Raw genomic sequence first — 115,343 nt, forward strand, 5'->3', positions numbered from 1 at the left:
TCCTGGGGCGCGGCGAATTCGCGCTGGAGTTCGGCGACTATCGCGTAGCCATCGAAGTGCCCGCTGATCACGTGGTGGCTTCCACGGGCGTACTGCAGAATCCGGAAGAAGTTCTGACCCGCACCCAGCGCCAGCGCCTTGAAAAAGCGCGTACCGCGAAAAAGCCGGTGATGATCATCACCAAGGAAGAGGCGCTCGAAAACGAGAAGAGCAAGTCCAGTGATCGCAAGACCTGGGTATTCGAAGCCGAGAATGTGCGCGACTTTGCCTGGGCTTCCTCGCGCAAGTTCCTGTGGGATGCGCAGGGCTACAAGAAGGGCGGCACCGATACCATGGCCATGTCCTTCTACCCGGAAGAGGGTACGCCGCTGTGGGACAAGTATTCCACCGAAGCCATCATCCACACCATGGAAGTGTATAACCGCTACAGCTTCGATTATCCGTACCCGACTTCCATTTCCGTGAACGGCCCGGTGGGCGGCATGGAATACCCGATGATCACCTTCAACGGCCCGCGCCCGGAAATCGACGAGGAAGACCGCTCCAAGCGTACTTACTCGCGCCGCACCAAGTACGGCCTGATTTCCGTGATCATCCACGAGGTGGGGCACAACTATTACCCGATGATCATCAACTCCGACGAGCGTCAGTGGACCTGGATGGATGAGGGCCTGAATACCTACGTGCAGTACCTGGCCGAGCAGGAGTGGGAAGAGAAGTATCCTTCCCGCCGTGGCGATGCGCGCAAGATCATCGAGTACATGAAGAGCGAGAACCAGGTGCCGATCATGACGAACTCGGAGTCTATCCTGCAGTTCGGCAACAATGCCTACGGCAAGCCGGCCACCGCGCTCAATATCCTGCGAGAATCCGTAATGGGCCGCGAGCTGTTCGACTTCGCCTTCCGCGAGTACGCGCAGCGCTGGAAGTTCAAGCGGCCGATGCCGGCCGACTTCTTCCGTACCATGGAAGACGCATCCGGTATGGATCTGGACTGGTTCTGGCGCGGCTGGTTCTACACCACCGACAACGTCGACATCAGCCTGGACGCGGTGCGCCACTACACTGTGGGCACCAAGAACCCGGATGTGGAAGGCCCGTGGAAACGCGAGCAGTTCGAGGCGCAGCCGGAATCCGTGACCCCGCAGAAGAATCGCAACATGTCGCGTCTGGTGGATATCAAGCCGGAGCTGGGGGATTTCTACAACGAGCACGATGAGTTCGACGTATCCAATGCGGATCGCAACAGCTACCAGTCCATGCTCAAGGGCCTGGAAGACTGGGAGAAAGACTTGCTGGCGGTCGAGCACAATGTATACGTACTGGATTTCAGCAATATCGGTGGCCTGGTTATGCCGCTGTTCCTGCAGCTGAACTATGAAGATGGAACCTCCGAGGAGCTGCGTATCCCGGCGGAAATCTGGGCGCGCAACCCGGCCCAGACGTCCAAGATGATCGTTCGCGACAAGGGCAAGATCCTGCGCTCCGTGGTGCTGGACCCGCACTGGGAGACTGCAGACGTGAACCCGGATAACAACCACTATCCGCGCAAGATCATCAAGTCCCGCCTGGAGCTGTTCAAGCAGGAGAAGTCACGCAACCTGATGAAGGACTGGCAGGCAGAGCTGGAGAAAGACGACGAGTAAACCGCTCGGACGTTAGAATAGAGGGGTCGCTACGGCGGCCCCTTTTTTTGGTTGGATCACGTCGTTTAACGGGGATAGTGTTGTGAAAGTTTCGCTGAGAAGTGTTGTTGGGTTGCTTCTGCTGATGCTGGCCGTATCCGTGCAGGCGCACCGTTACCATTTTGGTCTTACCGAGATCTCCATCAACGAACGCACACAGTCGGTGGAAATCGTGCACCGGTTTTTTGTGGCCGATATCGAGCGCGCCCTGCAGGTAGGTGCAGACAAGAACCTCAAGGATGACGAGGTAGGCCTGAAAAAGTATGTCGACACCCACTTCTGGATCAAGGGGGCAGAGGGCGAGCGCCTGCCTTTGAAGTGGGTTGGTATCGAATCCGATGTGCGTAACGTCTGGGTATACCAGGAGTTACCCTTGTCGGCTCTGCCGGAAGGGATGCTAAGACTGCGCCAGTCCATGCTGCTGGAGATTGAGCAGGACCAGGTCAATACCGTCAATGTGACCCTTGAGGGCAAGACTACAAGCCATACCCTGCGGGAGGGGGCTGCTGAACGCCTGATCCAGATTAGGTGAAATGGTACATTTGTGCGAGGCTCAGTCCGGGTTGGCCGTTCCGGGATGTGATCGCCATCAAAGTAAAGGAGGTGTAATTGCGTGTAATGGCCTATTTGTTGACACTCTGAGCCTAGGCTTACATAGTTGTCAATTGGTACAAAAACGATGTTCAGTCGGTTCCTCCGGTGAGGTAGAGGTTGTGGCAAATGCCCGAGGCCGCTACTGCATATTAGACAGGAACAGGCCGTGGCCCTCCCTCTTCTCTCATGTAAAAGATATTCCGGTCGGCTCAGGCGTGACGCCAACTGGTCTAATAGTGATCTTGTTACGAAAGATTTCGTCTTCGCGTGGCGTCGCGCGGTAGGCCCTGCCACTGCATGAATTTGTGCTGACCCCCTTTAAGGCCGAAAGAAAAGGAGTCAAATAAAAAAATGAAGTGCGATATTTTAACGGTGTTTCTTGGGGTTTTCTTCTTGATGCTGCTAACAGGTTGTTCGGGAGATACAAAGCCAGTCGGCCCGGCAGGCACTGAATCGAACAGCCAGCAGCAAGGTCTTATCAGGCGGGCTCTTTCTGCGGAGCCGCAATCGCTGGACCCCCATAAAATGGATAGCTATTGGGGGCAATATATTATGCAGGATTTGTTTGAAGGTCTGCTTATATCCTCACCTGACGGTTCCCTAAAGCCAGGTGTTGCGGAGTCCTGGAGCAACCCCTCCGATACAAAGTATATTTTTAATTTAAGGAAAGATGCTAAGTGGTCTAATGGGGATCCCGTTACGGCGCATGATTTTGTCTACGCATGGCGGCGCGCAGCAACACCGATCACCGCAAGTGAATGTGCCGGAGCGTTTTCTTTTTTGGGGTTGGAAAACGCAACGGCAATCGCTGAGGGGGAGTCTAAGCCGGATACCTTGGGCATCATTGCTGTAGATACACACACGCTTGAAGTTCGGCTGGAAAAACCGAAAGCATATTTTATCAAACTAATGCCGCGCGGATGTTTTTTTCCCTTGCATCAGGCCTCTATTTCCGAGCATGGAGAGCAATGGGTCCAGCCAGATAAATTCGTTACGAACGGGGCTTTCGCTCTCTCGCACAGGACTGTCAATGAGCGGGTCCGGTTAAGGAGTAACGATCACTATTGGGATGGGAAAAATTCCAGAGTGAATAATGTCGAATTTATACGAATCAGTGACAAGAGAATGCAGTTAAAGCGGTACCTTGCGGGAGATATCGATATAAGCGATGGCGCACCGACGGAACACCTGTCCATGTTGAAGGAAGATTATCGAGGCCAGCTGATATTCCATAAAAAGCCACGTGTGCTTGGCTTGGCGGTGAATATAAACTCTCCATACCTTTCCGATGTTCGCGTGCGCCGTGCCCTTTCCGGTGCAATCAATAGGAAGGTAATTGCGGAAAATGTATATGGCGAAGGAAACCAGCCGGCGGAAACTCTATTGCCGCCTTATATCCGGGAATCACAAGCTCATACTGCAGAAAGGGATTTTGAAAAAGGGAATCTAGTTTCCCATGAGTCTCTGCCTGATGCGGCTTTTGCGGGGATAAATGAGCCTGACTCATTGAAGGTTGCGTTCATGTCTTCTGACACTAATAGAAGACTTTTCGCAGCGATAGCGGCGATGTTCAAGGAAAGGCTGGGCATTGAGGTGGTTCCAGAAGGGCTAGAGGCGAAAGCGTTTCATCAGACCGTTTTTGCAGGTGACTTCGATCTGGCCGTTCTTGCCTATGAGCCGCCATTCAACGATCCCTTCCCATTGTATTTGCAGGTAAGCAATTACCTGAAGGAAATAGGCTACACCAATCCGGAGCTCGAAAGTCTGATTCTTCAATCCGAATCCGAGCCGGGAGGCGAGATACGTGATGCGCTATTTGAAAAAGTGGAGCGGATGTTCGCTGATGATCTGCCCTTTATCCCTATTGTGCACCGTGTTTTTCCCAGGCTGACCAAACCGTACATCGGCGGATTTGAGGTTGGGCCATTTGGTGAATCGTATAGCAAGGATCTGTGGATCAAGACTGCCCAAAAAGTAGAAACCGAATAGGAAGAATTGATGGTTCGAAGAGAGATGAATGCGCAACAATTTAAGGCATATCTTCTGGTCGCAGTATTGGCCGGCATGACAGGTTGTGCTGACTCGCAGGAAGGCTTAACTCATGACTTATCGTTAGATGCCTCAACTCCGGGTTTTCAGCAGGAGGGGCCGCAGGATGGTTTGCACGCGATATCCAGCAGGCAAGAACTCGTACGTGGCAACAATGTTGAGCCGTCTTCGTTGGATCCGCATATGGCGCGGATTGATAACGAGAGGAATATTCTGGCAGATCTATTCGAGGGCCTGGTTACACTGGACCAGGACGGAAACATCTTGCCGGGCGTCGCCCAGTCATGGGAGAGCGAGGGCAGTAGGGTCTTCATCTTTCAGCTGCGTCAGGATGCGCGTTGGTCCAATGGCGATCCTGTTGTGGCTGAGGATTTTGTTTATGGGTGGCGTAGGGCTGTCACGCCTGGAACTGCTTCCCGCTGCCCGGAGGTTATTTCCGAATCCGCAATCGAAAATAGCGCGGCGATTTCAAAAGGCGAGCAGCCCGTAGAGTCGCTCGGCGTGCGTGCTATAACGTCGCATACTTTGGAGGTCAGGCTTGAGCGGCCGGTTAGCTATTTGGTGAGTATGCTCCAGCAAGTGTGTTTTCTACCCCTGCATAGTGAGACATTGGCTACCCATGGGGAGCGCTGGACGCGAGCCGATAATTTGGTTGGGAATGGAGCCTTCTATTTATCGGAGTGGCGAGTAAATGAGCGGGTTGTTCTGGAAAAGAATCGAAACTATTGGGGTGCGGAATCTGTGCGCCTGAATAAGGTTACGTTCCTGCCAATAGCCGCCGATATGCAGTTTTCACGCTATATGGCTGATGACTTGGACATGACCTTTGGGATTCCCGTAGACCAGCGTGATCGCGTAAAAAGCAGTCACCCGGCAGAAATTAATGTAGTCAAGACCTACGGTAGCTTTGGTATTACGATTAATATTGCAAAGCCTCCCCTGGATAATCCGGATGTTCGTCTGGCCTTGGCATATGCGTTAGATCGCGGGACTATTGCGAGTAAAGTCTATAAAGGTGGTTCCCCAGCTTTTACTAACGTACCGCCCGAAATGCCGAGTATGAGCTCAGCTCTGGTCGATCTTGGTGGATTGTCGCAATCAGATCGAGAGGCGAGGGCACGTGATTTTCTTGCATTAGCGGGCTTCTCGCGAGAGAAGCCACTGGAATTAAAGTTGAATTACCTAAAAACCCCGAATAACAAAAAACTGGCCCTTGCAGTCTCGGCCATGTGGAAAAAGGTACTCGGTGCCGATATTACTCTTGAAGCCCTGGAGTGGAAAAGCATCGTCGAACGGGTTCAGAATGGAGATCTTGAACTTGGAATAAGGGGTTTTGGTGCTGCATACCCGGACCCGGCTAGCATCCTTAATTATCGGCTGAGTGGCAATTCCCCCGGATATGGTTATGCGAGCGATAGGTTCGATTCCATCATGCTCGAAGCCACTCGTACCAGTGACCCGGTGCAAAGAGCCGAATTGTATGCGCAGGCTGAGATTGTCCTCGGCGAGGATATGCCGTATATCCCGGTGACGAGGCTTCGTTCTTCGATGTTAGTGAAGCCTCGGGTCCGCGGGATGCAAAAAGAAATGGCTTATCCTCCGCTGAGCAAAGATCTTTGGGTTGCTGTCGAATGACCTACCCGGAATTCTGATTGTCCGTTTGGTTTTTCCCTGGTGTCAAATACACATAGAGACTCATAATGAAAAACATTGAAAGAACCGGTTTAAATATCCGGGTTTCTGTCGCCTTTGCCCTCTGTGGATTCTTGATGTCGTGCAGTGATGAGCAACAGTCAATTGTTGATACGAAGGGCTCAGGCGAGATGTCGGTTGCCCCGAAGACAGGAGCTTCTTTGGTTCGTGGCAATAGCATCGAGCCATCGTCCTTAGACCCGCATAAGATCTTGATCGATAGTGAAGATGTGATTGTCTCTGATCTTTACGAGGGATTGGTGACCCTCGATCAAGACGGAGCAGTGCAGCCGGGAATAGCTTATTCCTGGGAAACCTCAGACAACCAAACCTTTACTTTTAAATTGCGTGAAGATGCGCGCTGGTCCAATGGTGAACCGGTTGTGGCTAAAGATTTTGTATTTGGCTGGCGCCGCGCCCTTGCACCTGAGACTGCATCCCGCTGCCCGGAATATATTACTCCGGCAAAAATCCGGAATAGCGAAGCTGTCGTTAGCGGCACTAATAGACCGGAAAAATTGGGCGTTCGCGCCATAGGTCCACATATCCTTGAAGTCAGTCTGGAGCAGCCTACGGCATATTTTGTCAGTATGGTATCTGGAGCCTGTTTTGTGCCGCTGCACAGGGAATCCCTGGAAAAAAACGGTGATCACTGGACGCGTCCCGGCAAGCTGGTGGGTAATGGCCCCTTTGAACTAAGCAAGTGGCGTGTCAATGAAAAAATCGAGTTGACTCGAAATCCATATTATTGGGGCGTCGATAAAGTAAGAATCGAAAAGGTAACCTACTTGCCAATTTCCACGGATGCAGAATTTTTCCGCTATCAATCTGGGGAAGTCGACCTGACGTGGGGCGTGCCGGACGATCAATTTGCTTCTCTGCGAGACAGCAGTCCTGTGGAACTGTTTAGTATTACCGGCTATGGCAGCCACGGGTTTGCAATCAATACGATAAAGCCGCCTTTAAACGATCCTAAAATCAGGAAAGCACTCGCTTATGCTTTGGACCGGGAGATTATTACCGGAAAGGTATTTAATGATGGCGATACCCCGGCTTATACAAACGTATGGGACAAAATGCCCGGCATGGCGCCTTTAGAGGTTCCGTGGTCGACCCTTAATCAGCAACAACGGATAGCAGAAGCCAAAAAGCTGATGGCGGCTGCTGGCTACTCTGAAAATAGGCCGCTGCGCCTGAAACTGCCTTACATAAAAAGCCCGAATAACAGAAAATTTGTATTGGCGGCGTCGGCACTTTGGAAGGAGGCCCTTGGTGTCGAGGTTGAGCACATCGCAATTGAATGGAAAAGCATGGTCGACACTGTTCAAAAAGGGGAATTTGACCTGGTGCCGATGGGGGTAGGGGACAGCTATCCTGACCCTTCGTCGATTCTCAATCACCGTTTGACTGGCGCAAATCAGCAATTTGGGTACTCCAGTGGGAAGTTCGACCAAATCATGGCGGAGGCTAGTGCCAGTGTGGATGCGGAGCAACGTGCTCAGCTCTATGCCCAGGCTGAAATGGTATTGGCGGAGGATATGCCTTTTATTCCAATATTCAGGCAGTCCAATAGTTTGCTGGCCAAGCCTCATGTCAGGGGGATTGCCAGACAAGCGATTGGGTACCCAAAAAGCAAGGATCTTTGGATAGCTGACCAAGAGTAGCTATCGGTGAAATACACCGGCTTATCTTTAATTTATCTGGCCGGTTTTAATGCTGATGTTTTGCGGATCAATGAATTGTTTGGAGTAGGAGGAAGTGGTGGCGATCAACTATCCGTTGACTGCAATGTTTCGCCGGTTGGCATTGTTAATTTTGACCTCGCGGGATGCTTACAATCATCCACGCTACGCGAATGTGCGCTTCGATGATGCTCTGGCGCAAGCTTTGACCGAGCCCGACGAAGAAAAGCGTAAGCAGTTGTACGCAGAAGCCGAGCTCCTGCTGGCACGAGACATGCCTGTAATCCCCATATTTCGCTATGCTGTGAGCCGCCTGGTTCACCCACGCGTCGGCGGCTACCGATTCCATTAAGGAGCAAGCGCTTATGGATAGAGTCACCCTGATTTGTCGGAACTGCAGCCGCTTGGCCTGGTTGAAAGGTATCCGGGGATTGCCGGCGTATGTTGTCATGCTACTTTTCGTTTCCGCGTGCAGCGACCCCGGGACGCAAATGCAAGGACAGACCTCTGGTAAACAGCTCGTGCGGGGCAATTACGCTGAGCCCAACACGCTGGACCCCGCAGCCCAGCCCGGCCTGGGAATCCATATTCTCCGGGACATGTACGAGGGGTTGGTGCGGTCTGGCCCGGACGGCAACGTACAACCGGCTGCGGCTGAACGCTGGGAGAGCGAGGATCTCCGGGTGTATACCTTCCATTTACGCAAGGATGCGCGCTGGTCCAATGGCGACCCGGTAACCGCGCAGGATTTTGTCTATAGCTGGCGCAGGCTCGCCTCACCCGCTACGCCGGATGGGCGGAGCTGGTACCTCACGAGCATCCAGGTCAAGAATGCCAGGCAAGTCGCGGCGGGAGACCTGCCGCCAGAACGACTTGGGGTGCGCGCGCTCGACCCCTACAGGTTCGAGATAACCCTCGAGCAGCCCTCGGCGTTTTTTGTCGATACCCTAGCCCACCATGCGCTTTTCCCATTGCACCGAGCGACGGTCGAGGGACACCCCGACCTCTGGACCCGACCCCGCTATCATGTGAGCAATGGCGCCTTCCGGCTAGATGAGTGGTCAGTGAATGAGCGTGTGGTGCTTGTGCCCAATGAGCACTACTGGGACCGGGAAAATGTTCATCTGGACAGCGTTGTATTCCTGCCGATTAGTTCGCTGACGGCAGAGTTCAACCGTTATCGGGCCGGGGATTTGCACATCACCGGGTCCATTCCGCCGGCCCAGTTTGACCGATTGCGGGCGTCGGTTCCGGCAGAAGTCCGGGCGCCGCTGGTGGCTGCCACTTTTATGCTGGATTTCAACGGCAAGCAGCCCCCCCTCGATGACAGTAATTTGCGCAAGGCCCTCGCCTATGCCATCGATCGGGACACATTAACCAGTAATGTGCTCGGTCGCGGTGAGCGGCCCGCCTATACACTGACACCCGCCACCATGAGAGCTTACGAACTCCCCGACAGTCACTGGTCGCAGTGGAGTCAGCAGGAGCGTGAGCGGGTCGCGTTGCGACTATATCGGGAAGCTGGGTATTCGATAGCCCAGCCGCTGAAACTCGAGATCAAGTATCCGGCAGACGAAGCGAACAATGCGAAGGTCGGGGCGATCGCGGCCATGTGGAAGCGCGTACTGGGCATCGAGACCAAACTGACACACCTGGAGGAAAAAGTGTTCAGCGACCATATACGAAGCGGCGACTACCAGGTGTCGACCTGGAATCTCTGGGCGGAGTTCAATGAGCCATACTCGCCCCTGTCCGCGAGTCTGAGTGAAGAGTCCGGGCCCGTGAACGGCTACCGGGACAGCACTTACGACCAACTACTGGCACAGGCGATGAAGACTGTCGATACGACTGTACGTAATGCTATCTATCTGCAGGCAGAACTGCGTTTCGCCGAGGATTTGCGCTCGGTGCCGCTGTACCAGGTGACGGACCGTAAGCTGGTCAAGCCTTTTGTAAACGGATATTCCGATCACATGCTCGGTTTTATCTATAGCAAGGATCTGTCTATCATCGATCACTAGTGGGGTTTACGTGGTCGGAAGATGCCGCCGGAAGTACTGGCCAATATCGAGGCCAAGTACGGCTTTGACACGGCACTGGACCGAGCCGGACGCAATTAGGAGCAAGCATTTATGGATAGAATCACCCTGATTTATCGAAACTTCATCCGGTTAGGTTGGTTGAAAGATATCCGGGTATTGCCGGCGTATGTTGTCATATTACTTTTCGTTTCAGCATGCAGTGACCCCGGGACGGAAAGGCCAGGGCAGCCCTCTGGTAAACAGCTCGTGCGGGGCAATTCTACTGAGCCCAACACGCTGGATCCCGCAGCCCAGCCCGGCCAGGGAGTCTATATTCTCTGGGACATGTACGAAGGGTTGGTGCAGTCTGGCCCGGACGGTAGCGTACAACCGGCTGCGGCTGAACGCTGGGAGAGCGAGGATTTCGAGGTTTATACGTTCCATTTGCGCAAGAATGCGCGCTGGTCCAACGGTGATCCCGTTACTGCGGAAGATTTTGTATACAGTTGGCGTAGGCTGGCCTCCCCCGAATCGCCAGATCGACAGGGCTGGTTCCTGGGAAGTATCAAGGTAAAAAACGCGAGGCAAATTACTGAGGGCAAGCTGCCACCGGAGCAACTTGGTGTGGCAGCGCTCGACTCCCATACTTTTCAGGTCACGCTGGAACAGCCCTCGGCAATCTTTGTTGATAGCCTGACCCACTATGCGCTTCTCCCGGTGCATCGAGCGACGGTCGAGGGACACCCCGACCTCTGGACCAGACCCCGCTATCATGTGAGCAATGGCGCCTTCCGGCTGGAAGAGTGGTCAGTGAATGAGCGCGTGATGCTTGTGCCCAATGAGCACTACTGGGACCGGGAAAATGTTCATCTGGACAGCGTTGTATTCCTGCCGATTAGTTCGCTGACGGCAGAGTTCAACCGTTATCGGGCCGGGGATTTGCACATCACCCAGTCCATTCCGCCGGCCCAGTTTGACCGGTTACGGACGTCGGTTCCCGCGGAAGTCCGGGCGCCGCTGGTGACTGCCACTTTTATGCTGGATTTCAACGGCAAGCAGCCACCCCTCGACGACAGTAATTTGCGCAAGGCCCTCGCCTATGCCATCGATCGGGACACAATGACCAGTAATGTGCTCGGTCGCGGTGAGCGGCCCGCCTATACACTGACACCCGCCACCATGAGAGCCTACGAACTCCCCGACAGTCACTGGTCGCAGTGGAGCCAGCAGGAGCGAGAGCGGGTCGCGCTGCGATTGTATCGGGAAGCTGGGTATTCGATAGCCCAGCCGCTGAAACTCGAGATCAAGTATCCGGCAGACGAAGCGGCCCGCGCGAAGGTCGGGGCGATCGCGGCTATGTGGAAGCGCGTACTGGGCATCGAGACCAAACTGACACACCTGGAACAGAATGTGCTCGACGACCATCTGCTACGTAGCAACTATCAGGTAGCGACCTGGAATCTCTTTGCGGAGTTTAATGAGCCCTACTCAGCCCTGTCGGTAATGCTGAGTGAATCGGCCGGACCCGTGAACGGCTACCGGGACAGCAACTACGACCAGCTGCTGGCCCAGGCGATGCAGGCCGCCGACACGACTGCACGCAATGCGATCTATCTGCAGGCAGAACTGCGCTTCTCCGAGGACATGCGTGCGACACCGGTGTACCAGCTGACGGACCGCAAGCTGGTCAAGCCTTTTGTGAGCGGGTATTCTGATCACTTGCTCGGTTTTATCTATAGCAAGGACTTGTCTATCATCGATCACTAGCGGGGTTTGAGTGGTCGAATTGGGGTTCAAATAAGGATAATAATCAGAAAATCATGCTGAGCTTTATTTTACGCAGAATCCTGGAAGCCATACCGACGCTTCTGATTCTGATCACCATCTCGTTTTTCCTGATCCGCTTCGCTCCCGGCAGTCCGTTCACCACCGAGCGCAAGATGCCGCCGGAAGTGCTGGCCAATATCGAGGCCAAGTACGGATTCGATAAACCCCTGTATGAACAGTACTGGTCTTATATCTCCGGATTGGCGCAAGGAGATCTGGGGCCTTCGTTTGTGTACAAGGATTACTCTGTCAGCGAGCTGGTTGCGACAGCCTTCCCGGTGTCACTGAAGATTGGTCTTACAGTGTTTGTCGTATCGGTTGTGCTTGGGGTTTTTCTGGGGATTCTTGCGGCGCTGTACCAGAATACCTGGGCCGATTACACGATCATGTCATTCTCGGTAGCAGGTATTGTGATCCCCAGTTACGTAGTGGCACCGTTACTGATACTGCTATTTGCCATTTACCTGAAATGGTTGCCGGCCGGGGGCTGGAACGATGGAGGTTGGCAATACATGCTGCTGCCGGTGGTGGCAATGGCCAAGGGCTTTACCGGTTATATCGCTCGTATTATGCGGGGCAGCATGATCGAGGTTCTTAATCAGGACTTTATCCGCACAGCCCGCGCCAAGGGGTTGCCTACCCGCACGATCATGCTGCGTCATGCCCTTCGCCCAGCGATGATGCCGCTTGCTTCGGTGCTGGGGCCGGCGATGGTAGGTGTTATTACTGGTTCAGTCGTCATCGAGAATATTTTTGGAATTCCCGGTATGGGGCAGTTGTTTGTGAACGGTGCTCTGAATCGTGATTATTCCATGGTGCTGGGCCTGACCATTCTGGTGGGTGCCCTGACCATCGCCTTCAACGCTATCGTCGATATTGCATACGCCTATATTGACCCCAAAATCCGTTATTCCTGAGGGCTTCCCATGCTAGCTACGGCAAGGAAAGGGCTCGTCGAGAGCCTGCAAAACAACTTGGAGGTGGAGGGCCGCAGCCTGTGGCAGGATGCCTGGAGGCGCTTCCTCAATAACCGAGCTGCGATTGCAAGCCTGTTTGTACTGGGGTTTATTGCGTTGTTCGTTCTGGTGGCGCCAATGCTCAGTAGTTATGCCTATGATGAGCCGGACTGGGGGGCAATGCATGCGCCACCCTCCTGGGAGAGTGGCCATTATTTCGGTACCGATGCTCTGGGGCGGGATCTGTTTGTGCGAGCTGCCCTGGGTGGGAGAATTTCGCTGTTGGTCGGCATCCTCGGTACGCTGGTGGCGGTGCTGATTGGTACAGCCTACGGTGCCATTGCAGGCTATATCGGCGGCAATCTGGATCGATTGATGATGCGCTGGGTGGAAATCCTGGATTCCATGCCGTTCATGTTTTTCGTAATTGTGCTGGTGACCATTTTTGGTCGTAATTTTCTTTTGATTTTTGTGGCGATCGGGGCGGTGAGCTGGACGGGTATGGCGCGGGTGGTGCGTGGCCAGACCTTGAGTCTGAAGAACAAGGAGTTCGTCGAAGCGACCCATGTCTATGGGTTGCCGCGGTTGCAGGTTATCTCGCGGCATATAGTGCCCAATGTTCTGGGGCTGGTTGCAATTTACGCGACGATCCTGGTGCCGGGCATGATCCTGTTTGAATCGTTCCTGAGCTTTCTTGGTCTCGGTGTGCAGGAGCCGATGACATCCTGGGGCGCGTTGCTTAATGAGGGGGCCCAGACTATGGAAGTAGCGGTGTGGCAGTTGGTGGTACCGGCCACAATGATGGTGACGACCCTGTTCTGTTTCAATTTCATTGGCGATGGACTGCGCGACGCGCTGGATCCGAAGGACCGCTAGGAGCTCGACCATGAATCTGCTGGAAGTCAAGGACCTGCGGGTGTTGTTCGATACGCGGGATGGCGAAGTCGTCGCGGTCAATGACCTGAATTTTTCCGTCACTCCCGGGGAAACTCTGGGTATTGTCGGCGAATCTGGTTCGGGCAAGAGCCAGACTGCTTTCTCATTGCTTGGGTTGCTGGCCCGCAACGGTCGGGCGTCGGGCAGTGCGCGATTTCGCGGGGAAGAAATTCTGAACCTTCCGGAGCAGCGCCTTAACCGGATTCGCGCTCAGGAAATCGCGATGATTTTTCAGGATCCGATGACTTCACTGAATCCCTATCGCAAGATAGGCCCGCAGCTCAGCGAGGTCCTGGAGCTCCACAAGGGAGTAGGGCGCAAGGAGGCTCTCGCTCAGTCACTGGCAATGCTGGATGCCGTAAAGATCCCGGAAGCCGCAAAGCGTCTGGACAGTTACCCGCATGAGCTATCGGGCGGGATGCGCCAGCGCGTCATGATCGCCATGGCGCTGCTGTGCCAGCCAAAATTATTGATTGCGGATGAGCCCACCACGGCGCTGGATGTCACTGTCCAGGCACAGATTCTGAAGCTTCTGGATGAGCTTAAAAAGGAATTTAACACCGCTATTGTCCTGATTACCCACGACCTCGGGGTTGTCGCAGGGCTGTGCGATAAGGTGCTGGTGATGTATGCCGGACGGACGATGGAATACGGTCCGGTTGAAGATATCTTTTACAATCCGAGCCACCCCTATACTCAGGGGTTATTACATGCCGTGCCGCGACTCGATATTCCCGGTGCTGCACTTGCAACGATTCCCGGTAACCCGCCCAACCTGCAGGAGCTAGCTGCAGGCTGCCCATTCTGGCAGCGTTGTTCCTCGGCAACAGAGCATTGCCAGACCGATGCACCTGTACTCGAAACCTTTGGCGAGGGCCGCCTGCGAGCCTGCCACCTGGAATCCCGTGAACTTTTGGAGGTGGTGTAATGCCGGAGAAGCATGCTACTGATCCATTACTCGAAGCCTCGGACCTCACGGTACACTTTGATATCAAACGGCCTGGTGCGTTGCCATGGCGTGGCTCGGATTCCCTGTGTGCGGTGGATGGCGTCAGCCTGCAGCTGCAAGCGGGTGAGACTCTGGGAGTAGTGGGAGAGTCGGGCTGTGGCAAGTCGACACTTGCGCGTGCCTTGATGCGGCTGGTGCCGGTGACCTCCGGTCAAGTCACCTGGCTGGGAAAGGACCTTTCCGGTCTGTCCGCGGCGGAACTTCGCGACTCCCGCAAGGACATGCAAATGATCTTCCAGGATCCCATCGCGTCCCTTAACCCGCGCATGACCGTCGGAGACAGTATTGCAGAGCCCTTGCGGAGCCTTTGCCCCGAGCTACCCAGGGACGAGGTTAGGGCGCGGGTCAAGGCGATGATGGAGCGGGTGGGACTTCTGCCCAACCTGATCAACCGCTACCCACACGAATTCTCAGGCGGCCAGTGCCAACGTATCGGTATAGCGCGTGCGCTGATTCTGGAGCCGAAGCTGGTAATTTGTGACGAACCGGTTTCAGCTCTGGATGTCTCCATCCAGGCACAGATCGTAAACCTGTTGCAGGAACTGCAGCGGGAAATGGGGCTCGCTCTGATATTTATTGCGCACGACCTGTCTGTCGTGCGTCATATCTCAGACCAGGTGCTGGTGATGTACCTCGGGAACGCGGTGGAATATGGGCCATCTACCTCAGTTTTCGAAAGTGCACGGCACCCGTATACAAAGGCCTTGTTGTCAGCAGTGCCTGTGCCGGATCCGCGCCTCGAGCGAAGTAAGTCAGTGCAGCTATTGGAGGGCGATCTACCATCGCCCATAAACCCTCCTAGCGGGTGCGTATTTCGCACACGCTGTCCGGTGGCTATTCAGGCTTGCGCCGCTTCTAAACCCTCTCTGCAGTATACGAGCGGGCACGGGGTGGCCTGTCCCAATACAGAGATAGCCTGAGCGGTTCCGGAAAGGCCTTACTTAGCCGGCTGTTTCTATTTCACAGGTCAGGAAAATTTCGGTGGCCATGGACTTGGTCACCAGGCAGCCTTTCTTGGCCTTCAACACCAGTTCTTCTGCCTGAGCCGGGTCCGTGCCCGCCGGCACCGTGAGCTTCGCGCGCAGGTGCAACTCGGTAAACTTCAGTCCCTCGTCCGTCTTGTCCAGTACGCCGTCTCCCTGGCAGTCGAACGCAACCCACTCGAATTTCTTCATCCGCGCCAGCGCGCGGAACGTGAGGATGAGGCAGTCGGCCGCAGCTGCAACGAAAAAATCCTCCGGTGACCAGACATCACCGCTACCGCCAAATGAAGCGGGCGGGCCGGATTCAATGTCCGGCAGGCCGTCGGCGCTGACGGTGATGGCACCCTCCTGCCGGGCGCTGGCATTGACCTTGTAGTGATGGGGGAAAGCTTGCATGGCGTGGGTTTCCAAAATTGGGATGTAAGCAAGTCTAGACCTCGTGGCGCAGAAATCGCCATACGCCAAAGGGGCTAATGGCCGGGGGCAATAATATTAGACAATTCTAAAGTTATCGTTTAGGCTAGCCATATTAGAAAAACCTAAATTAGGTAAGCTTAAAATATGGCCGATCGCTTCTTTCAGTGGGTAATCGACAACCCGCGTCGCATTTACGCCGGTGTGCTGTTGCTCACCCTCGCTCTGGGCGCTCTTATTCCCCGCATCCAGATTGATACGGATCCAGAGAATATGCTGCCGGCAGATAATGCCGCGCGGATGTTTCACAACGAGGTCAAGCAACGTTTCGACCTGAAAGACGCGATCGTAGTGGGCGCGGTGGCGGAAGAGGGGATTTATACCCCGGAATCGCTTGCCGCCATGCACAGCCTGACCCGCGACATCCTCAAGATTGATGGGGTGGTGGAGAAGGACCTGATGGCTCTGTCAGAGGTGGACAATATCCGCCAGGACGGGCCGGGTGTTATCCGCTTCGAATGGATGATGCGCAACGCGCCGCAAAACCAGCTGGAAGCGGACCGCATTGCCGAGTCGGTGTCGCGCCTGCCGATGCTGCAGAATACGCTGGTTTCCGGTGACGGTAAGGCGGCGGCGATTTACGTACCGATCGAGGACAAGAACGAGAGCTACCGAATCGCTGAAGAGATTCGAACCCTGTTCGCGGGTCTTGAGTCCGGCGATACCTATCACCTGACCGGCCTGCCGGTAGCGGAAGACCAGTTCGGGTTTGAGATGTTTGTGCAGATGGGGATCTCTGCGCCCATGGCAGGCGCAATGATTTTCGTGTTGATGCTGCTGTTCTTCCGCAACCTGCCACTGGTGCTGGCGCCGATGGCAGTGGCCATGGCTACGGTGATTTCTACCATGGGCCTGCTGATTGGTATGGGCTTCACCGTGCACATCATGTCGTCCATGATCGCGATCTTCCTGATGCCGATTGCAGTGGTGGACTCGGTGCATATTCTCAGCGAGTTTGCCGATCGCTACCGTCCCGGGCGTAACGTGCGCGACACCATTCTCGAGGTTATGAAGCACCTGTTTATGCCGATGCTGTTTACTTCTGTGACCTCGGCGGTTGGTTTCCTGTCCCTGATGTTGACCCCGATCCCGCCGGTGCAGATATTCGGTGCTTTTGTGGCGTTCGGTATCCTGCTGGCCTTTATCCTGACCATCGTCTTTGTGCCGGCCTACATCGTGCGAGTGAAGCCGGAAACGCTGGCCGCGCTGCAGGCGGCTCAACACCGCGCGGACAAGGCTCGTGGCATCGACAAGCTGATCAATCCGCTGGGTGCCCTTGCGCGCAATCGGCAGGGGAGCCTGCTGGTGGTGTTTGCTTCAGTGCTTGTTTTCAGTGTGGTTGGTATCACAAAGATCCAGATCAACGATAACCCGATCAACTGGTTCAAGCAGGACCATGAGCTGCGCATCGCGGATCGTGCCCTCAACAGCCACTTTGCCGGCACCTACGACGCCTACCTGGTGATGAGTGCACCGGAAAATCTGGCGGCGGCGGAAGAGTTGAACCGCCGGGCCGCGGAGATCCAGGCAGACGACTTTGTGTTTGACTGGCAGCCGCTCGCCGGCGGTGCGGGCTTCAGTGCGGCACTGGATGATCGTATCACCCAGCTGGACGATGCCCTGTTTGATGCTGGCGGGGATGAGGCAGAGGTAATTGAGCAGCTGCTGGCACTGGCCGAGCGAGCGAGCCTGGATGCCAAAGTGATGACCTCACCGGACCTGCTCAACTGGATGGCGAACCTGCAAGGCTATCTCGAAGCCAGTGGTCTGGTAGGCAAAAGTAACGGCCTGCCGCAGCTGGTGAAAACCGTCAATCGTGAACTGGTCTCGGGCAAGAGCGAAGACTACCGCATCCCTGCCACACCGGAGGGCGTGGCGCAGACACTGCTGCAATACCAGTCTTCACACCGCCCCGGCGACCTCTGGCACTTCGTCACCCCGGATTATCGCAGCGGCCTGCTGTGGTTGCAGCTGACCAGCGGCGACAACCAGCACATGAGTGCGGTAATGGACACCGTGGACGATTACATCGGTATGCATCCGGCCCCAGTCAATGTTGATGTACAGTGGGCAGGCAAGGCCTACCTCAACTCTGTGTGGCAGGACCAGATGGTGGCAGGAATGATGGACAGCCTGGCCTCCGCATTCCTGGTGGTTCTGGTAATGATGATTGCGCTTTTCCGCTCTGTGTTGTGGGGCCTGCTGGCGATGCTGCCACTGACCCTGACCATCGGGCTGATCTACGGCATGGTGGGCTGGCTTGGCATCGACTACGACATGCCGATTGCGGTGCTTTCTGCGCTGACTCTGGGGCTCAGTGTGGATTTTGCGATTCACTTTATCGAGCGCTTCCGCAGCTACCTGCGCAAAGGCAACGACTACCAGCAGACACTGTCCCTGATGTTCGATGAGCCTGCGCGTGCAATCAGTCGCAACGCGCTCGTGGTGGCACTGGGCTTTACCCCGTTGTTGTTTGCCCCGCTGGTACCCTATGTAACCGTGGGCATCTTCCTGGCCTCTATCATGGCCACCTCGGCACTGGTAACACTGTTGCTGTTACCGGCCGGTATCTGGCTGCTACAGCGCTGGCTTGTCCCTGCCGGTCAGGGCAAGGGACAGGTGACTGGATTTGATCCTGAACTGGGAGAAGCACGATGAATAACCTGATTGGTGTAATTGGCGCGCTGCTGCTTGCAACAGCCGCGCAGACTCAGGCCTCTGCGCAGATGTCTGTCGAAGAAATTGTCAGCAAGGCTAACCAGGCCTCGCTTTACGCAGGAGAAAGCGGTAAGGCGGAAGCGCGCATGATTATTGTTGATGCTGCGGGCCGCAAACAAATGCGCCAGTTTTCCCTGCTGCGCAGGAATACGGGCGGTGGTGACCAGGATTACCTGGTGCACTTTTCCCGCCCGGCGGATGTGCGCAACACGGTTTTTCGTGTGGCGAAGCATATTGAATCTGACGATGATCGCTGGCTGTATCTGCCTGCACTGGATCTGGTGAAGCGGATCTCTGCAGGGGACAAGCGCACATCCTTCGTGGGCTCCCACTTTTTTTATGAGGACGTTTCCGGCCGAAACCTGAATGAAGACAATTTCAGCCTGCTCGAGGAAACGGAAACGCATTTCCTGATCGAGGGCAAGCCGAAGTCACCAGGCAGTGTCGAGTTTGTCGGTTACACAGCGAGTATCAGCAAGCAGACATTTCTGCCAGAAACTGTCGAGTACGTAGACGGGGCCGGGGACACCTATCGCCGTGTGAGCGTGGTAGAAACGCAGGTGATCGACGGTTTTCCAACGGTGGTCAAATCCAGGGTCGAGGACCTGAAAAATGGCGGCTATACGCTGCTGCAGTTCCGCAATGTCGGTTATGGGCTGGCACTGGATGACGGTGTGTTTTCAGAGCGCAGCCTGCGCCGGCCTCCGCTCGAACTGTTCAAGAACTAGTTTGCAGGAATTTGTTTAAACGTGTGCCTTGGCCCACTTCGGTGGGCATTTTTTCCGGACAGATAAATGAATAGATATCCGCTAAAAATGCTGCTCTTTACTTTGCTGTTGCCTGCCGTTTCCGGCGCCCTCGCCCAGGAGGATGATTGGGGTGAGTGGGGCGAGGAGCTGGATGGTGCGTGGCAGGAGGAAAGCGCGGCGGCACGGCAGGCAGTCGGCCTGCCGTTGCACGGCTTTGTTGAACAGTCTTTCGGTGTACGTACCGAACGGGACCCGTTGCTCGACGATGAGACACTGGCTGATAGCCGTTTGCGCCTTGAATGGTCACCGTTGGTGGGTGAAGTGCAGTTCAAGCTGAAAGGGGACCTCTGGTACGACTCGGTAATCGGAGACTGGGAAGCGCAGGCACGCGAAGCCAGCATCCAGTATGCTGCCGCGAAGGACCTGGATATTAAATTCGGTCGTCAGACCCTGACCTGGGGTACCGGGGACTTCCTGTTTATCAATGACCAGTTTGCGAAGGACTGGCAGGCGTTCTTCAGCGGCCGGGACGACCAGTATCTCAAGGCGCCACAGGATGCCATTCGTGCGAGTTTTTATGGCGACTCGATAAATGCCGAGCTGGTATGGATGCCGCGCTTCAAGTCAGATGAATTTATCCGTGGCGAGCGCTTCTCGTTTTTCTCGCCGCAGGTTGGGCAGCAGGTTGCGCCCGGTTTTTCGGTAGAGGAGCCGGCCGAAAATGAGCTCGCTGCAAGGCTGTTCTGGCAGTCCGGTAGCACCGAATATGCGGTATACGGCTACAACGGCCATCAGGGGACGCCGGATATCAGTCCCGTGCTGGGCGCATACTTTCCGGAGTTGGTGGTTGCCGGCGCAAGCCTGCGTCGGCCGTTCTTTGGTGGCTTGTTCAATACTGAGTGGGGCTATTTCGATAACGAATCCAAACCCGACCAGTGGCGTGTATTGTTGGGCTATGAACGCGAGCTGTTTACCAACTTTACCGCCAGCGGACAGGCCTACCTGGAGCACTACGCAGAAGAGGTTCTGCCCAAAGATTTTTCAGTGTTGCCGGAATACGCCCCGGACCGCAGCCGCACTGTGCTGACCACGCGCCTGAGCTACCGTGCCATGCAGGAAAAGCTTACCTGGACCCTGTTCGCTTTCCATTCACCCAGTGACCGCGATGGTTACCTGCGACCCAGCGTGAGCTGGCGCCAGAGTGACGAGTGGCAATGGACCCTGGGAGGCAATATTTATCACGGCGATGCGCCGCACACGTTCTTCGGCCAGTTTGACCGGGCCGACAACGCCTATATCCGTTTGAAGTTCAGTTTCTAGTGTTTCAAATAAAGTTTCCAGAAAGGAGGAAATTCCCCATGTCTACAGAACGCGCAACCTTTGTATTTGCCGGTGTGATGGTACTGGTTTCAGTGGCACTGACCCTGTTCGTGCACCCGAACTGGTTCTGGTTTACGGTGTTTATCGGATTTAATATGATTCAGAGCGCCATTACCGGACTGTGCCCCGCTACCTGGGTCATGAAAAAGGCCGGTATGCGCACCGAAGGCCAGATCGCCTGCGGTATTAAGTGAGTTTTTGGAGTATCAGCATGAGTTGGGTAAAAACTGTGACTGCATCTATCGGTATGTTTTTCGGAAGTATGGCTGCGGCCGCGGACTTTGACACCACCGTCGCATGGGCGCTGATCGATGAGGGCGCAACCCTGATAGACGTCCGCACAGAATCGGAGTACGCCGCCGGTCATCTTGAAGGTGCGATCCTGATTCCGCACGACCAGTTTTCAACCCATATTGAAAAGCTGGTAGCGACAGACAAGCCGATAGTGGTCTATTGTCGCAGCGGCCGTCGTTCCGGTCTTGTGACTACCCAGTTAAAGAATGCCGGGTTCGACAAGGTTGTGAATGGTGGCGGTTACGAAATGCTGAAGGCCAGCCGCCCGTAAGGTGGCCTGGTAACCGGAAGGAGGTCAACGTGATCAAGACCCTGCCAGAAATCGTCGGTCCCGCCAAGGCGCAGTGCCAGCTGGTCTCAGCGGAAGATGCCGCAAAGATCATCGGTGCAACGCCGGAGGCCGTGGTGATCGATGTACGCGAGCCGGGGGAGGTTGCCCAGCTGTGTGCCGAGGGCACCGTCAATATTCCCCGTGGCGTATTGGAGATGAAGGTTGGGGAGGTGGTGAAAGCCGCAGATCAGCCGATCCTGATTCACTGCGCTACCGGTGGTCGCGCGGCGCTGTCGGCGGTTGCACTTATGAATATGGGTTACACCAACGTGCGTGTTATCGATGCGGATAGCAACGCGGTCGTGGCCAGTCTGGCCGGCTGAGCCCTTCGCAGTGTGGCAAGCAGTCCCTGCAGACCGGGTGGCTACTCAGCTAGCTTCCCGGTTTGCATAGCTCGCGAAACCCGGCCGCCATAAATGGGATCATATGGTCGTAGGCGGAGCGGAAATCATGCGAGTGGCAGGCACCACCCGACAGGCGATCAATACGTCCGGTATCCGCAAGGGTAAGGGACAGGGCGCCGGAAAGGTTGTGGTAACACCAGAAAATATTCTCGGTGCTGGCATCGGGGAAGCAGCGCTGCATGGCATCGGTAAAGTGCAGCACCAGCTCGTCGAAGTGGGTGCTGATGATTCTCTCACCCCAGGTGGCGGAGCTGTTGACCCAGGCTACCAGCGCGCAGTAATTGCGCCAGCCGCGGTCTTCTGATTCCTGCGCGATTTCCAGTGGCCGCAGAAAGGCCTCAATCACTTTTTCGATACTGGGCGCGTTCGGCGCCGCTTCCTGCTCGGCAGTCTTCAGGGCCTCGAGGCGGGCCTCGTTGAGGATCCGGCCGCGGCGCTTGAAGACCGCATTGAACAAATCCTGCTTGGGTCCGAAATAGTAACTGGTCAGTGCGACATCGACGCCTGCCAATTTGGCGATCTGTCGCAGGGTTACCCCGTCGTAGCCGTGTGCGGCGAAAAGCTCCTCCGCCGCGTCCAGAATCCGTTCACGCCGTTGCTGGCTGCCTGCCGACCTGGGCTGGCTGGCCGCTGTCACTGTTGTCATAGTCTGTCCTTCTTAACGCCGGCTAGGTTACTGCAAGTCCAATGCGGACAACAACCGGGGAAGTTGCCGTCCGCTGCGGGCGTCGCGCGTCAGGCGCTCTCGGCGATGGGGGCGCTGGCCTCGGCCTGTTTTTTTGGCGCGGTTTCCGGCAGGAAGAAGCTGCCGATAAACAGGGTGGTACTGACCAGGGTAATCATGCTGAACGCGGAGCTGAAGTCGCCACCATTGCTGTCTACCAGCCAGCCGAACAGCCACAGGATAAAGGTCGAGATCAGGTAGCTGATGCTGTAGAACAGGCTGAATACCACGGTGATCCGTTCCGGCGTCATGCGGGGGAGCTCCTGCGGCAGTGTCACCAGCGCGGTAACCGGGAAGAAAATAACGAAACCGAGCACCAGCCCGAATGCGCTGCGATACAGCTCGCTGTCCGAGAAGCTGAGGCCGGCGACGCACACCGACATGATCAGCCCAGACCAGCGGATCACCGGTATGCGCGCCGGTACACGGCGGCTGAAGTACATTCCCGCGAGTGTGCCGGCAATACCGGCCCACATCACCAGCGACCCCTGGGTAATGCCGGCTTTCGGGTAGAAGGTGAACAGGCAGATGTAGAAACACAGTACGCCGCTGTAGGAGAGGGCGTAGCGCCAGTTGAAACTGTCGCGCAGCCCCTCGCCGTAGCCGTAGCCTTGCGTTTCCTCATTCGCTGCTTTGCGCTTCGCCCCGGCTTCTGTGCCGGCAGCCGGTTGCTCTGCTGCCGTCGGCGTGTCGAAGTCCACCAGCATCCACAGGCCGGCCAGCACAATACTGGCAATCGAGAAGGCGGAGAGGGTGTTTTCCCAGCCGCCGAACAGCGCGGTCAGGTCCTCGATCAGCCACAGCACCACCGCAGTGCCGGCATTGAACGCGACGGCGTTGATGCCGTTGATGACCGGGCGTTCCCCGGGTTCAAACCAGCGCAGCACAATCGGGTTGAAATAGACCACCATCAGGGCGCCGCCGAGCCCCACCACAAAGCGGCTGATCAGCAGCAACTCGTAGTTCGGCGCAAACGGGGTGAGCAGGCCAACCCCGATCATCAGGGCGGAAACCAGAAAGGCCGCCTTGATACCGAGGCGCACCGCGACAATGGCAGCGATAAAGGTCCCGACAATTTTGGCAACGGTGACGGAGCCACTGAGCATGCTCGCCGCAGCCAGGGTTTCGATGCCCATGGCCGCCATGATGGCGCCCATATTGGCGGTCGCGCCCACCCATGCCATGGCAAACAGCACGTAGCTGAAGAACACGATCGCTTCGACGGCGTATTTGTTGTGAATTCTCATTTTGGTGTCACCGTTATTGTTTTTCTGTCCCATTTTGACCTTTTCAGGCAAGTAGGCTGGCGCATAATGCCCATAAATGGTGCGTTGGTGCAGTCTGGCGCGAAACCTCGAAGGTGATTGATAACCCAGATTGGCAGGGGTTTTCAACAACTGATGAAAAAACCAGTTGACAGCTCAACAGCTGTTGATGTTTATTTCAGGTGCACTCAACGGTTGTTGAGCACCAATTTGGTGCGCCTCGGCCCGAGCAGCAACAGCAAGGCGATCGACGGTATCTAACGCCCAACGGAAAAATATAAAAAAGAGGAGTCGCTCCCGTGAGCTCATCCAAACACTTTTCCCTGCAGCCCATCGCTGCAGCTATTGGTCTCAGCATGATTTCAGTCGCGGCCAGCGCCCAGAGTGCAGATGCACCGGCAGGCCTCGAGGAGATAACCGTTACCGCGCAGAAGCGCGCGCAGAACATGCAGGAAGTCCCGGTCGCGGTCACTGCGTTCGGCAGCGACGATCTGGAGCAGGCGGGTGTCGAAACCATCGCCGACCTGGAACGCATCTCCCCGAATACCCAGCTGCGCGCCAGCCGCGCCACCAACACCACCCTGACGGCTTACATCCGTGGCATCGGCCAGAATGACCCGCTGTGGGGCTTCGAGCCGGGTGTTGGCCTGTACATTGACGACGTCTACTTCGCCCGCCCGCAGGGTGCGATGCTGGACGTCTACGACATCGAGCGTATCGAAGTACTGCGCGGACCGCAGGGCTCGCTGTACGGCAAGAACACCATCGGTGGCGCCATCAAGTACGTGACCAAGCGTATGTCCGGTGATGCCGAGATGGACCTGGGCGTGTCTGTGGGTAGCTACAACCAGCGCGACATCACTGCCGCTGGTAAATTGCCGCTGATCGAGGACAAGCTCTACGTGGGTGCTACCGTTGCCAGCTTCAACCGCGACGGCTTCGGCACCAACAATTACACCGGTGCTGAAAACTACAACAAGGACATCACTGCGGCGCGCGTCAGCATGGAGTTCACTCCGACCGAGGAGCTGTTCATCCGTCTGGCCGCGGACAAGACCGAGGACGACAGCAACAACCGTCACGGATCGCGCCTGACCACGAGCCTGCAGACCGGCGAAGCGCCGCAGGATCCGTTCGATTCCAGTGCCGGTGCCGGCGACAAGCAAAAGGTAGAGAACACCGGTACCAACCTGACCGTTGAATGGGCCCTTTCCGACAACATTACAGTGAAGTCCGTTAGTGCCTGGCGTGAAGGCAGCACCGAGGGCTTTATTGACTTCGATGGCACTCAGGTGAACACCTTCGACGCACCGGTAATGTACGAGGACGACCAGTTCACCCAGGAGCTGCAGTTCAACTACACCAACGACCGCCTGGCCCTGGTGGGTGGCTTCTTCTACATGGACGGCTACGCCGCTGGTGCCTTCGATGTAATCGCAGGTGCTGCACTGGGTGGGCCGGCACAGGAGCCGCAGAACGCCATCGCTCCGACCTTCGTGGCAGCCACTGAAGGTACCGCGGATACCGAGAGCAGGGCGGTCTACCTGCAGGCCAACTACGACCTGACGGATAAAGCTACCCTGACCCTGGGCGGCCGTTACACCAAGGACGAGAAGAGCGCGACTGTATACAAGGCGCGCCTGTTCACTGACGGTAGCGCAGGTGGTGCTTCTGCCCTGTTTGGCGGCGGTGATCTGCTGGTGCTGGGTGTGCAGTCCGACTTCGAGGAAGGCGGTGACTGGAGCAAGTTTAACCCGAAGGTTGGCATCGACTACCAGATCAACGATGACACCATGGTTTACGCCAGCTACGCGGAAGGTTTCAAATCCGGCGGTATCAACATGCGTGCGGACGTGTCTGCCTCTCCGGCGGGCTTCTCCCATGTGTTTGAGCCGGAAGATGCCGCCAGCTTCGAACTGGGTCTCAAGACTGAAATGCTGGACAACCGCGTGCGCATGAACGCAGCCGTGTTCTCCACTGATTACGAAAATGTGCAGATCACCCAGACGGCGCTGATCGGCACCAACTTCGTACCGGTGGTAGCGACAGACAACGTTCAGAGCATCAACGGTGTCGAGCTGGAAGTTACCGCGGCGCTGACCGACAGCCTGACCGCTGTGGCAAACATGGGCTACGCCGATGCTTCCTGGGACAAGTTCCTGGATGGCGCGGGCATGGACGTCAGCGATGATCGCTCTGTCTCCAACGTGCCGGAGCTTTCCGGTATGGTCGGTTTCACCTATGAAACCACCATGGCCGGCGGCAGCCTGATTCTTGGCGGCAACCTGTCCTACACCGACGAGATTGCGATGGAAGTGGCAGTGCCGAACCAGCCAATTGATGAGGATTCCTACACCCTCGCCAATGTGGACGTCACCTGGTACTCCGCGGACGAGCACTGGTCTGTAGGCCTGCACGGCAAGAACCTGACAGACGAAGCTTATCGCGTGGCAGGCTACAACTTCCCGGCCTTCCTCGGCGATGACGAAATCCTCGGCTTCTACGGTGCGCCGCGGACCTTCACCGCATCCGTATCTTATAAGTTCTGATCCGGAACGCGGGGATACCCGTAGCATTTGCTACGGGTATCCCGTTTTCTAACCCAACCGGTTTGGGAGATTACACATGCAGGATTATCTTGATCTGCACTACAAGAGTAGTGACGGACTGACACTCTACGCCCGTGATTATCACGGATCGCAGGTTCCGGCCGATAGACCGGTGCTGATGTTATTGCACGGCCTGACCCGCAACTCGAGGGACTTTGAAAGTCTCGCTGCACATCTGGCAAATGATTTCAGGGTCATAGTCCCGGACCAGCGCGGGCGCGGCCTGTCGCAGTGGGATCCGGAAATTGCCAACTACCAGCCCGCGACCTACGTGGCGGACATGTTTACGCTGATTGAGCAGCTCGGCACCGAGCGCGTCGTTGTGATCGGTACTTCCATGGGTGGCCTGATGGGCATGATCATGGTGGCCATGCAGCGTGAAAAGATCGCCGGTCTGGTGCTGAATGATATCGGCCCGGAAGTCCATGAAGAGGGGCTGGCGAGAATCAAGAGCTATGTCGGCAAGACCGCGCCGGCAAAGACCTGGGAAGATGCGGCGGCAACGGTAAAAGAGTTGAACAGCGTTGCCTTTCCTAACTATTCCCCGGAAGACTGGATGCGCATGGCGCGCCAGCTCTATACCGAAAACGAGCAGGGTGTACCCGTGCTCGCCTACGATCCGGCAATCGCCAAGCCAATCAGCGCCGACGGCGAAGCGGCAGTGCCGCCGGACCTGTGGCCGTTGTTTGAAGGATTGAAGGGTTTACCCTCACTGACAATTCGCGGCGCGCTGTCTGACATCCTGGCGAAACCCTGTTTTGAAGAGATGCAGGCACGCCTGCCGGAAATGGCGGCTGCCGAAATTCCCGAGTGCGGTCATGCGCCAGCACTGGATGAGCCGGATTCCGTTAACGCAATAGACACTTTCCTGAATCAGTTCAGGGTGGCCGGCGCATGAGTTGCGATGTTTATATAGCCGGTGGCGCCCACACACGCTTTGGTGCCCACGTGCAGCGTGACAGGGAAACTGGTGTACGCACCGATACCCATCCCGTGCAGCAGATGTTTGCAGAAGTGGTGGCCGGTGCACTGGCGGATGCCAATGTTGAGGCGGGTCAGGCAGACGGCATTTTTGTCGGTAGCTGCTCCCCCGGCGCCTTCATCCAGCAGGAATTGCTGGCGCCGCTGGCGCTGCAATCTGAAAGTGGCCTGCGCTTTGCGTCTCTAAGCCAGTCTACCGCTGCCTGTGCCTCGGGCTCTGTTGCGCTTTTTGCCGCCGCGGACGCGATTCAGGCGGGCAGGGCACAGGTGGCACTGGTGATCGGCATTGAAAAAATGAACCTGCTGGATACCCCGGCAGTCAGCGATATCCTGGCGCGCTGTTCCTACTGGCCCGAAGAGGGCGGCCAGGGAATGACATTCCCGGGCCTCTTTGCCCAGCTCGGTGACAACTACAGGCTGCAGCATGGTATCGGCGCTGCCCGTTACCGGGAGATGCTGGCGGCGGTGTCTGCAGCAAACTATCGCAATGGGATACACAACCCGCTTGCACACTTTGGCCCGGGCAGTATTCCGGACAAGAAAAAACTGCTGAGCACGCAGGCCATTCTGGAATTGCCAGCGGAAAAAAACCCGGTGATTGCTCCGCCGCTTCACTTGCATGACTGCTCGCCCATCAGCGACGGCGCAGCGGCGCTGGTACTGGTAGCAAAGCCGGGTCAGGCCCGTAAAGGCCGTAACGAGGTGATGATTGCCGGCCGGCACACCGCAACAGAATTCCTGCCAATTGCTGCAAGGCCAAAGAATTACACACTGGAGGGTGCACAGTACGCTGCAGCCGCAGCCTGTCGCGAAGCTGGCATCTCCGTCGCCGACCTGGATTTGGCTGAGGTGCATGATTGCTTCACCTCCAATCAGCTGCTTTGCGTGGAGGCGCTGGGTCTGTCAGATCAGGGTTGCGCGGGTGAGGATTACCTGGCCGGTGCCTATGGCGAAAGCAGTAAATGCAAGGTCAACCTGTCCGGCGGCCTTAAATCCAAGGGGCACCCGGTGGGCGCCACCGGCGTGTCCATGCACTATTTTGCCTGGCGCCAGCTGGCGGGCGACGCCGTGGGCGTGGCCCATCCCCGAAACCCCGAACACGCTGCCGTGCTGAATCTTGGCGGTAGTGGTGTCGTTAACTGCGCAAGTGTTTTACGCGCAGTCAGATAACAAGAGGGTAATAAAAAGTGACAGCAGAAAGCCTCAGAAACCAGCAGCAATGGACCACGGCCCGGGTGCTGGAGAGAAATGCCCGTGAGAACCCGGATAAAACCGCGGTTGTTTTTATCGATGGCCCACGTCTGACTTATGGTGATGTGTATCGCTCGGCCCGTGAAATTGCTGCAGGACTCGTGCAGCAGGGTATACAGCCGGGTGACAAGATTGCAGCACTGCTGCCCAATGGTATCGAGTTCTGTGAGACCTGGTGGGGTTGTCATCAGGCGGATGCGGTACTGGTTGGCCTGAACACTGAACTCGTCGGAAGCTTCCTGACCCATGCCCTGAACCTTAGCGAAGCGGGCATGCTGGTTTGCACTGCACAGCAGTTCGAGAAGATCGTGCCGGTTGCCGACCAGCTCGAATCCCTGCGCAAGATTGTGGTGGTGGGAGACGTTGCCGCTGCACCGGAAGAGTTCGAAATTTTGCCTTTCTCTGCGTTGCGTGGTGATGCGGGCAATGCGCCCCGATCGGAGGCGGCCTTTAACGACCTGGCCTGCCTGATGTTCACCTCCGGCACTACCGGCCCTTCCAAGGCGGTAATGATGCCGCATGCACATTGCTACCTGTATGGTCTCGGGACGATTGATAACCTCGACTTCAATCCGGACGATACCTACTACATCAATATGCCGCTGTACCATGTGAACGCGCTCTATATGCAGCTGTATGCTTGCCTGATCAACGGCGCGACCGCAGTCGTGAAGGAGAAATTCAGCGCTTCCAGCTGGCTCCAGGATATCCGCGACTTCGATGTAACCCATACCAATCTGTTGGGCGTGATGACGGAATTCCTCGATACGCGCGGCTCGAGTGTCAATGATCGGGACCACAAGCTGCGGGTGATTGCCGCGGCACCGGCTGCGCCTGTATTTATCGAGCGCTTCCGTGAGCGTTACGGTGTCACCATGGTGGAAATCTACGGCATGTCGGAAGTGAATATCCCGTTGTTTACGCCGCTGGATGCGCCGCGTCCGGGCAGTTGTGGCAAGGCCTACAGCCGCTATTTCGAAGTGCGGGTGGCTGATCCGAACAACAACCTGGAGGCGCCGGCCGGTGAAGTCGGTGAGATACAGGTGCGTCCTAAAGCTGCAGCGGGCTTTATGAGTGGCTACTACCGCATGCCAGAAAAGACGGTGGAGGCCTGGGACAACCTCTGGTTCCACACCGGGGATGCAGGGCGTATGGATGAGGACGGTTACGTATTCTTTATGGACCGTCTGAAAGACTGTATCCGTCGCCGTGGCGAAAATATTTCCTCCTATGAGGTGGAAACCGTGCTGCTGGGCTATGAGGGCATCAATGAGTGTGCCGTCATTGCCGTGCCATCGGAAATTCCCGGCGGCGAGGATGAAGTCATGGCGGTGATTGTGGCTGGTGCTGAAGTGGAACCCGAAAAATTGACAGCGCACTGCGCGGCGAATATGCCCAGGTTTGCCGTGCCGAGATTCCTGCGCTTCGTTACTGCGGATGAAATTCCCCGCACCTCCACCAACAAGATCCGCAAGGTAGAGCTGCGCAAGCAGGGTGTGACCCCGGAAACCTGGGACAGGGAGCGGATTGCCGCCTGAAGTTTTCACGCACTCTTCAAGGTGCTTCCCTTGGGTTCCGCTTGCGGAACCCTTTTTTAATTCACCTATTTACTCCCCGTGAATTGTCGCGATGACGCGGCGCGCCCCGCCTTGATCGCGGTGTTCGCCCAGGCAGATTCCCTGCCAGGTACCGAGCGCGAGTAGGCCACTAGAAATGGGAATGGTGATCTGGCAGCCGAGAGTGCTGCATTTTATATGCGCGGGCATGTCGTCATCACCCTCGTAGTCGTGCTGGTACCAGCATGCGCCATCCGGCGCGCTGCGGTTAAAGTGCTCTTCGAGGTCCGCTCTAACCGTCGGGTCAGCATTTTCGTTGATACCAAGGGATGCCGATGTATGTTGGAGAAACAGATGCAGCAGGCCAGTCCGAATTTGCCTTAGCTCCGGTAGTTGTCGTTCTATCTCATCCGTAATGATGTGGAATCCGCGAGGATGGCACTTTAGTGTCAGTTGCTTCTGTATCCACATAGTCCGGTTTTGACCTCTCAGCTGGGGCAGGCAAGCTGGATTGGGATTCTTAAGCTGGCATTGGGGAGACTGGGTAGCCACTGTTGCAGCACCGCCCCAAAGATTAGTTTTTTCTAATCCATTTGCAGTATAAGATAGCGCCTATTCACCTGAAAATTGTACAGCCATGGCGGCTCGGTCGGCCATGGGCAGGAATATGAGCTTGAGCGACGAATACAGCCATGAGCGACGAAGGTAGGGTCATGAGCGAAGACAAAGCGGCGATGAGCCAGCAGGAAGAGCTGATTGCAAATGCCTCCCGGGCAGCGGAGTTGCTGAAGGCCATGAGCAACGAGAGCCGCCTGATGGTGCTGTGTTGCCTGCAGGATGGCGAATTGTCGGTATCGCAGATCAATGAAGTGGTTCGGCTGAGCCAGTCGGCACTTTCCCAGCACCTGGCAGCACTGCGCGCTGCCGGCCTGGTTTCCACTCGTCGTGATGGCCAGACCATCTATTACCGCGTACAGGGCGAAGCACCGGCACGTGTGCTCTCCGTATTGCAGGAACTCTTCTGCCCCACACCTTTGTAATTTTCCAGGCCGCACACCCGGCGACCAGTGTCGGGAATGCGGTGTGCGCCAATGAAAGTCTTTCTTCTGACCCATGCGCGTGAGTTCGATCGCGGCAATAGCAGCGGTGCGCTGGCTGCCGGGTTTGCGCCATCCATTGTGCAGCGGGTGCGTTGGTCCAGGGTTGAGCCAGACCCTGTGATTATCGATCTGCTCCGCAGTCATTCAGCGGCGCTGGTGTACCCGGATAACGCGCGCAATGTGGAGGAGGGGGCCGGGCCCGAAGCTGGTAGCTGCGAGACTGCCCGGTTCGACAGTTTTGTATTGCTCGATGGTACCTGGCAGGAGGCGCGCAAGATCTACAACCGCAGCCCGTATCTTCAGGCGGCGCTTAAGGTGCGTATCGCTCGGGAAGGCCCGTCGCTCTACCGGCGGCGACGGAATCAGCAGCCGGGAGGCCTCTGCACTGCCGAGTGTGTGATCGAACTGTTCGAGGCAAAGGGGGAGCAGGCGCTCGCCGCAGGCCTGGCATCGGCCTTTGAGGTATTCAATGCCCTGCCGTGCAAGGGTGGTTAGAAACAGTCGGTCTGGACGGCGCGCAACCGCGAGGCGGTGCGCACCGGGCAGGGTGACTCAGCCTTTGGGTTCGACGCCCAGCTCGCCAAGGTTTTTTGCAATATCAGCCGCACTGGTGGATGGCTTGATATCCTTGTCTATCTTCAGGACATTGCCGTCCTTGCCGATATAAATAGTCACGCGTTTGGCAACATTCATCACCGGGATCAGTACGTCGTAGGCTTTGGCTACTTCGCCTTCCGGGTCACTCAGTAATGGGAAGTCCGCTTCCTGCTCCTCCGCAAACTTCTTGTTCACCTCGACCTCATCCGTGCTTGCCATAAAGTAAGCAGCGTTGTACTTACGGATCAGGTGGCCATCTTCAGCGAGGGACTTGCATTCAATCGTGCAACCTTTGGTGAAGGCTTTTGGGAACCACGCAATCACCACAGCCTGCTTGCCCTTGAAGTCTGACAACGAGTAGGTTTTGCCATCGGAGGCCTGCAGGGAGAAATCCGGGGCTGGCTTGCCGACTTCCAGCGCCAGGGCAGACGCGCTGAACAGTGTCGCGAGCAAAAGTCCGAAAATGTGTTTCATGTTTTTTCCTTTATCTTCCTTTTAATCATTCCGATCATTTCAGTCTTTTTTGACCAGGCCGCCAAGCAGCAGGCCTACGCACATGGCGATGACGAAGGTGACGGTTTCGTTAGGCTGCAGGGCCAGTCCGGAAATCGCAGGACCTGGGCAGTAACCACCGATACCCCAGCCGATGCCGAACAGCGCCGCGCCTCCTACGAGGTTTCGGTCAATTATCTTGCTCGGCGGTTCACAGAAGCTGTCGGCGCAGAGCGGCTTCTCCATCTTCTTCAGCAGAGCATACCCGACCAGGGTGACCGCGACTGCGCCACCCATCACGAATGCCAGCTTGGGGTTCCAGTCTCCGGCAAAGTCCAGAAAGCCGATGACATTGAGGGGCTCGTTCATCCCCGAGATCGCCAGGCCCAGCCCGAAGACGGTGCCGCAAAGAAGTCCGCACAGAATCCTTTTCATTACAGTACCCCCAGCAAGTGACGAGTGACCCATACGGTAATGATGCCAGTGGCCATGAAGGTGAGAGTGGCAACCAGGCCGCGTTTGGAAAGGCGCCCCAGGCCGCAAACACCGTGGCCGCTGGTGCAGCCGGAGCCGATGCGTGTGCCGAGACCGACCAGCACGCCGGACAGGGCCAGCACGGGGAGGGGGAAGCCTGTGCGCTCGGTACCGCCAATACCCATGGTGGCCAGGGCAATAAGAGCCCCGAGAGGCAGGCCCAGCAGGAACGCGTAGCGCCACCAGTCAGAGCCCGGTTTCAGGGCCTCCGTGAGTACTCCGCTGATCCCGGCAATGCGGCCCAGTGTGGCCATCAGGAAGACGGCACTGGCGCCGATCAATAATCCGCCTGTCAGGGCGGGCCAATCAATAAAATGCAACATCCGGTTGAAATCCCTGGGGTTTGACCAAATATTAGGTGTATCTAATATTGAATTAAGGAATAGTTTCCATACAATTGGTTATAAGCCAACGGCCCCGCGCGTGTGCCCGGGGACGCCTGAAATAACAGAGAAGCACCATGTCTGTAAAGATCGAAGGTTTTTTTGACCCGGCAACCTATACCATCAGCTACGTCGTCAGTGATGAGGCAACCAAACACTGCGCGATCATCGATTCGGTCCTGGATTATTGCCCGGACTCCGGTCGCACTGGTACAGACTCTGCAGATCGTATTCTGGCATATATCGCTGAAAACGACCTGAAGCCGCGGTGGATCCTGGAAACCCACATCCACGCAGATCACCTCTCTGCCGCGCCTTACCTCAAGGAAAAGCTGGGTGGAAAGACCGGTATCGGCAACCGTATCCAGGAGGTGCAGCAGTGTTTTGGTGACCTGTTCAATGCGGAGGCAGGCTTCCACCGCGACGGCAGCCAGTTTGACAGCCTGTTTGCGGACGGCACCGAGATCCCTCTGGGGCAAAGCGTTATTCGGGTAATGCACACCCCTGGCCATACGCCGGCCTGCACCACCTATGTCGTCGAAGACGCTGCCTTTGTCGGTGACACGCTCTTCATGCCGGATTACGGTACCGCCCGTTGTGATTTCCCTGGCGGTGACGCGCGTCAGCTTTATCAATCGATCCAGAAAATATTCACGTTACCGGACAGTACGCGGCTGTTCATGTGCCATGACTACCTGGCGCCGGGACGGGAGGACTACCGCTGGGAAACGACTGTGGCTGAAGAGCGTGCACAGAATGTTCATATCGGAAATGGCGTGAGCGAAGACGAGTTTGCGGAGTACCGCGAGCGTCGCGACAAGACCCTTTCACTGCCCAAGCTGATGCTGCCATCTGTGCAGGTTAATATGCGCGCGGGCGAGATGCCGCCGCCGGAGGATAACGGTAAGCGTTACCTGAAGATTCCGGTTAACCTATTTTAGTGGGGCGAGGATGCATTCAGCGAGGGTTTAGCTGGCGTTGATAAAATTCTTGGGCATGAAAAATTACTAGGGAGTTGGTAATGGGCAAGTTTAAGGTAATGGCCATTGTTTTAACGGCGGTATTAGGAATTTCGGGTTGCATTGAAGCTCAGCAGGATAGTCCGGTGAAAGCGAAAAATGACACAGGAACAGAAAGGCAGGAGACACAGGAGCGTATCGGCCCCCGTACTTCTTCTGGCCAGTTGCGCACGCAGGATGGCAGTAAACCCGAAGTGCCATCACAGACTGGCGCTGGTTGGATATTCGTAAGCAAAGGCAGCCGCCAATGCGAGGGAGGTGGTATGACACTCGACCAGAGCAAAGGGCGTCTGGAATCTGCCGGGGTCAAAGTTGTTGCCTCCAGTTGCGGCGTACGTACGGACATGATGTACATTCAGGTTTGCGGCGGTGCGACCGGTGATATCCTCCTGCATCAGGTCGACCCACGGGATATGGATAAGGCTCTCGCGGCAGGTTACCGTCCGGCGAGTGCTATCAAGTTTGAATTTTCGGCCTGCAGGCACCAGGACGCGCGACCCCCTCGAACCCCGCGCGACCAGACATAGGTGTTCTACCGATAAAGGCGCCAAGTACAAGTGTTCCAGGCAGAGATTCGCAGGGCATCGGCAATAGGGCGCGCCGTGTGTTTTAGTTGTTCTGGATGCACTTGACCCTCCTGCTAGGGTAACCTTTAGGCTCCCTCGCAGATTAGCTATAAGACAGGAGGGGAGGGGTATGAATATTTCAGAGGCGGCCCGCGCGGCAGATCTTACCGTCAAGGCAGTGCGTTATTACGAACAGGTCGGGCTGCTGTGCCCGACGAGATCCGCCAGCGGATATCGGGACTACAGCGCCGCGGATCTGGAAACCCTGCGCTTTATCCAGCGCGCTCGGGCGACGGGCTTTTCTCTGGATGAGGCCGGGGACCTTCTGGCACTTTATCGTAGTCCACTACGAAAGAGCAGGGAAGCAAAGGACCTGGTCGAGGCCAAGCTCCAATACATTGATCGGCAGTTGTGGGATCTGCAGGCTGTGCGCGAGACCCTGATGTCTCTCTCCGACGCCTGTGCTGGGAATGAGCACCCCGAGTGCGCGATCCTCGATGGATTGGCGAAGGGAGCTGCACAGTGAGCAACTGTTGTCCACCCGATCCCGGGCGGGAAACTGCTCAAAACGACGACAGCTGTCACACTGTCAATAAGCAGTCGCAGCAAAAAATAACGCCCTGCTGTGATGCGACGGAGGGTGCTGCTCGGGAAGCGGCGCCAACCAAAGACCCGCAGTCGGTCGGTAGCTGCTGTGATTCGGCCGCCAAAACCCGCGTCGATTGGCTGCTTTGGGGGTCGCTGGCGATCGTTTCCCTTTCCTATGCCGGCTACTGGCTGGTGTCGCCCGAGCAATTACCGCACTGGCTACACGCCTTTACATCCGGATCAGCGGAGCTGGTGCACTCCATGTGGTGGGGCGTGCTGGCGGGGGCCTTTTTCGTGGGCTTGTTGGCACACATACCGCGGGAAATGGTGATCTCCATGCTCGGTCGCGGTGGCAGCAAGCGGGGCCTGTTGCGGGCGACCGCAGCGGGTTTGTTTTTCGACCTGTGCAGCCACGGCATATTGATGGTCGGGATGCAGCTCTATAAACGCGGCGCGAGTCTCGGCCAGGTATTCGCCTTCCTGATCGCCAGCCCCTGGAATTCGCTTTCCCTGACGGTCATCCTCGTGGCGCTGATCGGGCTCAAGTGGACCCTGTTGTTCGTGCTGCTTTCGGTGGTGATTGCCCTGATCGCGGGCTACTTAGCGGACCTGCTGGTGAAGCGCGGTCGACTTCCTGGAAATCCCAACACCATTGACCTGCCCGAGGATTACCGCTGGTTTCCGGCCATGAAGGCCTTGTGGCGTGAGTCTGAATTCTCTCTCGCGGGATTCGGCCGTATGCTGCTGGACGGGATCAAGGGATCGCAGATGGTGATCCGCTGGCTGCTGTTCGGCATTGTACTGGCATTGCTGGTACGGGCTTTTGTCGATCCGGAGCTTTTTGCCAGTCTGTTCGGGCCGACATTACTCGGCCTCGCTGCCACGCTGATCGGCGCCACCATCCTGGAGGTGTGCTCGGAGGGTGCGACGCCGCTGGCTGCAGACATCTTCTCCCGAGCCAATGCGCCGGGCAATGCGTTCACTTTCCTGATGGCCGGGGTATCGACGGACTACACCGAAATCATGTCCCTGCGCGACACCACGGGTAAATGGCGAATTGCGCTGGCAATGCCACTGCTGACCCTGCCGCAGATATTGTTGCTGGGCTGGATAATGAACCAGGCTGTCTGACGGCCATACAAGATTGAATACCTGATGGGGGTGAACGGATGTTGAAGCGTTTCTTGATGCTGCTGTTTTTATTACCGGTGGCGCCGGTTGTTGCGGAAGAAGGCAATGATGCTGCTGGCAACGTTTACCTGCCGCTGGAAAATACCATGGCCGCGGTGAATGCAACCCTGGCCGAGGCGAGGGATACGCAGCGTCAGGCACTGTTTGTGATGGGCGCCCATTGGTGTCACGACAGTCGCGCGCTCGCCCGCAATCTGGCACAGGAGGAAGTCGCGGGAGAGGTCGGAAAGCGGTTCGTGGTCCGCTTTATCGATGTCGGGTTCCTGGAGGACAACTTTGATGTGAACCGCCGCTTCGGCCTGCCGGTGATATTCGGCACCCCTACGGTGCTGGCGGTGGACCCGGCCACTGAGGCGCTACTGAACAGGGACACAGTCAATATCTGGCCCAACGCCGCAACGATGAGTGCCGCTGAAACCCTTGCGCACTTGACTGCAATAGAGGCGGATCCGCAGCTGCCTTCGGGCAAGCCGGAGCCGGGTAGTCTGCTGGCATCCATCGACCGCTTCGAGCTGGAGCAATCCCGGCGTATCTACCGGGGTTTTTCTGTAGTAGGCCCCCTGCTGGCTGCGTTCAAGGCTGGCGAGGATCCTGAGCAATTCGAAGCCTACTGGCAGCAACTGGGCGCCATGCGTAGCCAACTGGGCAAGGATTTGCCGCGCCTGCGCCGCGAGGCCCGGGCGATGACAGCTGCGGGCACCGAGGGTGGTGCGCTGGAGTTTCCGGTGTATGCGCCATTTGACTGGGAGTCCGGGGAGCTGGCGGGCGAATAGGGCAGTCCTACCATCGCGGCCCTGACTGCGGTAAAATGCGCGCCCTTGAAATTCACGAACATTGACCAGGTAGTTTCCTCTCTATGGAAATCAATCCCCTCCTGAACAGCTTGAAAGACCTCCAGGAACGCACAGACGTTCTTAGGGGGTATCTTTGACTACGCTCACAAAAAAGAGCGCCTGACTGAAGTAGAACTCGAACTCGCAGAGCCCAGTGTCTGGGACGAGCCCGATCGGGCCCAGGAACTGGGCCGCGAGCGCTCTGCGCTGGAAGCCGTCGTAAAAACCATCGATGACCTGGACCAGGGTGTTGCGGATTGCCGCGACCTGTTGGAAATGGCCGTCGAGGAAGAAGACGAAGACTCCGTCGCGGAAGTGGAGCAGGAAATCGCCGGGCTCGGCGAACAGCTTGCCACACTGGAATTCAGGCGCATGTTTTCCGGTGAGACAGATCCGAACAATGCCTACCTCGACATACAGGCCGGTTCCGGCGGTACCGAGGCGCAGGACTGGGCGGAAATGGTGCTGCGCATGTACCTGCGCTGGGGCGAGGCGAAAGGCTTCAAGGTCACGCTGGAAGAAGCGTCGCCGGGGGATGTAGCCGGCATCAAGAGTGCCACTATTCATTTTTCGGGCGAATATGCGTTCGGCTGGTTGCGTACGGAGACCGGTGTTCACCGCCTGGTGCGCAAGAGCCCGTTCGACTCCGGCAATCGCCGCCATACCTCGTTCTGCTCGGTGTTTGTCTCTCCCGAGATCGATGACAACATCGAGATCGAGGTGGATAAATCCCAGGTCCGTGAGGATACCTACCGCGCGTCCGGCGCCGGTGGCCAGCACGTGAACAAGACCGATTCCGCGGTGCGTTTGACCCACGAGCCCACGGGTATCGTGGTGCAGTGCCAGAGCCAGCGTTCCCAGCACAAGAACCGCGACCAGGCCTGGAAGATGCTGCGTGCCAAGTTGTACGAGCGCGAAATGCTCGAGCGCAACGAGGCCAAGCAGGCACTGGAAGAGAACAAGGCTGACATTGGCTGGGGCAGCCAGATCCGCTCTTATGTGCTGGACGACCAGCGCATCAAGGATCTGCGTACCAGCGTGCAGACCAGTAATTGCCAGTCTGTGTTAGACGGCGATTTGGATCAGTTTATTGAAGCCAGCCTGAAGGCAGGATTGTAAAGAGTTAAAAGATGAGTTCTGAAAACCAGATCCAACAGGAAGAAAACAAGCTGATCGCGGAGCGCCGCGGCAAGCTGGATGCCATTCGTGAGAAGGGCAATGCATTCCCGAATGATTTCCGTCGCGAGAACCTCGCCGGTGATCTGCAGAAAGCCTTCGGTGACAAGTCCAAGGAAGAGCTGGAAGGTCTTGGCCAACGCGCCACTGTAGCCGGCCGTATTCTGGCCAAGCGCGGCCCGTTCCTGGTGATTCAGGACGTCTCTGACCGTATTCAGCTGTACGCAGACAAGACTGCGCAGAAAGACATTAAGGAGCGCTGGGGCACCTGGGATATCGGCGATATTGTTGGTGTCACCGGTGCGCTGCACAAGTCCGGCAAGGGCGACCTCTACGTTAACTGTGAGGAGTACCAGCTGCTGACCAAGGCGCTGCGTCCGCTACCGGAAAAATTCCATGGCCTGACCGACCAGGAGATGCGTTATCGCCAGCGTTATGTGGACTTGATCATGTCGCCTGAGTCCCGCGATGTGTTCCGCGTACGCTCGCAGGTGATCAATTACATCCGCAGCTTCTTCGAGCAGTACGACTTTATGGAAGTCGAAACGCCGATGCTGCAGACGATCCCCGGTGGCGCATCTGCGCGCCCGTTTATCACCCATCACAATGCGCTGGACCTGGATATGTACCTGCGCATTGCACCGGAGCTGTACCTGAAGCGCCTGGTGGTGGGTGGTTTCGAGCGCGTTTACGAAATCAACCGTAACTTCCGCAATGAGGGCCTCTCCACGCGCCACAACCCGGAATTTACGATGCTCGAGTTCTATCAGGCCTACGCGGACTACCGCGACCTGATGGATCTGACGGAAGAAATGATTCGCGGCATCTGTGAGAACGTACTGGGATCGACCACGGTGGAGTACCAGGGCGAGACGTTCCACTTCGACAAGCCGTTCCGTCGCCTGTCGGTGTTCAATTCCATTCTGGAGTACAACCCGGAGCTGAAGGCGGGCGATATCGACAATATCGATAGCGCGCGCGCGGTTGCCGAAAAGCTGGGTATCCCGCTGAAAGACAGCTACGGCCTTGGCAAGGTGCAGATCGAGATCTTCGAGAAGACTGTCGAGCACCTGCTGCAGGAGCCGACGTTCATCACCGAATACCCGACCGAGGTTTCGCCTCTGGCGCGCCGTAACGACGACAACCCGTTCGTCACGGACCGCTTCGAATTCTTTATCGGCGGCCGCGAGATTGCCAACGGCTTCTCCGAGCTGAACGATGCGGAGGATCAGGCTGAGCGCTTCCGTGCGCAGGTTGCCGAGAAAGATGCCGGTGATGATGAGGCCATGCACTACGACGCGGACTATGTCCGTGCGCTTGAATACGGCTTGCCGCCGACAGCGGGTGAGGGCATCGGCATTGATCGCCTGGTGATGCTGCTGACCGATTCACCGTCTATCCGCGATGTATTGCTGTTCCCGCATATGCGACCAGAGCAGTAATAGCCAAAAGCGTTAAAAAGCCACCGACCGGTGGCTTTTTTTATGCTCGACGGCAAGGCTGAGCCCGACTGTCGTGGCTCATGTTGACCCTGTTCAAAGGATTACCAGATGGTTCGGTAGTTCGTTTTTCTCATGCGTTAGAGGTGCAGCTTCCCTGAGCAGTTCCCCGCATTGCTCAATACAGCGGATAAATCCACTGTCGGTGCGGTTCTCGTGGATGGCCAGGATCAGATCCTCGACGATTTTCTGCCAGCGCTCATTTTTGATATGCTCGGCCAGGCCCTGGTCGGCCATGATCTCCACATAGTGCTCCGCCTCCGACACAAAAATGAGGAGTCCGAGCCGACCCTCGGTGTGATGCAGCTCCTGCTCCAGAAACTGGCGGCGCGCGAGGCTTTCTGCGCGCCAGTATTTGACGCTGCGCGGGATCAGGTGCATCAGGATCGGCTGCCAGCGAAATACCAGGGATAGCACGATAAATATCAGCCATTGCAGCAGTATCTGTTCCCAGTCTTCAATCCAGAACGGCAGCAGGCGCAGTAGCGGGGCAGACAGGAGTGCGATGACCGCAGCCCACAGCGCGGGGATGTAATAGTAGGAGTCGGCCCGGTGGGCGAGTACGGTGACAATCTCCGCATCGGTCTGCTGCTCAGCTTCACGGATGGTGTCGGCAACGCGCTCGCAAAAAGGTTTGTCAAAAAACGCCATTACCAGCCTCCGGATGCTCCACCGCCGCCAAAGCCTCCGCCCCCGCCGCCGAAGCCGCCCCCACCGAAACCGCCGCCACCAAAGCCACCCCCTCCGGGGATGATGATTGGCCCGTAATAGCCTCCGTTGCGACCGCGTCGGTATCGACGATTACTGGGGCCGCGGGGGCCTGAGAACAACTGCAGCAAAACGATAATCAGGAATATCCAGACGATCGGCGGGATGCGGTCCTCACTCGGTTTCCGTGTCGCGGGTGCGGTGTATTCGTCCTTGATGGCCGCGATGATGCCATTGACACCTGCGCTGATACCTCCGGAAAAGTCCCCGACACGAAATCGCGGCAGTATGTCGTTATGGATGATCAGTGCCGACAGGGCATCGGTCAGTGAGCCTTCCAGGCCGTATCCGACCTCGATGCGTACCTTGCGCTCAGCCTGGGCGACCAGCAGCAATGCGCCGTTGTCGACGTCCTTCTGGCCTATCTGCCAGTGCCGCGCCAGCAGGTTGGCGTACTGTTCGATCGCGTAACCCTGAAGGTCCGGCACCGTGGCCACAACCAACTGATTGCTGGTGGCCGTCTCGTGCTGTGCCAGCTGCTGTTCAAGGCTGGCAGCAGTAGCCGGGTCGAGCATGCCGGCACTGTCCACCACGCGCCCCGTGAGCGCGGGAAAGGTGGGCTCGGCCAACGCCGTCCCGCTGAAAAACAGCAGGACGGCAAGCAGGGTGGTGGCGATCGCACGCACTGTCGGTTGCGACATGGCAGCTGTTGCCGTCTTCAGAATTTGACTTCAGGCGGCTTGTCCGCGTCCTCGCTGGTGGCTTTGTAGGTGTCGCGTATGGGCATGTCGCTGTAAAGGATCATGTGCCAGATCCGGCCCGGGAAGGTGCGGATTTCGCGGTTATAGGTCTCCACGGCAGAGATGAAGTCCCGGCGTGCCACAGAGATGCGGTTCTCGGTACCTTCCAGCTGTGATTGCAAGGCGAGGAAGTTCTGGTTCGCCTTCAGGTCCGGATAGCGCTCCACAACGACCATCAGGCGCTGCAGCGCACTGCCAAGTTCCGCCTGGGCCTGCTCAAACTGACGCAGCTTTTCGGGATTGTCGATCAGGTCCTTGTCGACACTGAGTGAAGTTGCCTTGGCCCGCGCCTGGATAACGGCCTCCAGGGTTTCCTTTTCATGGGCGGCGTAGCCCTTGACGGTTTCCACCAGGTTGGGGATCAGGTCCGAGCGGCGCTGGTACTGGTTCTCGACCTGGGCCCAGGTTGCCTTTACCTTTTCATCGAAGGTGGGGATATTGTTGATGCCGCACCCGGCGATGATTACGGTGAGCAGGGCAAGAGATGTGAGCTTTAACGTCCGGTACATGGCAGCAGACTCCTTGATAGGCTGCTTTACGGTTAGAATAGGGCGACTTGAGTATAGGTACTGGAGAACGTCTGTTTGGCTCTCAAAGCGACAATCTACAAGGCTGACCTGAACGTTGCGGATATGGACCGTGATTATTACGCCGACCACAGCCTGACCCTGGCCTGCCACCCCTCGGAGAATGCCGAGCGCCTGATGGTGCGGCTGCTGGCTTTTGCACTGAATGCGGATGAGAGGCTGGAATTTACCCGCGGCCTGTCGACGGACGATGAGCCCGACCTCTGGCGCCGCAGCCTCTCGGGTGATGTCGAGCAGTGGATAGAGGTCGGCCTGCCCAGTGAGGAGCGCCTGAAAAAAGCGGCGGGTCGCGCTGCCGAGGTCTGCGTCATTGCCTATGGGCCGAGAACCGCGCCAGTGTGGTGGGAAAAAAACCGAGACCTGCTGGCGCGAAACAGGCGCCTTGAAGTGCTCTATCTGCCGCCGGAGCAGAGTGAGGCCCTGCAGGGGTTGCTGGGGCGCACCATGCAATTGCAGTGCACCATCCAGGATGGAGAAGCCTGGTTCAGCAGTGACAATGGCAATGCCGAGGTCCGCCTGGAGCGCTGGCAGACGCTCGCCGCTCAGCCGTAGCAGCCGGGCAGTGGCCAGACAGCGATAGTAAAAGTTTCAAATCCGAATTCAGCAAGGATAATTCAATGCCATCTTTCGATATTGTTTCTGAAGTAGACAAACACAACCTGACGAATGCGGTGGACCAGGTAAGGCGAACCGTAGGTAACCGGTTTGATTTCAAGGGGGTCGAGGCCACGATCGATCACACCGACTTCCTGGTGAATATTGCCTCCGAAGGTGATATGCAGGTCGACCAGATGGTGGACATGCTCCGCGCAGCACTGATCAAGAATGGTATTGATCCGCTGGCAATGGAGTTAGGGGAAAAGGCGCAGTCCGGAAAGCTGGTGAAAGTGGATGTGACCCTGAAGAACGGCCTGGAAAAGGACCTGGCGAAGAAGATCGTCAAGCTTATCAAGGAAGAAAAAATGAAAGTCCAGGCCTCTATCCAGGGAGATCAGGTTCGGGTAACCGGCAAGAAGCGGGATGACCTGCAAGCTGTTATTGCTCTGATGAAGGATAAGGAACTGGAGCAGCCACTGCAGTTCAACAACTTCAGGGATTAATTGGGCATCGGACGAGTTGGGGCGACGGATCGCCCTTTGATAGGGCCGGCACTGGTGCCGGCCCATTGTCTTTCCAAAATAGCGGTCTGTGGGACTGTTAAAGCGGCAACTTTTCCAGCTCGATTTTCAGTTCCCTTAACTTCTCCTTAACCCGCAGTGCGTTATCCGGGCCCATGCGGATCATCAGCTTGTGCACGCCGGGAAGCTTCTCCAGTTTCGGGTCCTTGAACTTGTAGTACACCGAGGGTTGCACCAGCTCAATTGGGCCCTTGAGGTCAGGCGCCGCAAGGGCAACATCGATCGCTTTCAGCATCACTTTATGAAAGCTTTTTTCCTTGTTACCCAGCTCGCCATAGGCCTGTGAAAAGCGGGGGTACCAGAATTGGTAAAGCTCAACCGCCGTACCGGTGTCCGCCAGGGCAAAGATGCGGACCAGCGTGTCGTAACGCTCGTAATTCTGCTCCGACAGCGTAACGCTCTTCTGGCCGTCTGCCTCTACTGTACTTTCGACTTTGATAGGGCCGCGGATGTTGCGCATCGGGCGGTGTTTGGTCATCAGGTTTCCGCGCGATGCGCTGTCAATGGCCGCAACCCATTTGCGGATCACCTCGTCACGTACAAGCCATTTGGCCAGGGCGCTGTCCGGTGCGAGACTGAGAAAGGCGTCACGTACCGGCTCGTCGCTGAAGTTCAGTTCCGCAGGCACCGGCTTGGGTTCAACGGGAATGGGGTCCGCTTCGGGCATTTGTGGTTCCGGCTCCGGTGGCGCCGGCTCTTCACGGATCACCTGGCGGGGAGGCTCGGGCAGGGTTACGGGGGCTTCTACCTTTTCCTCTGGAGGTGGCGTCAAAACGTAGTAGGCGCCGCCGGCCAGCACTGCCACCAGAACGCCGGCCAGCAGCCATTGCGAAGTCCTCAGGTCACTCATATTCATCCTCCAGGAAAACGGGGCCTTATATCAGGTGGACACTTATAACTGTAAATGGTTTCCCACGGAAGACGTGTTGCAGGGCTTTACAGTAAATTTTCGACATGTTAAAACGGAGTGGCATGTTTCGGCATGATCTATTTCACCAATATCTAAAGAGCCCACTTCGAGCGCCATGAGCAAAAGCAACGCTGTACATTCTGCTTCTGTTAAGCGCTGCTCCGCAGACTACTACCTGAGTGAGTGGTTCGACGAGTAGCGTTCTTGCTGCAACACCGGAAGCACTTCATATGAGGTGTCCGTTGCTGCATAAGGATCTGCTTGGTCGGGACATTTCTCCATCCTTCAGATAATCAATCCGATTCTCCTTTAATTCGCATTGCATCACTGCGTCTATTCGCAGTGCCTTGTGCTGTGTTCCGGTGCTCGCAGTTTGGAAAAGTTGCGCAGTGTGCGGCTGCACCCACAACAAAATCAAGGACACAGGTCTAGGAAACTGAGGGAATAAACTATGAAGGGAAGAACACGGCTCTACCGTGCTATCCAGGCTGCGATCGGTTGCTCGCTGGTATGTAGCGTTGCCAATGCCCAGCAAGGCGTCGAGCAGGCAAGTCAGCCAGTAGAGGAAGTTGTTGTAACCGGTACCCATATCAAGGGGCTGGATACCGAAGGCGCAGTGCAGGTGGTCCAGATTGGCAGGGAGGAGATTGACGCTTCGGGCGCGCTCTCACCGATCGAGTTGCTCAAGCAGCTTACCCAGACCGGAGGAGGGAGCGGTACCTTCTCGACAACGACGGCCGGCCCACTTTCAAGCAATACTCCGGTGGGTGCCGCGGGCGTATCCCTGCGCGGGCTCGGCGCGGCGTCGACTCTGGTCCTGGTAAACGGGCGAAGGGTATCGGTCAGCTCCTTTGCGAAGGGGCAGGAATCCTTTGTAGATGTAAACTCAATTCCGTTGTCGGCAATCGAGCGAATCGAGGTGCTGCCGAGTGGTGCTGCGGCAACCTATGGTGCGGACGCTGTTGCGGGCGTAGTCAACTTTGTTCTGCGCGATGACTATGAAGGCAGTGAACTCAGCCTTTCCCACGGCAATTCGACGGCGAGTACCGACGAGGGTAAGTATAACCTGAACTGGGTATGGGGGCGTAAAGGTGAGCGCAGTCACACGATGTTGGTCGCAGACATATTCACCCGGAATGCGCTTTATGATCGCGACAGGGCCGCAACCGCAAATTCAGTAAGGCCGAGCCAGCAGGGTATCTATCCCAGTTTCAATGACCTGTTTGCAATGTACTACGACCAGGCAGAAGAAGCTGGGGACGGTGGGTGCGCGGATGAGCAATTTGGTTTTGGTTCGTTTGGTGAATTTTGCGAATTCAATACCAATGCATATGTGGCGACCCAGGATGAATATGATAGCGCCAGCGTAGTCGGTACATTCGATTTTCAGTTGAGCGACTCGGTCGAGTGGTTCAATACTGCGATGGTGCAGGCCAGTAGCTCCAGCGGCACGGCATCACCAGCAAATTTCAGTCGCGCCCCGTTCGACCCGGAATCGCCGCTCTGGCCCGAGGCACTGAAGGCAGATATCGTTGAGGAAGGCGGGTTCAGCCCCGATTTTCCAACTGATGATTTCAGCGATTTTTATGGCTATCCGATTTTTGCATGAGGTGTGCCATTTTTTGCGGAAGGCGGCGATATCGGCCTTTTGAATTTTGCCTTTGAGGGCATGGTTTCAGGCACCAAGTGGGGCGCGTCCATCGGTGTATTCGCGTTTGTCCTGCTGACAGGCGGCGCGTTCGGGTTGATTTTTGCCAGCGGTAGTGTGGAGCGGCTGTTACGCCTGGTGATCGCGCGTAAGGCGATACCCGGTTCCTTGTACCTGGCGATACTCTGCCTGATGTTTTCCCTGGGCGGGGCCGTCTTTGGCATGGGTGAAGAGGTAATTCCCTTTACTCTCATCGTCGTTCCGGCATTGATAGCAATGGGATACGACAGCATTACCGCGGTTCTTGTGACTTATGTCGCCACCCAGCTGGGGTTTGCGACGTCCTGGATGAACCCTTTTGGTGTAAGCATTGCGCAAGGCATTGCCGATGTGCCGTTGATGTCCGGTAGTCTTCCCAGGATGGCGCTGTGGGCTGTAGTGACGCTGTGCCTGGTGGTATATACCCACTATTATGCGCGCAGGGTCCTGCAAAACCCGGAATCCTCGCTGCCATATAAATCTGACAGTCAGCATCGCGCAACACTGGACGCATCGGAGTCCACGACGGCCCTGGTCCGTGGTGACGGCCTCGTACTGCTACTCTTCCTTGGCGGTATCGCCTGGATGGTCTGGGGTGTTGTGAGCCGCGGCTATTTCCTGCCTGAGATTGCAACACAGTTCTTCACCGTGGGGCTTGTGATTGCCGTAGTTGCGATTCTCTTTCGTCTCAATGGCTTGACTGCTAACCGGGCTGCGGCCGCGTTCAGGGAAGGTGCCCAGCAGCTGTTGCCCGCTGCAATGGTAGTGGCCTTTGCCAAAGGTGTTGTACTGCTTCTCGGGGGCGATGATGCGACCAGCCCGAGCGTCCTGAATACGGTTTTGCATTCCGTCGGCTCTGCGCTTGCCGATGTGCCTGCGGTTTTGTCTGCCTGGGTAATGCTACTGTTCCAGACCGTGTTCAATTTCTTTATAACGTCCGGCTCCGGCCAGGCTGCGCTGACAATGCCGATCATGGCACCTCTCGCGGACGTGGTGGGTGTAACCCGCCAGACCGCAGTGCTGGCGTTTCAGTTGGGTGATGGCTTCAGTAATGTGATTGTGCCAACTTCTGCGGCCCTGATGGGTTGTCTGGGTGCGGCGCGCCTGGAGTGGGGTATCTGGGTTCGGTTCGCGCTGCCTTTAATCGGGTGGCTGTTTTTGCTGTCTTCCGTGGCGGTGATGCTGGCGGTTCTGACAGGGTTTTAAGAAGTTTTTATGCCAAAGATAGTTTTAATAAAAAATGCCAGGGTTTTTGCACCAGAAGATCTCGGTGTGCAGGATGTACTGGTTGCTGGAGAGAAGATTTCACAGCTCGGTGAAGGACTTGAGCTGCCCTCTGAGCTGGGCGAGACCATCGATGCGAGTGGTGCATGGCTCATCCCCGGACTGGTGGATTCTCTTGTTCACATTGCCGGTGGCGGCGGGGAGGGTGGTTTCGCGTCCAGAACCCCGGAGCTGGATCCCGTTGAGGCATTCTCTTCGGGGGTTACGACCGTGGTTGGTGTCCTGGGTACGGACGCAACCACGCGCACACTAAATGACTTGTACGGGAAGTTCCGTGCGCTCTGTGAGCAGGGACTTTCCTGCTACATGCACACGGGGTCGTACGAGTTTCCGGTGATGACTGTCACCGGCAGCGTGCGTTCCGATATTGTTTTTATGCAGAATGTCATCGGCGTCGGTGAGCTTGCAATTTCAGACCATCGCTCGTCCCAGCCGAGAACCGAGGAACTCGTTCGCGTAGCCTCCGACGCCCGCGTGGCAGGCCTGCTAAGCGGGAAGAAAGGCGTGCTCAGTATTCATGTGGGCGATGGCAAAGGGCGTTTGGATCCGCTGTTCGATGCGCTGGAGCATTCAGATCTCCCCGCCGAGCAATTTTATCCTACCCACATCAACCGGAATCGCGCCCTGCTGGCACAGGGTATCGAATTCGCCAAGTCCGGTGGCTATATCGATTTCACTGCCTCGACGACGGATGCAATTCTTGAAAGCGGCGAAGTGCGCGCAAGTCATGCATTGAAGCTCGCAATCCAGGCCGGTGTGCCTGTTGAACGCATAATCATGTCTTCTGATGGCCAGGGTTCGCTTCCGGATTTCTGTGAAAACGGATTATTGAAAAGCCTGGACGTTGCATCGGTTGCCAGTCTCTTCGGGGAATTACGGCGCGCGGTACAGGAGGAGGGTGTCTCCTTCGTCGACGCTCTCCGGTCCGTCACCTCCAATCCGGCAACAGTGCTGGGGCTTGGCGGCAAGGGTGGGATCGCTGCCGGACTCGATGCGGACTTGAGCATCGTGGATCCGTCGAACTTTGAGATTCGCTCTGTCATGGCCCGGGGTAACTGGCAGTACCTGGAGGGTAAATGCCGGGACGCGCTCGGACGCTTCGCACAGGAATAACGACAAAGGGATTACATAGGGAATTACATAATGGGATTGAAGTTGATTCGGTACCTTGCCGGTGCTCTTGCGCTGACTGCTTCCGTGGGCGCATACAGTGCAGGAAAGCTGATGATCGTCGGCGGTGCCCTGCGTAGTGACAACGAAGATGTATACAGGCAGTTTATTGCCGCTATTCCCGAGGACGCGCCCGACGTTGCGATCATCCCCGCGGCCTCAGGAAGGCCGGCACACTATGCAAAGCAGTTCGCTACTGATCTTGCAGCGCATGGTTTTAACGGCCACGTCCATGTACTTCCGGTAGCCTTGAGGGACGACCGCTCTACACCGTATGTTGATGAAAGCACCTGGGCAAAGGGCGCATTTGATGCAGCTCTACCGGAGAATTTGAACGCTGTCGGCGGTATCTGGTTTGTTGGTGGTGACCAGACCCGGATAACGGGCACCATGCTGACCGATAAAGGCGAAGACTCCCCCCTGATGACTGCTGTCAGACGCCGGCTCGCCGAAGGTGCTGTGGTCGGTGGCACCAGTGCCGGGGCGGCGATTATGAGCGACCCGATGATAGCGGGGGGCAGCTCGCTTGCTGCGCTCACAGTCCCGCCCGGTAACGAGTACGCGGGGATCAATGCGCAGGAGAGCGGGCAGCTGGTGCTACGCAAGGGCATTGGATTTTTTGATGCCGGTATCGTGGATCAGCACTTTGACCGCAAGGGGCGGCTGGGCAGGCTGGTTCGCTCGCTGGAGTCACAGGCGCCGTCGCGCAGGCTGGGATTTGGTGTGGACGAAGATACCGGCATCCTGGTCGACCTTGGCAAAAAAGAGATGACCGTGCTGGGTGCGGGCAACCTCGTCCTGATCGATGCACGTCAGGCAAAGTTTGCGAGCGGTAAGGATCAATTCGGTGCGCAGGGTATGACGCTGTCGGTACTGAGCCGTGGAGACCGCTACAACTATGGCACTCACAGCCTGTCCCTCAATGGCGCGCCTACGGTTAAAAATGAGGCCTTCGGTTATGTTGCGGACCAGGGCGCAGGTATGGCGATTCCGAACTCGCGTCTGGATCACCTGCTGGGCTTCTCCCTGCTCGACAATAGTGAGACCGCAGAGCTGAGGCGCTATGCCTTTGGCGAGGACGGTGCAGGTATCCTCTACCGGTTTACGCAGACGGGAAACAGTGAGGGTTACTGGCGCTACGGATCAGGCACCAAGGATCAGTATTCGGCCCGCGACGTACTCTTCTCCATCGAGCCCGTATCAATTTCCATCGAGAGGTAATTGATCGGTAATCGACAGTCAGTCGTCACGAACATTTCATTAGTCAAAAACTGCCAGCCCGGTGTGTGCTACCGCCGGGCCGACAGGATAGCCGTCAGGGCGTGAGCAGCAGGGTGCTGCTTGTCTTCTCCGTAATCTGCTTTTCATCCATCAGCTGGGTACGGTATTTCCCCTGGACATAAAGGGGCAGCTGATCTTCAAAGTGCGCGTCAAACGGGTTGCCAGACTGGCCCGCGGGCAGAATGCCAAGGCTGTTTTCAGCGCTGCCAAAGTCGATCAGGCGACGGGTCGAGGGGCCGGACTTGACGGCCTGGTGGCCGCTACCGAAACGCTGTGACAGGTTGTTGGGTACCGCGTGGCTGCCGGAGACAGGCACCGGGCCCACGTTCAGGAAGCGGTCGAGTAAGGCAATCTTGCCCATCGGGTGCTCCTGCTCGAAAGTGTGGACCGCCTGCCATTGCCACTGGTTGGTATCCTCGCCCAGTTTTTCCTGCAGGACGGCGATTGCGTTGCTCCAGCCCGCTGCGATTGCCCCCTCAAAGCCACCCAGTTCCGGGTTCTCGCTATTGTTCCACCAGGGCGACTCCGGGTTTTCCACCAGGTTGTAGAAGCCGTGGTCTATCGAGCGGGTGCGCACCAGCAGGCCGAAGAAGCTCTCGCCGAGCTCGTCATGAAAAGCCGCCCGGGCGACCTGATACTGCCATTCCGTGAATACTGTTGCCGCGATGGACTCCAGTGAAAACTGGCCGTCCCACGCCTGCAGCGCTTGCAGTAGCGGCTCTTGCTGCGCGTTACCCCGTGCCAGGTTTTCCACCACGGGAATCATGCGGTCCAGTGCGCGCAGGGCAAAATCGCTGCCGTCATCCATCTGGATGGCCATATTGTCGCCCAGATCCAGTGGCCTGGAATTGCCGGCAATCAGCTGGTCGATTCGACGCGCGCGCGCAGGAAGGTTGTAGTAACCCGGCACTGGCTGCGCATTCTGTGGCTGGTGGTTGGCGGAGACGATATAGCCGCGCTCCGGATTCACTTCCTGGGGGTTGCTGCTGAACGGATGGAAGCCATCGGGTTCATCATTGCCGCTTGCGCCATCGAGGATCAGCCACGGTTGTACGTGCGCGGGCCGGTTCGGCACCTTTGCGGCTGCCCACCAGGCAATGTTGCCCTCGGCATCGGCATACATCACATTCAGTCCCGGTGCATGAATGCCGCTGACGGCCTTGCCGAACGCCTCAAGGCTGTCTGCGTGATTCATCTTGTACAGTGCGTCGAGCATCGGATTCTCTGTCTGCAGGAACGCCCACCACAGGGATACGGGTTGGCGGCCATCGAATCCGTCGAACACGTCATTGATGATCGGACCGCGCGGTGTTGCGCGGATGGTGACCGCTACCGGATCCTGGCCCTTGACCTGGATTTTCTCTTCGCGGCTGATGATTTCCTGCCAGCCATCGCCCACGCGAACCTGTGTCGGGTTTTCCGGGTTCAGCTCTTCCAGGTAGAAGTCCATATCGTCGTTCTGGAACATTGTCAGGCCCCAGCCGCGCTCGCTGTTATGTCCGAGCAGGGCGGTCGGCACCAGTGCCTGGTGATGGCCATAGAGCTCGAAACCCGGCGCGTTCAGGTGTGCTTCCCACCAGGCGCCCGGGACAGAGAAGCTAATGTGCGGGTCGCTTGCCAGGATCGGGAAGCCGGAGGCGCTGCGTGTGCCGGCAATGGCCCAGGCGTTACTGCCCTCGAACAGCGGCAGTCCGCGGCCGGGTTCGGTCAGGGCGGCCACTTCGCCGAGGGACGCGAGTGTTTGCGGGGAGAGCTTTTCCAGAACACCGCCTTCCTGCCACTGGAGGTCGAAGTCAGCAAGGTACTCTTTGCCGAGTGTTGCAGCGATCCTGGTCATCAGTGGTTCCGAGCGCATCGCCATGGCAAAACTGTAGGCGAGGTAGCCGGACACACTGATAGTGTCTACTGCCGTAAAGGGCTCCGGCTTGACGCCGAGCAGGTCAAATTCCAGCGGCAACGTTTCCTGCGCGACAAACGCATTGATGCCGGCCAGGTAGCTTGTCAGGGCCTGGCCTGCCGGTGTGTTCATGTCCAGCTTGTGGACGTATTGCTCTGCATGCGCGCGTATACCCAGCGTACGGAACAGGGTGTCGGTCTTCACCAGCTCGGGGCCGAACAATTCTGCCAGGCGGCCACTGGCCAGCCGTCGCATCAGGTCCATCTGGAACAGTCGGTCCTTGGCATGCACATAGCCAAGTGCGCGGTACAGATCGTTCAGGTTCTCGGCATTGATGTGGGGTACGCCGTAGTGGTCGTAGCGCACCTGTACCGGCGCGACCAGCCCCTGCAGCGTCAGCTCGCCATTGCGAACGGTCTGATAGTGATGGTTTGTCCAGACAGTCAGGGCTGCGACCAGGAGGCCGGTGCCGAGGATTCCTGCGAGAAGTTTTTTCATTGTTGTTCCGGTAATCGAGCCGACCGACAGGGGGAGCGGGGCGTCTTGCGCTTTATATTTGCTGTTTGGGGCGGGATTGTACCACCCGGGCTTGCCGATGGGCCGCCGGAACATCGCTGGCCGGCAACTAAATGTGACTACTCAATTCTGTTTCTCCCGCGTTGCATTAGCTGGTAGCGTGTGGCAACGTCCGGGGCTTCCGAATCGGGTTTGAAAAGAAGCCCAAACAGAAACCCCAAACCGAAACCCCAAACCGAAAAGAGCAGAGTGTGAGCGCCGCGACCAATTTCTCTGAACAGGCCGGCCGGGCGGCCCTGCCAGCCTGCTGGCTGGAAGTGCTGCAGGCCGAATTCGACAAGCCGTATATGGTCGCGCTGCGCCAGTTCCTGCGCGATGAAAAAATGGCCGGCAAGGCGATTTACCCTCCGGGTGACGAGATTTTCAGCGCGTTTACCGCGGTGCCTTTTGAGCAGGTCAAGGTTGTGATACTGGGGCAGGACCCATACCACGGTCCGGGACAGGCGCATGGGCTGGCGTTCTCGGTTAAGCCGGGTATCCCCACGCCGCCGTCGCTACAGAATATCTACAAGGAAATCTACGCGGATCTCGGGCTGATGCCGCCATCCCACGGCAATCTGCAGTCCTGGGCCGAGCAGGGCGTTCTGCTGCTGAATGCCACCTTGTCGGTGGAACGGGGCAAGGCCGGGTCTCACCAGCGAAAGGGCTGGGAGCAGTTTACGGATGTTGTGGTGGAGGCCCTGAATATGCGCCGGGAAGGTCTGGTATTCATGCTCTGGGGCAGTTACGCGCAGAAGAAGGGCGCCGCCATCGACCGCGACCGGCATCTGGTTCTGGAGTCACCACACCCATCGCCCCTGTCGGCGCATCGCGGCTTCTTTGGCAGCGGCCACTTTTCCAGGGCGAACCAGTGGCTGGAGGGCAGGGGCTTTGCCCCTGTCGACTGGTCTGTGCCGGACCCGGACTCGCTCTTCTAATACCTCAGGCTACCTCAGGCTACCTGTGCGCTAGCCTTCCAGCGGGTTGAAGTCTCCATCATAGGGGATGTCGGCAAGCGCCAGTTCGCGTCCGTCCGGCAGCAAAAAGCCGCTGTCACCGGCGACATCTTTCTTATTCAGGACCGCGAGTAACTCGACACCGTCTGCATTCCCGGCTGCGGTCACCACCTCGCCGGCCGCTTTGCCGGATTCCAGCAGGACATCGCTACCGGGTTGCGGTTGCTCCCCGGCAGTAGTAACTAGCCGGAACATGCGCTTCTTGTTGGCGTCCCGGAACTGCATCCTGGCAATCACTTCCTGACCCGTGTAACAGCCCTTGTCGAAGCTCACCCCGCCGAGTGCCTGCAGGTTGATCATCTGCGGGATGAACTGTTCGGCGGTAGCCGCGCTTACCTCTGGCAAGCCGGCGCGCACCAATTCCAGTTGCCAGTCCGAGGTGCTGGCTGGGCTCGCCTGCTTGGCCAGGTCCTGCCACAGTGCTTCTGCAGTTTCTGTCGCTGTCCACAACACGGCGATCGAGTCTGTCAGTTTGTCTACGAGTACCCCCGGCCGGGCGATCCCTGCGGCGGCTTCCACTGCAGTTGCTCCAGCCAGGCCAAAGCCGCGCCACTTCTCGCTGACGTCGGTAACGTCCGCCTTGAAGAACACCGCGTATTTACCCAGTGCCGCCGTGGCGGCAGCAACCTGGTCTCTGGGCATGCTGCAATACACGGAGGATTCGGACTCTTTCAGCAGGTGGAATGCACTGATCATGCGGCCCTTGGGGTTGCAGTGGGCGCCGAAACAGCCGCCTCCCGTGGCAAGGTTGGTTACATCACAGGTCAGCTGGCCTTGCAGGAGCTTCTGGGTATCGGCGCCGGCGACCTGCATCAGCCCCAGATGGCTGAGGTCAAAAAGGCGCAGACCGGCCTCTGTCGCTGGAAATTTGGCGCCCTGCGGGGTTATCTCCGCACCTTGGCCTGTAAGGAATTGCTGCCAGGAAGTGTCTGCCATGGTGTTATTCGTGCCTTTGGGATCCGTCGGTATTGATCTGGTTGATCCTCTAGATGGGGCCGATGGGCGCTGATTTCAAGAGCGTTTCCAGTGCGGTATACTCCGCGCCCAGTTACCCTGAAGGAGTCCGTAGTATGGACCGCAACCGCCTGTTATGGGCCAGCCGCCGCGGCATGCTGGAGCTGGATCTGGTATTGATGCCGTTTGTCGAGAATATTTTCGACCAGCTGCCGGAAGAAGACCAGAAGCGCTATGAGGCCATGCTCGAATGTGAAGACCAGGATCTGTTTGCCTGGTTTCTGAAGCGCGAGGATCCGGAAGATCCGGAGCTCCTGAAAATCGTAGAAATCATCCGTGCCAACACCGGTCTTCAGGAATAGTCATTCTGCGCCGGCACCCAAGTCCGGGCGCCGGCCGCGCCTTCATTGTGTCGTTGAGCCCTCCCGCCAGTTATCCGTCGTCCAGCTGCTGATCACCGCAACAGTCGTTGCCGCTCTACTGCTTATGCCATTGCCGTGGCTGCTCCGGCTGTTACTCGCATGCCTCGCAATCCTGCTTTCCCTGCGTGAACGGGCGCAGCTGACAAAGTCCCGGGGGCTGTTACTTGCCCGTGATGGCAGCCTTTTCTGGAGGGAGCAGGGCGCAGCAGAGGAGCAGGAAATACACCTCAGTGGCGAGCAGGTGCTCTGGCCGTGGCTGGTAATTCTGAAGGGTCGGGTGTGCGAAACCGGTGAGCGATTCAGTCTGGTGCTCGGTCGTGACTCGGTTTCAGGAGATGACTGGCACTACCTGCACGGCATGTTGCGCTGGTAGCAAAGTGCCAGCGATTGCGGGCTGCCCCGGCAGGACAGCCCGCTGCTTCGGTTGATCGCTTTGTAAGCCCGTAGTTACCGGGCCTGCGGGATCTCGAACTTGATGGAGTCAGTAAATGGCTCAATGCCCAGGGCCGCGTACAGCTCATCCGGCTTGTACAGGTTCTGGCCCTCGATCACCAGTGTGGTTTTGCGCAGCGCGCTGATGTCTTCCAGCGGGTTACCGTCCACCAGCACCAGGTCGGCGTCCTTGCCGATTTCTATCGAGCCTGTCCTGTCCCAGGCGTTCATGATCTTTGCTGCGTTGACCGTGGCCGTCCTCAGTACATCGGCGTTGGGAATGCCGGCCTTTGCATACAGCTCCAGTTCCCGGTGCAGGATAAAGCCCGGCATGCCATCGGTGCCGGCCACCATGGTGACACCGTGCTCGTGTACTTTTTTCAGCATCTTGAGCAGGGCTGCAGAAGACTTGTCGTAGGCGTGGCGGTGCTCCTTGGGCACATCGAGCCAGGTACCCAGGTTGTTGCGGCGTACGTTTGCCGGCAGGTGATCGGCAATGCTTGCCAGTTCCGGGCTCATCTCTCCCTCACGCGCCTGTAGCAGCCAGTTGAATACGGATACGGTGGCATCGACCACTGTGCCTTTCCTGGCGAGCTTGTCGAGGAAATCCGAAACCTCTTCACTTTCCAGGTCCAGTTCGTGAGCGTGCTCGCCGACCTCGGTAAAGCGTAGGCGCTCGCGGGTATCTATCCGGTCCATAAAGTTCAGGAATAGCATATTGATATGCTGTATCTCATCGAAGCCAGCGTCCACCGCTTCCTCGGCGGTCATAAATGCGGGGATGTGTCCTGAGTAGCGCATGCCCCTGCTGTGGATACGTTCCGCCATGGGCTTGACCCATTCCGGTTTGATGGAACTGTAGGACTTCACCTGCACGTAGCCGTTGTCCGCGAAGAAATCGATATGCTTGAGGGCGTCCTCGAGGCTCGCTGCAGTCATGCCATTGCGAGCGGAGTTCTCGCTTTCGCCGTCCATAAAGCCGGAGCGGTAGAGCTTGCCACCAATGACATCGTCGGACTGGAACAGCTTTTCTATGTGCATAATGTTGTCATGGCTGTTGCCGATATCGCGCACATTCACAACGCCCGCGGCCATATTGAGCGTGCCCGCCATGGCAGAGAGATGCCCGTGCATATCCCACAGTCCCGGCACCAGGGTTTTGCCACTGGCATCGATACGGGTTGCATTTTCTTCTGTAATGGCGGTTTTGCTGATGGCTGCAATCTTTCCATCTTTGACAAGTACGTTTTGTTGCGGCAGGCGTTTGCCATTGACCACATCCACGACGCCCACATTCTCGATGACTATGGGTGCTGAAGACTTGTGGGTATTCGCTTTGGCGATGCCCTTCAGGTAATTGTCATTTGCCGCAGTCTGTTTGGTGAACAGTTCCTGCAGGTGCTCACGCTGCCAGCCACTCTTTGCGGCAAAGCGTGCCCCGTTGCGCCAGCTATTCGCAAAGAATTCACCGTCTTCGGTAAACCATGCGGTATCCGGCAGGAAACCGAGCCCTGAAATACCGTAAAGGTAGACGGTCTGCTTTTCTCCATTCCTGCTAACCGTTGCCGTATCCAGCTTGTGCAGAGAGGCGGTCCCCTGTGGCAGCAGGTCTATGGTGTTGTCCGTGTCGGCAAGAAGCGTGCGGACGAAGGCATTGTAAAGAGCAACAGAAGACTTGGCCGGGAAGAAGAAGTGCGGCTGGGAGATTTTTTCGCTGCCGCTCTCGTCAATTCCTTTCCATGTGGCGATTCCATCAATCAGGGTATAGGTTTCGTCCACGGGTGCGCCACCTGCGCTCTCTCCCTTGACCCGAATGTATTCCGGATATTGCTGCTTATCGAGTTTGAAGGACTCCTCGATTGAAACCCTGCGATTGTTAAACTTCAGTTGAACTTTCGTTTGGGTGGTGTTGCCTTCGGTATTGGAAACTATGGAGCCCATGGGGCCTTCCGGATCATGAACGATGTATTCAATGGTCTCGGCGTGAAGAGGTGAGGTCGACAGGGTAAGAAACGCAACCAGGCCGACCGATGAAGCCAGTGCTTTCATGGTCTTTCCCGTTTATTCTGTGATGAGTGTGCTCTATTGAGCCTGTGCTATTTCGAAATCTACTGATTTGATAAATGGCTGGATACCCATGGCGCTATAGAGTGCATCTGGCTGGTACAGGTTCTGGCCTTCAATCACAAGGACCGTATTGCGCAGTGCACTGATGTCTTCCAGTGGGTTTCCTTCTACTAACACCAGGTCCGCGTCCTTGCCGACTTCAACCGAGCCGGTCCTGTCCCAGGCATTCATGGTCTTCGCCGCGTTGACCGTGGCTGTTCGAAGTACATCAGCGTTAGGAATCCCGGCTTTTGCATAGAGCTCCAGTTCCCGATGGAGGATGAAGCCAGGCATGCCGTCGGTACCAGCCACCAGGGTGACCCCGTGATCATGCGCTTTCTTTATCATTTCAAGCAGGGCTTCTGCAGATTTGGCGTAAGCGTGTCGATGCTCTGGTTTTATATCAAGCCAGCTGCCAACATTCTGCCGCCTGACATTTGCGGGCAGGTGGTCGGCAATGCTCGCCAGTTCCGGACTGACTTCGCCCTCTCTGGACATCAGAAGTTCGTTGAATACTGCGATTGTAGCGTCGACGACTGTGCCTTTCCTTGCCAGCTTATCCAGAAATGCTTCGACCTCCTCACTTTCCAGGTCCAGCTCGTGCGCGTGCTCGCCGACCTCGGTAAAGCGCAGGCGCTCGCGGGTATCTATCCGGTCCATAAAGTTCAGGAATAGCATATTGATATGCTGTATCTCATCGAAGCCAGCGTCCACCGCTTCCTCGGCGGTCATAAATGCGGGGATGTGTCCTGAGTAGCGCATGCCCCTGCTGTGGATACGTTCCGCCATGGGCTTGACCCATTCCGGTTTGATGGAACTGTAGGATTTCACCTGCACGTAGCCGTTGTCCGCGAAGAAATCGATATGCTTGAGGGCGTCCTCGAGGCTCGCTGCAGTCATGCCATTGCGAGCGGAGTTCTCGCTTTCGCCGTCCATAAAGCCGGAAGGGTAGAGCTTGCCACCAATGACATCGTCGGACTGGAACAGCTTTTCTATGTGCATAATGTTGTCATGGCTGTTGCCGATATCACGCACATTCACAACGCCCGCTGCCATATTCAGCGTGCCGTCCATGGGCGACATGTGCGCATGCATATCCCATAGTCCTGGAACAACGGATTTTCCCGCTGCGTTGATACGGGTCGCGTTTTTTTCCTTAATTGGTTCCCCGCTAATCTTTACGATTTTGCCTTTTTGGATCAGAAGATTCTGTTCAGTGAGCAGTTTCCCGTTTTCAACGTCGACGATATTGGCGTTTTCGATTAACACTGGCGCTGAAGATTTGTGGGTGTTTGCGTTTGCTATCCCCTTTAGGAAGCTGGTTTCAGCGGTCAGTTGCTTTTGGATAAGTGGGCCGAGCTCATCTTTTGTCCACCCACTTTCTGCGATAACCCAGGATCCTCCTCGGAAACTGGTTGCAAAGAAGTCGCCATTTTCTGTGTGCCAGGATGTTTCTGGCAGGAACCCCATGCCTGAGATGCCGTAAAGGATCAGACTTGTTTCCTCGCCGCCTTTGTTGAGGGTTGCTTGGTCAAGCTTGATCAACTTTGCAGTGCCCTGGGGAAGCAAATTTACTGACTGATTCGCATCTTCCAGTAATGCCTTTACGAGAGTTGTCGTCAGGAATACTCCCATGTTTTTCGGGATGAAAAAGTGGGGTGACGAGAGCGTTTTGCTCCCATTTTCGTCAATTCCGCTCCACGTTGCTTTCGATTCAATTACCTTGTACGTGTCGTCGATTTTAGCTCCAAACGGACTCACGCCTTCTCTTGTGATGTAGTTTGGATAACCGTTTTCGTCTAGCCGATACGACTCCGCGATCCTTACTCGCCGATTGTTAAATTTGATTTCTACTCGTGTTTTTATCGTATCGCCGTCTACATGAACGACCTCGGAGCCGGCTGCGCCTTCCGGATCGTGATAGATATATTCTTTAGTGTCAGCGTGAAGAGATGCGGTCGACAGGGTAAGAAACGCAACCAGGCCGACCGATGAAGCCAGTGCTTTCATGGTCTTTCCCGTTTTTTTTGAGTAAGTTGCAAATCGATATCGACCTTGTCAGGTTTTCCAACGATGTGCAATGACGGGCGCTTACAGATGGGCTGCGGTTAACATCTGGTGCGCTGGCACCAGATGTATTGGCGTAGAGTAACTGGCTAAACCACGTGCGCCTGGTTGGCGAAGTTTGGCGGTACCAGGATGGTGTCCATGGCCAGCTCGCGCTGCCCGGGGTAATCGAGCGAGTAGTGCAGGCCGCGGCTCTCCTTGCGATCGAGGGCAGACTCGATGATCAGCTGGGCGACCACCGCCAGGTTGCGCAGCTCAATCAGGTCGCTGGTGACCTTGTAGTTGGCGTAGTACTCGAGGATCTCGTCCTGCAGCAGCTTGACCCGATGCAGGGCCCGCTCCAGGCGTTTGCGGGTGCGCACAATGCCCACGTAGTCCCACATAAAGCGACGCAGCTCGTCCCAGTTGTGCGAGATCACAACATCCTCGTCGGAGTCGGTAACCCGCGACGCATCCCAGGCCGGCGCCTTGCGGGGCACTTCCACCTCGTCGATGGTGGCCACGATATGATTGGCCGCAGAGCGGGCGTAGACCAGGCACTCGAGCAGGGAGTTGCTGGCCATGCGGTTGGCGCCGTGCAGGCCGGTGAAAGCGGTTTCGCCGATGACATACAGCTGGTCGAGGTCGGTCTTGCCGTCGCTGTCTACCATCACACCACCGCAGGTATAGTGTGCCGCCGGTACCACCGGGATTGGCTCGCGGGTGATGTCGATGCCGTACTGCAGGCAGTTCTGGTAGACCGTCGGGAAGTGGCTCTTGATGAACTCGGGGTCCTTGTGGGAAATATCCAGGAATACGCAATCGGCACCGAGGCGTTTCATCTCATGGTCGATCGCCCTGGCCACAATATCCCGCGGTGCAAGTTCGGCGCGCTTATCGAACCGCTTCATAAAGCGCTTGCCATTCGGCAGCTTCAGGTGCGCGCCTTCCCCGCGCAAAGCCTCTGTCACCAGCAGCGACTTGGCCTCTGGATGATACAGGCAGGTGGGGTGGAACTGGTTGAACTCCATATTGGCAACGCGGCAGCCCGCACGCCAGGCCATGGCAATACCGTCGCCGCTGGCACCGTCGGGGTTGCTGGTGTAGAGGTAGGCCTTGCTGGCGCCGCCGGTGGCGAGTACCACCGCGCGCGCGCCAAAAACATCGACAGACTCGCTCGATTTATTCAGCACATAGGCGCCTGCGCAGCGAAACCGCTTGGTGCGCGGGTTGGGCTGGCGGATCAGGTCCAGCGCAATATGGTGCTCGAACAGGTCGACGTTGGGCGCCGCATGAATGCGCTCGATCAGGGTACTGTGGACAGCCCGGCCGGTGGCATCGGCGCTGTGGATGATGCGCCGATGGCTGTGTCCGCCTTCCTTGGTTAAATGATATTCGCCGCCTTCGCTTTCGCGGGTGAAGTCCACGCCCTGGTCGATCAGCCACTGAATGGCTGCGGGGCTATTCTCCACGGTAAACCGCACTGCGTCTTCGTGACACAGGCCGCCACCGGCATTGATTGTGTCCTGCACATGGGATTCTACGGAGTCGAACTGGTCCAGCACCGCGGCGATGCCGCCCTGAGCAAACCAGGTCGAGCCATCCTGCAGGCGCTGCTTGCTCAGCAGGGCGATTCGATTTTCGGGACGCTGTTGCGACAAGTGCAACGCCAGGGCCAGGCCGGCGGCGCCGCTGCCGATCACCAGGATGTCATAAGAGAGATGTTTGCTCATGCTTAGCAGTTTTTAACCCGATCGTGCTTTAAGGTGTCGCGTACGCGTATTATAAAAGTCGCGTAGTATAAAAGTCGTCGGGTGTATCGGCCAACGTAATTGGTACGCCCCTGGAACTTTAATCCGGGCATTTTGTCCCCAATGTACAGAAATCAGTAATAATGAGCCGGCTCCGCCGGTGAAAATTATCAGCGACCGTGTCGGGGGCGCCCGGAGCAGGCATCGGTCTCAGGAGTAGTGGATGACAGCGCAGAATGCGCAGCTGAGCGACCAGCAGCTGGTCGAGAGGGTCAGGGCAGGGGATAAACGTGCCTTTGATCTACTGGTGCTCAAGTACCAGCACAAGATCGTTGCTGTAGTCAGCAGGTATATCAAGGACAGTCACGAGGTTTACGACGTGGTGCAGGAGGCGTTTATCAAGGCCTACCGCGCGATGGGTAACTTCCGTGGCGACAGCGCCTTCTACACCTGGATGTACCGGATCGCCATCAACACCGCAAAAAACCACCTTGTCGGTCGTGGGCGCCGCCCGCCCGCGTCGGATGTCGAGCTGGAAGATGCCGAGCACTACTCCGGCGGCGACCTGCTTCACGATATCGAATCCCCCGAGCAGAACCTGTTCAAGGAGCAGCTGGAAGAGGCTGTGCACCAGGCTATTGCGGATCTGCCCGAAGACCTGCGTTCCGCCCTGACCCTGCGCGAGTTCGAGGGACTGAGTTACGAGGAGATCGCGGATGTGATGGATTGTCCCGTTGGAACTGTTCGGTCACGTATTTTCCGGGCGCGTGAGGCTGTCGATCGCTGCGTCAAGGCGATCAGCGAGGGGGCCTGAGCCCGCAAGTAGAAAAGACCGCCAGAATAAATGTGGTGGACGGTGAAACAAACTGCCGGAATCGGGGTCATATGAAGTGCGCAGGGAGCCTCGAGAGGCCTCAGGCGACAAAAAACACAAGAAAGCGGTAGTTATCAGGGTTGCAAAGTCTAAAGAGAGGTGGTCCCGCATGACTCGTGGGAATGAACAGGAAAGCTTATTTGAGTCGCTGTCTGCGCTGATGGACGGTGAAGCCTCGGAATTCGAGGTGCGCCGGGTCCTGAAGGCCATGGTGGATGACCCGGATGGCGAACTCGCGCAGCGCTGGTCGCGCATGCAGCTGGCAAGCGGTGCCATGGCCCGTGATGCAGTTTGCCGCGTTCCGGCCGGACTGGCCGGGAGTATCTCCGCGGCTATCGCGGAGGAGGCTCCTGATACCGGCGCAGCCGGGCGCGGCGCCAGCAGCGGACCCTCTGATAACCCGGCTTCCAACGACCCGACCTGGTGGCGGCCTTTCGGCCGCGGCGCGGTGGCCGCAGCAGTAGCGTTTGTGGCGATCCTCGGGGTGCGTGAATTCGGCGGCCAGCCCGCCGGCACCTCGGATCTGGCGGCTGCGCCTGCCAGCGCGGTCCAGCAGACTGTGCAATCTACCCCGCAGCCCACGGGCTTTGCGATCCCGACGCCCACTGCCCGGCTTGTAAGTGCCGGTGCTCCGGCAATCCTGCAGCCGCGTATCGTGCCGGACCAGTCCGCTGGTGTGGTGCAACGACGCACGCCGCCGCCTGAGCTGATGCTGCACCTCAACCGGGTGATGGCGCAGCATGCGGAACAGTCTGCCCTGACCGGTACCCAGGGGCTCCTGCCTTATGCGCGCGCTGGTTACAGTGCGCCGGAAGCAAACAAGGCGCCGCAGCAAGAGCAGGAAGACAAGGCCCCGGAGCGCCGCTGATTACCAGCCTGGGAATTTACCTATGATCCGCTCCGTGTTGTCCAGATACCTGTGGGCGCCAGTGTTCCTGCTGACTGTGGCCGGCGCCCCGGCGCACAGCACCGAAGACCCGGAGCGTGTGGATGAGCTCCTCAAGCGGCTGGGTTCAGCCGTTTCCTCGCTGGATTATGAGGGGCTGGTGACATTCGAGCACGCCGGTATGCTGGACACGCTGCGTGTAGTGCGCGCGGTCAAGGACGGCGCCCTGCATGAGCGAATCCACTATATGAGCGGCAGCCCCCGGGAGGTGGTCAGCACCCTCAGCCTCGCAAACCATTGTCTCGCGCCGGGTAGCGGGCCGCTGATGATGTGGAGCGGCGTCACCGACCCAAGAATCCATGCCCTCTATGATTTCTACCTGCGTGGCCAGGCCCGTATCGCCGATCGCGATACCGTGGTCCTTGAGGTTCGCCCGAAAGACAATGACCGCTTTGGTGTGGTGCTGAACCTGGATGCCGAGACCGGATTGCCGCTCAAGTCCGTGTTGGTCGGTGCCGATGGCGGCATGCTCGAGAGGTACCAGTTTGTAGATCTCAAGCTGGGTGCCGTGAGCAGCGAGGCGCTGTCCCCCGAAACGGCAGCGGCGCGCCACGTGGATAACAGTTCGGAATGCACCCTGGAAGCCGGGCGCTGGGCGCTCAAGTGGACTCCGGCAGGTTATCGCAAGATTTCCCGTAAGCAGCTGCCGGATGGCGAAATGATGGTGTTTACGGATGGCCTGGCAGTCTTCTCCATATTCGTTCAGTCCTACCGGCCGGAGCTGGCTTTTCGAGGCCGCGCATTTCGCGGTGCCACGGTTGCCTATATGGGGCTGCTGCAGGCCGGCGCAAAACGTTACAATGTGACTGTGGTGGGGGAGATTCCCGACAACACCGCGAAGAAACTGGCGGACTCGGTTGTGCCATCCAGGCCTGAATAGTCCGTAAGGCCGAAGAGCCAGATTCAGGGTCAAACGCAAGGCAGGTGAAAGGTTTAGTGCCGTGATTACCGAACAAGGTCGCATTGTTGCCGTAGAGACGGGCGCTATCTGGGTGGAAACCATCCAGAAGAGCACCTGCGGTGGTTGCAGCGCGCGCTCGGGTTGCGGTACCGGCCTGCTCGGCGACTACTTCCGCTCCACCTCCCATATCCGTGTTCTGGTGGATGACGAAAGCCATCGGGAACTCGCCATAGACGACACCGTGGAAATCGGTATCCCGGAAAATGCGCTGGCGCTCGGGGCGCTCTCGGTCTATCTGTTGCCGCTTCTGGCGATGCTAATCGGGGCCGTTGCGGGCCACTCCATTGGCGGTGGAGCCAGTGATCTCGGGGCCATAATTGGGGCTGTCTGCGGTTTTGGCGCTGGTGCCGGTGCGAGCCGCCTGCTTGCGCGCGCCAACCACAATAAGCTTGAGCGCGAGCCGCGCCTGTTGCGTGTTTGCGGCAAGGCAACCCATGCCATCGCCGCGGTTAACGTTGCTTAACAATCTCGTTCCGAACTTTTCTTTCTTTTTATCCACTAACCTTTCATGCAGCCGCAGTTTCGGCTGCGCAAACTCAGATTGTGAAAAGATAACGAAGAGAGAGCACCAATGGTGAAACGATTTACGCAAGTATTGGTTCTTTTGTGGCTGGGGATTGCCTCAGTCGCCTATGCCGACCTGCCTAATTTCGCGGATCTGGTTGAGAAGAATTCTTCCGCCGTCGTAAAGATCAGTACTGTCGACAAGGGGCAGTCAAGCCTTTCTGACAGGCTGCCGCCGCAGTTCCAGGATATCCCGGATATTTTCCGTCACCTGCTGGAGCCGCGTCGCCGCCAGGATCGCCCGGTTGCCAGTATGGGGAGCGGTTTTGTGGTATCGAAGGATGGCTACGTGGTGACCAATAACCACGTGATTGATGGTGCTGATGAAATCACCGTGCGCCTCAGCGATCGGCGTGAATATAACGCCAAGGTCATCGGGGTGGATGTCCTTTCGGATCTGGCGCTGCTCAAGATCGAGGCGGATGACCTGACCGTGATCGAGTGGGGCGATTCCGACGAGCTGCGTGCCGGCGAGTGGGTACTGGCTATCGGCTCCCCGTTCGGGCTGGATTACTCTGCGAGTGCCGGGATCATCAGTGCCATGGGGCGCAGCATTCCAAGCCGTCGCAGTGAGAACTATGTGCCTTTCATCCAGAGTGATGTGGCGATCAACCCGGGTAATTCCGGTGGGCCGCTGTTCAACCTGGAGGGCGAGGTGATCGGCATTAACTCCCAGATTTTCACCCGCAGCGGCGGCTCCAATGGTCTCTCGTTTGCGATTCCCTCCAGCCTGGCCATCAATGTGATCGAGCAGCTGAAGGGCAAGGGGCGGGTAGACCGCGGCTGGCTGGGTGTCGGTATCCAGGATGTGACCCGTGACCTGGCCGAGGCCATGGGGCTGCGCAAGCCCCACGGTGCACTGGTGGCCCAGGTTGAGCCGGGCTCGCCTGCAGCGGAAGCCGGGTTGCTCGACGGTGACATTGTGATCCGTTTCGACGGCAAGAAGATTGACGAGTCCGGCGATCTGCCACACGTGGTGGGCCAGATCATGCCGGGTACGGAAGTTGAAATGACGATTGTGCGCAAGGGCAAGAAGGACAAGCTCGATGTGGTGGTGGGCACCCTGGGTGCAGCTGATGGTGAGGTTGCCGAGAATCGCCCTGAGCCCTCGGCCGTTGGCGGTCGCCTGGGTGTAATGGTCACACCGATTCCGGACAGCATCAAGCAGCGCTGGAACATCAAGGACGGTGTGATGGTCAAGCAGGTGGTGCCGGGCAAACCGGCGGCCAAGGCGGGCCTGCGCAGCGGTGATGTGATTGCGCAGGTGGGTTTTGACGCGGTCAACGATGTGGAGAGCTTTGAAAAAGTGGTGGATGGCTTGCCGGCCAACGAACTGTTGCCGATCCGCTTCTTCCGCGGTGGCCGACCGGCGTTCCGCACCATCCAGATCGAGGAATAGGGCCGCTGGTCCCCGTTGACTCAATTCAGGAGCCCCCGCCAGCCCGGGGGCTTTTTCATTTTGAGGGGTGGATTGCGCCGTCAGTGCCTAAGCTTGCGAAATGGGTTATCCTTGCCGCCCGAAAACCCTGGTGGGTTTTTATTAACTTATTGAAATTAATGAAGTTTTTGTAGTGACCGACTCTTCAGACCTGTCTCATATCCGCAATTTTTCCATTATTGCGCACATCGACCACGGCAAATCCACGCTGGCAGACCGTTTTATCCAGGTATGTGGTGGCCTGACCGAGCGGGAAATGGCCGCGCAGGTCCTGGACAGCATGGATATCGAGCGCGAGCGCGGTATCACGATCAAGGCACAGAGCGTGACTCTGGATTACACCGCACGCGACGGCAAGACCTACCAGCTGAACTTTATTGATACCCCCGGTCACGTTGACTTCTCTTACGAAGTTTCCCGCTCGCTGGCGGCCTGTGAGGGTGCCCTGCTGGTGGTGGACGCGGCACAGGGTGTAGAGGCCCAGTCCGTGGCCAACTGCTATACCGCAATCGAGCAGGGCCTCGAAGTGATCCCGGTACTGAACAAGATGGACCTGCCACAGGCAGATCCGGAGAAGGTCGCGGAAGAGATCGAGGACATCATCGGCATCGATGCCACCGAGTCGACCCGTTGTAGCGCCAAGTCAGGCCTGGGCGTCGAGGACGTGCTGGAGGACCTGGTGCGCCTGGTACCGCCGCCAACCGGTAATGTCGATGGCGATTTACAGGCACTGATCATCGATTCCTGGTTTGATAACTACCTGGGCGTTGTGTCCCTGGTGCGCGTTGTCGAAGGCACCCTGCGGGTCAAGGACAAGATTGTCACCAAGTCTCTGGGCCGTGCCCATGTGGTGGACAACGTGGGCGTGTTCACCCCGAAGCGCACGGAAACCGGTGTACTGAAGGCCGGTGAAGTGGGTTTCGTGGTAGCCGGCATCAAGGATATTCACGGTGCGCCGGTGGGCGATACCATCACCCATGCCAAGACCATGGAAACTGTACCGGCGCTGCCGGGCTTCCAGAAGGTCAAGCCGCAGGTCTATGCCGGCCTGTTCCCGGTCAGCTCCGATGATTACGAAGCTTTCCGGGAAGCGCTGGCGAAGCTGTCCCTGAATGATGCATCGCTGTTTTACGAGCCGGAATCTTCCGATGCCCTGGGATTTGGTTTCCGCTGTGGCTTCCTCGGCATGCTGCATATGGAGATCATCCAGGAGCGCCTGGAGCGCGAATACGACCTGGACCTGATTACCACGGCACCAACGGTGGTTTACGAGGTGCTGCTGACCAGCGGCGAGACCGTGATGGTGGACAACCCCTCGAAGCTGCCGGACCTCGGCATGATCGAGGAAATGCGCGAGCCGATCGCGGAAGCCAATATCCTGGTGCCGCAGGAGTACCTCGGCAACGTGATTACGTTGTGTGTCGAGAAGCGCGGTATCCAGAAAGACATGCAGTACGTGGGTGGCCAGGTTGCGTTGCGTTACGACCTGCCCATGAGTGAGGTGGTGATGGACTTCTTCGATCGCCTCAAGTCTGTGAGCCGTGGATTCGCATCACTCGATTACAGCTTTACACGATTCGAACCGGCACGTCTGGTGCGCCTGGATGTACTGATCAACGGCGATCGGGTGGATGCGCTGGCGCTGATCATTCACCGCGACAATGCCCAGTTCAAGGGGCGCGTTCTGGCAGAAAAAATGAAGGAGCTGATTCCGCGTCAGATGTTCGACGTCGCTATTCAGGCGGCAATCGGTGGCCAGATTGTGGCGCGAACCACGGTCAAGGCACTGCGCAAGAACGTGACCGCGAAGTGCTATGGTGGTGATATTACCCGCAAGAAGAAGCTGCTGGAGAAACAGAAGGCCGGTAAGCGCCGGATGAAGCAGATTGGTCGGGTAGAAGTGCCGCAGGAAGCCTTCCTGGCGGTGTTGAAAGTCGACAGCTGATGGTGCAATGCTGGTATCGTTGCGGTACGCAATAGCAGCAGGCAATAACAGGAAGAGCTAATAACTAGATGGACATCAATTTCCCGCTGATCCTTCTCTGGCTGGTGGTCATTACCGGCGTAATCTGGCTGTTGGATATATTCTGGCTTGCGCCCAAGCGGCAGGCCGCGGCCGAACGCCTAGAGAAGGAGCGCAGCCGCGGTCGTCTGCCCAGTGACTCGAAGGCGATTACCGAGGCGAAGCAAGATCTGCTGGAAGAGCCGGCCATCGTCGAATACGCCAAGTCGTTCTTCCCGGTGCTGGCACTGGTGTTCGTATTGCGCTCATTCCTGTTCGAGCCATTCCAGATTCCCTCAGCTTCCATGGTGCCGACCCTCAAGATCGGTGACTTTATCCTGGTGAACAAGTACGCGTACGGTATTCGTCTGCCTGTGGCCAGGACCAAGGTCATCGATGTGGGTGAGCCGCAACGCGGCGATGTCATGGTGTTTTTCCCGCCACATATGAATGAAACCTACTTCATCAAACGGGTAATCGGCTTGCCGGGGGATGAGATTCGGTATATTAACAATACGCTCTATATTAATGGCCAGCTTGCAGAACAGGTGCCAAACGCCGAGATCCTGCCGGATCGTCCTGACTCTTCAGTCATGTTTGAGGAGATTTATGGCAAGAAACACCTGATGCAAAAGAGCAACGTGCCGGGCCAGTACAGCCGTAACCAGCATGCGGTGGTACCGGAAGGCCACTATTTTGTAATGGGCGATAACAGGGATAACAGTCTGGACAGCCGCGCCTGGGGTTTCGTGCCGGAAGAGGATATCGTCGGCAAGGCCGTAGCAATCTGGATGAACTGGCCCGCACTGGGCAGCCTGCCCAGCTTTGGCCGGGCTGGTGGGATCGAGTAACTGCTCGTCCCCGTACAAACAAATAATAGGGAATCGGGGGTTCGCATGAAGATACTGGAGCGCGTAACAATGAAAAACCAGAAAGGTATGAGTTACTGGGGCCTGCTGGGAATACTCGCAGTGGGTGGCCTTGCGCTCACCTGTGTTTCCAAGATGGGGCCGGCCTATATCGACGCCTATTACGTCGAGGAAGGCCTTCGCCACGTTGCCAAGAATGACAATGTCGACAGCATGAAGCGCGGGGAAATCCTGCGTGAACTGGACCGCTACTTCACTATTAATAACGTGCGCGGCGAACCGACCAAGGCAGTGCGCGTAGTAAGCTCCACCGAAGGTACGATTGTCAGTATCGATTACGAGCTGCGTGTGCCGCTGATCAGCAACGTTGACGTGGTGATGAAGTTTGACAAGCAGCTCAATACCAACCAGCCGGAGCTTTGCTGCGATGCGCTGGTAGACCTGACGGAAATTGAGAACCAGTGACAGATATCCACATGGAGCGGTTATCCCTGAGGTTGGGGTACCGCTTCAAGGATGCGAGCCTGATGCAGCTCGCACTCACGCACCGCTCATGCGGTAGCCGCAACAATGAGCGCCTGGAGTTTCTGGGTGACTCAATCCTTGGCTTCTCCATCGGGGAAGCGCTTTTCAACAAATTTCCCAAAGCCCGGGAAGGGCAGCTGAGCCGCCTGCGCGCCAACCTTGTTAGCGGGGAAACGCTCGCGGAAATCGCGACTGAATTCGACCTCGGCCCGAACCTGAATCTCGGTGAAGGGGAGATGAAGAGCGGCGGTTTCCGGCGCGCCTCAATTCTGGCGGATGCCGTTGAGGCATTAATTGGTGCAATCTACCTCGATAGTGATATGGACACTGCGCGCGCCCGTGTACTGGACTGGTATGCATCGCGGCTCGAAGCGCAGTCTCTCGATGAGCTGGGTAAGGACGCCAAGAGTCGCCTGCAGGAGTGGTTACAGTCGCACAAACGGGCGCTGCCGGATTACCGGGTGGCGAGCGTCGGTGGTGTGGAGCACGCACAGGAATTCGTTGTCGAGTGCCACGTGGATGGCCTCAAGGAACCGACCGTAGGCAAGGCCAGCAGCCGTCGCAATGCAGAAAAAATGGCGGCTTCCCGTGCCCTGGAAAAACTCACCGGTGCCAGTAAGAGGTAAGGCAGTGGATCAAGTAGACCAAACCAGCCGTTGTGGCTACGTCGCAATTATGGGGCGCCCGAATGTGGGCAAGTCGACCCTGTTGAACCACTTGCTCGGGCAAAAAATCTGTATTACGTCGCGCAAGCCACAGACCACCCGCCACAATATGCTCGGTATAAAGACCGAGGGTGCCAACCAGATTATCTTCGTGGATACGCCCGGCCTGCATTCCGGTGAGGGCAGTGCCATGAACCGCTATATGAACCGCGCCGCCGCGAGTGCGGCCCGCGATGTCGATGCGGTTGTATTTGTGGTCGAGCGTGCGCGCTGGACAGAGGGCGATGAGCTTGCGGCAAAGAAGTTGCAGGGTATCAGCTGCCCCCTGATCATCGCTGTCAACAAGGTTGACCAGCTCGAGGACAAAGCAGACCTGTTGCCGCAGCTGCAGGCTCTGGCCAGCAGCCACCCGAATGCTGAAGTAGTGCCGATCTCTGCCCTGCGCGGTACCAATCTGGATGTGCTGGAAAAGGAGATCATCAAGCACCTGCCGGAAAGTGAGCACTTCTTCCCGGAGGAGCAGATCACGGACCGCAGCTCGCGTTTCCTCGCTGCGGAAATCGTGCGAGAAAAGATCATGCGCCAGATGGGCGCAGAGCTTCCCTACCAGATGGCGGTTGAGGTTGAGGATTTCTCGGAAGAGGGCAATATCCTGCACATCTCTGCGGTAATCCTGGTAGAGCGGCAGGGGCAGAAAAAAATCATCATCGGCAACAAGGGTGAGCGCATCAAGAAAATCGGTCAGCAGGCTCGCCAGGACATGGAAACCCTGTTTGACGCAAAGGTGATGCTGAACCTTTGGGTAAAGGTCAAATCGGGCTGGTCCGATGATGAGCGCGCGCTGCGCAGTATGGGCTTTACTGACGAGTAAAACTGACGAGTAAAGCTTCGCGGGCATCCACAGCTTGATAATCATAATAATCCACCAGCAATGACCCAGGATCGCCTCCAGCCCGCCTTCGTATTGCATACCCGTCCGTTCCGGGATTCGAGCCTGCTGGTGGATTTGCTCAGCACGGATCTCGGCCTGGTGCGCTGTGTCGCGCGGGGTGCCAGGCAGGGAAAGCGCCGGCGCGAGCACTCCCTGCAACCATTCTCTCCGCTGTTGGTAGAATTGCTCGGGCGCGGCGATCTGAAGACCCTGGGTCGACACGAATCTGCCGGCGCGCCCAACTGGCTCAAGGGTAAATGCCTTTACGCCGGACTCTACGCCAATGAACTGATGGTGCGTTTGCTTCCGGTGGCGGAAACCAACGTCCAGGTCTTCGCGGCCTACCAGCAGCTCCTGCAGCAGCTGGTCAGCGGTGAGCAGGCTATGGAAGCTGCATTGCGCAGGTTCGAGGTGCAGCTACTCGATAGCATCGGATTTCTGCCACCCCTGACGCGCTGCAACGGTGACACCCTTGCGATTGAGCCGCAGTCCCTCTATGCGCTCGTTCCGGATTCGGGGTTTCGCCTCGTTGCCGGTGGCGCGGAATCGCAAAGATATTTCGAGTACCATGGCAAAACTCTGCTCGCGATGGCGGCGGGGGACTACTCCGATGAGGGGGTGCTGCAAGAGGCAAAGCGGCTGGTCAGGAACCTGCTGGCGCCACACCTCGGGGACAGGCCGTTACAGAGCCGTGAACTCTTCAGGCAGGTATATGATCGTTAGTATTGGCACCGACATCTGTGCAATTGCACGCATCGAGCAGTCATTGCAGCGGTTCGGTGACCGGTTTGTGGAGCGTGTGCTGACGCTGGCGGAGCGGGCGGCACTGCCGGAGCAGGGTGCTGCCGCTTATGTCGCCAAGCGCTTCGCCGCCAAGGAGGCGCTCGGCAAGGCGCTCGGGACCGGCATCGGGGGCGGTGTATCCTGGCAGGATATCGAAGTAATCCGGCGCCCCGGGCGCGCAGCGGATATCCGCCTCGCCGGTGCAGCGGAGAGGCTCGCCCGCGAGATGGGGGTGCAGAAGGTACTGCTGAGCCTGAGTGATGAGCGCGATTTCGCCCTCGCTTTCATTGTGCTAGAGGGTTGATCATTTTTCCCGGTGCATGCCCATGCCAGCCCAATCCGGCCGTCAGGAGGAAAAGCCCTGTTTCAGCAGGCCCTGCTCGACAAGAAACAGGGCATCAATATCTTTTTCTTCCGCCCAGTCCAGCAGCTTGCCAATTTCACGCACCACGGCATTGATCTGGCCGCTGAGTACGGGGTCGTCATTGATCAGGCCGTGCCAGCCTTCCTCTACCCGCGCCTTCGCCGTGCGGTTCAGTTTTTCCGCGGCTGTGCGCAGTGGCGGCACGCCGCAGTAGCAACAGCCCCCGTACAGCCGATGTATCAGCTCATGCAGGGGCTGGGGTGACTCGGTGCCGAGCATGTCCAGCAACTGCTGCCGCTCGTCCGGTAGTGAGTCCAGCAGCATGCGCAACATGTCCCGTGCAAGTTCTACATTGCCATTGCTCAGGGTGACGCAATTCTCGATATCTACCGGGCTGGTTTCGGGTAGCGACTTCTGCTCCGCGGCTGCTGTAATTGCCAGCTGCATCCACCGCTGGACAGTATGACCGAGTTGCGCTTCGGTGATCGGCTTGCCGAGAAAATCATCGAAGCCTGCCGCCAGCAGGCGCGCCTTCTCTTCGGTACCCGCATGCGCGGTGATGGCGATAATGGGGGTGCGCTGTTTTCCCTGCTGTTGCCTGCGAATGGTCTGGGTTGCCTCGATGCCATCCATGCCGGGCATCTGGATATCCATAAAAACCAGGTCGAATGACTGCAGGGCAAACTTCTCCAGTGCCTCCTCGCCGGATTTCGCCAGCGTGACTTTTACCTTCAGGTTTTCCAGCAGGGCAGCAATCAGTCGGCGATTTGCATCGTTGTCATCGACGGCAAGCACCTCAGGCTGGCGTGTAGCAACGGCCGGCGCACTGCGCTTCTCATTGGTTGTCGTGGCAGGAGATACACGCTTCGCAATGAGTAACAGGCTATCGCTGGCCAGCGGCTTGCTGATAAAGCCCGCAACCAGGTGGCGCAGGGAGTCGTAGCAGTTGCGCAGCTCCGCCGGCAGCCCCTGGATGACAACCCGGCAACGATAGTCGTTCACCAGGCGGGCGACCTGTTCCTCGAGGGTCTGGGGTTCCTCATCAGAGGCCTTTACGTCAAGGAGTACCGCGTCCGGCAGCTCACTCTGTTGCCACATCTGCTGGATTGCATTCAGGTAGTCACGGGTGTTCTCCAACTCCACTACCGAGGCCTGCCAGCGCCGCAGCTGGCGCGCGAGCTGGCTACGGGTCTTTGAATTCGGGTCGATCAGCAGCCAGCGGCTGCCGCTCAGGTTTTCTGCCGGCAGGGCACTACTGAAGTTGCGATCAACGGCCATCGGCACGTCAAACCAGAGGGTCGTACCGCTGTCCCTGTTTTCGTCCAGCCCCATTACGCCATCCATCTGCTTGATGAGGCTGCCGGAGATTGCGAGGCCAAGGGTATTTGCAGAAGCCTGGCTTTGCGACGGCATGTTGCGCTCGCGCAGCAATACGTGAATTTCTGCACGCTGCTCGGGGGAGCAGACATTACCCGGGAAGTTGACACTGATTCTGACGGTGTTCTGGGATTCGCCGGTTACCTGTGAGCTGATGCGCAGGACAACGTCGCCGTTGCGGGACAGCTGGATGGCATTGCCAACCAGGTTGATCAGAATCTGTTTGAGACGCGCCGGATCCCCAAGCAGGGTGGATGGCAGCTGGTCGTCAGCGATGGAAACCATCTCGAGATTGTGGTCGTAGGCTGCGGGCGCGAGGATCTGAAGTGCCTCTTCTGCTGTGCGCGCAACGTCCACAGGCACATGGTCAAGTACCAGGGTGCCGGCCTCGATCCGGGAAAAGTCCATCAGGTCATTGATGGTTGAAAGCAGGTTTTCCGAGGAGCGCAGGATGGTGCGCAGGTATTCCTGCTGAAGTTCGTTGGTTTCTGTCTTCAGTAGCAGGTTGGTGAAACCGATGATGCCGTTGAGCGGCGTGCGGAATTCGTGGCTGGTATTGGCAAGGAACGCGGATTTGCCGCGGTTGGCCTCCTGGGCCTTCTTGCGCGCCAGGTCCAGCTCGATGTTTTGCTCCTCCATGGTGTCGAGGGTTTCACGCAGGTCGTCCAGTGATTGCTCGTGGCTTTCGAGTATTTCCCGGCGCTGGAATTCCAGTGCGGCAACCATATGGTTGAACTGGGCTGCCAGGTCGCCAATCTCACGCGTTTCGAAGTCGCGCATGCGCACATTGAGGTTGCCAGAGGCTGCGCTGGTCATGGCATTGCCGAATTGCGCAAAAACCCGGTTCAGCCGGTCCGCGAGCCTGACGGCCCAGACACTTGCAACGATCCCGCACAGCAGGAAAGCCAGTATGCCGAGCATCAGCACCTGATAGGCGCGTACCCCGAAAGGAGAGGGGTGCAGCTGCAGTGCCAGCACATAGTCCGTGCCGGCGGCACTGAAAGGCGCGCGCACGATGGGGGTACTGTCGCGAGTCGGCGCATTTGCAAGCAGCACATGCTCAACCTGCAGCCGGGGCCCGGCGTTGGCTACCAGCTCTGCGCCCATTACGCGTGCTGTGCGGTCGCCGACCCGGGGTAGCCTGAACAGGTGCGCGCCGAGCACCTCGGGTTGCTCAAGTATCCTGCCGAGCAGGTCCTCCCAGCCCTGGGGCTCAAGGGAGCCCAGTGCGTGGGCGGTCTGTTCCGCTATGGCACTGCCATGGCTGAGATATAATGCTTCCCGATCCTTGAATTGCAGGTAGGTGAACGCAACCCCCAGCAATAAGGTAAGCAGGAGTGCCGGGGTCAGCCCGAAGCGCAGGGCTGTGGCACGAATGGACCGATTGGATTGGTAGGCCATTGTGTTTATTGAGGTTTTTGGCAGTGATACCCTTTGTACTGCATCGGGTATGCCCTCTGCAAGACATGTCCGGCTGCAGCGTGACGGAGTCGGCTCGGGTAGTCTTGCTGCCGGGCCGCGGGTATCATGCTGACCGCCAGGTTTTGAATAGGCCCAGAGTCACCGAATGGGAAAATACCAGTGAGTAGTACGGAGTATCCGACCATTGCCGATTGCGTGGGCAATACGCCGCTCGTCCGTATGCAGCGTATGCAGGGCGAAACCAGCAATCAGATCCTTCTCAAGCTGGAAGGTAATAATCCGGCCGGGTCCGTAAAGGACCGACCGGCCATGTCCATGATCCGGCATGCCGAGTCTGAAGGGCGTATCAAGCCGGGCGAAACCCTGATCGAAGCCACCAGTGGCAATACCGGCATCGCGCTGGCCATGGCCGCTGCGATCAAGGGCTACCGCATGGTCCTGATCATGCCCGACAACGCAACGGCAGAACGCAAGGCGGCGATGACCGCCTACGGCGCGGAGCTGCTGCTGGTTTCCCGTGACGAGGGTATGGAGGGGGCGCGGGATCTCGCCCTGGCGATGCAGGCGCGGGGTGAAGGGCTGGTGCTAGACCAGTTTGCCAACAATGACAATCCACGCGCGCACTACGAATCCACCGGCCCGGAAATCTGGCAGCAGACCGGTGGTGAGATCACGCATTTCGTGTCCTCGATGGGCACTACCGGTACCATTATGGGCACCGGCCGCTTCCTCAAGGAAAAGAACCCGCAGATCCAGCTGGTGGGACTGCAGCCCACCGACAATTCCAGCATCCCGGGGATCCGTCGCTGGCCCCGGGAGTACCTGCCGCGCATCTTCGTGCCGGAAGCGGTGGACCTGGTCCTCGATATCGACCAGTCTGAGGCCGAGGCCTGTATGCGGCGCCTCGCCCGTGAGGAGGGAATCTTCTGCGGTGTCTCGTCCGGCGGAGCGGTCGCCGGTGCATTGCGACTCTCGCAACAAGTGGAAAACGCGACTATTGTCGCGATCATCTGTGACCGGGGTGACCGTTATCTGTCATCCGGGTTGTTTGAACAGTAAATTCAGGGGCTATTGACGGTTTGGTTAAGGTCAGGGCAGATCACCCGGTTGGTGACGACGGCAACATTCATCTCGATGCGTGGCTGAAGCGTATTCAGGAAAAAGCGCAGCTAGACGGTAGCGCGGTGGTCGTCCTGCGACGGGCCTGTGAGACTGCTGCCGATGCCGCCAGCAAGAAGATCGAGGCAGCGAATCTCTGGGCAGATCGCGCCAGCAGTTACAAGACCGGCCTCGAGATGGCGGAGATCCTCGCAGACCTGCAGCTCGATGCCGAGTCCCTGAATGCGGCGGTACTTTACCGCGCAGTGCGCGAACACCGCCTGCCGCTCGAGGAAGTTGAAAAGTCTTTTGGTGCCGGTGTAGCCAAACTGATTCACGGCGTTTTGCAAATGGCCGCAATACGCACCCGCAGTGCGGATTCAAGCCTCGATGCGCTGGGCAAAGCTGGTGAGGAGCAGTCTGAAAACGTGCGCCGCATGCTGGTGTCACTGGTTGAGGATGTGCGGGTTGCATTGATCAAGCTGGCGGAGCGCTGTTGTGCAATCCGCTCGGTCAAGAATGCCCCGGAGGAAAAACGCCGCCGTGTTGCACGGGAAGTTGCGGATGTGTACGCGCCGCTTGCGCACAGGCTGGGTATCGGTCATATCAAGTGGGAGCTGGAAGATCTCTCGTTCCGTTACCTCGAGCCGGAAGATTACAAACATATCGCCAGGCTGCTGGATGAAAAGCGCCTGGACCGGCAGGAATATATCGACAATGTGCTGCAGGTGCTGCGCGGTGAGCTTGCCGACGCGAATATTGACGGTGAAATAACAGGCCGCGCCAAGCATATCTACAGCATCTGGCGCAAAATGCGCAGGAAGAACATCAGTTTTTCCCAAGTCTACGATATCCGCGCAGTACGCATTCTCGTACCCACGGTACGCGACTGTTACACCGTGCTCGGTATCGTGCACAGTCTGTGGCGCAACATTCCGAACGAATTCGATGATTACATTGCCTCGCCCAAGGACAACGGCTACCGCTCACTGCATACGGCGGTAATCGGGCCGGAGCGCAAGGTCCTCGAAGTGCAGATACGCACCTTTGCGATGCACGAGGAGGCAGAGTTCGGGGTGTGTGCACACTGGCGTTACAAGGGCGCGGACAGGAAATCCGGTGCCGAAAGCGGTAACGTCGGTGACAGTTATGAGGAGAAAATCGCCTGGTTGCGCCAGGTCCTCGACTGGCATGAAGAGGTCGGCGGGCACCCGCTGGAAGATGACCTCAACCTCGAGGTGGCCGACGCGCGGATATATGTGTTCACCCCGGATGGGCACGTGGTCGACCTGGCCAAGGGCGCAACCCCGATCGATTTCGCCTACCGGATCCATACAGAAGTGGGTCATCGCTGCCGCGGCGCCAAGGTGGATGGACGCATTGCACCTCTGAACCGGCCGCTGCAGACAGGCCAGCAGGTGGAAATCCTTACCGGTAAACGCGAAGCACCCAGCCGTGACTGGTTGCAGCCCAATATGGGATACCTGAGCACCTCGCGTGCGCGCGCCAAGGTGATTCACTGGTTCAAGATGCAGGCGCGGGACCAGAATATTGCCGATGGTCGCGGGATTCTGGAGAGCGAATTCCGCCGCCTGGCGCTGCTCGAGCTCGATTTCGAAAAGCTGGTCAAGAAAATGAACCTGAACTCCCTCGACGACCTCTATGCGGCCGTCGGGGCAGGGGATGTCGGTGTAGGTCAGGTGCTTAACGCCGCCCAGCGTATGGTCAAGGTCGAGGAAGTCGACCCCACCCCGCAATTATCCGTGCCGGTGGCCGGTCGCGATGGCAAATCCGATGTCTATATCGAGGGCGTCGGCAACCTGATGAGCCATATCGCCCGCTGCTGTAACCCGGTACCCGGCGATGAAATCGCGGGCTATATCACACTGGGGCGCGGTGTCTCTATTCACCGCCAGGATTGCGCCAATATGCTGCGCATGCAGGTGGAAGAGTCGGACCGTGTCCTGCAGGTCTCCTGGGCACAGGCGCCCACGGCGGTCTATTCCGTGGATCTGGTGATTGAGGCTTTCGACCGCCATGGCCTGTTGCGCGATGTCACTACCATGCTGGACCAGGAAAAGATCAACGTGACTGCCATGCAGACGATTTCCAACCGGCGCGACAACACCGTGGAAATGGTCCTGACGGTGGAAATCCATAACTTTGCCGAGTTGAGCCGTGTGTTGCACCGGATCAACCAGCTGCCGAACGTTGCTTCAGCCAAGCGCCGCACGCTGCAGTAGGGCCGAAGTGGCGACGGGAACCGTCTTATGACAGAAAAATACAATATCGATGACCTGCAGTACCTGATGGCGCGCCTGCGGGACCCGGACGGCGGTTGCCCCTGGGACCTCAAGCAGACATTCGCGACCATTGTGCCCTCTACGATCGAGGAGGCTTACGAGGTGGCGGAAGCCATCGAACGGGAGGATTTCGGGCACCTGCCGGAAGAACTCGGGGACCTCCTGTTCCAGGTGATCTTCTATGCCCAGATGGGCAGTGAGCAGGAGCGCTTTTCCTTCGATGGCATAGTGCACACGCTGGTGGCAAAACTGGTGCGGCGCCATCCACATGTATTCCCGACTGGTGAGCTGCGCGGCGAGCGTCGCGAAGGCGGACTGGACGAGCAAAAAGTTCGTGACTCCTGGGAGTCCATTAAAGAGGCGGAGCGCACCAGCAAGGGGGAGCAGGGTGCGCTGGCCGGCGTGGCGACCGCTTTGCCGGCACTGACACGTGCGGCAAAGTTGCAAAAGCGCGCAGCCCGGACAGGCTTTGACTGGCCGGATATCGACCAGGTACTGGCAAAAGCCCAGGAGGAGATCGGTGAGGTCCGCGAGGCAATTGCTACTGGCGATCTCGATGCCGCACGGGAAGAGGTGGGTGATCTTCTGTTCGCAGTGGTGAACGTGGCCCGCCACCTGAAGGCGGATCCAGAGACGCAGCTGCGTGCGACCAACCGGAAATTCGAGCGACGCTTTGCTTTCGTGGAGTCGGCGATTACCGGTAGTGGCCGCGTGCTGGAGGATGCAGGCCTCGAGGAAATGGATGCGGCCTGGGATCAGGCCAAGGAAAGGGGTCTGTAACCCCTTGAATCTGGACAAAATTCAGGCGTTTTCTGCGCGATCCGTGGTGAAAGCGGGCTAAACCATAGGTCTGGGTTGTGCAGCCTATGGCCTGCGTGTAAGGTAGACGCCCCCAATTTTCAGCGCCTCCGGTATGTTTCCCGGGGGAACCAACAGGAGCCATCCTTTATGCGAATCATTCTCTTGGGTGCGCCGGGCGCCGGTAAGGGTACCCAGGCACAGTCGATCATGGAGAAGTTTGGAATACCCCAGATTTCCACCGGTGATATGTTGCGTGCAGCAGTCAAGGCGGAGTCACCGCTGGGCCTGCAGGTCAAGGACATCATGGCCTCCGGTGGCCTGGTTTCTGACGATATCATCATTGCTCTGGTAAAAGAGCGCATCACCCAGGACGACTGCAAGAACGGCTTCCTGTTCGACGGCTTCCCACGCACCATCCCGCAGGCTCAGGCACTGCTGGATGCAGACGTAAAAATCGATCATGTGCTCGAGATCCACGTCGACGACGAGGAAATCGTCAAGCGTCTTTCCGGCCGTCGTGTGCACGAGGCCTCCGGACGTGTCTATCACACCATTTATAACCCGCCAAAGGTTGAAGGTGTGGACGATGAATGCGGTGAGCCGTTGGTGCAGCGCCCCGACGATCAGGAAGAAACCGTGCGCAAGCGCCTGGCGGTTTACCACGACCAGACCGAGCCACTGATTGGTTTCTACCAGTCTCTTGCAGAGACTGACGCTGGCGCCGCGCCGAAATTCTCCCGTGTAAACGGTGTTGGCGACCTGGCCAGCATTCGCGCGCAGGTATTGGCCGAGCTGGGCTGAGCCTTCATTGCGATAAATTGATGTTTTACGGAATCAGGGGCCTTCGGCCCCTGTTTTCGTTTACCGCCTTCCAAATTCCAGTATCATCCCCACGACACTACTGATTTCGCGAATTGCAAATGAAGAAAGCCGTAATCCTGATGAACCTGGGAACCCCGTCCGAGCCAACACCGGCTGGCGTGCGGAGTTTTCTTAAAGCGTTTCTTTCAGACAGGCGAGTGGTGGAAATCCCCCGCCCCCTGTGGTGGGTGATTCTGAATGCTTTCGTGCTCACCCTGCGCCCAAAAAAGGTCGCGCCTGCGTACGAGGAAATCTGGTCGTCCGGTGACTTCGAGGGCTCTCCAATTTTCTATTACACCCGGGAGCAGGCTGCGGCCCTGGGCAAACTCCTGTCTGCGGAGTGTGACGCAGGGGAGGTTAAGGGAGCCCGTGTCACCTTTGCCATGACTTATGGTGAGCCGGGCCTGCAAAGCACAGTCGCACAGCTGCGGGATGCGGGCGTGGAGCAGTTTCTTGTGTTGCCGCTTTACCCGCAGTACTCATGTACTACCACCGCCCCGATATATGACCAGGTTGCAGCACTCTTTACCGGTTCGCGCAATGTTCCCGATATCCGCATCGTCAACAACTACCATGACCACCCACTGTACATAGAGGCGCTGGCCAGCAGTGTGCGCGAGCACTGGGCCCAAAATGGCAGATCCGAGCGTTTGCTGATGTCTTATCACGGTATTCCGCGCAGTTATGTAGACAAGGGGGATCCATACCTGGAGCACTGCCAGCGCACTTCTGAATTGCTTGCCGAGGCGTTGGAGTTACAACCGGATGAGTGGGCCATGAGTTTCCAGTCGCGTTTCGGCAAGGCGGAATGGCTGAAACCCTACACCAGCGAGCTACTCAAAACCTGGGGGCGCGAAGGCGTTTCTTCGGTTGAGGTGATTTGTCCCGCGTTTGCCTCAGACTGCCTGGAAACACTCGAGGAAATTGCAGAGGAGAATTGCGCTTATTTCCTTGAAAGCGGTGGTAAGGGATTTTCCTATATCCCCTGCCTGAACCTTCGGCAGGACCACATAAATCTTTTGCGGGCAGTGGTTCGCGAAAACGGATTTGCCTAGTTTCACTCACACGGGAAAAGCGGATTTCCGGCCCGAATTTATCGATCGGGCACGAAAACGGATAAAAATTTTGAAAAAAACGCTATTTAGGGCATTTTTTTTTGGATTTTTTTGACGAAACTGTGTTGTTTTTTTATTAATTTGCTAAAGTTTCGAGTGTTCCCGGGAGGTTATAGGGAAATACTTCCCAGATGCTGACGAGTCCATTGCGGCCTGCGGGGCGAAGTCGGGGAGTGATAAAAACATTTATCGCGAAAGGAGACTAGGGATGGGCAGAGTGGCAAAGAAAAGGCCTGCGGCCAAGAAAAAGGCGGCGGCTCGCAAAAAGCCGGCAATGTCGCCGGTGGCAAAAGCGGAAGCCTTGCTGAAGAAAGCGGAAGATGAAGCGCTCAAGAAGGTCAAAGCGCTGAAAAAGACGCTGGACGCCAAGCACAAGAAAGACGCAAAAGCTGCGGTAAAGGCTTTTGAAGCCAAGTATGTAAAGGCAAGTCTTGCGGCCAATGCCGCGAAGCTGAAAGCGGCTGAGAAGAAGCTCGAGGCCAAGATCAAGGTTGCCGCCAAAAAGCTGGCAATGAAGGTCAAGGCCGAAGAGAAGAAGGCGGCTGCGAAGCTGAAGGCTGCTGAGAAGAAGGCAGCGGCAAAAGCCAAGGCGGCTGAGAAGAAAGCAGCAGCCAAGGCCAAGCTAGCGGCCAAGAAAGCTGCGGCAAAAGCCAAGGCTGCCGCCAAGAAGAAGACGGTCAAGAAGAAAGTAGCCAAGAAGGTCGTCAAGAAGAAGGTGGCCAAGAAAGCCGTGAAGAAGGCTGTGGTCAAAAAGGCGGCAACCAAGAAGGCTGCTGTTAAAAAGGCGGCGACCAAGAAGAAGGCCGCCCGCGGTCGTCCAAAGAAGAAGTAAGGTCCCCTCAGGTCCTGTGAAAGCCCCGCTTGCGGGGCTTTTTTCGTTTTGGGGCAAAGGTGGCTCGCGGCCCGGGCCCATATTTGCGAAAATGGCGCTCCTTCAGGAGGGCAGCATGAAGATTTTGGCGATAGACAGCAGTTCCGGGGCATGCTCGGTAGCACTTCTGGATGGCGAGGCTGTTACAGAACGGTTTTCGGCCGAATTGCGCGACCATACCCGGCGCATCCTGCCCATGGTCGATGAGCTGCTGGCGGGGGCAGGGTTGAAGCTGTCAGATCTGGATGCCTTTGCCGTGGGTCGCGGACCGGGCTCCTTTACCGGTATTCGTATCGCCATCAGTTGTATTCAGGGGCTCGCCTTTGCCTGCAGTAAGCCGGTAGTCCCGGTGTCCAGCCTTGCCGCCCTGGCTCGGGGCGCACGTCGGCGCAACCTGGCGCCCGCCGATGCAGTCGTCGTGCCGGCACTCGATGCGCGCATGCAGGAGGTTTATTGCGCGGCTTACGACGGGCAGGAACTCTCCGCTATTGCAGCAGATGGGGTGATGGCACCGGAGAGGGCCGCGGAGCTGGTTTCCCGTTTATCCGCGGAGGGCCGCCCGGTAGTCGGGGTAGGGCCCGGTTGGAATTATCCGGCGCTTTCGGCGCTGGGTTCCGATCCGCTGGCGGGTGCTGCACAGGTGCTCAGTCATGTTGATGTCGATATCCACGCGGAAGACGTGGCGCGCCTGGCTGCGGAGCTGTTTCAGGCCGGGGAGCATGTGCAGGCCGATGCCCTGGAGCCCGCATATGTGCGCACCGAAATCAGCTGGAAGAAGCGCGAGCGTATTCGCCAGAAAGGCGATTAATCAGTATTCCCAAGAAGTAAAACAATATGGAAACCATACAAATCGTCGTGCTCGCACTGATCCAGGGGATCACCGAGTTCCTGCCGATTTCCAGCTCGGCCCACCTGATTCTGCCAAAGGAGGTGCTCGGCTGGCCGGACCAGGGGCTGGCTTTCGACGTGGCGGTACATTTTGGCTCCCTGATCGCGGTTGTGAGCTACTTTCGTCAGGATATCGTCAACCTGGTTCGCGATGGCCTGGGGGCGGCCTTCGGCGGCAAAGTAACGGATGATGGCAGGCTCGCCTGGCAGATTGTATTGGCGACGATTCCCGCCGGCCTGGTGGGCCTGTTCTTGAAGGATTTCATCGAGGAAAACACCCGCAGTGCACTGGTGATCGCTGTGACCACGGTGGTATTCGGACTGTTGCTGTGGTGGGCGGACGTCAAGGGCGCAAGGATACTGCCGATTGAGAAAGCGACATGGAAGATGGCGTTGTTGATCGGCGTGTTCCAGGCGCTGGCGTTGATTCCGGGCACTTCCCGCTCCGGTATTACCATGACCGCGGGCCTGCTGCTGGGCATGCAGCGTGATGCCGCTGCGCGATTCTCGTTCCTGATGTCGATCCCGATTATTACGCTGGGTGCGCTGCTGCTGGGTCTGGAATTACTCGAGTTGCCCGCGGTTCCCTGGAAAGAGATCCTGCTCGGCACCGTACTGTCTGGCATCAGTGCCTACCTTTGTATTCATTTCTTCCTGAGCTTTATCAATCGCATCGGGATGCTGCCATTCGTCATTTACCGGCTGGTGCTGGGCGCGGCTCTGTTCGTCCTGATCCTCTGGTAAGACAAACGGGCGGCGATACCTCAACTGGAGAACTTATGTCTGTGACAGTCGCATTTATCGGTCTCGGGGTGATGGGATTCCCGATGGCGGGCTACCTGGCGAAGGCGGGGCTGGATGTACGCGTTTACAACCGCACCGCGGCACGCGCGGAAAAGTGGACACGTGAGTACGGCGGCAGCGCCTGGGCGACTCCCGCAGAAGCCGCCAGTGGCGCCGAGTTTGTATTTGCCTGTGTCGGCAATGACGACGATCTGCGCGAAGTCACACTTGGGGCGCAGGGTGCCTTTGCCGGCATGGCAGAGGGTGCGGTATTCGTCGACCACACCACCGCATCGGCAGATGTTGCACGGCAGCTGGCAATAGCGGCCGCGGAGCGCGGTATTGGCTTTCTGGACGCTCCGGTTTCCGGCGGACAGGCCGGTGCGGAAAATGGTGTGCTGACCGTGATGGTCGGCGGGGAGCAGGCCGTCTTCGATCGGGCAGAGCCCTACATCGCCCACTTCGCCCGTGCGGTCACCTTGCTTGGCCCGGTGGGCGCCGGCCAGTTGTGCAAGATGGTCAACCAGATCTGTATTGCCGGCGTGGTCCAGGGGCTCGCCGAGGCGCTGCACTTTGCCAAGGCCTCCGGACTGGATGCCGAGCAGGTAGTTGGTGTCATTTCCAAGGGAGCAGCGCAAAGCTGGCAGATGGAGAACCGCTACCAGACCATGCTGGCAGGCGAATACGAACACGGTTTTGCCGTGGACTGGATGCGCAAGGATCTGGCCATCGTATTGCAGGAGGCCCAACGCAATGGCGCGTTACTGCCGATGACCGCACTGGTGGACCAGTTCTACAGTGAGGTACAGGCCATTGGCGGTGGGCGCTGGGATACTTCCAGCCTGCTGGCGCGGCTTGAGAATGTACGCCGCTTCGACTGACCACCGCAGATGAAGGTGCTGCTGCTTTCGGCCTATGACGCCGCCAGCCACAAGCGCTGGCGCGAGGCGCTGGTAGCGCACCTGAGTGACTGGGAATTTACCTGCCTTGCATTGCCGCCGCGCTATTTCAGCTGGCGCGTGCGCGGCAACAGCCTGTCCTGGGCATTCGGGCCGGAGCGCGCCTTGTTGGAGCAGCCATGGGACCTGCTGCTGGCTACTTCCATGGTGGACCTGAGCGGCTTGCGCGGACTGGTACCGGCGCTTGCGCGTGTTCCCGCGGCGGTCTATTTCCACGAAAACCAGTTTGCGTATCCGGAGAGCGGGCGCGAGTACGGATCCGTGGAGCCGAAACTCCTCAATATCTACAACGCACTGGCCGCCGATCTGGTGCTGTTCAATTCCCGCTACAACCGCGACACCCTGCTGCATGGTGCGCAGGCGCTACTCGGCAAATTGCCGGATGCGGTGCCGCCAGGACTCAATGAGACAATTGCAGCGAACTCCAGCATCCTGCCGGTTCCGCTTGAGGACACGCATTTTGAACGGTCTGTAAAGGCCGCGCGAGGCCGGATGCCGGAAGTGGTGTGGAACCATCGCTGGGAGTTCGATAAAGGCCCGGATGTCCTGCTGGAGGCCCTCAGGGGCTGCGTTGCACGGGGCACCCGTTTTCGGCTGCACCTTGTGGGGGAGCAATTCCGCAGGCAGCCACAGGCGTTTGCGGAAATTGAAGCGTTGCTGCGGGTTCCAGGCTGCCCCGTAGTCGCGGGGGAGTGGGGATTTATGCCGTCCAGAGAGGCTTACCACGCGCTGCTCGACCGGTGCGATGCGGTGCTCTCCACTGCCCGACACGATTTTCAGGGGCTGGCGCTGCTCGAGGCCGCGGCACGGGGCTGCCTGCCGCTGGCCCCAGCGGATCTCGCCTATCCGGAGTGGTTCGGTAAGGCTTACCTGGCAGACTGGGGCTTCGTTCCAACACCGGGACGTAAAGGTGTGCAGGAAGAGGGCAGGGCCCTTGCGGGGCGCCTGCAGCAGCTGGTGAGTCGCTGGCACAACGATAGCTTGCCCGAGCCACCGGATGTCAGTGACCTTTCCTGGCAAAAGCTGGGGCACTGTTACCGGCAGGTGCTGCAGTCGGTTTAGGCCCGGCGCCATACCCCAAAACGGCTGAAGCGGTTATCATAGCGGCCCATTTTGTCAGGCAGTTAAACGAAGCAACATGAGCAAACAGCGGGTTCTTACCGGAATTACCACCACGGGCACGCCGCACCTGGGCAACTACGTCGGCGCAATTCGCCCGGCGATCGAGGCCAGCAAGGATAGCGATAACGAGTCTTTCTACTTCCTCGCCGACTTCCACGCGCTGATCAAGTGCCAGGACCCGGCGCTGGTGCACCAGTCCACGCGCGAAATTGCTGCGACCTGGCTGGCCCTTGGGCTGGATACCGATAAATCGGTTTTCTACCGCCAGTCCGATATTCCGGAAATTCCCGAACTGACCTGGCTGCTGACCTGCATGACGGCCAAGGGCCTGATGAACCGTGCCCACGCTTACAAGGCCGCAGTGGATGCCAATCGCGAGGCCGGTGAAGATCCCGACTACGGCGTCACCATGGGCCTTTACAGCTATCCGGTACTGATGGCGGCGGACATCCTGATGTTCAATGCCAACCGCGTGCCGGTGGGCAAGGACCAGATCCAGCACGTGGAAATGGCCCGCGACGTGGCACAGCGCTTCAACCACCACTACGGCGAGCACTTCGAGCTGCCGGAAGCGGTGGTGGATGACAATGTCGCGGTGCTGCAGGGCCTTGACGGCCGCAAGATGAGCAAGAGCTACGGCAATACCATTCCGCTGTTCCTGCCGGAGAAAAAGCTCAAGAAACACATCAACAAGATCAAGACCAACTTGCTGGAGCCGGGTGAACCGAAAGACCCGGATACCTCCACCGTGTTCCAGGTCTGGCAGGCGTTCGCCACGCCGGAGCAGACTGCCGAAATGCGCCAGGCATTCCTCGACGGTATCGCCTGGGGCGAGGCCAAGAAGCAACTGTTTGAACTGGTAAACGGCCAGGTAGCCGAAGCACGCGAGCGCTATGAGACGCTGCTGGCCTCGCCGGCAACGATCGAGGAAGAGCTGCAGAAGGGTGCCGAGAAGGCGCGTGCGATTTCCCGGCCGTTCCTGGAGAAGCTGCGCGAAGCCGTGGGTATCTACAAAATCAGCTGAAAACGTTCGGCTTGATTAGATAAGCGAAAAAGGGCCCTGCGGGCCCTTTTTTGTTAGTTACCTTCCATGTAATCCAGCGTCAGCTCTGCCATCAACCTGACCCCCAGCTCCAGCCCGCTCTCGTCGATATAGAAATCCGGTGTGTGGTGCGGTGGCGCATCAGCGCGGTCTTTGCCCGGGGTCAGTCCACCGAGGAAGAAGTACAGGCCCGGCACCTTTTCCTGGAAGAAGGAGAAGTCCTCCGCACCGGTAATCGCATCGATCTGCAGAACATTGTCCTGGCCGGCTACCCGCTCCAGAGTGGGCAGCATCTGAGCCGTCAGTTGCGGCTCGTTGTAGGTAACGGGATAACGCGTGGTGTGGGGCAGGTTGACTTCAACCGTTGCATTGTTTGCTTCGGCAACGGACGTGGCGATCTTGCGCACACGCTCATGCACCGTCTCGCGCATACCCTTGTCGAGGGTGCGGATGGTGCCCAGCATTTCCACCGATTCCGGGATGATATTGGAGCGTACGCCGCCATGAATGCTGCCCACGGTAACGACGGCGGCATTCTGGGTCAGGGGCATATTGCGGCTCACGATGGTCTGCAGGGAATTGATGATCTGCGCAGACGTCACGATCGGGTCGACACCGGTCCACGGTGTGGAGCCGTGGGTCTGTTTCCCCTTGACCTCGATGCGGAAGTTATCGACTGCCGCCATGATCCCGCCAGAGCGGTATTCGACCTGGCCAACCGGGGTGTCGGACGAGATATGCAGGCCAAAGATAACGTCCACGGTGGGCTTCTGCAGAACCCCTTGCTTCACCATCAACTCGGCACCGCCTTCCTCGCCTTTCGGCGCGCCTTCTTCGGCAGGCTGGAAAATGAACTTCACAGTGCCGCGCAGCTGGTCTTTCATCTGGCTGAGCACCTCTGCGGCCCCCATCAGGATGGCAACGTGGGTGTCGTGGCCGCAGGCGTGGCTCACAGGCACCATTGCGCCGTTGTATTCAGCCGTGGCCCTTGAGGCGAAGGGCAGGTCGACGCGCTCTTTTACCGGCAGCGCGTCCATATCCGCGCGCAGGGCAACCACCGGTCCTGGTTTGCCGCCTTTCAGCAGGCCTACGACACCGGTGTGTGCGACCCCTGTCTGGACTTCTAAGCCAAGCTTTTCAAGATGGCCAGCGATCATCTCCGCGGTCTTGAATTCACGGTTACTGAGTTCCGGGTTCTGGTGGATATGTCGGCGCCACTCGATGACTTTCGGCTCGACGGCTTTGGATAGCTCCGCGATCTGTGGCCGGGTTTCAGCGAAGGCCGGCAGGCAGGAGGCGGCACTGATACCACAGATCAGAAGCTTGCGTAATGCATGCATTTGAAGGTCCCCAAGACAATTTTTCTGGTTTGTTATTTTTGAATTCGGACGATCCTCGAGGTTACCACATGAGGTCGTCCGGGATCTGGAAGTCTGCGTAGGGGTCGTCCTCTTCAGTCGCCTGCTCCTTGGCAATACTGATAATGCGGGACTCGTCTCGCAGGGCAATTTTTTCCGCGACCGGGCGCGGCACCAGCTCATAGCGGTCGCCCTGTTTGACGATGGCCAGACGACCGTCACTGATGTGCTTCGCCACGGTGTCGGATACGTAGATCTTCTTGATCTTGGTGCCATCGGCGAAGTTGAAAGCGGTTTCGCCCTGTTGAGCGACTTTGTTGACCTCGATCAACTGCTTGATCTGCGCATTGATGGCCTTGCGCTCCGCCTTGGCGTTCTGCTCGGCGGCCATTTCTCGGTTGCGCGCTGCGGCCTGCTCTTTGGCCTCCCGCGCGGCGACCTTGATCTCGTCCTCGACCACAGATTTGCTCTTGTGCGCGGCACGGGTGGCTTTGGTCTTTTCTTTCTTGGCCTTGGTGACAGCTTTCTTGTCGACCAGGCCGGCCTTGAGAAGCTGATCCTGCAGTGACTTCGACACGGTGTTCCTCGTTTACGCTGACGTTTGGCTGGATTCCAATCCTGTTACGCGGCCCGGGCGTGCCGCGTAACAGGGCAAAGAAGCTCGGACTTGTGGCCCTGCGGCCATACAATTGCGCGATGCCCTGATAGAATCCGCCCAAATTCGGTTAAGTTGTTACTCTATGCGCGAGAATAATTCCTCTGACAGCAAAATTCACACTTTTTCCGGTCTGGACCTGCCCAAACCGGTCAGTCGGGCGCTGGAGCAACAGCAACTGGAAGAAATGACACCGGTGCAGCAGCAGGCGATCCCGCAGGTGCGCACTGGCGGGGACCTGATGGTCGCCGCGGCAACCGGCAGCGGCAAGACGCTGGCGTTTGCCGTTCCCATTGTGCAGGCCATGCTGGAGAAACCAGCCCCCAACACCAGTACCCGGGCACTGATCCTGGCGCCGACACGGGAGCTGGCGCGCCAGTTGCACAAGCAGTTTGACCTCCTCACCCAGTCCAGCCGTGTGGAAGTGGGTGCGATTACCGGCGGCGCCGTGTTCAAGTACCAGAAGGCCATGCTGCGCAAGAACCCGGAAATCGTGATCGCGACACCGGGGCGCATCCTTGAGCACGTGCAGAAGGGCAGTGCCGATATGGGCGATCTGGAGTTCCTGGTGCTGGATGAGGCCGACCGTATGCTGGACCTGGGCCTCGGTGATGAGGTGCTGGAACTGGCCGGGGCCTGTAACCCCGGGCGGCAGACCCTGCTGTTCTCTGCAACGCTCAGGCGCGGCGCGATCACGGAGCTTGCCGGCAAGCTTATGCAGCAACCGCAAATGCTGGAGGTAGACTCGGCCCATACGGCGCACAAGGCCATTACACAACAGTATTGCACTGTGGACGACGACAGCCACAAGGCGCGCCTGTTGACCTGGCTGCTGGCGCATGAGCCGGCGGACAAGGTAGTGATCTTCTGCAATACCCGTGCGCGGGTGGAGGCACTGGGCGAGGTGCTGGGGCACCACAACCTGGATTCCGTCATCCTGCATGGTGACCTGACCCAGGATGAGCGCAACGAAGTCACGCATCGCTTCCGCCTCGGCCGCGCCAAGATCCTGCTTGCCACTGATGTGGCCGCGCGTGGTCTGGATATCAAGGGCGTGGACCTGGTGGTGAACTACGATATGGCGCAGAGCCCGGATGACTATGTGCACCGTATCGGCCGCACGGGACGCGCCGGCGAAGAGGGTCTGGCGGTATCCCTGATTGCGCGCAGTGACTGGCGCCGCAAGGGCGCCGTGGAGAAGTTCCTCGATATGGGCATGGAGCAGCGGGTGATCAAGGGGCTGCAGGGCAAGTACCGTGGCGAGCGTCCGCCGGAAAGCAGGCAGGCGCCGAGCCCCTGGGACAAAAGCGCGAAAAAGCCAGCGGGCAAAAAGCCCGGCGCAGGCAGGCCGCACAAGAAGCCTGCGGCCGGCAAGCGCCCCGGGGGCAAGGGGCAGGCCGGCAAGGGCCTGGGTGGCCGTTTCGGGGACGGCAGCGCGCCGCTGACGATTAAACCCCGAAAAAAAGATTAGCGCCCCAATCAGATTTGTTCAGGCGAGTAACTCGGCCATCGCGCTGGTGATCTTGCGTAACTCCTGCGGCTGCATCACATAGGGCGGCATGGTGTAGACCAGCTTGCCGAACGGGCGCAGCCATACACCGCGATCCACCAGCTGTTGCTGGATTTTCGCCATTACCACCGGCTCGTGCATCTCCACCACACCAATGGCGCCAAGTGCGCGCACATTCGCGACGCGGGGGGAGTCAACCAGCGGCGCAAGCTCCTGTTTGAGCTGGCTCTCCAGCGCCGCAACGCGTTCCTGCCACGGGCCTTGCATCAGCAGGTCGATACTGGCATTGGCAACAGCGCAGGCCAGCGGGTTACCCATAAACGTTGGCCCGTGCATGAATACGCCGGCTTCACCCCGGCAGATACCGTCTGCCACCCGCTCTGTACAAAGCGTGGCGGCGAGTGTCATATAGCCACCGGTCAGGGCCTTTCCAAGGCACATAATATCTGGCGAGATCCCAGCGTGTTCGCAGGCAAACAGTTTGCCGGTGCGGCCAAAGCCCGTGGCAATCTCGTCCGCGATCAACAGCACATCGTACTCATCGCAGAGGCTGCGCACGCGGGCAAGGTATTCGGCGCTGTAAAAGCGCATACCGCCGGCGCCCTGTACGATGGGTTCAAGGATGACCGCTGCAATTTCCCCGTGGCGTTTCCGCAGGAGCTGCGTAATTTCCTCTAGATGCTGTTCCTCACAGGTCTCACCGAACTGGCATTCCGGGGCTGCAACGAACAGGTGTTGCGGCAGGTTATTCGCAAATAGATGATGCATCCCGGTAATCGGGTCGCACACGCTCATGGCGCCGAACGTATCGCCGTGGTAGCCGTTGCGCAGCGCCAGCATTTTGCTCTTTTCAGGCTTGCCCTGAGAATGCCAGTACTGCAGCGCCATTTTGATCGCCACTTCGACGGATACTGAGCCGGAGTCCGCCAGAAAGACTTTCTGCAACGGAGCGGGAGTAATCTCTACCAGCTTGCGACAGAGCTCCACTGCCGGCTCGTGGGTGATGCCTCCGAACATGACATGTGCCATTTTTCCAAGCTGTTGCTCGGCCGCGCGGTTCAGCTCCGGCACATTGTACCCATGCAGGGTGCACCACCAGGAGGACATGCCGTCCACCAGCTTGCGGCCATCTTCGAGCTGCAGGTGCACGCCCTCCGCGCTGGCGACGGGGTACACCGGCGGGGCGGAGAGTACGGAGCTGTACGGATGCCAGATATGCTGGCGGTCAAAATCTAAATCTACGGTCATCAGTTTCTGGCAGGCGGTCTTGCCTGTGCTTTGAGCTCTGCAGTTATCTGTATCTGTAATCTATCCCGGCATCAGGCAAGGTCGCGCAGTACCCGCAAAGGCGGCTCCGATACCGAGCTGCGGCAGGCGAGTGTGCCGGCAGTGCCCACCAGAATCGCGCCAAGCAGCGGGCCGAGCAGCCACAGTTCAGGGTGCCATGTCGGTGCCAGTTCGAAGGTCCATTTTGCCAGCGCAAACAGGGTCAGTTCTGCACCGCCGGCTGCCAGCAGGCCCGTTAACAATCCTATCAGCGCGAATTCCAGAATCAGGCTGCGCATCAGGATTTTGCTGCTGCCGCCCAGGGCGCGGATCAATGCTGCCTCCTGCAGGCGCTCGGCGATACTCGCCTTTACGCCGGCAAGCAGCACCAGCACGCCTGCTATCAGCATCAGGATCAGGACCGCCTCGATTGCGAAGGACACCTGGTCGATGGTTTCCTGGATCCGGGCAATCACTTTATCCAGTTCGATAATGGTGATGCTCGGGAAACCGGTAACCAATTCGTTTACCAGCAGTTTCTGCTCCGGTGGCAGATAGAAACTGGTGATGTAGGTGGCCGGGAAATCGCTCAGCGAACCGGGCGAAAACAGCATGTAGAAATTGGGGTGCATGCTGTCCCACTGCAGGGTGCGGTGGCTGATGACAGGTGCAGACATCTCGATGCCGCCGATGGAGAAGCGCAACTCGTCGCCGAGCTTCAGGGCAAGCTTGTCTGCCAGCTCTTTCTCTACGGAGACACCCCGTGCGTTGGCGGGGAGCTTGTCCCACCACTGGCCGGCGACGATCTTGTTGTCATCGGCGAGCGTATCGGTCCAGCTCAGGTTGAGCTCCCGGCGGATCGCACCGGAGTCCTGCTGGGGGCGTTCCTTGACCGGCACATCGTTCACGTGGGTCAGGCGCCCGCGTACCATCGGGTATATCTGGCCGGTTTCTATATTCGATTGTTCGAACAGGGTATCCAGTTCTTCCAGCTGGTAATCGGCAATATTCACCAAAAAATGGTTCGGGGCATTTTCCGGCAGCTGCATACGCCATTCGTCGATCAGCGCGGTGCGCGCGAAATACATGGCCAGCATTGCCAGCAGACCGGTGCCGAATGCGGCCAGTAACAGCGCATTGAAGGGGGCGCGGCGTTGCAGACTGCCACTTGCGAGGCGCCAGCTGGTGCCGAGTTTGGCGATATGCCCGGACAGCAGGCGCAGTACGCCAAAGTTGAACAGTGCCGCCAGTACGGCAAGCAGCAGCAAACCGGCGAACAGGGCCAGGGTGATTGCGAGGCTGCCGCTCAGCCACCACACCAGCAACAGCATAAACAGTGGCCCGAACACAAATGCCATCCATTCGCCGCGGTGGGGGTTGCCCCAGTCGCGCTGCAGGGTCTGCATGGGCGATGTGCCGCCGAGGCGCAGCAGCGGAGGCAGGGCAAAACCGGCGGTACACACAATACCGGTGCCGAGGCCAACCAATAGCGGTTGCCACTGGGTGGGCGGCGGATCCAGCGGGAACATATCCGCCAGCAGGACTACGACCTGGGCCTGCACCAGGCTTCCCAGCAGGAGGCCCAGGGCGGTGGCGATGCCGGCGAGCACCAGCATCTGGGTAACGTACAGCTGCAGGGTCTTGCGCCTGCCGGCACCCAGGCTTTTCAGGACGGCAACGTAAGGCACGTGGCGCAGGCTGTAGCGACGCCCGGACAGGGATATGGCAACACAGGCCAGTAACACCGCAAGGCTGCCTGCCAGGTAAAGGAAGCTTTCTGCGCGGTCCATGGCGCGTGCCACGCGGGGTTGGCCGTCGCGCAGGTCGATGACACGCTGGTGTGTGGTGAGCTGTGGCTTGAGCCATTGCATGTACTGGCTCAGTTGCTCTGGCTCGCCGGCCAGCAGGTAGCGATAACCGACGCGGCTGCCGGGCTGGATAACTTCGGCTGCAGGTAGGTCGTCGACATGCATCAGTGCACGAGCGCCGAAGCTGAACACACTGTTGCTGCGGTCCGGTTCAAACTCGATCAACCCGGATACTTTCAGGTCCAGTGCGCCAATGCGCAGCGTATCGCCCACAGCAATATCCATCAGCGGTAGCAGGCGCGGTTCCAGCCAGACCTCGCCGGGTTGCGGCCCGCTGGATACCTTTACGCGAGTCGCTTCCGGGGATTCCCGCATTTCCAGGTGGCCTACCAGTGGGTAGCTGCTGTCCACGGCCTTTACTGCCGCCAGCTGGAAGTTATCTCCGGTGCTGATCATGGAAGAGAAGCCGACGGTGCGCGCATGCCGGACCTGGTTTTCCTGCGCGTGCTGAATCCACTCTTGCGGCGTCGGGGAATTGCCGGATACAACCCGCTCCGCGGCGAGGAAGCTGTAAGATTGCGCGGTCAGGGCGCGCTGCAGGCGATCAGTGAAGTGTGCTATCGCTGTAACGATTGTGACAGCCAGTAGCAGGGAGGCGGCGATGAGAGCGAGCTCTCCACCACGCCAGTCGCGCCACAACAGGCGCAATGCCAGTGCGGTGCCACCACCGGACTTAGCTGGTGAAGTGTCGCCCAGCTCTGGTGCGTTCATTCCTGCGTTTGCCATTACTGCTGCACGCCTCCCGTCACAGCGAGTTCCCCCGCGTCGACTTCCTGAGCCTCGCCGGCAGTGATGCGTAGCTGCCGCTGGCAGCGAGTCGCGAGCCCGGACTCGTGGGTTACCAGAACCAGGGTGGTACCGGTCTCGTTATTGAGGTTAAACAGCAGGTCTGCAATGCGTTCGCCGTTTTTGGCATCAAGGCTGCCGGTGGGCTCGTCGGCAAACAGCACAGCCGGTTCGCTGGCGAATGCGCGGGCGATGGCCACACGCTGCTGTTCCCCCCCCGAAAGCTGGCGCGGGTAGTGGTGCAGGCGCTTGTCCAGGCCTACCTTCTCCAGGAATTTGGTGGCTCTGTCTTTTGCGTCTGCAAGTCCCGCAAGTTCCGCGGGCAGCATGACATTTTCCAGTGCAGTCAGGCCTGGCAACAACTGGAAGGTCTGGAATACGAAGCCGACGTGGTTGGCGCGCACGCGGGCGCGATCTTCCTCGTCCATGCTGGTGATTTCTTCTCCGGCCAGCCACAACTTTCCGGATGTTGGCCTGTCCAAACCAGCGAGCAGGCCGAGTAATGTGGATTTGCCTGAGCCGGAAGGCCCGGTGATGGCCAGGGTTTCTCCTGAGGACAGGCTGAGGTTAATATCACTCAGTATGTTGAGCGGTCCCTCGGCTGTAGAAACTGCGTGGCAGAGGTTTTGGGCTTTGATGATCTCTGACATATTCAGGTCGATACGCTCACGTCGCTTTTAACGAAATTCTTATTGCCGGTGCTGGCACCGGATTGCCGGACAGCCCGGTCGAAAGGAGATTATGGCATGGCTTGGCGCAAGCGCCTCAGGGTTTTCATCGTAGCTTTTTGTGTGTTCGGCGCGCCGCTTGGCATATTCAGCGCTCAGGGCTGGGCATCGGATCAGGAGAGTGTACAAAAATTGCTCGTACTGGGGGACAGTATCAGTGCGGGTTATGGCATTGACCCGGAAAAAGGCTGGGTGCAGTTGCTGCAAAACCGTATTCGCGAAGTCGGCGCCGATATCGAGGTGGTGAACGCCAGCGTGAGTGGAGACACTACGCGCGCGGGACTGGCGCGTCTGCCGCTGCTCCTGAAGACGCACGAACCACGCTGGCTGGTTGTCGAGTTGGGGGGCAATGACGGTTTGCGCGGTTACCCGCCCAAGCTGATGCAGGAGAACCTCGACAACATTGTGGCCAGGGGCAAGGCCGCAAATGCGCAGGTGCTGTTACTGGGTATGCGCCTGCCCCCCAATTATGGCCCTGCCTACAACGAGGCTTTTGAAAATGCTTTCGTGAAGGTCGCTGAGAAGCAACAGGTCCCTTTTGTGCCGTTTTTTCTGGAAACCGTGGCGCTGCAGGAGGGGGCATTGCAGTCGGATGGTATCCACCCGACCCAGTTAGTGCAGGCTGGCATGCTCGACTATGTCTGGCCCTGCCTGAACGCCATGCTGAACGGAAATGGCCAGACTAAAGAGTCATGCAACTTCTGAGCAAATCGCTTAAAATTTGCGCCCCCGAATTGACGTAGTCCCGCTTGCGGGCCTGGAAGAGAAGTGATGTCCAATAGCGCCAGCATCGAAACCCGTAAACACCGCCTTGAGTTCAACAAGCTGCAGAAGCGCCTGCGTCGCAATGTCGGCCGCGCGATCGCAGATTTCAATATGATCGAGGAGGGCGATAAGGTCATGGTGTGCCTGTCCGGGGGCAAGGACAGTTACGCGATGCTGGATATCCTCCTGAACCTGCAGAAAACGGCCCCCGTCCATTTCGAGCTGGTGGCGGTCAATATGGACCAGAAGCAGCCGGGCTTCCCTGAGCATATCCTGCCGGAATACCTGCAGCGCATCGGGGTCCCTTACCATATCCTGAACAAGGATACCTACAGTGTGGTCAAGGAGCTGGTGCCCGAAGGCAAGACCACCTGCGGCCTGTGTTCGCGCCTGCGGCGCGGCACCCTGTACGGATTTGCCGAGGAGATCGGTGCAACCAAAGTGGCGCTGGGGCATCACAAGGACGATATCGTTGAGACGCTGTTCCTCAACATGTTTTACGGGGGTCGCCTGAAGGCCATGCCGCCGAAGCTGCTGGCCGATGATCAGCGAAATATTGTGATTCGCCCGCTGGCCTACTGTCGCGAAGAAGACCTGTCGCTGCTGGCGGAGTACAAGCAGTTTCCCATCATTCCGTGCAATCTTTGTGGCAGCCAGGAAAACCTGCAGCGCCAGAATATCAAGGCAATGCTGCGAGACTGGGACAGGCAGTTCCCGGGCCGTACGGAGACGATTTTTTCCGCACTGCAGAAAGTTTCCCCGTCACAGCTGGCCGACACTGGCCTGTATGACTTTACCAACCTGGAACTGGACCGGAGCAATGAGAAAAAAGCGCCGGTTGCCGAGGAAGCTACTTTTGTTGCGCCGGTTGTGAACTCATGGGTGCCTGACCTGGAGTCTGACCAGGAACCTGCGTCGGAGCCTGAGGAGTGCGAGGTGGTGTCGGCGCCGCAGGGTGGCGCACCACTTTATATTGACGCGGTAAACCTCTGACGCAGGCGCGGTCCTTTTTGGGCTCCACGTAGCGGAAGTAGTTGTCGATAAAATTGGAAATGGTGGCGCTCGGGCCGTGGTGAAAGTGCCTGTGCCAGGCGCGCGCCATACCGTAGATGTCGTCTGCGGCTATTTCCGAGATTCCGGCAGCACGGTAGACCAGCCATGCGATTGCGGTCGCATAGCGCAGGTTGGTGGTCAGTTCTGCATGGGGGTGCTCTAGGAAGTCCCGCTGGCTTGCAAGGCCACGCACCTTGGAGGCCAGTGCCGGGTGGTCGACGAGGTACCTGTCCCATACCGCCTTGTGACTCTGCGGTGGGATCTGGTAAATTCCCAGCCCGCGGCGGCGGCTGTATTTCAGGTGCAGCCCCATCTCTGATTCCTGCGCTGCGGTTCCCAGCAGCAGGTTTTCCATTCCGGCAGATGAACGATGCAGTTGTCGCAGGGTGGGGCGAATGACTAGTTCGCGAATTTCGTCCAGGCAAATGCCCATAAGGGTTCGTGTTTTTTTGACTTGCTCAACCTCAGGTTTAGTTGGTTGCGGCATGCCGTGCCAGTGATTTCGGCTAAATTGCGCGCCAATCGGCGTAGAGTGGAAGGGCGATCCAGTCAGGACGTATGTGGATGGCCAGCGCACCATTAGGATGTTCATTTCGAAATCGCATAAATACGTCCATGTAGCTCCGGCGCGCACGTCCATGTGCGCGACGGTTTCGAAATTCACATCCTAACGATCCACTCGCTAGCTAATTGTGCTGAATTATTCGTAAATGTGCAGCCAGAGGTCGTCGCCGGTGCCGTTGTCGTTAATGGCGTATTCGAATGCGTCTTTCGGGTATTTCACGCCTTCGCCAGACACGCTGCTGTCGTAGTTGCCCCACTTGATAAGGTTCCAGCGCCCGAACGGGTCGTTCACCGTGTAGTACTCGCCATCGAAGTCGGTGACCACCATGATGTGACCCGGAGACGTGAACCAGCCGTGGACGATTGCGAGCTTGCCGGACGTGACCGCGGCCCGCAGTTCGGCAATGGTGCCGTTGGTTTTACTGAGTGCGCGTTTGCTGCTGCCGGCGCGCATGGCCATTTCATTGAATCCCCATTCCAGTGCCGGCACTGTCTGCAGGACGCCTCCGAGTTCTTCGTACAGGTAGTCCGGGGTGCGGCCGTTCTGGGCCGGGTCGGTGAAGCCAAAGAAGTCGGTAACCATGGCAAGGGAGGTTACCGAACAGGTGCCGTAGGGATCGTAGTAATTTTCTGTCTGCTTCCAGTAGGGCGTGGCTACCGGCTCGGGTTCAGTCGGAGGCTCGACCGGGGTGCTGCCACCGTCGCCTGGGTCGAGGTAATCGGTCATGTCATTATTGCCGCCGTTGCAGTCCGTCGCGTCGAAGGTGGTCAGGTTCCAGTCGACGTTGGCCCAGTCGTCCCAGACAGCTTGCGGCACGGAACCGCCGGGTACACGCCAGATTGTTGTGTTGGGGCCGGCCGCGGCAAAGTACTCGTTGATCTGCGCAGGAGTAATTTCGTTGTACTCGGTGGAGACGATATGCCAGATCGGTTTCTGTGCGCCCATCTGCCGGTACTCGCAATTTCCGACCTCAATCCAGCGTTTGACGTCCGCCATGTAAGCCGGACCCCAGACTTCCACGTAAGTCTGCGGCATATGGAAATCGACATACTGATCGATAATGCCCACATTCATGCCCTGATCCATGGGATTGCCCCAGGTGGTTGCACCGATCGGGAAATCTGCATTCGTGTGCCCAGCGGCGATGGCATCCTGCTTGGCGGCTTCGAAGGCCTGGAAAATTGCGTGCAGCTCTGTTGTGGTGTTGTTGAACTCAACCTCGACGTCGAGCACGTATCCCACATAGCCGTACTGCGCGGCATAAAAAAGCGCATCGGCCTGGGCCGCGTCGTTGCCAGGATAGTTGTAGGACCAGGCCCAGGGTTCTATGCCACGGGACTTGTAAATTTCGGTGGTTGCCGTTGAGCAGGCATCTGCAAACAGGCTGCAGTTATTGGATCCATCGGCAATCTTGATGAAGATGCGCTTAACACCCAGCGCGGCAAGCTCATCCGCGAGTTGGGTGTGGGTTCTGTTCAGGCCGGTTTCATCGATGTACCAGAGCCAGGCACCAAATTTGTTTGTCAGTACTGTGCCGCTGCCGCCGCCCAATGGAGGGGGCGGGTTTGCTATTTCCTCCTTGACGCGCAGGTAAAACTCGGCGGACCAGCGATTGGTGTAACAGGCGGTACCGCCGCCGAGGGTTGCACAGGCAGTGACTTCGTCTCCGGAAAAGTTACCGTAGATATTGTTTGTGGCTCCGGGCACATCTTCAAAACAGTGCCCTCCATAAGTGGGTGAGCGCACGGTATCGTCTGGGCAGTTGCCGGTACCGCGCAGGTTCTGGGTAAATGATTTTGACCAGCGCAGCACCTGGATATCGACCCCCTGTACCGGATAGGTATAGGTACTGGTGCAGGCGTTGCCGCCGCCATAGGCCACGCATTTGCCGATCATGGCATTGGTGAATGGGCCAAAGGCATCGGCCTCATTGGCGCAGAAATCGAGAGAGGAATCAAAGCTGGTGCCGTCGGGGCAGAGCGCCTGCACATTTGCGCTCACGAGCAGGCCAGCCGCCAGCAGTAATTGCTTGAGGTTCATGATGGAATCCTGTTTTTTATTGCTTTTGGTTAGGGTGTACTGCGGTAACGCAAGAACTGCGTCAGCGAGGTGACTAGCGCATTACCCGGTCTTTGTATGCTTCGGTCGCAGATGGTGACCAATGAGTTACTATCGGCGTGAGCGATCAATTCGGCGAAGGCCAGGCCCGGCGCTGCATTTGGGGGTTCGGGCAGGGACTATGCAGTGGTGGTGTGATTAGACTTGCCCGTCGAAGTCAGCTATCGTCCGGCAGCAATTCCCCGCAGAACAACGACTGTTGCAGGCAACAATAAGAAGAGGAAGCGATGGCGGACCAAATTCTCGTAGCACTGACTTTCATAGCCTATATGGCCGTGGTACTCGCGCTGGGTATTTATGCTTATAAACGCACCCAGGACGCCAGCGATTACTTCCTCGGTGGTCGCTCATTACATCCCGCGGTTGCCGCACTCAGCGCCGGCGCTTCGGACATGAGTGGCTGGCTGTTGCTGGGCCTGCCAGGCGCAGCCTACGCAACTGGCCTGACTTCTGCCTGGATCGCGATTGGCCTGTTCTGCGGTATTGTGGCCAGCTGGGCGCTGATGGCGAGGCGCCTGCGCGTATACAGCTATGAGCTGGACGATGCGCTCACTGTGCCTTCCTATCTGCAGCGCCGCTTCAATATGAAAACGCCCTGGCTGCGCTCCATCTGTGCGGTGTTTATCCTGCTGTTTTTCCTGTTTTACGTTGCCTCTGGTTTGATTGCCGGCGGCAAGCTGTTCACCACGGTATTCGGCTGGGAGTATCACCTGGCAGTGGTGTTCGGAGCGGTAGCGATTATTTCCTATACCCTGTTTGGCGGTTTCCTCGCGGTGTCCTGGACTGACGTATTGCAGGGGCTGCTGATGAGTTTTGCGCTGTTGCTGGTGCCAATTATGGTCATCAATATGAATGGCGGCATGGATGAGACCGTCGCGATCTTGCAGCAAAAGCACCCGGAATTTCTCCATCTGATGACCGATGCGGAGGGCAAGCGCCTGACATTGCTGGCAATAGTCAGCTCTGTCGCCTGGGGTCTCGGTTATTTTGGTCAGCCGCATATCCTCGCCCGTTTCAAAGCGGTGCGTTCGGAGAAGGATGTGCCGACAGCAACTGCCATCGCGGCCACCTGGTCCCTGCTCGGGTTTATCGGTGCGCTGTCTGTTGGTCTGCTCGGCCATGTCGCTTTGCAGGGCACCCTCCCGGATGGGGAAAGGGTGTTTATGGCGCTGGTGGAAACGCTTTTCCACCCGCTGATTGCCGGCATCCTGCTGGCGGCAATCCTGTCCGCGATCATGAGTACGGCGGATTCACAGTTGCTAGTTTCCAGTGCGGCCCTGGCGGAGGACATTTATCACGTCTGGTGGGGCAAGTCGGCCTCACCTGAAAAGCTGCTGCAGGTGGGCCGTTACGCGGTGATTGCGCTGGCGCTCATTGCGGTTGGGGTGGCGATGGATCCCGATTCCAAGGTGCTTGATGTGGTTGCCTATGCCTGGGCGGGGCTGGGTGCTGCTTTTGGCCCGACGATGCTGGTCAGCCTGTACTGGTCGCGCATGACCGGCGCCGGTGCAATTGCCGGTGTGGTAATCGGTGGACTGACAGTCCTTGTCTGGCGCCACTTATCTGGCGGCATATTTGACGTGTACGAACTGGTCCCGGGTTTCCTGTTTTCACTGGCTGCTATCGTTTTAGTTAGTCTGCTGACAAAACCTTCGGGTGAAGTCAGTGCGCGACACGAAAAAGTGTTGGCGCGTTTCAATTAAACCAAGTCGGGGCTGAATCAGGGGGTTACGGGAGTCGCAGGGCTTCCCGCTTGCCACATGCAGTCTTCCGGCAATCGACTTGGAGACGATAGAGTGATTGCAGTACACCTCGGTGATATCACTCAGTTGGAAGTGGATGTTGTCGTCAATGCCGCCAATCCAAGCCTGCTCGGTGGTGGTGGGGTGGACGGCGCCATCCATCGCGCCGCGGGCCCGGAGTTGCTCGAAGCGTGTCGGCAGATTGGTGGCTGCCCGGTCGGGGATGTGCGGGCCACCGATGCCTTCAGGCTCCCGGCAAAACGTATTTTCCACACGGTCGGCCCGGTCTGGCGCGGCGGCAGCTTTGGCGAGCCGGACCTGCTGTCTGCCTGCTACAAAAGCTGCCTGGCTCTGGCCGCCCGTGAAGGGCAATCTTCCATCGCTTTCCCCGCTATCAGTTGTGGCGTCTATGGCTACCCCTGGGAAGAGGCGGTGCCACTCGCGGTCAATGTGGTCAAAACCTTCCAGCAGGGGGCGAGCGCCCTCGATAAAGTCGTATTCTGTTGCTTTGATGAGGCGGTCGCGGCACTCTACGAGCTTGAGCTGACTATGGAGTGACGCCTTTTTCGTCATTTCCCTCTATAATCGGCCGGGTTCAGATAATAAAAATCAAGGTCAATTCAAGGAGGCCACATGTCCTCAGGACGTACCGCAGAAGCCTGGTTTGCCGAATACGGTGAAAGCCACCAGAACAAAGTCAACAAGGGCATCCACTGGATTGCCGTTCCCGTGATCTACGCAACCGTTATCGGCCTGCTGTGGGCAATTCCGCAACCGCAATTCCTCGCCAAGATCAGCTGGCTGAACTGGGCTGGTGTCGCCCTGGTACCCGTCATGTATTTCTATGCGCGCATGTCACGCGCCATTGCGATTGGTATGGCACTGATGAGCGCTGTTTTCTTCTGGGCGTGGTCCCAGGTTGAGGCGGCGGGCCTGCCTATATGGCAGTCTGCGCTGGCGATCTTCGTAGTGAGCTGGATTTTCCAGTTTATTGGCCACAAGGTGGAGGGAAAGAAGCCTTCCTTCTTCAAGGATCTGCAATTCCTGCTGGTTGGCCCGGCCTGGGTAATCGGGTTCCTGTACCGCAAGCTCGGCATCAAATATTGATTCTAATCTTGCTCCGATACATGGGGTCAGAGCTTGTGCTCTGACCCCAAAAACCCCTGGTCCGATACATGGGGTCAGAGCTTGCGCTCTGACCCCAAAAATCCCCGCTTTGACCCCTTCCCATTTGCCCTTCGTTTTTCCCGTTTTTGCCTCTCCCACTGCACCTGCGCCTGTGCTTGGCAGCAAATACCGGCACTCGCGGTAGCAATTGTTAACCTGTCCTCCTGCCTGCGCCCCTATGCTGGGTGTGTGCGTATCCGCGCTTTGACAGGGAGCGAAAGACAATGAAAATCAAGCACCAGAATGAGGTTCCACATACGCTCAAGCCCAGCCGCCACCCGTACCTGAGTGGCGCATGGACGCCGAACTTCACGGAATACACAGCGACCGATATGGAGGTGGTTGGGGAAATTCCGAAAGACATCGATGGCGTCTATATCCGCAATACCGAAAACCCCGCGCAGGAGCCAATAGGCGCCTACCATCCGTTTGATGGCGACGGCATGCTGCATGCCATGTCGTTCCGGGACGGTGTGGCGGAATACCGCAACCGGTTCGTGCGCACCCGCGGGTTCGAGGCCGAGCAGGAGGCGGGGGAGTCCATCTGGGCGGGCATCGCCAACAGTGTGCACAAGTCGAAACGGCCGGGGTGGGGCGCGCAGGGATTTCTCAAGGATGCCTCCTCGACCGATGTGGTGGTCCATGCAGGCCGTGTGCTATCCACGTTCTGGCAATGCGGCGAGGGCTATCGCCTCGATCCCTATACGCTGGAACAACACGGGACCGAGGGCTGGACGCCACTGGACGGTATATCCGCGCACCCCAAGGTGGACGAGCGCACCGGTGAGCTGCTGTTTTTCAACTATTCGAAGTATCCCCCGTATCAGCATTACGGCGTGGTGGACCGCAACAACAAACTGGTGCACTACACGCCGGTACCCACGCCGGGTCCGCGCCTGCCTCACGATATGGCGTTCAGCGAAAACTATTCGATACTGGTGGACCTGCCGCTGTTCTGGGATCCGGAGTTGCTTGAGGAGAACAAACACCGCTCCTGCTTCTACCCCGAGCTGCCGACGCGGTTTGGCATCATCCCGCGTTACGGGTCTTCCGAGGATGTGCGCTGGTTTGAGGCATCGCCCACGTACGTCCTGCACTGGATGAACGCCTACGAGGAGGGCGATGAAATCATCCTCGATGGCTATTACCAGGAGGATCCCATGCCAGGCCCGCTGCCGGGCATGCCGGACAAGCCCGGGCGCATGATGGCCAATATCGACATGCATTCGTTCAAGTCGCGCCTGCATCGCTGGCGCTTCAACCTCAGGACCGGCGAGACCACCGAGCAGCGCCTGGACGACCGCAACCTTGAATTCGGCACCTTCAATCAGCGTTATGCCGGGCGCAAGTCACGCTATCTGTATTCCGTCAGTGGCGAGCCGGGCTGGTTCCTGTTTTCGGGGCTGGTCAAGCACGACCTGGAGACAGGAGAAAGCTGGACGCTGCCGTTCGGCGAGCAGCGCTTTGGCAGTGAGGCGCCGTTTGTGCCGCGCATCAATGCGAAGAGTGAGGACGACGGTTACCTGGTGACGTTTATCACCGACATGAAAGAGAACTGCTCGGAATGCGTTTTGATCGATGCGCAAAATATTGAGGCCGGGCCGGTGTGCAGAATCTTTTTGCCCGAAAGAATCAGCAGTGGGACACACGCAACCTGGGCGGACGGGCCTACAATTCGCAGCTATAACAGCGGGGAATAAATATGTCGCGCCGTATCTACGTTCTCGGTGGTTACCAGAGTGACTTTGCACGCAACTGGAAGCGCGACCAGAGTAGTCTCGCCGATGAATTCTCCAACACGGTGCGTGCCGGGCTGGAATCGGCGCGTCTGGATGCGGCGGACATAGAGGTCGGCCATGTCGGCAACTTTGTCGGTGAGCTCTTCGCCGGCCAGGGACAGCTCGGCGGCTTCTTTGGCAGCGTGGATCCCGCGCTGCGTTACCTGCCGGCTTCGCGGCATGAGGCGGCCTGCGCTTCCGGTTCCATGGCACTGCTTGCGGCCATGGCGGACCTGGAGGCTGGCCGCTATGGGGTGGCTGCTGTGGTGGGCATCGAGGTCATGCGCAATGTCGAAGGGCAGCAGGCAGCGGAGTTCCTGCGCCCCGCGTGCCGGGTAGATTCTGAATGGCAGGAAGCGCGATATGTGTGGCCGTGTGCGTTCAGTGAGCTGGTGGAGCTGTACGAAAGTCGCTACGGGCTGCAGCAATCGGTATTGCGGGAAATCTCCAGGAAGAATTTCGGCAATGCCCGCAACAACCCCAATGCGCAGGCGCGCGGCTGGCATTTTCCGGAGGGCAGTTTTACGGATAACGATGACCTGAACCCGGCTGTGGAAGGGCGCATTCGCAAGCTCGACTGCGGCCAGATCAGTGACGGTGCGGCGGTGGTTTTTCTGGCCACGGAAGCACGCGCCGCGGAATATGCCCGCGCGCGCGGGCTGCGTCTGGAGGATATTCCCCACATCAAGGGCTGGGGGCATATCAATGCGCCCATCGGGTTTGCGGACAAGCTCGCGCTCAGTGAGCCGGAAGGGTACCTGTTCCCCCATGTGAACCGGCTGTTCCGCGAGACCCTGGCGAGGGCCGGGATGCATGACATTCGCGAGGTGGATGGTCTCGAGGTACACGACTGCTTCAATATCACCGAGTACATGATCCTCGATCATGCCGGCCTGCTGCCCCCGGGCAGGGTGCATGAGGCCATTGAGGCGGGCGTCACCCGAATGGGCGGCAGCTTGCCGGTGAACGCCAGCGGCGGGCTGATCGGCCTTGGGCACCCGGTCGGGGCCACCGGGGTGCGCATGCTGCTCGATGGTTACAGGCAGGTGTCGGGTCAGGCAGGCGATTACCAGATTGCGGGTGCCCGTAACCTGATGACTTTCAATCTAGGAGGCAGTGCGACGACCTGCGCCAGTTTTATCGTGGGGCGCTAGGAACCAATGGGGTCAGAGCCTGCAATTAATGGGGTCAGAGCTTTGGCTCTGACCCCTGCTAGCAATTAATGGGGTCAGAGCCCAGGCTCTGACCCCTTCTAGTAGTACTAGCGGTTGTAGTGCACCGGCACTTCCAATGTTTCCTTGATCTGTTCCATCACCACGTAGCTGGTGCATTCCTGCACGCCGGGCAGGGTCAGCAGGGTCTCGCCGTAAAACTTTCGATAGGCCGCCATATCCGCCACCCGGGCCTTGATCAGGTAGTCGAAATTGCCAGACACCAGATAACACTCCTGGATCTCCGGCAGCGCCGCGGCCTTGGTGCGAAAATCCTCAAACGCATCCTGGGATGACCGGTTCAGGCTGATCTGTACAAATACCACCAGGGCGGCATCCAGGTACTCCGGGTTTACCAGGGTCGTATAGCCCTGGATCACCCCGTCTGCCTCCAGCCGTTTGACCCGCTCGATACAGGGGGTGGCGGTCAGCCCGACCTGGCGTGCCAGCTCGGCGTAGCTGGTGCGACCATTCTTTTGCAGTGTGCGCAGGATGTTGCGGTCGATTGTGCTCAGTTCATTGGCGCGTTTGCGCATTTTTTGCTCCGTAACCTGTGTGGATTGTGTGCATTCTGCGGTCTGAACCAGTGGTTTCCACTAATTTATGTTGAAAAATTGCAGAGAAGCACTCCCGGGGCGTCAATATACTAGGGCAATCGAAATTTGGCGACTTGAATGGCCGCACGGGCGAATACCCGGGCGCCTTTTATGGTTTGGGCGCACGGCCCGCTGTTTTACTGGAGGAATTCCGCAATGCTTATTGGTGTACCAAAAGAAATTAAAAACCACGAGTACCGCATCGGTCTGACGCCTGCGAGTGTGCGTGAATTGATTGGTCACGGCCATCAGGTCGTGGTTCAGAAAGACGGCGGCTCCGCCATCGGCTTTACCGACGAAATGTATGTTGCCGCCGGCGCGAGCATCGAGGAGTCTGCAGAGCAGATCTTCGCCACTGCCGACATGATTGTGAAGGTGAAAGAGCCGCAGCCACACGAGTGCGAGATGTTGCGCCCGGGTCAGCTGCTGTACACCTACCTGCACCTGGCGCCGGACCCTAAGCAGACTGAGCTGCTGGTCAAGTCTGGTGCGACCTGTATCGCCTACGAAACCGTTACCGATAACCGTGGCGGCCTGCCACTACTGGCGCCGATGTCCGAAGTTGCCGGCCGTATGTCCGTGCAGTGTGGCGCGCACCACCTGGAGAAAGCCCAGGGTGGCCTCGGCGTACTGCTGGGTGGCGTCCCGGGCGTAGCGCCGGGCAAGACCCTGATCATTGGTGGTGGTGTGGTTGGTACCAACGCTGCCAAGATGGCGCTGGGCATGGGCTCTGACGTCACCATCCTGGACCGTTCACTGCCGCGCCTGCGTGAGCTGGACGATATCTTTGGTGGTCAGGTTCGTACCGTGTACTCCACTAACGAAGCGATCGAGCAGTATGCGCTGGAAGCCGACCTCGTTGTGGGTGCAGTACTGATTCCGGGCGCTGCGGCGCCGAAGCTGCTGACCCGCGATATCATCAGCCGTATGAAGCAGGGCGCTGTTGTTGTGGACGTTGCGATCGACCAGGGCGGTTGTTTCGAGACTTCCAAGGCTACTACCCACCAGGAGCCGACCTACGTTGTCGACGGTGTTGTGCACTACTGTGTTGCCAACATGCCGGGCGGCGTAGCGCGTACTTCTACTATGGCGCTGAACAACGCGACCCTGCCGTTCGCAGTGGCGCTGGCCAACAAGGGTGCGAAAGAAGCACTGCTGGGCGACGCCAACCTGCTGCAGGGCCTGAACGTGCACGCTGGTATGGTGACCTACAAGGCTGTGGCCGACGTACTGGGTTACGACTACGTTGATCCGAAAATCGCGCTGCAACAGTCTGCTGTAGACCAGGGCGCAGTTGCCTGATCTGAATTGATTCCCTGAGTTTGTGCGGGGCCACTGGCCCTGCCGGCTATGCTTGCCGCGGCACCTGCCGCGGCTTTTTTTTGTCCTTTGTTTCTGTCCTTTGTTTTGTCTTGTGTAATGGTCGTTGTAACGCCGCGTAGTTTGGTCCCCATTGTTATTCCGATATAGTCGGCCTGGTTCTAGGTAAATTCCCTTAGCAAACTGGTGGCCTAAATGGTACGGATAACAATAACCCTGCTGTTGTCAGTAATCGCTGGTTCGACTCTCGCTTCCACTGAAGCGGAGAGCGCACCAAAGTTTTCCCCGGACGATGTCTTTAATCTCGAATACGTCAGCGACCCGCAATTTACGTCAAACGGGAAGCAGGTTTATTTTGTCCGGAATTTCATGGACAAGACTGCTGATCTTCGCCGATCCAATATCTGGCGAGTGGATGCCGATGGTTCGGACCTGCGCCCGGTCACTTCCGGGCGTTTCAACGATAGCGCCCCGAGGCTGTCCCCTTCCGGGGAGGTGCTGGCCTATGTCAGCAATCGCAGCGGCAAGCCGCAGATTCACCTGTACTGGGTCGATAATGGCCAGGACATCCAGATTTCACACCTGCCAAAGGCACCGTCCAGCCTGACCTGGTCACCGGACGGCAAATACCTGGCCTTTGCCATGTTCGTGCCGGGCAAAAAAGACAACCCGATCAAGGTCTCCGGCAAGCCGGAGGATGCTAAGTGGGCAGACCCGGTTTCCTACACCGACAAGCTGGTGTACCGGGTCGATGGTGGAGGCTATGTAAAGCCGGGAAACAAGCAGCTGTTCGTGATGTCCAGAGACGGTGGTACGCCGCGCCAGTTGACCTCTGGCGACTTTAATCACGATGGCCCGCTGGCGTGGTCAGGCGATAGCCAGAGCATTTACTTCTCCGCAAATCGTCATGACAACCATGAGACAGAGGTCCTGAACTCGGAGATCTACCGCGTTTCCCTTGCAGGTTCCGAAATCGGGCAAGTCACGGAAAGGTTCGGGCCGGATTTCCATCCGCAAGTATCGCCCGACGGTAAGCAGCTTGCCTACCTGGGTTTCGATGACAAGCTGCTGGGCTACCACAATGCGGCACTGTATGTACGTGACCTTGCCAGCGGCGAAGCCCGAATGGTCAAAACTGCGGAGGATCGCAGTGTCGAGAGCTTCCGCTGGGACTCTGACAGTGAAAGCATTGTCTACCAGTACGACGATTTTGGTGCCACAAAACTTGCACGTAGCAGCCTGGATGGAGAAAGCCGGGACCTGGTTGTAGACGCCGGCGGTCTCTCCCTTGGTCGCCCTTATGACGGAGCAGCCTTCAATGTGGCGCCAAATGGTGCCGTTGCCTATACGCAAACGGACGGCTCCGCGCCCGCGGAGCTGGCGCTATTCAAGGGCCGCAAAAGTAAGCTGATTACCGCCGTTAATGCAGACCTGATCCCGTTCCGGGACATGGCCACAATCGAGGAGATCCGCTTCAAGTCAGGTTACGACCAGCGTGAAATTCAGGGCTGGGTCGCCTATCCGCCGGGATTTGATGCGAACAAGAAGTATCCGCTGGTGCTCGAGATTCATGGCGGCCCCTTTGCCAATTACGGCAAGCGCTTTGCTGCCGAGATCCAGCTATTTGCTGCAGCCGGGAATGTGGTGCTGTACCTGAATCCGCGCGGTTCCACCAGTTACGGTGCAGAGTTTGCCAACCTGATCCACCACAATTATCCGAGCCAGGATTATGACGACCTGATGGCCGGTGTGGATGCGATGCTGGCCCAGGGCTTTATCGATGAAGAGCGGCTGTATGTGACCGGCGGCAGTGGCGGCGGCACCCTGACAGCATGGATTATCGGGCATACCGATCGTTTCCGTGCAGCGGTGGTGGCAAAGCCGGTAATTAACTGGGAAAGCTTTGTGCTCACCGCGGATTTCTCGCCTTTCTTCACCAGATACTGGTTTGGTGGCATGCCCTGGGAAAAGCCGGAAGAGTACCGCCGTCGTTCCCCGCTCACTTATGTGGGTAATGTGAAAACCCCGACCATGCTGCTCACCGGGGAGGAAGACTTCCGTACGCCGATTTCGGAATCGGAACAGTATTACAAGGCGCTCAAGCTCCAGAATGTCCCGGCCAGCATGGTGCGGGTGCCGGGCGCGTCCCACGGGATAGCCGCGCGGCCGAGCCAGCTGGTGGCCAAGGTTGCCGCGATCCAGCACTGGTTTGATCAGTATGCGCCCAAATATGACGAGCCGGTGCTGTCGCAGGCCGAAGGCGCGATTGAAGGCGAACCTGACGGGGAAGAGTAAGCGGAGCGCCGGCGGGCGCTCCAATGGTTTGCTAGCTCAGTCGTTTAATAACTGCGGAATCAGCAGGGCCGCGCCCACCAGCGCGGCAGCCAGAGACAGGACGGTAACGGCTGGCAGGGAGCCACCGGCTGTTGTGGCCGCCAGCAAACCCGGGTCGATCGCCGGCACCACTTCTGCGACCCAGTCAGTGGTACTGCCGAGCATCTGGATTAATGGTCCCAGCGCAATGGCGCCGCCAACCAGGATTGCACCCGGCAGGGAAAAGCGGCGTATCGCCAGCTGCCGTTTGATGCGCTTTTCAAGCTGCGCGCTGAAGCCGTTGTCGGCGATGGCGTCGCCGTCGAAAAGCTGCTGCAAAAAACGATCTTCCTGGTCCATGGTCTTGTCACTGATGTTGATGATGTTGGATTTGGAATTTCGCACGGATCTTCTCCTTGCTGCGGGCGATCAGCGATTTCACGGTGCCGAGGGGCAGGTTGGCCGTATCGCTGACTTCGCGATGTGACAGGCCGCAGGCGTAAGACAGGGTCATGATAGCGCGTTCCTGTTCTGACAGGATTGCGAGGTACTTGTCCAGGTCAGTAATCGCTTCCGCGTTGACCGACGTGGCTTCATCTGCAGGTTGGTGCCCGAGTTGCTGCAGCACTTCATCATAACGCCCGGATTTGCGCTTGCTCTGCAGGAAAGTGTTGTAGGCAATTTTAAGCAACCAGCCGATAAAGCTGCCCTGTCCGGAAAAGGTGTGCAGCTTTTTCCACGCAAGCATAAAGCTGTCCTGGGCAATGTCATCCGCCAGTGCCTCATCCCGGGCCATCTTGCGCAGGAAATTGCGCACCCGGGACTGGTGCAGTTTCACCAGTTCGCCGAAAGCCCGCGCGTCCTGCTGGGCAAGCGCGCGGGCAATCAGGTTTTTTTCCAGGGCGCTGGTTTCGTTCACCCGGATTTACTCTTTGTTGCCGGAGAACTTGTACATCACCAGGTAAGCGAGACCGATCATAAAGGGCAGGGCAGCGACCGCCAGCATGCCCTTGAAAGCATTGCCAGACGGGTCGGGCGAGAAAAAGCCCAGCAATGCGAGTCCGAGGGCAACGGCCACCCAGACGATGCCCTTGCGCAGGTCCTGTGCCGGGTGTGGCTTGGGGTTGCCGAGGCGCTCGAGCATTTCGGGGGTCAGTTCATTGCCCTTGTCCATGGCGAGGCGAATGGTTTCCTGCAGCTGGGCATTGGCCTTATTGCGAAAATGGAAGACCATCCAGACCACTGTCCCGACCAGCAGGAAAAATGCAAATGGTACTAAAAGTGCCAGAGTTGCTTCGTTCATTTTTTGCTCCAAATATTGTTGTAGTGCCAGAAATCCGGGTTTCTGTACTCAAGATGCGCGGGGTGCAGGGATTGGATGCAAAAAAATGAAAATTTCCCGAACTTGGACGATATCGCGGCGTGCATGAGCCCTCAGCGCAAGGGAATGAGCCCTCCGCGCAAGGGAATGAGCCCTCAGCGCAAGGGGTGGAGTCATCAGCGCGAGGGGAAAAGCCTGCTGATGAGCACCGGAATCGCCGTTTCGACCCGCAGGATGCGCTTGCCCAGGTGAACCACCTCAAAGCCCTGCTCCTGTAGCTTCTCCACTTCGTAGGGGATAAAGCCGCCCTCCGGGCCCACAGCCAGGGTGGCAGGTTCTGCCATATCGACCGGACAGGGGGTATCCGTTACCGGGTGCGCCACCAGCTTGCGGGTACCGGCGGCAAACTCACTGAGGTCGTCCTCAACAAAAGGTTTGAAGCGCTTTTCGATACGGATCTGGGGCAGTTGCGTATCCACCGCCTGTTCCAGGCCCAGGAGCATCTGTTCGCGCAGGTTGTCCGGCTCCAGCCAGGGGGTTTGCCAGAAGGATTTTTCCACCCGCACCGCGTTGATCAATACGATGTCTTTGACGCCCATGGCGGTGATATGTTGCAGGCAGCGCCGGAACATTTTCGGGCGCGGCATGGCCATGATGAGCCTGAGGGGCAGGGCTGCAACAGGTGCGTCTGTCAGTACCACCCGCAGACGGGTCGTGTCGGCGCCAGTTTCCAGAATCTCTGCAGTGCCGGCATTGCCGTTCAGCAGGCCGGCTTTCAGGGTGTCGCCCGCGGCGCCGCGGTGGACGCTGACAATATGCTGGTGTCGCCGGTCCCGGATGATGGCGTGTTCGTCATCGACAAAGTCTTCAGGATGCAGGATGAGCAGGTTCAAACTTGGTTTCCGGCTGGCTTGGGTGGATAGGTTGATAGTTGGGCAGGTGGCTGGAACCGCGAATTCTAGCGGGGCACGCGGCATGCAGCAATTAGGGGTATGATATTGGCTTTGCAGGGAAGCGTAATCCAGGACAGTTCGTGATGTCGTTGTACAGCCAAGACGCTCAGGTGCACAAGCCGGGCGCCTATATTCTTTCGTTCCGGTGCCCGGATCAGCTGGGTGTCGTGTCCGGATACTCGGGTCTTTTCTACGAATGCGGCGTCAATATCAGCGAGATCTCGAATTACACAGACCCGGTGACCAACACCTTTTTCCTGCGCTGTGTGTTTGAAACCGATGCCCTGAATATCCCGCTGGAAGCGTTTTCTGCGCGGTTTGCCACGCTGGCGGATCGCCTGCAGATGGTTTACCAGATCCGTCCGGTGAGCGCGTTTCCGCGTGTGGCCATTGCGGTATCCCGATACGATCATTGCCTGGTGAGCCTGCTGACCAAGTGGAGATCCGGAGCCTTGCCGGCGGAGATTGTGGCTGTCGTGGGTAACCATGCAGACTGCCGGCCGCTGGCGGAATGGTATGGGCTGCCGTTTTATCACCTGCCGATTACTGCCGAAACCAAAACACAACAGGAAGCCCAGATGCGGGAAGTACTGGTGGAGCAGAATGTCGACCTGCTGGTGCTGGCGCGCTATATGCAGATTCTCTCCGACGAGCTCTGTAAAGACCTGGAGGGCAGAGCGATCAACATCCACCATTCGTTCCTGCCTGGGTTCAAGGGCGCGCGTCCCTATCATCAGGCCTACGAACGTGGCGTAAAGGTGATTGGCGCCACTGCCCATTACGTGACGCCTGACCTGGATGAAGGCCCGATCATCGTGCAGGAAGTGCGCCCGATCGATCATGAGATATCGGTAGAGCAGATGGTGCACCTGGGCCACGATATAGAATCAACGGCCCTGTGCCAGGCGGTGCGCCTGCACTGTGAACAGCGCGTGATCCTGAATGGCCAGCGTACCGTGATCCTTTAAACCAACATATGGGGTCAGAGTAGAGACTCTGACCCCCAAATCCGGATGAATGGGGTCAGAGCGGATGAATGGGGTCAGAGCCTTGGCTCTGACCCCAGAGATCACTTGCTCTAACCCCTATAATCTCTGCGAGTTTTTAATGCCCGACCACCAACCCAACAACCCGTTACACGGCGTCACCCTGGAGCAGATCGTCACCTACCTGGTGGATGAACTCGGCTGGGAGGAGATGGCGGCACGGGTCAATATCAACTGTTTCAAAAGTGACCCATCAGTTAAGTCGAGCCTCAAGTTTTTGCGCAAGACGCCCTGGGCGAGGGAGAAGGTGGAGCGGCTCTATATTGCCACCAGAAACAGGAGTAACCCCTGGGGTCAGAGCTGAACTTATGGGGTCAGAGCCTTGGCTCTGACCCCTTCAATCTAACGGGGTCAGAGCAAACCTTTGGGGTCAGAGCCAAGGCTCTGACCCCTCTAATCTGACGGGGTCAGAGCTGTTGCTCTGACCCCACTCATCCTTTGGTTTATAATCCCGCGCATTTCCAGGTCTGACATCCAGAAGTACATGCAAGACAGTCCATCCAGCTCCATAACCAGCCAGTCACTGCAGCAGACATTCCTGCGCGTCCGCAGTAACAAGGCTTTCGAGATTTTTGTAATCGCCGTCATCATCGTTTCTGCCCTGATGATTGGTGCCAAGACTTATGAATTGCCACCTGCGGTGACGCAGTCGATCATCATCCTGGACTGGATGGTGACGGGTATTTTCCTCATGGAAATCCTGGTGCGCTTCCTGGCCGAGGAGAAAAAATCGCGCTTCTTCCTGCAGCCGTGGAATGTGTTTGACACCCTGATTGTTGTGGTCAGCCTGATACCGATCGAGAACAGCGATATGGCGCTCATCGGGCGCCTGATCAGGATTTTCAGGGTGCTGCGGATGGTTTCGATCATTCCGGAGTTGCGCCTGCTCCTGAATTCCCTGGTCAAGGCCTTGCCCCAGCTCGGCTACATTGTGGCGCTGATGTTTATCATCTTTTACATCTATGGCGCGATCGGCAATATGTTGTTTGCTGACATTAACCCGGTCCTCTGGGGAGATATCAGTATCTCCATGCTGACGCTGTTCCGGGTGATGACGTTCGAGGATTGGACGGACGTGATGTATGAAACCATGGCCGTCTTCCCGCTCAGCTGGAGCTACTACCTGAGCTTCCTGTTTCTGACGGCGTTCGCCTTCCTGAATATGGTGATCGGTATTGTGGTGAATACGCTTGAGGCTGAGCATGCGGAGCAACGCGCGCGTGAAGCGCTGGAACATCCGGAGCCCACGTTGGCGGAGCTCAAGCAGGATATTGCCGAGCTGAAGACGTTGCTGAAGCAACGGTAAATTTTTGGGGTCAGAGCGTAAGCTCTGACCCCAGTAATCTCACTCTGACCCCAAACATTCAAACGAGGTTACGCTCAAACAGCGCCAGCAATCGGCTCCACGCACGCTCCGCCTGTTCGCGGTTGTGGGCCATGGAGTCCGACGGGCACCAGCCGTGCAGGGTGTCCTCGTACACCTCGATCTCTGCCTCCAGCCCGGCGTTGTCGAATGCTTTGCGCAATTCGACCTTGGCTTCTGGTTTTTTCTCATCGTCATTCTCGGCAATCGCCACCAGGAAGCCGGCTTTGATCTCTGGCACCAGCCTGTGGGGACTGTCTTCCTTGTCGGTTACCAGGCGCCCGCCGTGAAAAGAGGCGCCGGCACCGATCCGCTCCGGCATGTCCGCCGCAAGCCGGAAGGTGTAGGAGCCAGTCATGCAGTAACCCATGGTGCCAACTTTTTTCGCGGTATCCACCGGGGCCTGCTTGTCCAGATATGCGATGAATGCGCGACCGTCGGTGAGACAGGTTTCTGTCGAAAGCGTGCCTGCCTGCTTCCTGGCATCCGGCCAGATTGACTTGCGCAGCTCGGAACCGATCACGGCGACGTCATCTGGCACCAGCTGTTCTTTCATGGTGCGGTAATAGGGGTTGACCACCAGTACGGCGTAGCCGGCCGCGGCCAGACGTTTGCCCATTGCGCGGTACGCAGGACGGGTGCCGAAGATGTCGGGCCACAGGATTACCGCTGGGTGTTTGCCCTTGGCGGGATGCACAAAGTAGCAGTTCGATTTGCCGTCAGGCGTTTCAACTTCCACATTTGTTTCTACAAGGTCCTGTGCAAATGCGGGCATTGGCACGATTGTCGCTAGCGCAGCCCCCACACCAAACTTCCCGAAATCCCGGCGGCTGAGGCCGCGTTGGAGGAAGTAGGCTTCCGCTTCCCTGTTGCTAAGCTCATCACACATGGTTGGTCTCCTTGTTATTTTGGGGTCAGAGCCAAGGCTCTGACCCCATTATCCATGGCGCTGACCCCATGATCTACAGTATCCCAACCACTATCAGGCGTTACAATAAACTGGCGGGGTCAGAGCGACCGCTCTGACCCCGATAGTTGAAAGGATGGAAGGGGTCAGAGCTGTGGCTCTGACCCCGAAAGTTAGATCATTGGGGTCAGAGTCCCGACTCTGACCCCAAAAATGAAAAAGGTTTGATTTATGGCGTACAGGGTTTACCTTTCCGGCGAGATCCATACAGATTGGCGCGACCAGATTATTCGCGGTTGCAAGGACAGTGGCCTGGATATCGAATTTTCCTCGGCGGTTACCAACCACGAAGCGAGCGATGCGGCCGGCGATTGCCTCGGCGAAGAGGGCAGCCAGTTCTGGCGAGATCACAAGTCGGCCAAGGTCAACGCGATTCGAATCCAGACCGTGATCAAGCA

At 57.9% G+C, this 115,343-nt stretch carries 106 protein-coding genes (2 of these 106 running past the window's edge); 77 read left to right on the plus strand and 29 right to left on the minus strand.

What is annotated here, in order from left to right; all coding sequences use genetic code 11:
- The 12 genes from QSJ80_RS09270 to oppF all read left to right on the plus strand — a co-directional run.
- A protein-coding gene (locus tag QSJ80_RS09270) for a M1 family metallopeptidase (RefSeq protein WP_285764154.1) crosses the window boundary here: on the plus strand, positions 1-1,646 show its 3' portion. 718 nt of this gene lie to the left of the window's left edge; only the last 1,646 of its 2,364 coding nucleotides appear in the window; the start codon falls outside the window, past its left edge; the stop codon is at positions 1,644-1,646.
- Between the two features lie 82 nt (positions 1,647-1,728).
- Positions 1,729-2,217 (plus strand): DUF6702 family protein, encoded by a 489-nt coding sequence (locus QSJ80_RS09275; RefSeq protein ID WP_285764155.1) that lies wholly within the window; start codon positions 1,729-1,731, stop codon positions 2,215-2,217.
- Positions 2,218-2,630: 413 nt separating this feature from the next.
- Positions 2,631-4,268, plus strand: a complete 1,638-nt coding sequence (locus tag QSJ80_RS09280) for a peptide ABC transporter substrate-binding protein (RefSeq protein ID WP_285764156.1) — start codon at positions 2,631-2,633, stop codon at positions 4,266-4,268.
- A gap of 9 nt (positions 4,269-4,277) precedes the next feature.
- The gene (locus QSJ80_RS09285) at positions 4,278-5,963 is read left to right on the plus strand and encodes a peptide ABC transporter substrate-binding protein (protein ID WP_285764157.1); all 1,686 of its coding nucleotides are present in this window, start codon (positions 4,278-4,280) and stop codon (positions 5,961-5,963) included.
- A 65-nt stretch (positions 5,964-6,028) separates the two neighbouring features.
- Positions 6,029-7,684 (plus strand): peptide ABC transporter substrate-binding protein, encoded by a 1,656-nt coding sequence (locus QSJ80_RS09290; RefSeq protein ID WP_285764158.1) that lies wholly within the window; start codon positions 6,029-6,031, stop codon positions 7,682-7,684.
- Positions 7,685-7,781: 97 nt separating this feature from the next.
- Complete coding sequence (locus tag QSJ80_RS09295; RefSeq protein WP_285764159.1) at positions 7,782-8,054, plus strand: hypothetical protein; 273 nt, start codon at positions 7,782-7,784, stop codon at positions 8,052-8,054.
- Between the two features lie 139 nt (positions 8,055-8,193).
- Positions 8,194-9,723, plus strand: a complete 1,530-nt coding sequence (locus QSJ80_RS09300; protein ID WP_285764160.1) for a peptide ABC transporter substrate-binding protein — start codon at positions 8,194-8,196, stop codon at positions 9,721-9,723.
- Positions 9,724-9,990: 267 nt separating this feature from the next.
- Entirely contained in the window at positions 9,991-11,490 is a 1,500-nt protein-coding gene (locus tag QSJ80_RS09305) for a peptide ABC transporter substrate-binding protein (protein WP_285764161.1), read from the plus strand.
- Between the two features lie 53 nt (positions 11,491-11,543).
- Positions 11,544-12,467 (plus strand): oligopeptide ABC transporter permease OppB, encoded by a 924-nt coding sequence (gene oppB, locus QSJ80_RS09310; RefSeq protein WP_285764162.1) that lies wholly within the window; start codon positions 11,544-11,546, stop codon positions 12,465-12,467.
- 9 nt (positions 12,468-12,476) lie between these two features.
- Positions 12,477-13,382, plus strand: a complete 906-nt coding sequence (gene oppC / locus QSJ80_RS09315; RefSeq protein ID WP_285764163.1) for an oligopeptide ABC transporter permease OppC — start codon at positions 12,477-12,479, stop codon at positions 13,380-13,382.
- Between the two features lie 10 nt (positions 13,383-13,392).
- Positions 13,393-14,370: an oligopeptide/dipeptide ABC transporter ATP-binding protein gene (locus QSJ80_RS09320; RefSeq protein WP_285764164.1), complete on the plus strand. Its 978-nt coding sequence runs from the start codon at positions 13,393-13,395 to the stop codon at positions 14,368-14,370.
- A complete protein-coding gene (gene oppF, locus QSJ80_RS09325; protein ID WP_285764165.1) occupies positions 14,370-15,371 on the plus strand; it encodes a murein tripeptide/oligopeptide ABC transporter ATP binding protein OppF in 1,002 nt (333 codons plus the stop codon). Before QSJ80_RS09320 ends, oppF begins: the two co-directional genes overlap by 1 nt.
- 21 nt (positions 15,372-15,392) lie before the next feature.
- Here the strand turns inward: oppF and QSJ80_RS09330 are convergent, their stop codons facing one another.
- The gene (locus tag QSJ80_RS09330) at positions 15,393-15,830 is read right to left on the minus strand and encodes an OsmC family protein (RefSeq protein WP_285764166.1); all 438 of its coding nucleotides are present in this window, start codon (positions 15,828-15,830) and stop codon (positions 15,393-15,395) included.
- Between the two features lie 165 nt (positions 15,831-15,995).
- On the opposite strand from QSJ80_RS09330, the gene QSJ80_RS09335 reads away from it, so the two are divergent.
- The 6 genes from QSJ80_RS09335 to QSJ80_RS09360 all read left to right on the plus strand — a co-directional run bounded on the left by QSJ80_RS09335 (position 15,996) and on the right by QSJ80_RS09360 (position 21,703).
- Complete coding sequence (locus QSJ80_RS09335) at positions 15,996-18,566, plus strand: efflux RND transporter permease subunit (protein ID WP_285764167.1); 2,571 nt, start codon at positions 15,996-15,998, stop codon at positions 18,564-18,566.
- Positions 18,563-19,354: an outer membrane lipoprotein-sorting protein gene (locus tag QSJ80_RS09340; protein ID WP_285764168.1), complete on the plus strand. Its 792-nt coding sequence runs from the start codon at positions 18,563-18,565 to the stop codon at positions 19,352-19,354. Before QSJ80_RS09335 ends, QSJ80_RS09340 begins: the two co-directional genes overlap by 4 nt.
- Before the next feature lie 66 nt (positions 19,355-19,420).
- On the plus strand, positions 19,421-20,695 hold the full coding sequence (locus QSJ80_RS09345; protein WP_285764169.1) for a hypothetical protein: 1,275 nt from the start codon (positions 19,421-19,423) through the stop codon (positions 20,693-20,695).
- Between the two features lie 38 nt (positions 20,696-20,733).
- Positions 20,734-20,949, plus strand: a complete 216-nt coding sequence (locus tag QSJ80_RS09350; RefSeq protein WP_285764170.1) for a YgaP family membrane protein — start codon at positions 20,734-20,736, stop codon at positions 20,947-20,949.
- 17 nt (positions 20,950-20,966) lie between these two features.
- Positions 20,967-21,320, plus strand: coding sequence for a rhodanese-like domain-containing protein (locus QSJ80_RS09355; RefSeq protein WP_285764171.1), 354 nt, complete (start codon positions 20,967-20,969; stop codon positions 21,318-21,320).
- A gap of 29 nt (positions 21,321-21,349) precedes the next feature.
- Entirely contained in the window at positions 21,350-21,703 is a 354-nt protein-coding gene (locus QSJ80_RS09360; RefSeq protein WP_285764172.1) for a rhodanese-like domain-containing protein, read from the plus strand.
- Positions 21,704-21,752: 49 nt separating this feature from the next.
- Here QSJ80_RS09360 and QSJ80_RS09365 read toward each other — a convergent pair whose 3' ends face one another.
- Together QSJ80_RS09365 and QSJ80_RS09370 are read right to left on the minus strand one after the other, a co-directional pair.
- On the minus strand, positions 21,753-22,430 hold the full coding sequence (locus QSJ80_RS09365) for a TetR/AcrR family transcriptional regulator (protein ID WP_285764173.1): 678 nt from the start codon (positions 22,428-22,430) through the stop codon (positions 21,753-21,755).
- An 89-nt stretch (positions 22,431-22,519) separates the two neighbouring features.
- Positions 22,520-23,755, minus strand: coding sequence for an MFS transporter (locus QSJ80_RS09370; protein WP_285764174.1), 1,236 nt, complete (start codon positions 23,753-23,755; stop codon positions 22,520-22,522).
- A 317-nt stretch (positions 23,756-24,072) separates the two neighbouring features.
- Here QSJ80_RS09370 and QSJ80_RS09375 point away from each other — a divergent pair, with 317 nt between their 5' ends.
- The 4 genes from QSJ80_RS09375 to QSJ80_RS09390 all read left to right on the plus strand — a co-directional run bounded on the left by QSJ80_RS09375 (position 24,073) and on the right by QSJ80_RS09390 (position 30,152).
- Entirely contained in the window at positions 24,073-26,322 is a 2,250-nt protein-coding gene (locus tag QSJ80_RS09375; protein WP_285764175.1) for a TonB-dependent receptor, read from the plus strand.
- Positions 26,323-26,398: 76 nt separating this feature from the next.
- Positions 26,399-27,280: an alpha/beta fold hydrolase gene (locus QSJ80_RS09380; RefSeq protein ID WP_285764176.1), complete on the plus strand. Its 882-nt coding sequence runs from the start codon at positions 26,399-26,401 to the stop codon at positions 27,278-27,280.
- Positions 27,277-28,533: a thiolase C-terminal domain-containing protein gene (locus QSJ80_RS09385; protein WP_285764177.1), complete on the plus strand. Its 1,257-nt coding sequence runs from the start codon at positions 27,277-27,279 to the stop codon at positions 28,531-28,533. The genes QSJ80_RS09380 and QSJ80_RS09385 overlap by 4 nt, the downstream gene beginning before the upstream one ends.
- Positions 28,534-28,550: 17 nt before the next feature.
- Positions 28,551-30,152 carry an AMP-binding protein gene (locus QSJ80_RS09390; RefSeq protein WP_285764178.1) on the plus strand — a complete coding sequence of 534 codons (1,602 nt, stop codon included), beginning with the start codon at positions 28,551-28,553 and terminating at the stop codon, positions 30,150-30,152.
- Between the two features lie 69 nt (positions 30,153-30,221).
- Here QSJ80_RS09390 and QSJ80_RS09395 read toward each other — a convergent pair whose 3' ends face one another.
- Positions 30,222-30,641 (minus strand): secondary thiamine-phosphate synthase enzyme YjbQ, encoded by a 420-nt coding sequence (locus QSJ80_RS09395; protein ID WP_285764179.1) that lies wholly within the window; start codon positions 30,639-30,641, stop codon positions 30,222-30,224.
- A gap of 242 nt (positions 30,642-30,883) precedes the next feature.
- On the opposite strand from QSJ80_RS09395, the gene QSJ80_RS09400 reads away from it, so the two are divergent.
- Together QSJ80_RS09400 and QSJ80_RS09405 are read left to right on the plus strand one after the other, a co-directional pair.
- Positions 30,884-31,210, plus strand: a complete 327-nt coding sequence (locus tag QSJ80_RS09400; RefSeq protein ID WP_285764180.1) for an ArsR/SmtB family transcription factor — start codon at positions 30,884-30,886, stop codon at positions 31,208-31,210.
- A gap of 51 nt (positions 31,211-31,261) precedes the next feature.
- Entirely contained in the window at positions 31,262-31,765 is a 504-nt protein-coding gene (locus QSJ80_RS09405; RefSeq protein ID WP_285764181.1) for a tRNA-uridine aminocarboxypropyltransferase, read from the plus strand.
- A gap of 57 nt (positions 31,766-31,822) precedes the next feature.
- On the opposite strand, the gene QSJ80_RS09410 is transcribed toward QSJ80_RS09405, so the two are convergent.
- The 3 genes from QSJ80_RS09410 to QSJ80_RS09420 are packed head-to-tail and all read right to left on the minus strand — an operon-like array spanning position 31,823 to position 33,216.
- Entirely contained in the window at positions 31,823-32,341 is a 519-nt protein-coding gene (locus tag QSJ80_RS09410; protein ID WP_285764182.1) for a peroxiredoxin family protein, read from the minus strand.
- A 39-nt stretch (positions 32,342-32,380) separates the two neighbouring features.
- Complete coding sequence (locus QSJ80_RS09415) at positions 32,381-32,794, minus strand: DUF6691 family protein (RefSeq protein WP_285764183.1); 414 nt, start codon at positions 32,792-32,794, stop codon at positions 32,381-32,383.
- Positions 32,794-33,216 (minus strand): YeeE/YedE family protein, encoded by a 423-nt coding sequence (locus tag QSJ80_RS09420; RefSeq protein WP_285764184.1) that lies wholly within the window; start codon positions 33,214-33,216, stop codon positions 32,794-32,796. Before QSJ80_RS09420 ends, QSJ80_RS09415 begins: the two co-directional genes overlap by 1 nt.
- A gap of 137 nt (positions 33,217-33,353) precedes the next feature.
- Between QSJ80_RS09420 and QSJ80_RS09425 the strand changes: the two genes are divergently transcribed.
- From QSJ80_RS09425 to lysS, 7 genes are all read left to right on the plus strand, one after another.
- Complete coding sequence (locus QSJ80_RS09425) at positions 33,354-34,217, plus strand: MBL fold metallo-hydrolase (protein WP_285764185.1); 864 nt, start codon at positions 33,354-33,356, stop codon at positions 34,215-34,217.
- 80 nt (positions 34,218-34,297) lie between these two features.
- Positions 34,298-34,822 carry a hypothetical protein gene (locus QSJ80_RS09430; protein ID WP_285764186.1) on the plus strand — a complete coding sequence of 175 codons (525 nt, stop codon included), beginning with the start codon at positions 34,298-34,300 and terminating at the stop codon, positions 34,820-34,822.
- Positions 34,823-34,991: 169 nt separating this feature from the next.
- Complete coding sequence (locus QSJ80_RS09435; protein WP_285764187.1) at positions 34,992-35,387, plus strand: MerR family transcriptional regulator; 396 nt, start codon at positions 34,992-34,994, stop codon at positions 35,385-35,387.
- Complete coding sequence (locus QSJ80_RS09440; RefSeq protein WP_285764188.1) at positions 35,384-36,580, plus strand: permease; 1,197 nt, start codon at positions 35,384-35,386, stop codon at positions 36,578-36,580. Before QSJ80_RS09435 ends, QSJ80_RS09440 begins: the two co-directional genes overlap by 4 nt.
- Before the next feature lie 38 nt (positions 36,581-36,618).
- Positions 36,619-37,413, plus strand: coding sequence for a thioredoxin family protein (locus QSJ80_RS09445; RefSeq protein WP_285764189.1), 795 nt, complete (start codon positions 36,619-36,621; stop codon positions 37,411-37,413).
- An 83-nt stretch (positions 37,414-37,496) separates the two neighbouring features.
- A protein-coding gene (gene prfB, locus QSJ80_RS09450) for a peptide chain release factor 2 (RefSeq protein WP_285764190.1) occupies positions 37,497-38,592 on the plus strand; the annotation gives its coding sequence in 2 pieces (ribosomal slippage) (positions 37,497-37,568 and positions 37,570-38,592; 1,095 coding nt in all).
- An 11-nt stretch (positions 38,593-38,603) separates the two neighbouring features.
- Positions 38,604-40,091 carry a lysine--tRNA ligase gene (gene lysS, locus QSJ80_RS09455; protein ID WP_285764191.1) on the plus strand — a complete coding sequence of 496 codons (1,488 nt, stop codon included), beginning with the start codon at positions 38,604-38,606 and terminating at the stop codon, positions 40,089-40,091.
- A 93-nt stretch (positions 40,092-40,184) separates the two neighbouring features.
- Here lysS and QSJ80_RS09460 read toward each other — a convergent pair whose 3' ends face one another.
- From QSJ80_RS09460 to QSJ80_RS09470, 3 genes are read right to left on the minus strand one after another with little or no spacing between them, the layout of a single operon-like run.
- Positions 40,185-40,799 (minus strand): TPM domain-containing protein, encoded by a 615-nt coding sequence (locus QSJ80_RS09460; RefSeq protein WP_285764192.1) that lies wholly within the window; start codon positions 40,797-40,799, stop codon positions 40,185-40,187.
- Positions 40,799-41,557: a TPM domain-containing protein gene (locus tag QSJ80_RS09465; RefSeq protein ID WP_285764193.1), complete on the minus strand. Its 759-nt coding sequence runs from the start codon at positions 41,555-41,557 to the stop codon at positions 40,799-40,801. Before QSJ80_RS09465 ends, QSJ80_RS09460 begins: the two co-directional genes overlap by 1 nt.
- A 17-nt stretch (positions 41,558-41,574) precedes the next feature.
- Entirely contained in the window at positions 41,575-42,165 is a 591-nt protein-coding gene (locus QSJ80_RS09470; protein WP_285764194.1) for a LemA family protein, read from the minus strand.
- Between the two features lie 75 nt (positions 42,166-42,240).
- Here QSJ80_RS09470 and QSJ80_RS09475 point away from each other — a divergent pair, with 75 nt between their 5' ends.
- Positions 42,241-42,795, plus strand: coding sequence for a YaeQ family protein (locus QSJ80_RS09475; RefSeq protein ID WP_285764195.1), 555 nt, complete (start codon positions 42,241-42,243; stop codon positions 42,793-42,795).
- Between the two features lie 65 nt (positions 42,796-42,860).
- A complete protein-coding gene (locus QSJ80_RS09480) occupies positions 42,861-43,343 on the plus strand; it encodes a YajQ family cyclic di-GMP-binding protein (RefSeq protein WP_285764196.1) in 483 nt (160 codons plus the stop codon).
- A gap of 97 nt (positions 43,344-43,440) precedes the next feature.
- Here the strand turns inward: QSJ80_RS09480 and QSJ80_RS09485 are convergent, their stop codons facing one another.
- Positions 43,441-44,271: a DUF3014 domain-containing protein gene (locus QSJ80_RS09485; protein ID WP_285764197.1), complete on the minus strand. Its 831-nt coding sequence runs from the start codon at positions 44,269-44,271 to the stop codon at positions 43,441-43,443.
- Positions 44,272-44,782: 511 nt separating this feature from the next.
- Here QSJ80_RS09485 and QSJ80_RS09490 point away from each other — a divergent pair.
- Genes QSJ80_RS09490 through QSJ80_RS09505 form a run of 4 tightly spaced genes read left to right on the plus strand, consistent with a single transcriptional unit; the run spans position 44,783 to position 49,693 of the window.
- Positions 44,783-45,940 (plus strand): TonB-dependent receptor plug domain-containing protein, encoded by a 1,158-nt coding sequence (locus QSJ80_RS09490; protein ID WP_285764198.1) that lies wholly within the window; start codon positions 44,783-44,785, stop codon positions 45,938-45,940.
- 3 nt (positions 45,941-45,943) lie between these two features.
- Entirely contained in the window at positions 45,944-47,224 is a 1,281-nt protein-coding gene (yfcC, locus tag QSJ80_RS09495; RefSeq protein ID WP_285764199.1) for a putative basic amino acid antiporter YfcC, read from the plus strand.
- Between the two features lie 9 nt (positions 47,225-47,233).
- Positions 47,234-48,415 carry a beta-aspartyl-peptidase gene (gene iadA, locus QSJ80_RS09500; protein WP_285764200.1) on the plus strand — a complete coding sequence of 394 codons (1,182 nt, stop codon included), beginning with the start codon at positions 47,234-47,236 and terminating at the stop codon, positions 48,413-48,415.
- Between the two features lie 30 nt (positions 48,416-48,445).
- Positions 48,446-49,693, plus strand: coding sequence for a cyanophycinase (locus QSJ80_RS09505; RefSeq protein WP_285764201.1), 1,248 nt, complete (start codon positions 48,446-48,448; stop codon positions 49,691-49,693).
- Positions 49,694-49,787: 94 nt separating this feature from the next.
- Here the strand turns inward: QSJ80_RS09505 and QSJ80_RS09510 are convergent, their stop codons facing one another.
- Entirely contained in the window at positions 49,788-52,148 is a 2,361-nt protein-coding gene (locus QSJ80_RS09510; protein ID WP_285764202.1) for a penicillin acylase family protein, read from the minus strand.
- Positions 52,149-52,417: 269 nt separating this feature from the next.
- Between QSJ80_RS09510 and ung the strand changes: the two genes are divergently transcribed.
- A complete protein-coding gene (gene ung, locus QSJ80_RS09515) occupies positions 52,418-53,143 on the plus strand; it encodes a uracil-DNA glycosylase (RefSeq protein ID WP_434219176.1) in 726 nt (241 codons plus the stop codon).
- A gap of 30 nt (positions 53,144-53,173) precedes the next feature.
- Here the strand turns inward: ung and ygfZ are convergent, their stop codons facing one another.
- Positions 53,174-54,157, minus strand: coding sequence for a CAF17-like 4Fe-4S cluster assembly/insertion protein YgfZ (ygfZ, locus tag QSJ80_RS09520; protein WP_285764203.1), 984 nt, complete (start codon positions 54,155-54,157; stop codon positions 53,174-53,176).
- 134 nt (positions 54,158-54,291) lie between these two features.
- Between ygfZ and QSJ80_RS09525 the strand changes: the two genes are divergently transcribed.
- Together QSJ80_RS09525 and QSJ80_RS09530 are read left to right on the plus strand one after the other, a co-directional pair.
- On the plus strand, positions 54,292-54,537 hold the full coding sequence (locus QSJ80_RS09525) for an FAD assembly factor SdhE (RefSeq protein WP_285764204.1): 246 nt from the start codon (positions 54,292-54,294) through the stop codon (positions 54,535-54,537).
- A complete protein-coding gene (locus QSJ80_RS09530) occupies positions 54,512-54,970 on the plus strand; it encodes a protein YgfX (RefSeq protein ID WP_285764205.1) in 459 nt (152 codons plus the stop codon). Before QSJ80_RS09525 ends, QSJ80_RS09530 begins: the two co-directional genes overlap by 26 nt.
- Positions 54,971-55,044: 74 nt before the next feature.
- Here the strand turns inward: QSJ80_RS09530 and QSJ80_RS09535 are convergent, their stop codons facing one another.
- The 3 genes from QSJ80_RS09535 to nadB all read right to left on the minus strand — a co-directional run bounded on the left by QSJ80_RS09535 (position 55,045) and on the right by nadB (position 60,914).
- Positions 55,045-57,078 (minus strand): amidohydrolase family protein, encoded by a 2,034-nt coding sequence (locus QSJ80_RS09535; RefSeq protein ID WP_285764206.1) that lies wholly within the window; start codon positions 57,076-57,078, stop codon positions 55,045-55,047.
- Positions 57,079-57,111: 33 nt separating this feature from the next.
- Positions 57,112-59,145: an amidohydrolase family protein gene (locus tag QSJ80_RS09540; protein WP_285764207.1), complete on the minus strand. Its 2,034-nt coding sequence runs from the start codon at positions 59,143-59,145 to the stop codon at positions 57,112-57,114.
- A 146-nt stretch (positions 59,146-59,291) separates the two neighbouring features.
- Positions 59,292-60,914, minus strand: coding sequence for an L-aspartate oxidase (nadB, locus tag QSJ80_RS09545; protein WP_285764208.1), 1,623 nt, complete (start codon positions 60,912-60,914; stop codon positions 59,292-59,294).
- A 241-nt stretch (positions 60,915-61,155) separates the two neighbouring features.
- Here nadB and rpoE point away from each other — a divergent pair, with 241 nt between their 5' ends.
- From rpoE to acpS, 12 genes are all read left to right on the plus strand, one after another.
- Positions 61,156-61,746: an RNA polymerase sigma factor RpoE gene (gene rpoE, locus QSJ80_RS09550; protein WP_285764209.1), complete on the plus strand. Its 591-nt coding sequence runs from the start codon at positions 61,156-61,158 to the stop codon at positions 61,744-61,746.
- Between the two features lie 169 nt (positions 61,747-61,915).
- Positions 61,916-62,674, plus strand: coding sequence for a sigma-E factor negative regulatory protein (locus tag QSJ80_RS09555; protein WP_285764210.1), 759 nt, complete (start codon positions 61,916-61,918; stop codon positions 62,672-62,674).
- A gap of 22 nt (positions 62,675-62,696) precedes the next feature.
- Entirely contained in the window at positions 62,697-63,632 is a 936-nt protein-coding gene (locus QSJ80_RS09560) for a MucB/RseB C-terminal domain-containing protein (protein WP_285764211.1), read from the plus strand.
- A 61-nt stretch (positions 63,633-63,693) separates the two neighbouring features.
- Positions 63,694-64,176, plus strand: a complete 483-nt coding sequence (locus QSJ80_RS09565; RefSeq protein WP_285764212.1) for a SoxR reducing system RseC family protein — start codon at positions 63,694-63,696, stop codon at positions 64,174-64,176.
- A gap of 108 nt (positions 64,177-64,284) precedes the next feature.
- A complete protein-coding gene (locus QSJ80_RS09570) occupies positions 64,285-65,676 on the plus strand; it encodes a DegQ family serine endoprotease (RefSeq protein WP_285764213.1) in 1,392 nt (463 codons plus the stop codon).
- 172 nt (positions 65,677-65,848) lie between these two features.
- Complete coding sequence (gene lepA, locus QSJ80_RS09575; protein ID WP_285764214.1) at positions 65,849-67,660, plus strand: translation elongation factor 4; 1,812 nt, start codon at positions 65,849-65,851, stop codon at positions 67,658-67,660.
- 68 nt (positions 67,661-67,728) lie between these two features.
- Positions 67,729-68,568 (plus strand): signal peptidase I, encoded by an 840-nt coding sequence (gene lepB / locus QSJ80_RS09580; RefSeq protein ID WP_285764215.1) that lies wholly within the window; start codon positions 67,729-67,731, stop codon positions 68,566-68,568.
- A 69-nt stretch (positions 68,569-68,637) separates the two neighbouring features.
- Positions 68,638-69,051: a DUF4845 domain-containing protein gene (locus tag QSJ80_RS09585; RefSeq protein ID WP_285764216.1), complete on the plus strand. Its 414-nt coding sequence runs from the start codon at positions 68,638-68,640 to the stop codon at positions 69,049-69,051.
- Positions 69,048-69,737, plus strand: a complete 690-nt coding sequence (gene rnc / locus QSJ80_RS09590) for a ribonuclease III (protein WP_285764217.1) — start codon at positions 69,048-69,050, stop codon at positions 69,735-69,737. Before QSJ80_RS09585 ends, rnc begins: the two co-directional genes overlap by 4 nt.
- A 4-nt stretch (positions 69,738-69,741) precedes the next feature.
- A complete protein-coding gene (era, locus tag QSJ80_RS09595; protein WP_285764218.1) occupies positions 69,742-70,647 on the plus strand; it encodes a GTPase Era in 906 nt (301 codons plus the stop codon).
- Between the two features lie 60 nt (positions 70,648-70,707).
- Complete coding sequence (recO, locus tag QSJ80_RS09600) at positions 70,708-71,430, plus strand: DNA repair protein RecO (protein ID WP_285764219.1); 723 nt, start codon at positions 70,708-70,710, stop codon at positions 71,428-71,430.
- A complete protein-coding gene (gene acpS / locus QSJ80_RS09605; protein WP_285764220.1) occupies positions 71,420-71,794 on the plus strand; it encodes a holo-ACP synthase in 375 nt (124 codons plus the stop codon). Before recO ends, acpS begins: the two co-directional genes overlap by 11 nt.
- A gap of 42 nt (positions 71,795-71,836) precedes the next feature.
- Here acpS and QSJ80_RS09610 read toward each other — a convergent pair whose 3' ends face one another.
- Complete coding sequence (locus QSJ80_RS09610) at positions 71,837-74,632, minus strand: response regulator (RefSeq protein WP_285764221.1); 2,796 nt, start codon at positions 74,630-74,632, stop codon at positions 71,837-71,839.
- A gap of 180 nt (positions 74,633-74,812) precedes the next feature.
- Between QSJ80_RS09610 and cysM the strand changes: the two genes are divergently transcribed.
- From cysM to QSJ80_RS09665, 11 genes are all read left to right on the plus strand, one after another.
- Entirely contained in the window at positions 74,813-75,712 is a 900-nt protein-coding gene (gene cysM, locus QSJ80_RS09615) for a cysteine synthase CysM (RefSeq protein ID WP_285764222.1), read from the plus strand.
- Positions 75,713-75,732: 20 nt separating this feature from the next.
- Positions 75,733-77,994: a GTP diphosphokinase gene (relA, locus tag QSJ80_RS09620; protein WP_285764223.1), complete on the plus strand. Its 2,262-nt coding sequence runs from the start codon at positions 75,733-75,735 to the stop codon at positions 77,992-77,994.
- Positions 77,995-78,021: 27 nt separating this feature from the next.
- A complete protein-coding gene (mazG, locus tag QSJ80_RS09625) occupies positions 78,022-78,834 on the plus strand; it encodes a nucleoside triphosphate pyrophosphohydrolase (protein ID WP_285764224.1) in 813 nt (270 codons plus the stop codon).
- Between the two features lie 168 nt (positions 78,835-79,002).
- Positions 79,003-79,656 (plus strand): adenylate kinase, encoded by a 654-nt coding sequence (adk, locus tag QSJ80_RS09630; RefSeq protein ID WP_285764225.1) that lies wholly within the window; start codon positions 79,003-79,005, stop codon positions 79,654-79,656.
- 119 nt (positions 79,657-79,775) lie between these two features.
- On the plus strand, positions 79,776-80,771 hold the full coding sequence (gene hemH, locus QSJ80_RS09635; RefSeq protein WP_285764226.1) for a ferrochelatase: 996 nt from the start codon (positions 79,776-79,778) through the stop codon (positions 80,769-80,771).
- A 268-nt stretch (positions 80,772-81,039) separates the two neighbouring features.
- Positions 81,040-81,663, plus strand: coding sequence for a hypothetical protein (locus tag QSJ80_RS09640; protein WP_285764227.1), 624 nt, complete (start codon positions 81,040-81,042; stop codon positions 81,661-81,663).
- Between the two features lie 115 nt (positions 81,664-81,778).
- Positions 81,779-82,510, plus strand: a complete 732-nt coding sequence (gene tsaB / locus QSJ80_RS09645) for a tRNA (adenosine(37)-N6)-threonylcarbamoyltransferase complex dimerization subunit type 1 TsaB (RefSeq protein ID WP_285764228.1) — start codon at positions 81,779-81,781, stop codon at positions 82,508-82,510.
- A 26-nt stretch (positions 82,511-82,536) separates the two neighbouring features.
- Positions 82,537-83,334, plus strand: a complete 798-nt coding sequence (locus tag QSJ80_RS09650) for an undecaprenyl-diphosphate phosphatase (RefSeq protein ID WP_285764229.1) — start codon at positions 82,537-82,539, stop codon at positions 83,332-83,334.
- The gene (locus QSJ80_RS09655; RefSeq protein ID WP_352176342.1) at positions 83,328-84,254 is read left to right on the plus strand and encodes an NAD(P)-dependent oxidoreductase; all 927 of its coding nucleotides are present in this window, start codon (positions 83,328-83,330) and stop codon (positions 84,252-84,254) included. Before QSJ80_RS09650 ends, QSJ80_RS09655 begins: the two co-directional genes overlap by 7 nt.
- A gap of 15 nt (positions 84,255-84,269) precedes the next feature.
- On the plus strand, positions 84,270-85,394 hold the full coding sequence (locus QSJ80_RS09660) for a tRNA-queuosine alpha-mannosyltransferase domain-containing protein (RefSeq protein ID WP_285764231.1): 1,125 nt from the start codon (positions 84,270-84,272) through the stop codon (positions 85,392-85,394).
- 76 nt (positions 85,395-85,470) lie between these two features.
- Positions 85,471-86,478, plus strand: a complete 1,008-nt coding sequence (locus QSJ80_RS09665; RefSeq protein WP_285764232.1) for a tryptophan--tRNA ligase — start codon at positions 85,471-85,473, stop codon at positions 86,476-86,478.
- A 53-nt stretch (positions 86,479-86,531) separates the two neighbouring features.
- On the opposite strand, the gene QSJ80_RS09670 is transcribed toward QSJ80_RS09665, so the two are convergent.
- Together QSJ80_RS09670 and QSJ80_RS09675 are read right to left on the minus strand one after the other, a co-directional pair.
- A complete protein-coding gene (locus QSJ80_RS09670; RefSeq protein WP_285764233.1) occupies positions 86,532-87,836 on the minus strand; it encodes an amidohydrolase in 1,305 nt (434 codons plus the stop codon).
- Between the two features lie 61 nt (positions 87,837-87,897).
- A complete protein-coding gene (locus QSJ80_RS09675) occupies positions 87,898-88,431 on the minus strand; it encodes a DUF2058 domain-containing protein (RefSeq protein WP_285764234.1) in 534 nt (177 codons plus the stop codon).
- A gap of 163 nt (positions 88,432-88,594) precedes the next feature.
- Here QSJ80_RS09675 and QSJ80_RS09680 point away from each other — a divergent pair, with 163 nt between their 5' ends.
- On the plus strand, positions 88,595-89,980 hold the full coding sequence (locus QSJ80_RS09680) for a DEAD/DEAH box helicase (RefSeq protein WP_285764235.1): 1,386 nt from the start codon (positions 88,595-88,597) through the stop codon (positions 89,978-89,980).
- An 18-nt stretch (positions 89,981-89,998) separates the two neighbouring features.
- Here QSJ80_RS09680 and bioA read toward each other — a convergent pair whose 3' ends face one another.
- The 3 genes from bioA to QSJ80_RS09695 form a co-directional block, all read right to left on the minus strand.
- Positions 89,999-91,267 (minus strand): adenosylmethionine--8-amino-7-oxononanoate transaminase, encoded by a 1,269-nt coding sequence (bioA, locus tag QSJ80_RS09685; protein WP_285764236.1) that lies wholly within the window; start codon positions 91,265-91,267, stop codon positions 89,999-90,001.
- Positions 91,268-91,338: 71 nt separating this feature from the next.
- Positions 91,339-93,879, minus strand: a complete 2,541-nt coding sequence (locus tag QSJ80_RS09690; RefSeq protein WP_285764237.1) for an ABC transporter permease — start codon at positions 93,877-93,879, stop codon at positions 91,339-91,341.
- Positions 93,879-94,589, minus strand: coding sequence for an ABC transporter ATP-binding protein (locus QSJ80_RS09695; protein WP_285764238.1), 711 nt, complete (start codon positions 94,587-94,589; stop codon positions 93,879-93,881). The genes QSJ80_RS09690 and QSJ80_RS09695 overlap by 1 nt, the downstream gene beginning before the upstream one ends.
- 96 nt (positions 94,590-94,685) lie before the next feature.
- On the opposite strand from QSJ80_RS09695, the gene QSJ80_RS09700 reads away from it, so the two are divergent.
- Together QSJ80_RS09700 and ttcA are read left to right on the plus strand one after the other, a co-directional pair.
- Positions 94,686-95,372, plus strand: a complete 687-nt coding sequence (locus QSJ80_RS09700; protein WP_285764239.1) for an arylesterase — start codon at positions 94,686-94,688, stop codon at positions 95,370-95,372.
- Between the two features lie 66 nt (positions 95,373-95,438).
- Entirely contained in the window at positions 95,439-96,425 is a 987-nt protein-coding gene (gene ttcA / locus QSJ80_RS09705; protein ID WP_285764240.1) for a tRNA 2-thiocytidine(32) synthetase TtcA, read from the plus strand.
- A gap of 760 nt (positions 96,426-97,185) precedes the next feature.
- Here ttcA and QSJ80_RS09710 read toward each other — a convergent pair.
- Positions 97,186-99,090 (minus strand): C39 family peptidase, encoded by a 1,905-nt coding sequence (locus tag QSJ80_RS09710; RefSeq protein WP_285764241.1) that lies wholly within the window; start codon positions 99,088-99,090, stop codon positions 97,186-97,188.
- 305 nt (positions 99,091-99,395) lie between these two features.
- Between QSJ80_RS09710 and putP the strand changes: the two genes are divergently transcribed.
- From putP to QSJ80_RS09735, 5 genes are all read left to right on the plus strand, one after another.
- Entirely contained in the window at positions 99,396-100,871 is a 1,476-nt protein-coding gene (putP, locus tag QSJ80_RS09715) for a sodium/proline symporter PutP (protein ID WP_285764242.1), read from the plus strand.
- Positions 100,872-100,964: 93 nt separating this feature from the next.
- Positions 100,965-101,468 carry an O-acetyl-ADP-ribose deacetylase gene (locus QSJ80_RS09720; protein ID WP_285764243.1) on the plus strand — a complete coding sequence of 168 codons (504 nt, stop codon included), beginning with the start codon at positions 100,965-100,967 and terminating at the stop codon, positions 101,466-101,468.
- A gap of 75 nt (positions 101,469-101,543) precedes the next feature.
- Entirely contained in the window at positions 101,544-102,017 is a 474-nt protein-coding gene (locus QSJ80_RS09725) for an Mpo1 family 2-hydroxy fatty acid dioxygenase (protein ID WP_285764244.1), read from the plus strand.
- Between the two features lie 284 nt (positions 102,018-102,301).
- Positions 102,302-103,777, plus strand: a complete 1,476-nt coding sequence (locus QSJ80_RS09730; RefSeq protein ID WP_285764245.1) for a carotenoid oxygenase family protein — start codon at positions 102,302-102,304, stop codon at positions 103,775-103,777.
- A 2-nt stretch (positions 103,778-103,779) separates the two neighbouring features.
- On the plus strand, positions 103,780-105,009 hold the full coding sequence (locus QSJ80_RS09735; protein WP_285764246.1) for an acetyl-CoA acetyltransferase: 1,230 nt from the start codon (positions 103,780-103,782) through the stop codon (positions 105,007-105,009).
- A gap of 107 nt (positions 105,010-105,116) precedes the next feature.
- Here QSJ80_RS09735 and QSJ80_RS09740 read toward each other — a convergent pair whose 3' ends face one another.
- On the minus strand, positions 105,117-105,602 hold the full coding sequence (locus QSJ80_RS09740) for an Lrp/AsnC ligand binding domain-containing protein (RefSeq protein ID WP_285764247.1): 486 nt from the start codon (positions 105,600-105,602) through the stop codon (positions 105,117-105,119).
- Positions 105,603-105,818: 216 nt separating this feature from the next.
- Here QSJ80_RS09740 and ald point away from each other — a divergent pair, with 216 nt between their 5' ends.
- Both ald and QSJ80_RS09750 read left to right on the plus strand, forming a co-directional pair.
- Positions 105,819-106,964 carry an alanine dehydrogenase gene (ald, locus tag QSJ80_RS09745; RefSeq protein ID WP_285764248.1) on the plus strand — a complete coding sequence of 382 codons (1,146 nt, stop codon included), beginning with the start codon at positions 105,819-105,821 and terminating at the stop codon, positions 106,962-106,964.
- 387 nt (positions 106,965-107,351) lie between these two features.
- Positions 107,352-109,277 (plus strand): S9 family peptidase, encoded by a 1,926-nt coding sequence (locus QSJ80_RS09750; RefSeq protein WP_285764249.1) that lies wholly within the window; start codon positions 107,352-107,354, stop codon positions 109,275-109,277.
- A 36-nt stretch (positions 109,278-109,313) separates the two neighbouring features.
- Here QSJ80_RS09750 and QSJ80_RS09755 read toward each other — a convergent pair whose 3' ends face one another.
- From QSJ80_RS09755 to QSJ80_RS09770, 4 genes are all read right to left on the minus strand, one after another.
- Entirely contained in the window at positions 109,314-109,700 is a 387-nt protein-coding gene (locus QSJ80_RS09755) for a hypothetical protein (protein WP_285764250.1), read from the minus strand.
- Positions 109,663-110,214, minus strand: coding sequence for an RNA polymerase sigma factor (locus QSJ80_RS09760; RefSeq protein WP_285764251.1), 552 nt, complete (start codon positions 110,212-110,214; stop codon positions 109,663-109,665). The genes QSJ80_RS09755 and QSJ80_RS09760 overlap by 38 nt, the downstream gene beginning before the upstream one ends.
- A 6-nt stretch (positions 110,215-110,220) precedes the next feature.
- Entirely contained in the window at positions 110,221-110,598 is a 378-nt protein-coding gene (locus tag QSJ80_RS09765; RefSeq protein ID WP_285764252.1) for a DUF6249 domain-containing protein, read from the minus strand.
- A 194-nt stretch (positions 110,599-110,792) separates the two neighbouring features.
- Positions 110,793-111,509: a 16S rRNA (uracil(1498)-N(3))-methyltransferase gene (locus tag QSJ80_RS09770; protein WP_285764253.1), complete on the minus strand. Its 717-nt coding sequence runs from the start codon at positions 111,507-111,509 to the stop codon at positions 110,793-110,795.
- A gap of 143 nt (positions 111,510-111,652) precedes the next feature.
- Between QSJ80_RS09770 and purU the strand changes: the two genes are divergently transcribed.
- The 3 genes from purU to QSJ80_RS09785 all read left to right on the plus strand — a co-directional run bounded on the left by purU (position 111,653) and on the right by QSJ80_RS09785 (position 113,921).
- Positions 111,653-112,537, plus strand: a complete 885-nt coding sequence (gene purU / locus QSJ80_RS09775) for a formyltetrahydrofolate deformylase (RefSeq protein WP_285764254.1) — start codon at positions 111,653-111,655, stop codon at positions 112,535-112,537.
- Positions 112,538-112,676: 139 nt separating this feature from the next.
- Positions 112,677-112,919 carry a VF530 family protein gene (locus QSJ80_RS09780; protein ID WP_285764255.1) on the plus strand — a complete coding sequence of 81 codons (243 nt, stop codon included), beginning with the start codon at positions 112,677-112,679 and terminating at the stop codon, positions 112,917-112,919.
- Positions 112,920-113,099: 180 nt separating this feature from the next.
- On the plus strand, positions 113,100-113,921 hold the full coding sequence (locus QSJ80_RS09785) for an ion transporter (protein WP_285764256.1): 822 nt from the start codon (positions 113,100-113,102) through the stop codon (positions 113,919-113,921).
- 58 nt (positions 113,922-113,979) lie between these two features.
- On the opposite strand, the gene QSJ80_RS09790 is transcribed toward QSJ80_RS09785, so the two are convergent.
- Positions 113,980-114,867, minus strand: coding sequence for a dienelactone hydrolase family protein (locus tag QSJ80_RS09790; protein WP_285764257.1), 888 nt, complete (start codon positions 114,865-114,867; stop codon positions 113,980-113,982).
- Positions 114,868-115,116: 249 nt separating this feature from the next.
- On the opposite strand from QSJ80_RS09790, the gene QSJ80_RS09795 reads away from it, so the two are divergent.
- Positions 115,117-115,343 carry the 5' portion of a YtoQ family protein gene (locus QSJ80_RS09795; protein WP_285764258.1) on the plus strand. 217 nt of this gene lie beyond the right edge of the window, so only the first 227 of its 444 coding nucleotides appear in the window; it begins with the start codon at positions 115,117-115,119; its stop codon lies off the right edge, out of view.

It is taken from the genome of Biformimicrobium ophioploci, assembly GCF_030270605.1.
GTDB lineage: Bacteria > Pseudomonadota > Gammaproteobacteria > Pseudomonadales > Cellvibrionaceae > Biformimicrobium > Biformimicrobium ophioploci.

Excerpts from the sequence above, each read along its gene's own strand:
- ald (WP_285764248.1), top strand. The coding sequence starts at position 105,819 with ATGCTTATTGGTGTACCAAAAGAAATTAAAAACCACGAGTACCGCATC.
- QSJ80_RS09525 (WP_285764204.1), top strand. The coding sequence starts at position 54,292 with ATGGACCGCAACCGCCTGTTATGGGCCAGCCGCCGCGGCATGCTGGAG.
- QSJ80_RS09425 (WP_285764185.1), top strand. The coding sequence starts at position 33,354 with ATGTCTGTAAAGATCGAAGGTTTTTTTGACCCGGCAACCTATACCATC.
- QSJ80_RS09280 (WP_285764156.1), top strand. The coding sequence starts at position 2,631 with ATGAAGTGCGATATTTTAACGGTGTTTCTTGGGGTTTTCTTCTTGATG.
- QSJ80_RS09345 (WP_285764169.1), top strand. The coding sequence starts at position 19,421 with ATGAATAGATATCCGCTAAAAATGCTGCTCTTTACTTTGCTGTTGCCT.
- QSJ80_RS09560 (WP_285764211.1), top strand. The coding sequence starts at position 62,697 with ATGATCCGCTCCGTGTTGTCCAGATACCTGTGGGCGCCAGTGTTCCTG.
- oppC (WP_285764163.1), top strand. The coding sequence starts at position 12,477 with ATGCTAGCTACGGCAAGGAAAGGGCTCGTCGAGAGCCTGCAAAACAAC.
- QSJ80_RS09740 (WP_285764247.1), bottom strand. The coding sequence starts at position 105,602 with ATGCGCAAACGCGCCAATGAACTGAGCACAATCGACCGCAACATCCTG.
- QSJ80_RS09585 (WP_285764216.1), top strand. The coding sequence starts at position 68,638 with ATGAAAAACCAGAAAGGTATGAGTTACTGGGGCCTGCTGGGAATACTC.
- QSJ80_RS09750 (WP_285764249.1), top strand. The coding sequence starts at position 107,352 with ATGGACAAGACTGCTGATCTTCGCCGATCCAATATCTGGCGAGTGGAT.
- QSJ80_RS09300 (WP_285764160.1), top strand. The coding sequence starts at position 8,194 with ATGCAAGGACAGACCTCTGGTAAACAGCTCGTGCGGGGCAATTACGCT.
- QSJ80_RS09710 (WP_285764241.1), bottom strand. The coding sequence starts at position 99,090 with ATGAACCTCAAGCAATTACTGCTGGCGGCTGGCCTGCTCGTGAGCGCA.
- tsaB (WP_285764228.1), top strand. The coding sequence starts at position 81,779 with ATGAAGATTTTGGCGATAGACAGCAGTTCCGGGGCATGCTCGGTAGCA.
- QSJ80_RS09535 (WP_285764206.1), bottom strand. The coding sequence starts at position 57,078 with ATGAAAGCACTGGCTTCATCGGTCGGCCTGGTTGCGTTTCTTACCCTG.
- QSJ80_RS09385 (WP_285764177.1), top strand. The coding sequence starts at position 27,277 with ATGAGTTGCGATGTTTATATAGCCGGTGGCGCCCACACACGCTTTGGT.
- QSJ80_RS09285 (WP_285764157.1), top strand. The coding sequence starts at position 4,278 with ATGGTTCGAAGAGAGATGAATGCGCAACAATTTAAGGCATATCTTCTG.
- QSJ80_RS09680 (WP_285764235.1), top strand. The coding sequence starts at position 88,595 with ATGCGCGAGAATAATTCCTCTGACAGCAAAATTCACACTTTTTCCGGT.
- QSJ80_RS09485 (WP_285764197.1), bottom strand. The coding sequence starts at position 44,271 with ATGAGTGACCTGAGGACTTCGCAATGGCTGCTGGCCGGCGTTCTGGTG.
- lysS (WP_285764191.1), top strand. The coding sequence starts at position 38,604 with ATGAGTTCTGAAAACCAGATCCAACAGGAAGAAAACAAGCTGATCGCG.
- QSJ80_RS09540 (WP_285764207.1), bottom strand. The coding sequence starts at position 59,145 with ATGAAAGCACTGGCTTCATCGGTCGGCCTGGTTGCGTTTCTTACCCTG.
- adk (WP_285764225.1), top strand. The coding sequence starts at position 79,003 with ATGCGAATCATTCTCTTGGGTGCGCCGGGCGCCGGTAAGGGTACCCAG.
- QSJ80_RS09730 (WP_285764245.1), top strand. The coding sequence starts at position 102,302 with ATGAAAATCAAGCACCAGAATGAGGTTCCACATACGCTCAAGCCCAGC.
- QSJ80_RS09690 (WP_285764237.1), bottom strand. The coding sequence starts at position 93,879 with ATGGCAAACGCAGGAATGAACGCACCAGAGCTGGGCGACACTTCACCA.
- mazG (WP_285764224.1), top strand. The coding sequence starts at position 78,022 with ATGACAGAAAAATACAATATCGATGACCTGCAGTACCTGATGGCGCGC.
- QSJ80_RS09510 (WP_285764202.1), bottom strand. The coding sequence starts at position 52,148 with ATGAAAAAACTTCTCGCAGGAATCCTCGGCACCGGCCTCCTGGTCGCA.
- QSJ80_RS09340 (WP_285764168.1), top strand. The coding sequence starts at position 18,563 with ATGAATAACCTGATTGGTGTAATTGGCGCGCTGCTGCTTGCAACAGCC.
- nadB (WP_285764208.1), bottom strand. The coding sequence starts at position 60,914 with ATGAGCAAACATCTCTCTTATGACATCCTGGTGATCGGCAGCGGCGCC.
- QSJ80_RS09695 (WP_285764238.1), bottom strand. The coding sequence starts at position 94,589 with ATGTCAGAGATCATCAAAGCCCAAAACCTCTGCCACGCAGTTTCTACA.
- QSJ80_RS09640 (WP_285764227.1), top strand. The coding sequence starts at position 81,040 with ATGGGCAGAGTGGCAAAGAAAAGGCCTGCGGCCAAGAAAAAGGCGGCG.
- QSJ80_RS09785 (WP_285764256.1), top strand. The coding sequence starts at position 113,100 with ATGCAAGACAGTCCATCCAGCTCCATAACCAGCCAGTCACTGCAGCAG.
- acpS (WP_285764220.1), top strand. The coding sequence starts at position 71,420 with ATGATCGTTAGTATTGGCACCGACATCTGTGCAATTGCACGCATCGAG.
- QSJ80_RS09765 (WP_285764252.1), bottom strand. The coding sequence starts at position 110,598 with ATGAACGAAGCAACTCTGGCACTTTTAGTACCATTTGCATTTTTCCTG.
- putP (WP_285764242.1), top strand. The coding sequence starts at position 99,396 with ATGGCGGACCAAATTCTCGTAGCACTGACTTTCATAGCCTATATGGCC.
- hemH (WP_285764226.1), top strand. The coding sequence starts at position 79,776 with ATGAAGAAAGCCGTAATCCTGATGAACCTGGGAACCCCGTCCGAGCCA.
- QSJ80_RS09725 (WP_285764244.1), top strand. The coding sequence starts at position 101,544 with ATGTCCTCAGGACGTACCGCAGAAGCCTGGTTTGCCGAATACGGTGAA.
- recO (WP_285764219.1), top strand. The coding sequence starts at position 70,708 with ATGACCCAGGATCGCCTCCAGCCCGCCTTCGTATTGCATACCCGTCCG.
- QSJ80_RS09320 (WP_285764164.1), top strand. The coding sequence starts at position 13,393 with ATGAATCTGCTGGAAGTCAAGGACCTGCGGGTGTTGTTCGATACGCGG.
- QSJ80_RS09490 (WP_285764198.1), top strand. The coding sequence starts at position 44,783 with ATGAAGGGAAGAACACGGCTCTACCGTGCTATCCAGGCTGCGATCGGT.
- QSJ80_RS09780 (WP_285764255.1), top strand. The coding sequence starts at position 112,677 with ATGCCCGACCACCAACCCAACAACCCGTTACACGGCGTCACCCTGGAG.
- QSJ80_RS09380 (WP_285764176.1), top strand. The coding sequence starts at position 26,399 with ATGCAGGATTATCTTGATCTGCACTACAAGAGTAGTGACGGACTGACA.
- QSJ80_RS09395 (WP_285764179.1), bottom strand. The coding sequence starts at position 30,641 with ATGTGGATACAGAAGCAACTGACACTAAAGTGCCATCCTCGCGGATTC.
- QSJ80_RS09335 (WP_285764167.1), top strand. The coding sequence starts at position 15,996 with ATGGCCGATCGCTTCTTTCAGTGGGTAATCGACAACCCGCGTCGCATT.
- oppB (WP_285764162.1), top strand. The coding sequence starts at position 11,544 with ATGCTGAGCTTTATTTTACGCAGAATCCTGGAAGCCATACCGACGCTT.
- QSJ80_RS09790 (WP_285764257.1), bottom strand. The coding sequence starts at position 114,867 with ATGTGTGATGAGCTTAGCAACAGGGAAGCGGAAGCCTACTTCCTCCAA.
- QSJ80_RS09415 (WP_285764183.1), bottom strand. The coding sequence starts at position 32,794 with ATGAAAAGGATTCTGTGCGGACTTCTTTGCGGCACCGTCTTCGGGCTG.
- QSJ80_RS09405 (WP_285764181.1), top strand. The coding sequence starts at position 31,262 with ATGAAAGTCTTTCTTCTGACCCATGCGCGTGAGTTCGATCGCGGCAAT.
- QSJ80_RS09570 (WP_285764213.1), top strand. The coding sequence starts at position 64,285 with ATGGTGAAACGATTTACGCAAGTATTGGTTCTTTTGTGGCTGGGGATT.
- iadA (WP_285764200.1), top strand. The coding sequence starts at position 47,234 with ATGCCAAAGATAGTTTTAATAAAAAATGCCAGGGTTTTTGCACCAGAA.
- QSJ80_RS09480 (WP_285764196.1), top strand. The coding sequence starts at position 42,861 with ATGCCATCTTTCGATATTGTTTCTGAAGTAGACAAACACAACCTGACG.
- QSJ80_RS09470 (WP_285764194.1), bottom strand. The coding sequence starts at position 42,165 with ATGTACCGGACGTTAAAGCTCACATCTCTTGCCCTGCTCACCGTAATC.
- QSJ80_RS09410 (WP_285764182.1), bottom strand. The coding sequence starts at position 32,341 with ATGAAACACATTTTCGGACTTTTGCTCGCGACACTGTTCAGCGCGTCT.
- QSJ80_RS09650 (WP_285764229.1), top strand. The coding sequence starts at position 82,537 with ATGGAAACCATACAAATCGTCGTGCTCGCACTGATCCAGGGGATCACC.
- ttcA (WP_285764240.1), top strand. The coding sequence starts at position 95,439 with ATGTCCAATAGCGCCAGCATCGAAACCCGTAAACACCGCCTTGAGTTC.
- QSJ80_RS09330 (WP_285764166.1), bottom strand. The coding sequence starts at position 15,830 with ATGCAAGCTTTCCCCCATCACTACAAGGTCAATGCCAGCGCCCGGCAG.
- QSJ80_RS09355 (WP_285764171.1), top strand. The coding sequence starts at position 20,967 with ATGAGTTGGGTAAAAACTGTGACTGCATCTATCGGTATGTTTTTCGGA.
- QSJ80_RS09420 (WP_285764184.1), bottom strand. The coding sequence starts at position 33,216 with ATGTTGCATTTTATTGATTGGCCCGCCCTGACAGGCGGATTATTGATC.
- purU (WP_285764254.1), top strand. The coding sequence starts at position 111,653 with ATGTCGTTGTACAGCCAAGACGCTCAGGTGCACAAGCCGGGCGCCTAT.
- oppF (WP_285764165.1), top strand. The coding sequence starts at position 14,370 with ATGCCGGAGAAGCATGCTACTGATCCATTACTCGAAGCCTCGGACCTC.
- QSJ80_RS09460 (WP_285764192.1), bottom strand. The coding sequence starts at position 40,799 with ATGGCGTTTTTTGACAAACCTTTTTGCGAGCGCGTTGCCGACACCATC.
- QSJ80_RS09435 (WP_285764187.1), top strand. The coding sequence starts at position 34,992 with ATGAATATTTCAGAGGCGGCCCGCGCGGCAGATCTTACCGTCAAGGCA.
- QSJ80_RS09670 (WP_285764233.1), bottom strand. The coding sequence starts at position 87,836 with ATGCATGCATTACGCAAGCTTCTGATCTGTGGTATCAGTGCCGCCTCC.
- QSJ80_RS09430 (WP_285764186.1), top strand. The coding sequence starts at position 34,298 with ATGGGCAAGTTTAAGGTAATGGCCATTGTTTTAACGGCGGTATTAGGA.
- QSJ80_RS09350 (WP_285764170.1), top strand. The coding sequence starts at position 20,734 with ATGTCTACAGAACGCGCAACCTTTGTATTTGCCGGTGTGATGGTACTG.
- QSJ80_RS09290 (WP_285764158.1), top strand. The coding sequence starts at position 6,029 with ATGAAAAACATTGAAAGAACCGGTTTAAATATCCGGGTTTCTGTCGCC.
- QSJ80_RS09735 (WP_285764246.1), top strand. The coding sequence starts at position 103,780 with ATGTCGCGCCGTATCTACGTTCTCGGTGGTTACCAGAGTGACTTTGCA.
- QSJ80_RS09700 (WP_285764239.1), top strand. The coding sequence starts at position 94,686 with ATGGCTTGGCGCAAGCGCCTCAGGGTTTTCATCGTAGCTTTTTGTGTG.
- QSJ80_RS09465 (WP_285764193.1), bottom strand. The coding sequence starts at position 41,557 with ATGTCGCAACCGACAGTGCGTGCGATCGCCACCACCCTGCTTGCCGTC.
- rpoE (WP_285764209.1), top strand. The coding sequence starts at position 61,156 with ATGACAGCGCAGAATGCGCAGCTGAGCGACCAGCAGCTGGTCGAGAGG.
- QSJ80_RS09365 (WP_285764173.1), bottom strand. The coding sequence starts at position 22,430 with ATGACAACAGTGACAGCGGCCAGCCAGCCCAGGTCGGCAGGCAGCCAG.
- ygfZ (WP_285764203.1), bottom strand. The coding sequence starts at position 54,157 with ATGGCAGACACTTCCTGGCAGCAATTCCTTACAGGCCAAGGTGCGGAG.
- QSJ80_RS09610 (WP_285764221.1), bottom strand. The coding sequence starts at position 74,632 with ATGGCCTACCAATCCAATCGGTCCATTCGTGCCACAGCCCTGCGCTTC.
- QSJ80_RS09665 (WP_285764232.1), top strand. The coding sequence starts at position 85,471 with ATGAGCAAACAGCGGGTTCTTACCGGAATTACCACCACGGGCACGCCG.
- QSJ80_RS09370 (WP_285764174.1), bottom strand. The coding sequence starts at position 23,755 with ATGAGAATTCACAACAAATACGCCGTCGAAGCGATCGTGTTCTTCAGC.
- QSJ80_RS09555 (WP_285764210.1), top strand. The coding sequence starts at position 61,916 with ATGACTCGTGGGAATGAACAGGAAAGCTTATTTGAGTCGCTGTCTGCG.
- QSJ80_RS09505 (WP_285764201.1), top strand. The coding sequence starts at position 48,446 with ATGGGATTGAAGTTGATTCGGTACCTTGCCGGTGCTCTTGCGCTGACT.
- lepB (WP_285764215.1), top strand. The coding sequence starts at position 67,729 with ATGGACATCAATTTCCCGCTGATCCTTCTCTGGCTGGTGGTCATTACC.
- QSJ80_RS09445 (WP_285764189.1), top strand. The coding sequence starts at position 36,619 with ATGTTGAAGCGTTTCTTGATGCTGCTGTTTTTATTACCGGTGGCGCCG.
- QSJ80_RS09400 (WP_285764180.1), top strand. The coding sequence starts at position 30,884 with ATGAGCGAAGACAAAGCGGCGATGAGCCAGCAGGAAGAGCTGATTGCA.
- bioA (WP_285764236.1), bottom strand. The coding sequence starts at position 91,267 with ATGACCGTAGATTTAGATTTTGACCGCCAGCATATCTGGCATCCGTAC.